Origin of the sequence: Bacillus sp. AFS029637, from assembly GCF_002584985.1 — a bacterium.
Taxonomy (GTDB): domain Bacteria; phylum Bacillota; class Bacilli; order Bacillales; family Bacillaceae_G; genus Bacillus_A.
This window is the reverse complement of sequence record NZ_NUPZ01000022.1, coordinates 114,252-229,594: the sequence shown is the minus strand read 5'-3', so window position 1 is coordinate 229,594 and position 115,343 is coordinate 114,252. Positions and strand designations below refer to the sequence as shown.

Annotated in this window: 125 protein-coding genes and 5 pseudogenes (1 of these 130 only partly in view); 33 read left to right on the top strand and 97 right to left on the bottom strand. The window is 34.4% G+C overall.

Annotated elements, in window-relative coordinates; genetic code table 11:
• The 7 genes from COE49_RS10700 to moaA form a co-directional block, all read right to left on the bottom strand.
• Positions 1–333: the beginning of an AEC family transporter gene (locus COE49_RS10700; RefSeq protein WP_098252300.1), read on the bottom strand. It extends 585 nt beyond the left edge of the window; 333 of the gene's 918 nt are visible here — the first part of the coding sequence; the start codon lies at positions 331–333; its stop codon lies off the left edge, out of view.
• 416 nt (positions 334–749) lie between these two features.
• Positions 750–1,919 carry a nitrate transporter NarK gene (gene narK, locus COE49_RS10695; RefSeq protein WP_098252299.1) on the bottom strand — a complete coding sequence of 390 codons (1,170 nt, stop codon included), beginning with the start codon at positions 1,917–1,919 and terminating at the stop codon, positions 750–752.
• Between the two features lie 80 nt (positions 1,920–1,999).
• Positions 2,000–2,233, bottom strand: coding sequence for a molybdopterin converting factor subunit 1 (moaD, locus tag COE49_RS10690; RefSeq protein ID WP_098252298.1), 234 nt, complete (start codon positions 2,231–2,233; stop codon positions 2,000–2,002).
• Positions 2,230–2,700: a molybdenum cofactor biosynthesis protein MoaE gene (locus COE49_RS10685; RefSeq protein WP_098252297.1), complete on the bottom strand. Its 471-nt coding sequence runs from the start codon at positions 2,698–2,700 to the stop codon at positions 2,230–2,232. The genes moaD and COE49_RS10685 overlap by 4 nt, the downstream gene beginning before the upstream one ends.
• A gap of 43 nt (positions 2,701–2,743) precedes the next feature.
• Positions 2,744–4,033 carry a molybdopterin molybdotransferase MoeA gene (locus tag COE49_RS10680; protein WP_098252296.1) on the bottom strand — a complete coding sequence of 430 codons (1,290 nt, stop codon included), beginning with the start codon at positions 4,031–4,033 and terminating at the stop codon, positions 2,744–2,746.
• Positions 4,034–4,075: 42 nt separating this feature from the next.
• Positions 4,076–5,089 (bottom strand): molybdopterin-synthase adenylyltransferase MoeB, encoded by a 1,014-nt coding sequence (locus COE49_RS10675; RefSeq protein ID WP_098252295.1) that lies wholly within the window; start codon positions 5,087–5,089, stop codon positions 4,076–4,078.
• A gap of 17 nt (positions 5,090–5,106) precedes the next feature.
• Positions 5,107–6,120 (bottom strand): GTP 3',8-cyclase MoaA, encoded by a 1,014-nt coding sequence (gene moaA / locus COE49_RS10670; RefSeq protein WP_098252294.1) that lies wholly within the window; start codon positions 6,118–6,120, stop codon positions 5,107–5,109.
• A gap of 278 nt (positions 6,121–6,398) precedes the next feature.
• On the opposite strand from moaA, the gene COE49_RS10665 reads away from it, so the two are divergent.
• Complete coding sequence (locus COE49_RS10665) at positions 6,399–7,091, top strand: Crp/Fnr family transcriptional regulator (RefSeq protein ID WP_098252311.1); 693 nt, start codon at positions 6,399–6,401, stop codon at positions 7,089–7,091.
• 93 nt (positions 7,092–7,184) lie between these two features.
• Here the strand turns inward: COE49_RS10665 and narI are convergent, their stop codons facing one another.
• From narI to COE49_RS10645, 4 genes are read right to left on the bottom strand one after another with little or no spacing between them, the layout of a single operon-like run.
• Complete coding sequence (gene narI, locus COE49_RS10660; protein ID WP_098252293.1) at positions 7,185–7,874, bottom strand: respiratory nitrate reductase subunit gamma; 690 nt, start codon at positions 7,872–7,874, stop codon at positions 7,185–7,187.
• 17 nt (positions 7,875–7,891) lie between these two features.
• Entirely contained in the window at positions 7,892–8,422 is a 531-nt protein-coding gene (narJ, locus tag COE49_RS10655; RefSeq protein WP_098252292.1) for a nitrate reductase molybdenum cofactor assembly chaperone, read from the bottom strand.
• 19 nt (positions 8,423–8,441) lie between these two features.
• The gene (narH, locus tag COE49_RS10650; protein WP_098252291.1) at positions 8,442–9,917 is read right to left on the bottom strand and encodes a nitrate reductase subunit beta; all 1,476 of its coding nucleotides are present in this window, start codon (positions 9,915–9,917) and stop codon (positions 8,442–8,444) included.
• Positions 9,907–13,593, bottom strand: a complete 3,687-nt coding sequence (locus COE49_RS10645) for a nitrate reductase subunit alpha (protein ID WP_170952752.1) — start codon at positions 13,591–13,593, stop codon at positions 9,907–9,909. The genes narH and COE49_RS10645 overlap by 11 nt, the downstream gene beginning before the upstream one ends.
• A 479-nt stretch (positions 13,594–14,072) precedes the next feature.
• Between COE49_RS10645 and COE49_RS10640 the strand changes: the two genes are divergently transcribed.
• The 5 genes from COE49_RS10640 (at position 14,073) to COE49_RS10620 (ending at position 19,818) form a co-directional block, all read left to right on the top strand.
• On the top strand, positions 14,073–14,573 hold the full coding sequence (locus tag COE49_RS10640) for a hypothetical protein (RefSeq protein WP_098252289.1): 501 nt from the start codon (positions 14,073–14,075) through the stop codon (positions 14,571–14,573).
• 116 nt (positions 14,574–14,689) lie between these two features.
• Positions 14,690–15,034 carry a hypothetical protein gene (locus tag COE49_RS10635; RefSeq protein ID WP_098252288.1) on the top strand — a complete coding sequence of 115 codons (345 nt, stop codon included), beginning with the start codon at positions 14,690–14,692 and terminating at the stop codon, positions 15,032–15,034.
• 382 nt (positions 15,035–15,416) lie between these two features.
• Entirely contained in the window at positions 15,417–16,379 is a 963-nt protein-coding gene (locus COE49_RS10630; protein WP_098252287.1) for an AAA family ATPase, read from the top strand.
• Positions 16,379–17,593, top strand: a complete 1,215-nt coding sequence (locus COE49_RS10625; protein WP_098252286.1) for a DUF58 domain-containing protein — start codon at positions 16,379–16,381, stop codon at positions 17,591–17,593. Before COE49_RS10630 ends, COE49_RS10625 begins: the two co-directional genes overlap by 1 nt.
• Positions 17,590–19,818, top strand: a complete 2,229-nt coding sequence (locus COE49_RS10620; protein ID WP_098252285.1) for a transglutaminase TgpA family protein — start codon at positions 17,590–17,592, stop codon at positions 19,816–19,818. Before COE49_RS10625 ends, COE49_RS10620 begins: the two co-directional genes overlap by 4 nt.
• Positions 19,819–19,901: 83 nt before the next feature.
• Here the strand turns inward: COE49_RS10620 and bsaA are convergent, their stop codons facing one another.
• Positions 19,902–20,384, bottom strand: a complete 483-nt coding sequence (gene bsaA / locus COE49_RS10615) for a glutathione peroxidase (RefSeq protein ID WP_088230439.1) — start codon at positions 20,382–20,384, stop codon at positions 19,902–19,904.
• A 224-nt stretch (positions 20,385–20,608) separates the two neighbouring features.
• Between bsaA and COE49_RS10610 the strand changes: the two genes are divergently transcribed.
• The 3 genes from COE49_RS10610 to COE49_RS10600 all read left to right on the top strand — a co-directional run bounded on the left by COE49_RS10610 (position 20,609) and on the right by COE49_RS10600 (position 22,406).
• The gene (locus COE49_RS10610) at positions 20,609–20,818 is read left to right on the top strand and encodes a DUF3925 domain-containing protein (protein WP_088230440.1); all 210 of its coding nucleotides are present in this window, start codon (positions 20,609–20,611) and stop codon (positions 20,816–20,818) included.
• A gap of 96 nt (positions 20,819–20,914) precedes the next feature.
• Positions 20,915–21,886, top strand: coding sequence for an MBL fold metallo-hydrolase (locus COE49_RS10605; RefSeq protein WP_088230441.1), 972 nt, complete (start codon positions 20,915–20,917; stop codon positions 21,884–21,886).
• An 85-nt stretch (positions 21,887–21,971) separates the two neighbouring features.
• Entirely contained in the window at positions 21,972–22,406 is a 435-nt protein-coding gene (locus COE49_RS10600) for a hypothetical protein (RefSeq protein WP_141552084.1), read from the top strand.
• Between the two features lie 53 nt (positions 22,407–22,459).
• Here COE49_RS10600 and COE49_RS10595 read toward each other — a convergent pair whose 3' ends face one another.
• The gene (locus COE49_RS10595; RefSeq protein ID WP_088230443.1) at positions 22,460–23,140 is read right to left on the bottom strand and encodes a DUF3600 domain-containing protein; all 681 of its coding nucleotides are present in this window, start codon (positions 23,138–23,140) and stop codon (positions 22,460–22,462) included.
• A complete protein-coding gene (locus COE49_RS10590) occupies positions 23,137–23,715 on the bottom strand; it encodes a sigma-70 family RNA polymerase sigma factor (RefSeq protein WP_098252283.1) in 579 nt (192 codons plus the stop codon). Before COE49_RS10590 ends, COE49_RS10595 begins: the two co-directional genes overlap by 4 nt.
• Positions 23,716–23,923: 208 nt before the next feature.
• Between COE49_RS10590 and COE49_RS10585 the strand changes: the two genes are divergently transcribed.
• Positions 23,924–24,910 carry a quinone oxidoreductase family protein gene (locus COE49_RS10585; protein ID WP_048656744.1) on the top strand — a complete coding sequence of 329 codons (987 nt, stop codon included), beginning with the start codon at positions 23,924–23,926 and terminating at the stop codon, positions 24,908–24,910.
• 29 nt (positions 24,911–24,939) lie between these two features.
• Positions 24,940–25,578 carry a zinc dependent phospholipase C family protein gene (locus COE49_RS10580; RefSeq protein ID WP_098356903.1) on the top strand — a complete coding sequence of 213 codons (639 nt, stop codon included), beginning with the start codon at positions 24,940–24,942 and terminating at the stop codon, positions 25,576–25,578.
• Between the two features lie 45 nt (positions 25,579–25,623).
• Here COE49_RS10580 and COE49_RS10575 read toward each other — a convergent pair whose 3' ends face one another.
• From COE49_RS10575 to COE49_RS10550, 6 genes are all read right to left on the bottom strand, one after another.
• Positions 25,624–26,007 (bottom strand): VOC family protein, encoded by a 384-nt coding sequence (locus COE49_RS10575; RefSeq protein WP_000581467.1) that lies wholly within the window; start codon positions 26,005–26,007, stop codon positions 25,624–25,626.
• A 55-nt stretch (positions 26,008–26,062) separates the two neighbouring features.
• The gene (locus COE49_RS10570) at positions 26,063–26,872 is read right to left on the bottom strand and encodes a sugar phosphate isomerase/epimerase family protein (RefSeq protein ID WP_071740306.1); all 810 of its coding nucleotides are present in this window, start codon (positions 26,870–26,872) and stop codon (positions 26,063–26,065) included.
• Positions 26,873–27,089: 217 nt separating this feature from the next.
• Complete coding sequence (locus tag COE49_RS10565; protein ID WP_098252282.1) at positions 27,090–28,259, bottom strand: DEAD/DEAH box helicase; 1,170 nt, start codon at positions 28,257–28,259, stop codon at positions 27,090–27,092.
• 19 nt (positions 28,260–28,278) lie between these two features.
• A complete protein-coding gene (locus COE49_RS10560) occupies positions 28,279–28,806 on the bottom strand; it encodes a hypothetical protein (protein ID WP_141552224.1) in 528 nt (175 codons plus the stop codon).
• 90 nt (positions 28,807–28,896) lie between these two features.
• Positions 28,897–30,585, bottom strand: coding sequence for a formate--tetrahydrofolate ligase (locus COE49_RS10555; RefSeq protein WP_088230624.1), 1,689 nt, complete (start codon positions 30,583–30,585; stop codon positions 28,897–28,899).
• A 94-nt stretch (positions 30,586–30,679) separates the two neighbouring features.
• Positions 30,680–31,360 carry a class I SAM-dependent methyltransferase gene (locus COE49_RS10550; RefSeq protein ID WP_098252280.1) on the bottom strand — a complete coding sequence of 227 codons (681 nt, stop codon included), beginning with the start codon at positions 31,358–31,360 and terminating at the stop codon, positions 30,680–30,682.
• A gap of 204 nt (positions 31,361–31,564) precedes the next feature.
• On the opposite strand from COE49_RS10550, the gene COE49_RS10545 reads away from it, so the two are divergent.
• A complete protein-coding gene (locus tag COE49_RS10545; protein ID WP_088230452.1) occupies positions 31,565–31,903 on the top strand; it encodes a permease in 339 nt (112 codons plus the stop codon).
• A 30-nt stretch (positions 31,904–31,933) separates the two neighbouring features.
• Here COE49_RS10545 and COE49_RS10540 read toward each other — a convergent pair whose 3' ends face one another.
• From COE49_RS10540 to ytfJ, 4 genes are all read right to left on the bottom strand, one after another.
• Positions 31,934–32,146: a hypothetical protein gene (locus COE49_RS10540; RefSeq protein WP_000711202.1), complete on the bottom strand. Its 213-nt coding sequence runs from the start codon at positions 32,144–32,146 to the stop codon at positions 31,934–31,936.
• A gap of 69 nt (positions 32,147–32,215) precedes the next feature.
• Positions 32,216–32,536 carry a hypothetical protein gene (locus COE49_RS10535; RefSeq protein WP_088230453.1) on the bottom strand — a complete coding sequence of 107 codons (321 nt, stop codon included), beginning with the start codon at positions 32,534–32,536 and terminating at the stop codon, positions 32,216–32,218.
• Positions 32,537–32,587: 51 nt separating this feature from the next.
• On the bottom strand, positions 32,588–33,364 hold the full coding sequence (locus COE49_RS10530) for an oxalate:formate antiporter (protein ID WP_000014091.1): 777 nt from the start codon (positions 33,362–33,364) through the stop codon (positions 32,588–32,590).
• 160 nt (positions 33,365–33,524) lie between these two features.
• Positions 33,525–33,950, bottom strand: a complete 426-nt coding sequence (gene ytfJ / locus COE49_RS10525; protein WP_088230454.1) for a GerW family sporulation protein — start codon at positions 33,948–33,950, stop codon at positions 33,525–33,527.
• A gap of 132 nt (positions 33,951–34,082) precedes the next feature.
• On the opposite strand from ytfJ, the gene COE49_RS10520 reads away from it, so the two are divergent.
• Positions 34,083–34,868 (top strand): GNAT family N-acetyltransferase, encoded by a 786-nt coding sequence (locus COE49_RS10520; RefSeq protein ID WP_088230455.1) that lies wholly within the window; start codon positions 34,083–34,085, stop codon positions 34,866–34,868.
• A gap of 288 nt (positions 34,869–35,156) precedes the next feature.
• On the opposite strand, the gene COE49_RS10515 is transcribed toward COE49_RS10520, so the two are convergent.
• The 26 genes and pseudogenes from COE49_RS10515 to COE49_RS10395 form a co-directional block, all read right to left on the bottom strand.
• Positions 35,157–35,951 carry a DUF3952 domain-containing protein gene (locus tag COE49_RS10515; RefSeq protein ID WP_098252279.1) on the bottom strand — a complete coding sequence of 265 codons (795 nt, stop codon included), beginning with the start codon at positions 35,949–35,951 and terminating at the stop codon, positions 35,157–35,159.
• Positions 35,952–36,127: 176 nt separating this feature from the next.
• Positions 36,128–36,904, bottom strand: coding sequence for a hypothetical protein (locus COE49_RS10510; protein WP_098945904.1), 777 nt, complete (start codon positions 36,902–36,904; stop codon positions 36,128–36,130).
• Positions 36,905–36,966: 62 nt separating this feature from the next.
• On the bottom strand, positions 36,967–37,728 hold the full coding sequence (locus tag COE49_RS10505; protein ID WP_098252277.1) for a hypothetical protein: 762 nt from the start codon (positions 37,726–37,728) through the stop codon (positions 36,967–36,969).
• A gap of 222 nt (positions 37,729–37,950) precedes the next feature.
• Positions 37,951–38,079, bottom strand: a pseudogene (locus tag COE49_RS10500) (DUF3952 domain-containing protein); the annotation flags it as partial.
• A gap of 182 nt (positions 38,080–38,261) precedes the next feature.
• Positions 38,262–38,900, bottom strand: a complete 639-nt coding sequence (locus COE49_RS10495; RefSeq protein ID WP_071712836.1) for a hypothetical protein — start codon at positions 38,898–38,900, stop codon at positions 38,262–38,264.
• A 12-nt stretch (positions 38,901–38,912) separates the two neighbouring features.
• Positions 38,913–39,173 (bottom strand): hypothetical protein, encoded by a 261-nt coding sequence (locus COE49_RS10490; protein WP_071712835.1) that lies wholly within the window; start codon positions 39,171–39,173, stop codon positions 38,913–38,915.
• A 37-nt stretch (positions 39,174–39,210) separates the two neighbouring features.
• Positions 39,211–39,363: pseudogene (locus COE49_RS10485) on the bottom strand (lipase); the annotation flags it as partial.
• A pseudogene (locus COE49_RS28470) lies at positions 39,356–39,427 on the bottom strand (DUF3952 domain-containing protein); the annotation flags it as partial. The pseudogenes COE49_RS10485 and COE49_RS28470, both read right to left, overlap by 8 nt.
• 21 nt (positions 39,428–39,448) lie before the next feature.
• Positions 39,449–39,694 carry a hypothetical protein gene (locus COE49_RS10480; RefSeq protein ID WP_098356906.1) on the bottom strand — a complete coding sequence of 82 codons (246 nt, stop codon included), beginning with the start codon at positions 39,692–39,694 and terminating at the stop codon, positions 39,449–39,451.
• Positions 39,695–39,973: 279 nt separating this feature from the next.
• Entirely contained in the window at positions 39,974–40,420 is a 447-nt protein-coding gene (locus tag COE49_RS10475) for a DUF5085 family protein (protein ID WP_098945903.1), read from the bottom strand.
• On the bottom strand, positions 40,417–40,878 hold the full coding sequence (locus COE49_RS10470) for a DUF5085 family protein (RefSeq protein WP_088230461.1): 462 nt from the start codon (positions 40,876–40,878) through the stop codon (positions 40,417–40,419). The genes COE49_RS10475 and COE49_RS10470 overlap by 4 nt, the downstream gene beginning before the upstream one ends.
• Positions 40,879–41,013: 135 nt before the next feature.
• The gene (locus tag COE49_RS10465; protein ID WP_088230462.1) at positions 41,014–41,787 is read right to left on the bottom strand and encodes a hypothetical protein; all 774 of its coding nucleotides are present in this window, start codon (positions 41,785–41,787) and stop codon (positions 41,014–41,016) included.
• Between the two features lie 21 nt (positions 41,788–41,808).
• Positions 41,809–43,317, bottom strand: a complete 1,509-nt coding sequence (locus tag COE49_RS10460) for a T7SS effector LXG polymorphic toxin (protein WP_098252275.1) — start codon at positions 43,315–43,317, stop codon at positions 41,809–41,811.
• 20 nt (positions 43,318–43,337) lie between these two features.
• On the bottom strand, positions 43,338–43,634 hold the full coding sequence (locus COE49_RS10455) for a TIGR04197 family type VII secretion effector (protein ID WP_000503891.1): 297 nt from the start codon (positions 43,632–43,634) through the stop codon (positions 43,338–43,340).
• 3 nt (positions 43,635–43,637) lie between these two features.
• A complete protein-coding gene (locus COE49_RS10450) occupies positions 43,638–44,060 on the bottom strand; it encodes a YwqH-like family protein (RefSeq protein WP_088230464.1) in 423 nt (140 codons plus the stop codon).
• A gap of 12 nt (positions 44,061–44,072) precedes the next feature.
• Positions 44,073–48,584 carry a type VII secretion protein EssC gene (gene essC / locus COE49_RS10445; RefSeq protein ID WP_098252274.1) on the bottom strand — a complete coding sequence of 1,504 codons (4,512 nt, stop codon included), beginning with the start codon at positions 48,582–48,584 and terminating at the stop codon, positions 44,073–44,075.
• A gap of 43 nt (positions 48,585–48,627) precedes the next feature.
• Positions 48,628–49,827 (bottom strand): type VII secretion protein EssB, encoded by a 1,200-nt coding sequence (essB, locus tag COE49_RS10440; protein WP_088230466.1) that lies wholly within the window; start codon positions 49,825–49,827, stop codon positions 48,628–48,630.
• Between the two features lie 77 nt (positions 49,828–49,904).
• Positions 49,905–50,156, bottom strand: coding sequence for an EsaB/YukD family protein (locus COE49_RS10435; RefSeq protein WP_001007572.1), 252 nt, complete (start codon positions 50,154–50,156; stop codon positions 49,905–49,907).
• A 4-nt stretch (positions 50,157–50,160) separates the two neighbouring features.
• The gene (gene essA / locus COE49_RS10430; protein ID WP_088230468.1) at positions 50,161–50,664 is read right to left on the bottom strand and encodes a type VII secretion protein EssA; all 504 of its coding nucleotides are present in this window, start codon (positions 50,662–50,664) and stop codon (positions 50,161–50,163) included.
• Entirely contained in the window at positions 50,636–53,992 is a 3,357-nt protein-coding gene (esaA, locus tag COE49_RS10425) for a type VII secretion protein EsaA (RefSeq protein ID WP_098252272.1), read from the bottom strand. The genes essA and esaA overlap by 29 nt, the downstream gene beginning before the upstream one ends.
• A 126-nt stretch (positions 53,993–54,118) precedes the next feature.
• Complete coding sequence (locus COE49_RS10420) at positions 54,119–54,415, bottom strand: WXG100 family type VII secretion target (protein ID WP_000918601.1); 297 nt, start codon at positions 54,413–54,415, stop codon at positions 54,119–54,121.
• Between the two features lie 296 nt (positions 54,416–54,711).
• Complete coding sequence (locus tag COE49_RS10415; RefSeq protein ID WP_088230470.1) at positions 54,712–55,140, bottom strand: GNAT family N-acetyltransferase; 429 nt, start codon at positions 55,138–55,140, stop codon at positions 54,712–54,714.
• Positions 55,137–55,477 (bottom strand): annotated as a pseudogene (locus COE49_RS10410) (cupin). The gene COE49_RS10415 and the pseudogene COE49_RS10410 overlap by 4 nt, the downstream one beginning before the upstream one ends.
• A 12-nt stretch (positions 55,478–55,489) precedes the next feature.
• A complete protein-coding gene (locus COE49_RS10405; RefSeq protein ID WP_088230471.1) occupies positions 55,490–55,975 on the bottom strand; it encodes a GNAT family N-acetyltransferase in 486 nt (161 codons plus the stop codon).
• On the bottom strand, positions 55,972–56,532 hold the full coding sequence (locus COE49_RS10400; protein WP_088230472.1) for a 2'-5' RNA ligase family protein: 561 nt from the start codon (positions 56,530–56,532) through the stop codon (positions 55,972–55,974). The genes COE49_RS10405 and COE49_RS10400 overlap by 4 nt, the downstream gene beginning before the upstream one ends.
• Positions 56,533–56,538: 6 nt before the next feature.
• Positions 56,539–57,105 carry a GNAT family N-acetyltransferase gene (locus COE49_RS10395; protein WP_088230473.1) on the bottom strand — a complete coding sequence of 189 codons (567 nt, stop codon included), beginning with the start codon at positions 57,103–57,105 and terminating at the stop codon, positions 56,539–56,541.
• A gap of 136 nt (positions 57,106–57,241) precedes the next feature.
• Between COE49_RS10395 and COE49_RS10390 the strand changes: the two genes are divergently transcribed.
• Complete coding sequence (locus COE49_RS10390; protein WP_088230474.1) at positions 57,242–57,868, top strand: DUF1648 domain-containing protein; 627 nt, start codon at positions 57,242–57,244, stop codon at positions 57,866–57,868.
• A 154-nt stretch (positions 57,869–58,022) separates the two neighbouring features.
• Here the strand turns inward: COE49_RS10390 and COE49_RS10385 are convergent, their stop codons facing one another.
• On the bottom strand, positions 58,023–58,445 hold the full coding sequence (locus COE49_RS10385; RefSeq protein WP_088230475.1) for a GNAT family N-acetyltransferase: 423 nt from the start codon (positions 58,443–58,445) through the stop codon (positions 58,023–58,025).
• 130 nt (positions 58,446–58,575) lie between these two features.
• Here COE49_RS10385 and pdxR point away from each other — a divergent pair, with 130 nt between their 5' ends.
• Positions 58,576–59,976, top strand: coding sequence for a MocR-like pyridoxine biosynthesis transcription factor PdxR (gene pdxR / locus COE49_RS10380; protein WP_098945902.1), 1,401 nt, complete (start codon positions 58,576–58,578; stop codon positions 59,974–59,976).
• A 77-nt stretch (positions 59,977–60,053) separates the two neighbouring features.
• Here the strand turns inward: pdxR and COE49_RS10375 are convergent, their stop codons facing one another.
• On the bottom strand, positions 60,054–60,899 hold the full coding sequence (locus COE49_RS10375) for a YitT family protein (protein ID WP_098945901.1): 846 nt from the start codon (positions 60,897–60,899) through the stop codon (positions 60,054–60,056).
• A gap of 228 nt (positions 60,900–61,127) precedes the next feature.
• Here COE49_RS10375 and COE49_RS10370 point away from each other — a divergent pair.
• Positions 61,128–61,251: pseudogene (locus COE49_RS10370) on the top strand (nitrate reductase); the annotation flags it as partial.
• 47 nt (positions 61,252–61,298) lie between these two features.
• Entirely contained in the window at positions 61,299–62,189 is an 891-nt protein-coding gene (locus tag COE49_RS10365; RefSeq protein WP_098945900.1) for a GNAT family N-acetyltransferase, read from the top strand.
• Positions 62,190–62,209: 20 nt separating this feature from the next.
• Here the strand turns inward: COE49_RS10365 and alr are convergent, their stop codons facing one another.
• Positions 62,210–63,385, bottom strand: a complete 1,176-nt coding sequence (gene alr, locus COE49_RS10360) for an alanine racemase (RefSeq protein WP_088230479.1) — start codon at positions 63,383–63,385, stop codon at positions 62,210–62,212.
• 171 nt (positions 63,386–63,556) lie between these two features.
• On the opposite strand from alr, the gene COE49_RS10355 reads away from it, so the two are divergent.
• Positions 63,557–64,018 (top strand): DinB family protein, encoded by a 462-nt coding sequence (locus COE49_RS10355; RefSeq protein WP_088230480.1) that lies wholly within the window; start codon positions 63,557–63,559, stop codon positions 64,016–64,018.
• Positions 64,019–64,025: 7 nt separating this feature from the next.
• Here the strand turns inward: COE49_RS10355 and COE49_RS10350 are convergent, their stop codons facing one another.
• From COE49_RS10350 to COE49_RS10325, 6 genes are all read right to left on the bottom strand, one after another.
• Complete coding sequence (locus COE49_RS10350; RefSeq protein WP_088230481.1) at positions 64,026–64,802, bottom strand: Cof-type HAD-IIB family hydrolase; 777 nt, start codon at positions 64,800–64,802, stop codon at positions 64,026–64,028.
• A 6-nt stretch (positions 64,803–64,808) separates the two neighbouring features.
• On the bottom strand, positions 64,809–65,399 hold the full coding sequence (locus tag COE49_RS10345; RefSeq protein ID WP_088230482.1) for a histidine phosphatase family protein: 591 nt from the start codon (positions 65,397–65,399) through the stop codon (positions 64,809–64,811).
• 91 nt (positions 65,400–65,490) lie between these two features.
• Complete coding sequence (gene spoIIP / locus COE49_RS10340) at positions 65,491–66,645, bottom strand: stage II sporulation protein P (RefSeq protein ID WP_098945899.1); 1,155 nt, start codon at positions 66,643–66,645, stop codon at positions 65,491–65,493.
• A gap of 119 nt (positions 66,646–66,764) precedes the next feature.
• The gene (locus tag COE49_RS27625) at positions 66,765–67,178 is read right to left on the bottom strand and encodes a hypothetical protein (protein WP_176551489.1); all 414 of its coding nucleotides are present in this window, start codon (positions 67,176–67,178) and stop codon (positions 66,765–66,767) included.
• An 827-nt stretch (positions 67,179–68,005) separates the two neighbouring features.
• Positions 68,006–68,974, bottom strand: a complete 969-nt coding sequence (locus COE49_RS10330; RefSeq protein WP_098252262.1) for an SPFH domain-containing protein — start codon at positions 68,972–68,974, stop codon at positions 68,006–68,008.
• A 2-nt stretch (positions 68,975–68,976) separates the two neighbouring features.
• Positions 68,977–69,405, bottom strand: a complete 429-nt coding sequence (locus COE49_RS10325; protein WP_098252261.1) for an NfeD family protein — start codon at positions 69,403–69,405, stop codon at positions 68,977–68,979.
• A gap of 272 nt (positions 69,406–69,677) precedes the next feature.
• On the opposite strand from COE49_RS10325, the gene COE49_RS10320 reads away from it, so the two are divergent.
• The gene (locus COE49_RS10320; RefSeq protein WP_098252260.1) at positions 69,678–70,895 is read left to right on the top strand and encodes an MFS transporter; all 1,218 of its coding nucleotides are present in this window, start codon (positions 69,678–69,680) and stop codon (positions 70,893–70,895) included.
• Positions 70,896–70,944: 49 nt separating this feature from the next.
• On the opposite strand, the gene COE49_RS10315 is transcribed toward COE49_RS10320, so the two are convergent.
• From COE49_RS10315 to spoIIP (COE49_RS10295), 5 genes are all read right to left on the bottom strand, one after another.
• Positions 70,945–72,420, bottom strand: a complete 1,476-nt coding sequence (locus COE49_RS10315) for an amidase family protein (protein ID WP_088230487.1) — start codon at positions 72,418–72,420, stop codon at positions 70,945–70,947.
• 186 nt (positions 72,421–72,606) lie between these two features.
• A complete protein-coding gene (locus COE49_RS10310) occupies positions 72,607–73,053 on the bottom strand; it encodes an NUDIX hydrolase (RefSeq protein ID WP_088230488.1) in 447 nt (148 codons plus the stop codon).
• 23 nt (positions 73,054–73,076) lie between these two features.
• Positions 73,077–73,817 carry a M15 family metallopeptidase gene (locus COE49_RS10305; RefSeq protein WP_088230489.1) on the bottom strand — a complete coding sequence of 247 codons (741 nt, stop codon included), beginning with the start codon at positions 73,815–73,817 and terminating at the stop codon, positions 73,077–73,079.
• Positions 73,818–73,828: 11 nt separating this feature from the next.
• Positions 73,829–74,326, bottom strand: coding sequence for a GNAT family N-acetyltransferase (locus COE49_RS10300; RefSeq protein ID WP_140417338.1), 498 nt, complete (start codon positions 74,324–74,326; stop codon positions 73,829–73,831).
• 222 nt (positions 74,327–74,548) lie between these two features.
• Positions 74,549–75,703, bottom strand: coding sequence for a stage II sporulation protein SpoIIP (gene spoIIP / locus COE49_RS10295; protein ID WP_088230491.1), 1,155 nt, complete (start codon positions 75,701–75,703; stop codon positions 74,549–74,551).
• A gap of 89 nt (positions 75,704–75,792) precedes the next feature.
• Here spoIIP (COE49_RS10295) and COE49_RS10290 point away from each other — a divergent pair, with 89 nt between their 5' ends.
• Both COE49_RS10290 and COE49_RS28010 read left to right on the top strand, forming a co-directional pair.
• Entirely contained in the window at positions 75,793–76,089 is a 297-nt protein-coding gene (locus tag COE49_RS10290; RefSeq protein WP_088230492.1) for a hypothetical protein, read from the top strand.
• Between the two features lie 4 nt (positions 76,090–76,093).
• Positions 76,094–76,399, top strand: a complete 306-nt coding sequence (locus tag COE49_RS28010) for a permease (RefSeq protein WP_140417339.1) — start codon at positions 76,094–76,096, stop codon at positions 76,397–76,399.
• Here the strand turns inward: COE49_RS28010 and COE49_RS10280 are convergent.
• From COE49_RS10280 to cbpA, 4 genes are all read right to left on the bottom strand, one after another.
• Complete coding sequence (locus COE49_RS10280) at positions 76,372–76,899, bottom strand: DUF1572 domain-containing protein (RefSeq protein ID WP_088230494.1); 528 nt, start codon at positions 76,897–76,899, stop codon at positions 76,372–76,374. The genes COE49_RS28010 and COE49_RS10280 overlap by 28 nt on opposite strands.
• A 17-nt stretch (positions 76,900–76,916) precedes the next feature.
• Complete coding sequence (gene csaA / locus COE49_RS10275; protein WP_088230495.1) at positions 76,917–77,246, bottom strand: chaperone CsaA; 330 nt, start codon at positions 77,244–77,246, stop codon at positions 76,917–76,919.
• Positions 77,247–77,312: 66 nt separating this feature from the next.
• Positions 77,313–78,650, bottom strand: coding sequence for a branched-chain amino acid transport system II carrier protein BrnQ4 (gene brnQ4 / locus COE49_RS10270; protein ID WP_098252310.1), 1,338 nt, complete (start codon positions 78,648–78,650; stop codon positions 77,313–77,315).
• Between the two features lie 448 nt (positions 78,651–79,098).
• A complete protein-coding gene (gene cbpA, locus COE49_RS10265; RefSeq protein WP_088230497.1) occupies positions 79,099–79,746 on the bottom strand; it encodes a cyclic di-AMP binding protein CbpA in 648 nt (215 codons plus the stop codon).
• 256 nt (positions 79,747–80,002) lie between these two features.
• Here cbpA and COE49_RS10260 point away from each other — a divergent pair, with 256 nt between their 5' ends.
• From COE49_RS10260 to COE49_RS10250, 3 genes are all read left to right on the top strand, one after another.
• A complete protein-coding gene (locus COE49_RS10260; RefSeq protein ID WP_088230498.1) occupies positions 80,003–80,872 on the top strand; it encodes a hypothetical protein in 870 nt (289 codons plus the stop codon).
• 209 nt (positions 80,873–81,081) lie between these two features.
• Positions 81,082–82,386 (top strand): hemolysin family protein, encoded by a 1,305-nt coding sequence (locus COE49_RS10255; RefSeq protein WP_088230499.1) that lies wholly within the window; start codon positions 81,082–81,084, stop codon positions 82,384–82,386.
• Positions 82,387–82,396: 10 nt separating this feature from the next.
• The gene (locus COE49_RS10250) at positions 82,397–82,879 is read left to right on the top strand and encodes a DUF456 domain-containing protein (RefSeq protein WP_088230500.1); all 483 of its coding nucleotides are present in this window, start codon (positions 82,397–82,399) and stop codon (positions 82,877–82,879) included.
• Between the two features lie 24 nt (positions 82,880–82,903).
• Here the strand turns inward: COE49_RS10250 and COE49_RS10245 are convergent, their stop codons facing one another.
• From COE49_RS10245 to cls, 4 genes are all read right to left on the bottom strand, one after another.
• Complete coding sequence (locus COE49_RS10245) at positions 82,904–83,524, bottom strand: NAD(P)-dependent oxidoreductase (protein WP_088230501.1); 621 nt, start codon at positions 83,522–83,524, stop codon at positions 82,904–82,906.
• Between the two features lie 102 nt (positions 83,525–83,626).
• Positions 83,627–83,770 carry a hypothetical protein gene (locus COE49_RS27620; protein WP_088230502.1) on the bottom strand — a complete coding sequence of 48 codons (144 nt, stop codon included), beginning with the start codon at positions 83,768–83,770 and terminating at the stop codon, positions 83,627–83,629.
• A 146-nt stretch (positions 83,771–83,916) separates the two neighbouring features.
• Positions 83,917–84,375, bottom strand: a complete 459-nt coding sequence (locus COE49_RS10235) for a spore coat protein (protein WP_088230503.1) — start codon at positions 84,373–84,375, stop codon at positions 83,917–83,919.
• A 31-nt stretch (positions 84,376–84,406) separates the two neighbouring features.
• A complete protein-coding gene (cls, locus tag COE49_RS10230; protein WP_140417340.1) occupies positions 84,407–85,591 on the bottom strand; it encodes a cardiolipin synthase in 1,185 nt (394 codons plus the stop codon).
• 160 nt (positions 85,592–85,751) lie between these two features.
• Here cls and COE49_RS10225 point away from each other — a divergent pair, with 160 nt between their 5' ends.
• Positions 85,752–85,838 (top strand): YjcZ family sporulation protein, encoded by an 87-nt coding sequence (locus tag COE49_RS10225; RefSeq protein WP_000505094.1) that lies wholly within the window; start codon positions 85,752–85,754, stop codon positions 85,836–85,838.
• A 90-nt stretch (positions 85,839–85,928) separates the two neighbouring features.
• Here the strand turns inward: COE49_RS10225 and COE49_RS10220 are convergent, their stop codons facing one another.
• The 8 genes from COE49_RS10220 to cotH all read right to left on the bottom strand — a co-directional run bounded on the left by COE49_RS10220 (position 85,929) and on the right by cotH (position 93,612).
• Positions 85,929–86,435 (bottom strand): acyl-CoA thioesterase, encoded by a 507-nt coding sequence (locus tag COE49_RS10220; RefSeq protein ID WP_140417341.1) that lies wholly within the window; start codon positions 86,433–86,435, stop codon positions 85,929–85,931.
• Between the two features lie 108 nt (positions 86,436–86,543).
• Positions 86,544–87,413 carry a TIGR03943 family putative permease subunit gene (locus COE49_RS10215; RefSeq protein WP_088230505.1) on the bottom strand — a complete coding sequence of 290 codons (870 nt, stop codon included), beginning with the start codon at positions 87,411–87,413 and terminating at the stop codon, positions 86,544–86,546.
• 3 nt (positions 87,414–87,416) lie between these two features.
• Complete coding sequence (locus tag COE49_RS10210) at positions 87,417–88,313, bottom strand: permease (protein WP_088230506.1); 897 nt, start codon at positions 88,311–88,313, stop codon at positions 87,417–87,419.
• 199 nt (positions 88,314–88,512) lie between these two features.
• A complete protein-coding gene (locus tag COE49_RS10205) occupies positions 88,513–89,454 on the bottom strand; it encodes a magnesium transporter CorA family protein (protein WP_088230507.1) in 942 nt (313 codons plus the stop codon).
• Between the two features lie 184 nt (positions 89,455–89,638).
• On the bottom strand, positions 89,639–91,018 hold the full coding sequence (locus COE49_RS10200; protein WP_088230508.1) for a putative polysaccharide biosynthesis protein: 1,380 nt from the start codon (positions 91,016–91,018) through the stop codon (positions 89,639–89,641).
• 96 nt (positions 91,019–91,114) lie between these two features.
• Complete coding sequence (uptA, locus tag COE49_RS10195) at positions 91,115–91,717, bottom strand: undecaprenyl phosphate transporter UptA (protein ID WP_088230509.1); 603 nt, start codon at positions 91,715–91,717, stop codon at positions 91,115–91,117.
• A 102-nt stretch (positions 91,718–91,819) separates the two neighbouring features.
• Positions 91,820–92,437, bottom strand: coding sequence for an NUDIX hydrolase N-terminal domain-containing protein (locus COE49_RS10190; protein WP_088230510.1), 618 nt, complete (start codon positions 92,435–92,437; stop codon positions 91,820–91,822).
• Positions 92,438–92,535: 98 nt separating this feature from the next.
• Positions 92,536–93,612, bottom strand: a complete 1,077-nt coding sequence (cotH, locus tag COE49_RS10185) for a spore coat protein CotH (RefSeq protein ID WP_088230511.1) — start codon at positions 93,610–93,612, stop codon at positions 92,536–92,538.
• A 181-nt stretch (positions 93,613–93,793) separates the two neighbouring features.
• Here cotH and exsB point away from each other — a divergent pair, with 181 nt between their 5' ends.
• Positions 93,794–94,336, top strand: a complete 543-nt coding sequence (exsB, locus tag COE49_RS10180) for an exosporium protein ExsB (protein ID WP_088230512.1) — start codon at positions 93,794–93,796, stop codon at positions 94,334–94,336.
• A 41-nt stretch (positions 94,337–94,377) separates the two neighbouring features.
• Here the strand turns inward: exsB and COE49_RS10175 are convergent, their stop codons facing one another.
• The 6 genes from COE49_RS10175 to COE49_RS10150 form a co-directional block, all read right to left on the bottom strand.
• Entirely contained in the window at positions 94,378–94,995 is a 618-nt protein-coding gene (locus COE49_RS10175) for a phosphoserine phosphatase 1 (protein WP_088230513.1), read from the bottom strand.
• Between the two features lie 16 nt (positions 94,996–95,011).
• Positions 95,012–95,554 (bottom strand): short-chain dehydrogenase, encoded by a 543-nt coding sequence (locus COE49_RS10170; RefSeq protein ID WP_088230514.1) that lies wholly within the window; start codon positions 95,552–95,554, stop codon positions 95,012–95,014.
• Positions 95,555–95,569: 15 nt separating this feature from the next.
• Positions 95,570–95,986, bottom strand: a complete 417-nt coding sequence (gene fosB, locus COE49_RS10165) for a FosBx1 family fosfomycin resistance bacillithiol transferase (protein WP_088230515.1) — start codon at positions 95,984–95,986, stop codon at positions 95,570–95,572.
• 59 nt (positions 95,987–96,045) lie between these two features.
• Entirely contained in the window at positions 96,046–97,707 is a 1,662-nt protein-coding gene (locus tag COE49_RS10160; RefSeq protein ID WP_088230516.1) for a peptide ABC transporter substrate-binding protein, read from the bottom strand.
• A gap of 76 nt (positions 97,708–97,783) precedes the next feature.
• Positions 97,784–98,779, bottom strand: a complete 996-nt coding sequence (locus tag COE49_RS10155) for a DUF2628 domain-containing protein (protein ID WP_140417342.1) — start codon at positions 98,777–98,779, stop codon at positions 97,784–97,786.
• Positions 98,780–98,804: 25 nt separating this feature from the next.
• On the bottom strand, positions 98,805–99,257 hold the full coding sequence (locus COE49_RS10150; protein WP_088230518.1) for a methylated-DNA--[protein]-cysteine S-methyltransferase: 453 nt from the start codon (positions 99,255–99,257) through the stop codon (positions 98,805–98,807).
• Between the two features lie 133 nt (positions 99,258–99,390).
• Here COE49_RS10150 and namA point away from each other — a divergent pair, with 133 nt between their 5' ends.
• A complete protein-coding gene (gene namA / locus COE49_RS10145) occupies positions 99,391–100,428 on the top strand; it encodes an NADPH dehydrogenase NamA (RefSeq protein WP_098945897.1) in 1,038 nt (345 codons plus the stop codon).
• Between the two features lie 29 nt (positions 100,429–100,457).
• Here the strand turns inward: namA and COE49_RS10140 are convergent, their stop codons facing one another.
• Together COE49_RS10140 and COE49_RS27615 are read right to left on the bottom strand one after the other, a co-directional pair.
• A complete protein-coding gene (locus COE49_RS10140; RefSeq protein WP_088230520.1) occupies positions 100,458–101,117 on the bottom strand; it encodes an oxidoreductase in 660 nt (219 codons plus the stop codon).
• A 116-nt stretch (positions 101,118–101,233) separates the two neighbouring features.
• Entirely contained in the window at positions 101,234–101,383 is a 150-nt protein-coding gene (locus COE49_RS27615; RefSeq protein ID WP_088230521.1) for a hypothetical protein, read from the bottom strand.
• 266 nt (positions 101,384–101,649) lie between these two features.
• Here COE49_RS27615 and COE49_RS10130 point away from each other — a divergent pair, with 266 nt between their 5' ends.
• Together COE49_RS10130 and COE49_RS10125 are read left to right on the top strand one after the other, a co-directional pair.
• On the top strand, positions 101,650–102,600 hold the full coding sequence (locus COE49_RS10130; protein ID WP_088230522.1) for a metal ABC transporter substrate-binding protein: 951 nt from the start codon (positions 101,650–101,652) through the stop codon (positions 102,598–102,600).
• Positions 102,601–102,738: 138 nt separating this feature from the next.
• Entirely contained in the window at positions 102,739–103,209 is a 471-nt protein-coding gene (locus COE49_RS10125; protein WP_088230523.1) for a GNAT family N-acetyltransferase, read from the top strand.
• A gap of 97 nt (positions 103,210–103,306) precedes the next feature.
• Here the strand turns inward: COE49_RS10125 and COE49_RS10120 are convergent, their stop codons facing one another.
• Positions 103,307–104,257 (bottom strand): CobW family GTP-binding protein, encoded by a 951-nt coding sequence (locus COE49_RS10120; protein WP_088230524.1) that lies wholly within the window; start codon positions 104,255–104,257, stop codon positions 103,307–103,309.
• Between the two features lie 96 nt (positions 104,258–104,353).
• Entirely contained in the window at positions 104,354–105,823 is a 1,470-nt protein-coding gene (locus COE49_RS10115; RefSeq protein ID WP_098840898.1) for an RNA-guided endonuclease InsQ/TnpB family protein, read from the bottom strand.
• A gap of 261 nt (positions 105,824–106,084) precedes the next feature.
• On the opposite strand from COE49_RS10115, the gene COE49_RS10110 reads away from it, so the two are divergent.
• Positions 106,085–106,987 carry an aldo/keto reductase gene (locus COE49_RS10110; RefSeq protein WP_088230526.1) on the top strand — a complete coding sequence of 301 codons (903 nt, stop codon included), beginning with the start codon at positions 106,085–106,087 and terminating at the stop codon, positions 106,985–106,987.
• Positions 106,988–107,010: 23 nt separating this feature from the next.
• Here COE49_RS10110 and COE49_RS10105 read toward each other — a convergent pair whose 3' ends face one another.
• Positions 107,011–107,595 carry a GNAT family N-acetyltransferase gene (locus tag COE49_RS10105; protein ID WP_098945896.1) on the bottom strand — a complete coding sequence of 195 codons (585 nt, stop codon included), beginning with the start codon at positions 107,593–107,595 and terminating at the stop codon, positions 107,011–107,013.
• Positions 107,596–107,672: 77 nt separating this feature from the next.
• Positions 107,673–109,145, bottom strand: a complete 1,473-nt coding sequence (locus tag COE49_RS10100; protein ID WP_098252255.1) for a flavin monoamine oxidase family protein — start codon at positions 109,143–109,145, stop codon at positions 107,673–107,675.
• Between the two features lie 177 nt (positions 109,146–109,322).
• Between COE49_RS10100 and COE49_RS10095 the strand changes: the two genes are divergently transcribed.
• Positions 109,323–109,514, top strand: coding sequence for a DUF3896 family protein (locus COE49_RS10095; protein WP_088230528.1), 192 nt, complete (start codon positions 109,323–109,325; stop codon positions 109,512–109,514).
• A 105-nt stretch (positions 109,515–109,619) separates the two neighbouring features.
• On the top strand, positions 109,620–110,621 hold the full coding sequence (locus COE49_RS10090; RefSeq protein ID WP_088230529.1) for an LLM class flavin-dependent oxidoreductase: 1,002 nt from the start codon (positions 109,620–109,622) through the stop codon (positions 110,619–110,621).
• Between the two features lie 45 nt (positions 110,622–110,666).
• Here the strand turns inward: COE49_RS10090 and COE49_RS10085 are convergent, their stop codons facing one another.
• The 3 genes from COE49_RS10085 to COE49_RS10075 form a co-directional block, all read right to left on the bottom strand.
• Entirely contained in the window at positions 110,667–111,611 is a 945-nt protein-coding gene (locus COE49_RS10085) for an alpha/beta hydrolase (RefSeq protein ID WP_088230530.1), read from the bottom strand.
• 265 nt (positions 111,612–111,876) lie between these two features.
• The gene (locus tag COE49_RS10080; RefSeq protein WP_088230531.1) at positions 111,877–112,332 is read right to left on the bottom strand and encodes a DUF3939 domain-containing protein; all 456 of its coding nucleotides are present in this window, start codon (positions 112,330–112,332) and stop codon (positions 111,877–111,879) included.
• Positions 112,333–112,441: 109 nt separating this feature from the next.
• A complete protein-coding gene (locus COE49_RS10075) occupies positions 112,442–112,885 on the bottom strand; it encodes a Dps family protein (protein ID WP_088230532.1) in 444 nt (147 codons plus the stop codon).
• Between the two features lie 224 nt (positions 112,886–113,109).
• Here COE49_RS10075 and COE49_RS10070 point away from each other — a divergent pair, with 224 nt between their 5' ends.
• Positions 113,110–114,150, top strand: coding sequence for a YkvI family membrane protein (locus COE49_RS10070; RefSeq protein WP_088230533.1), 1,041 nt, complete (start codon positions 113,110–113,112; stop codon positions 114,148–114,150).
• Positions 114,151–114,184: 34 nt separating this feature from the next.
• Here the strand turns inward: COE49_RS10070 and COE49_RS10065 are convergent, their stop codons facing one another.
• Together COE49_RS10065 and COE49_RS10060 are read right to left on the bottom strand one after the other, a co-directional pair.
• Entirely contained in the window at positions 114,185–114,553 is a 369-nt protein-coding gene (locus COE49_RS10065) for a DUF3979 family protein (protein WP_088230534.1), read from the bottom strand.
• A gap of 320 nt (positions 114,554–114,873) precedes the next feature.
• Complete coding sequence (locus COE49_RS10060; RefSeq protein ID WP_088230535.1) at positions 114,874–115,179, bottom strand: hypothetical protein; 306 nt, start codon at positions 115,177–115,179, stop codon at positions 114,874–114,876.
• Positions 115,180–115,343: the final 164 nt, after the last annotated feature.

The following is a 115,343-nucleotide window of genomic DNA, read 5'->3' as shown; positions in this document are numbered from 1 at the left end:
TGGTAACCCATAATTACCGGAATTCATTAACGAAATGCTATTTTTTAGGGCTGCACTTTCTCCTTTTTCTAACTTTAATATTTTTGAAATGAAATGACTTACTATGATCAGACTCAGACTATAAAGCATTAAATAGTACATTATCTGGAGCAACAAACCCGTTTCTATACGAATATCATATATATTCACAAATACAGCCGCTGGCATCAAGCAATAATTAATAAGTGTAGATAGCTGCTTTAAGTTAAATTGGAACTTTCTTTGTAAGATTGCACCAATTAGCATCAATAGTAATATTGGTAATATTACGTCTAATATAATAAAAACAAACATGTAAAACCTCATTCCAAATATATTATAGTTTCATTAAACCCTTTACTAAAATGGATGCAACTTTGGACAATTCTATTGCATCAATCTGATAATCTTCTACAACAAAGTTAGGCGGAAACACTCCTTAGTTATCAATAATTAGAAAATTAAAATCGATAATACGAAAATGTACATCTAATATTCTCATATCCCTCCCTTTTCTTTAACATAGCAAATATGACTCTTAAAGAAAATTATAGATTATTTATACAAATTCATAATTTTATCTTATCGACCTAAACTGTATTCTTTCGTTTAAGTGTACTATTTCACAATATCCATTAGCCTTACTAAAGAATTTGGTCATAAAAGAATGTGTTGAAGCCTATTACTAAAAGAACCATCCCAGAATACTTTGGGATGGTTCTTTTTCCTTATTAATGATTCTTTAACATCACTAACAGTTTCTCTTGGCTATACATCCACACAGTAATGATTAAACAAGCAAGTGCGACTTCTGATAATGCCATAAATCCAATTGCATAATGACCTGTTAGTTGGAATAGTAATGTTAAAATTAGCGGCGGGAAGAATCCTCCTAGTCCGCCTAAAGCTGAAACGAGTCCATTTACAATACCAGCTTGTTCTGAGAAATACATTGGAACGAGTTTGAAGATTGTACCATTTCCAATTCCTGCACAAAATGCGACTAGTAGACAACCAAATGTATACACGTTCATGCTAGGCATAAATGATAATATAATACCTGAAAGTGTTAATCCGATAAATACGAAGATTAATATTTTAAATGGATTAAACTTATCACCGAGCCAACCACCAATCGGACGCATAATTGTTGCGAGTACGATGAACCCGGCTGTCCGCATACCTGCATCTACTTTCTCTAATCCGAAGTGAGATACTAAAAAGTTTGGTAAGTATACTGTAAATGCGACAAATGATCCGAATGTTAAAAAGTAAAAGATACATAAAAACCAAAGCTTTTCATTTTTATATACACCTTTTATTTGTTCCATTAATGGTGTGTTCACCTTTTTCTCCTTACGATCGCCTAATAAAAAGTTCATAAGTGCAAACGCTGCAAGTAAAACTAAATAACACTGTACTGTCGTTCTCCAGCCAACTGATGTCGCAATTACAGGTGCTAAAAATGAAGTAATTGCTGTCCCCGCATTACCAACACCGTAAATACCATTTACAAAACCATGACTCTCTTTCGGAAAGTATTTCGGTAAAGAAGTTACCCCTACTGAGAATACCGCCCCACCGATTCCGACGAATAAACCACCAATAATTAAATCCATCATTGAATCGGCAACACTAATATAAAAGACAGGAAATAATAATAGAATAAAACTAATAAAGAATAATTTTCTTGCTCCGAAACGATTTGTCCAATAACCAATCGGAATGCGAAGAACAGAACCTAATATAACCGGTACTGCTGTTACCATAGAAATTTGTCCCGCAGTTAATGGGATATCCACTTTAATATAGGGCATTAATGATGATAAAATAACCCACACCATAAAACCGATAACTAGATTAGAAGTTTGTAAACTTAATTGAAAATTAGGACTTTTCATCCTGTTCCCTCCTATGTATGCATAGTTATATTCATTCCCTCCATCCTAATCACGTCCTTACATGATTAGGATGAAAAGAATCAACCACCACTTACTGGCGGAATCATTGCTACAATATCACCAGTTTGAATGATTTCATCCTCATTTGCATACTCTTCATTTATAGCGACCATTATCTCTCTTGAAATCGCTACGTTGTATTTCTTAATAAGAATTTCCTTTAGTTCAGCAACTGTAATATTTTCACAATCTATATGTAATGCTGGCTTACTTGCTTCTTCTTGTAAATGTGCAAATAATAGTACTTCAATCATATTCTCATCCCCTTTCCAGGCTCACCATTTGCATATGCTATTTTCTCTAACTGATCACCTATCCATGACTCACCATCTTCCCAAAATTCTTTCTTCCAAATCGGAACAACTTGTTTTATGCGTTCCATAATATACTCATTCGCTTCATAAGCTGCTTTCCGGTGTGGTGTAGAAACAGCGACAACAACAGCAAAATCAGAAATTTGTAATGTACCAATGCGATGTGTAATGGCGACATATGTCCCAGGCCACTTCTCTTCTACTTCGGTGCCAATTTTCTCAAGCTGTTTTTCTGCCATTGTTTTATATGCTACATACTCTAAATATAGTGTACGACGTCCTTTCGTAAATTCTCTTACAGTGCCAATGAAAGTAGTAACAGCACCACACTCACGACGAATTACTTTGTTTGTAACTTCTTCAATTGAAATAGGTGTATCAATTACTTCATAATACGTTTGTGTCATTTTGCACCTCTTATCTTTGTATAAGTTAGCAATCTATTTTCTATTATTTATATGATCGAAGCGGTTCATCCCACGGCCACTCACTTCCGGCGTTTGATTCTAATAACAGTACCGAAACAGTGATTCCTGCTTCAAACCCTCTCGTTCCTCCTGGCAAGACGATAAATGCATTTGCTTCTGCAAGTGAAGAAATTGCGCTAGATTTATCTAGACCAACTGGTATAACTTGTAATTGTCCATCTACAATTTCTACTCTCCCTCTTACAAAACGAGTAAACGGATTTGCTTTCGGAAAGTCTTGCTGTAAAATTGCTTCTGCACGATAAATATGTGGATCTTTCCTATGCAAATATATTTGAATGACTGGCCGAACATATAATTCACAACCTACATAACAAGCAGAAGGATTACCAGATAGACCAAATAATAGTTTTCCCTCTAACTCAGCTACAGTTGTCACACTTCCTGGTCGCATCGCAATTTTATTGAAAAGTACATTAGCTTGTAATCTCTCATAAATAGCAGGTAAATAGTCATAGTCTCCTACTGAAACGCCACCAGTTGTAATTAATATATCAACTTCTTTTATCGCTTTTTTTACAGTGTTATAACACGTCTCAAAATCGTCAGCGAATTGTCCGTAATATTGTACAACTCCTCCGGCTCGTTCAATTTGAGCAGCAATCATATAGGAGTTACTATTTCGAATTTTCCCTGGCTTTAAATGTTCATGTACCTCAAGCAGTTCACTTCCTGTCGTCACAATTCCAATAATCGGCTGTTTTACAACATGTACGGAACTATAACCAAACGTAGCAAGAAGTGCTGCAACTCCAGGATTAATGACAGTCCCTTTTTTCACAAGGGTGGTATTTCGTTTTACATCTTCTCCTTTAAAAGAAATGTTATCCCCGGAAGCAAAAGAGCGTTTTAATTTCATAAAAGTCTTTTCGTTTTCTTCAAATCCTTCCGTTAGTTCTAACATAACAACTGCATTACACCCTGCTGGAATTGCCGCACCTGTCATAATACGGACAGTTTGAAATGGTTTCACTTCTTCTGTAAAAACAAAACCTGCTCCGATTTCACCAATCACTTCAAACCGAATTGGGTTACGGCTACTCGCTTCTTTTGTATCTTCTGCTCGAATCGCAAATCCATCGTACGGAGAGCGATCAAAATGCGGGACATCATGATCTGCAACAACATCTTCTCCAAGGATTCTTCCGTAACTGTCTATAAGAGAAACTTTTTCCGTTTCACCCTGATGAGCATATTCCATTACACGTGCAACTGCTTCTGCCACTGGAATTGGTATACGTTTTTCTATCATTCTTTTTCACCTCGTTTTAATAAGGAGCAACTCTCTTTCTGTTCATCCTATATATTTTGCGTATAATCGTTTTGCTATTTTCACATCATTTGTCCCATGAATAAATGCCCTACCATCTGTAAATAAAACGAAACGATATTCATCAATTAGAAATGATAGTAAGTACGGCGTTTTTTGAACATGTACACTTTTTTGTAATCGTTTTTGAATTTCGTTTAAATTTAGAACTCCCTTTATTCCTGGACGGATTTGAACAGTATTCCGCCCGCATAACACTTCAGTTTTCATCTGCGCTTCAAATTTTAGACTTGGATATGTTCGTGATTTCCCACAAGATGGACATGTACTTTTTTTCTGTCTATTTACTTTTAATGAGAGATATTGATTGTTCCAAATATCAAATGATAACATTGTCCCTCTTAGCGACTGATAGTCATCCACCAATATTTTCATCGCCTCTGTTACTTGATGAGCAACAACCATCTGTACAGCTGGCTGAATAATTCCTGCTGTATCGCATGTTGCACCGTTCGTAGGATGATCCATTAGGCAGCGAAAACACGGTGTTTTCCCCGGAATAATTGTATACGTTACACCGTAACTTCCAATGCAACCACCGTATATCCAAGGTATATTTTCTTTTTGTGAAATGTCATTTATAAGTAGGCGCGTATCAAAGTTGTCAGTCGCATCTAATATGAGATCCACTTCTTTTGTTAACTCTTCCATTTCTTGCATTGTAACATCCTCTACAACAGGTACAATTTCTACTTCAGAATTTATCTTTCTTAAATGTTCTGCCGCTGCAATTGCTTTCGGTCTGCACTGCTTTGCATCTTCTTCTGTATATAACTGTTGCCGCTGTAAATTACTCCATTCGACGTAGTCACGATCGGCAATTATCAATTTCCCAATTCCCATCCTAACGAGCGCTTCTGCATTCGCAGCTCCTAGTGCACCCGCACCGATTAGTAGAACATGCTTTTCTCTTATTTTTCTTTGTCCCATTTCACCAATTTCAGAAAACAATATTTGCCTTGAATATCGATCTTGCATAGGGAGTCCTCCTTTCACTATCCTCCAATGTATGACATTTCAACTTTTGGACGCTTATTTGTACTTTCCGCCGTTCTTTCATCTGAATAACGATCTGTTCTATATCGCCATGTATGTTGTAAAATTTTTAATAGTGATGCGTCAGAAATATTTTCTCGAAGAAGCGTACGCAAATCCGCTCCTTTCGTTCCAAATAAGCACGTAAAAAATTTACCGTCTGCCGAAATACGAGCTCTCGTACATGAAGAACAAAATGACTCAGAAACAGAAGTAATAAATCCAACTTCTGCATTACTTCCTACATATCGATACACTTTCGCAACTTCTCCAAAGTAACGAGGCTTAACAGGCTCAATCGGATATACACGATTAATTTTCTCTATTAATTGTTCTTTCGTAATAACTTGTTCAAAATTCCATCCATTCGTACTGCCCACATCCATAAACTCGATAAAACGGAGCTGAATTTTTTGTTCTTTAAAATAACGAGCCATATGAAGTATTTGACTATCATTCATCCCTTTTTTTACGACCATATTTACTTTTACTTCTAATCCAGCAGCCTTTGCTGCTTCTATTCCTTTCAATACAGGTTTTGTACTTACGTTTCGTCCATTAATTTTTTGGAAGACATGATCCTCTATCGCATCTAAACTAATATTTACACGTTTTAATCCCGCTTCTTTTAATAGCTTAGCTTGTTTTGCTAAATGAATACCGTTTGTTGTGAGTCCAATATCCGTTAAACCGTCTAGCTTCGCAAGCCTTGCAATTAACTTCGGTAAATTTTTACGCAGCAAAGGTTCACCACCAGTAAGCCTAATTTTCCCCACTCCCATACTTATGAATAATCTCGCCAATCTTTCTATTTCATCGAACGTTAATAAACACTCTTCCTGTAAAAAAGCGTAATCAGTTCCGAACACTTCAGCAGGCATACAGTATGTGCACCTAAAATTACAACGGTCAATAACTGAAATACGTAAATCTTGAAGTGGCCGTTCTAACGAATCTCTCATCTTCTCGTGCATCTATATCCCTTCTTTTCTACTCAAATCCTTAGTAAGTTTTCAGTTTTGTTATTTGCCTTCATTATAAAAAAGTAGCTACATATTCAATGTGACTTTTCTCACATTACTTTCCCCATTCAAAAATTTTTCACAAATCCGTTCGAATTTTGTTCACATCTCCAGCCCTACTCCGTACGGTCATTGAAATTTCACTTTTTTCCAAAAATATCTCTTGCATTTTCATCATACTTACATTCAAAATAGGAGATATATTGCTTATTAGAAGAAAGGTGATTGCTGTGGCAAACAGTATGACATTATCTCAAGACTTAAAGGAATTACTTGCATCTGTTGAATATAAAATGCAGATTAAAAAAGGAAGTTTTATTTTTCAAGAAGGTATGGAAGCAAAAGAACTCTATATCATCCACTCAGGGAAAGTACAAATTAGTAAACTAAGTGCTGATGGGCAGGAATTAACACTCCGTATTTGTTCGGCATACGACATTATTGGCGAACTAACATTGTTCACGGACAATGCGAAGTATTTATTAAACTCAAAATGCCTTGAAGATGTTGAAGTAGGAGTAATAAAGCGTGAAACCTTAGAAAAAGCATTACTCCAAAAGCCCGCGCTTGTATTTGAATTTATGAAATGGATTAGTGAACATTTAAGAAGAATGCAAACGAAGTTCCGAGATTTAGTATTACACGGCAAAAAAGGTGCCCTGTATTCTACTCTCATTCGAATGACAAATAGTTATGGTGTACTAAAGGAAAATGGGATTCTCATCGATTTACCGTTAACGAATCAAGAACTTGCTAATTTTTGTGCAACTTCACGCGAAAGTGTAAATCGAATGTTAAATGAATTAAAAAAGCAAGGTACAATTTCTATTCATAAAGGAAAAATCACAATCCATGATTTACAATTTTTAAAATGTGAAATTGCTTGTGAAGATTGCTCTGCTTCTGTTTGTAGTATTGATTAGCATTTTATTTAAGTACTTATACCTATAAGGAAAGCCGAGATGTCCAATTAGATCTCGGCTTTTCTTATAAATTACTAAACATGTATAGCAAAACTATTTTTTCAATTCATTTGGAATACGTCTTCTGTAAATTACATAACTACGACTTAAGTATTTAATTGGGGCACTAAATACATGTACCAGTCTTGTAAATGGCCATACTGCGAAAAGCCCCAACCCTGCGAGAATATGAATTTTAAACCAAACTGGTACTTCCGTCATATATTCAACTTTTGGTTGGAAAATAAAGAGACTTCGGAACCAAGGGCCAATCGTTGTACGATAATCAAATCCTTTTGAGTCGATGTTTAAAAATGTTGAGGAAAGTCCTGCCAGCATAACGATAAGTAATAAAATAAGCGCAATATAATCTCCCTTTGTACTCGTTGCAATAATACGTTTTACTGTTACGCGGCGGTATGTTAATATAATTAAACCAACGATAGAAGCAACACCTGCCGGAAGTCCGAAACTAATTGCTACAATATGATACATATGCTCTGTAATACCTATTGAACGGTACACGGACTCTGGAATTAAAATCCCCATAACATGACCACCAATGACGAACATGATCCCAAAGTGGAATAATAGACTTCCGATTCGGAGCATTTTCTTCTCTAATAGTTCACTAGATTTTGATGTCCATCCAAATTGATCATAGTTGTATCTGAAAATATGTCCACCGATAAAAATTGCAAAAATGATATAGGGAAACAACACCCATAGAAATTGATCCATCATTTTGACAACTCTCCTTTCTAATTTGTCTGTACACCCCATGTATCGATAGCGAGGAGAACCGCTGCAAGAATTGGTTCATACATACTATTTGCGTCTTTTAATTGAACGTGTAATGCTTGTATATTTTCCTTGTATTTACTCATAATTGGTTCACTATCTTGCTCATTTGCATTTGCAAAAAACTCGAGTAATAGTGGTAAATAATCTGGTAGTTCTTTATCCGTTACTTCAAAACCAGATGTTTTATAATGCTGTTTTAACTCTAGTAATTCAATACCTCTTTCTCTTTGTTCACCGGTGTTCATATACGTTAAATACATATTAGTCTTTTTACCAAAATCAAATGTATATACGTAACTATCAATAAGTTGATCGTTCGTTTTATCTAGCGCTTGTTTTATAAATGCTGTAAGTGAAGTTTTAACTTCTTCCTGTTCAATCGCTTCAATCTCTTCTTGTAATTCTGTTACAGCTTCTCTCCACCCTAGTTCAGGGTAGGAGAGAAGAAAAGAAGAACAAGAAAAAGCAGTTTGTAAACTTTCTTTCATAATTTTCTGCCCCCTTTATTTAAGAAATCGTCATACAAGAGCCTGGACCACCTGTGAAGGAAAGGCCACAGCTTCCTTGTTCGTTATATAAATCTGCAACTTGTTCGCGGTGAGACGTCGGGATAACGAAGCGATCTTTATATTTTGCGATAGCAAGAAGACGATACATATCTTCTACATCCTGTTTCGTTAAACCAATTTCTTTTAATACTGCTTCATTTGGTTCTTTATTAATTTGCAGTGCTCTCATATGTGTTCGCATGACAGCCATTTTTTTCAATGTAAGACGAATGTGTGATTCATCTCCTGCAGTGAGTAAATTCGCTAAATATTGAATTGGAATACGCATATTATCGATAGCAGGGAAAATCTCTTCCGCTTGCCAGTTACTACCTTTCCCCTCCACCATGTTCATAATTGGGCTAAGCGGCGGGATATACCAAACCATTGGCATTGTACGATACTCTGGATGAAGAGGCAGAGCAATTTTCCAATCGATAATCATTTTATAGATTGGTGATTGTTGTGCCGCTTTAATCCATTCTTCAGGAATGCCTTGTTTTTTCGCTTCAGCCGCTACTTCTGGATCATTTGGATCTAGGAAAACAGTAAGCTGAGATTCATATAAATCTTTTTCATCTTCAGCAGAAGCTGCTTCTTTTACTTTGTCAGCGTCATATAGCATTACCCCAATATATCTGATACGTCCTACACATGTTTCTGAACAAATTGTTGGCATACCAGCTTCAATACGTGGGAAACACATTGTGCATTTTTCAGCTTTATTCGTTTGCCAGTTAAAATACACTTTTTTATATGGACAAGAAGATACGCAGAATCTCCATGCACGACATGCATTTTGATCTACAAGAACAATCCCATCTTCTTCACGTTTATACATCGCACCAGATGGACAAGAAGATACACAAGATGGATTCATACAATGTTCGCATATGCGTGGTAAATACATCATAAAGACATTTTCAAAATCCGTTTTAATTTCTTCTTCCATTTTCTTTACATTCGGATCTTGTAATCCTGTTATATGTCCACCAGCTAAATCATCTTCCCAGTTTGGACCCCATTCAATTTTGTCGATAAATTCGCCTGTAATTGCTGATTTCGGACGAGCAACTGGCTGATGCTTACGCTGCGGACTATTTGTTAACGTTTCATAATCATAGTTCCAAGGTTCAAAGTAATCATCAATTGTTGGTTGATCTGGATTGTGGAAAATATTCATAAGACGCTTCATTTTCGAACCGGATTTCAGCTGAATTTCACCATTTTTCAATTCCCAGCCGCCTTTATATTTCTCCTGATCTTCCCATTGCTTCGGATAACCGATACCAGGTTTCGTTTCTACGTTATTGAAGTACATATATTCAGCACCTGGACGATTTGTCCAGGTGTTTTTGCATGTTACGCTACAAGTATGGCAGCCGATGCATTTATCTAGGTTCATTACCATTCCGACTTGCGCTTTAATCTTCAAGCCAATCTACCTCCTTCAGTTTGCGAATTACAACGTTTAAGTCGCGCTGGTTCCCAGTTGGACCATAATAGTTAAATCCATAACTTAATTGACCATACCCACCAATCATATGTGTCGGTTTCACGTGAATTCGAGTTGGACTATTATGCGTTCCCCCGCGGTTACTTGTTAATTTCGTACCAGGTACGTTAATGTGACGATCTTGCGCATGGTGCATAAATGCCATTCCTCTCGGTATACGGTGCGTTACAACAGCACGTGCTACAACAACACCGTTACGGTTAAAGCACTCGATCCAATCATTATCTGCAACGCCAGCTTCTGCAGCGTCCTCTTTATTCATCCAAACAGTTGGACCACCTCTAAACAGCGTTAACATCGGTAATGAATCGAAATACATACTATGAATCGACCACTTATTATGCGGTGTTAAATAGTTTAGTGTAATCTCTTTCCCTTCTACTTCGGGCCGTGATTTACGAAACGGTTTATGTTGCAGAATTGGTTTAAATGTTGCCATCGTTTCACCAAATTCTTTCATCATGTCATGATCTAAGTAGAAAGATTGTCGACCAGTTATCGTTCTCCAAGGGATAAGACGTTCAACATTTGTTGTAAATGGTGAGTAACGGCGTCCACCTTTTTCAGAACCCGTAAAAGCAGGAGAAGTAATTACCGTTTTCGGCTGTGCGGTAATTTGTTCAAATGTGAAGCATTCTTCTTCACGTTCTTCTGCTAAATCACGTAGTTTTAAATCTGTTTGTTTTTCAAGTGCTTCCCATGCTTTTACAGCCATATGACCGTTAGTTGTAGAAGAAAGTGTTAATACCGCCTCAGCAGCATTAATTGCTTCTTTTATATCTGGGCACCCTTTCGCAATAGAATCCGTTCGTACAACTCCTAATCGACTCTTTAATTGCTCATATTCTTTTTCTGCAGACCAAGAAATCCCTTTCGTACCAATCGGTTGCTTTCCGGTATTTGGTCCTAGCGCAGTCATTTTGTCATAAATCGTTTTATAATCCCTTTCGACAACATGAATTTGTGGCATCGTTTTACCTGGGATTGGTTCACACTCGCCTTTGCTCCAATCTTTAATCTTGCCAAGTGGTTGTGCTAATTCTTGCGGTGTATCGTGAAGAAGTGGTGTTGCAACGACTTCTTTCATTGGCTCAAGATCGATTTTCTTCGCTAAATCTGACACAGCCTTAGAAAGAGCGGTGAAAATATCCCAGTCAGAGCGTGCTTCCCACGGTGAACCGATTGCTGGATTAAATGGATGCACAAATGGATGCATATCTGTACTACTTAAATCGTGCTTTTCATACCAAGTTGAAGCAGGTAAGACGATATCAGAATAAAGCGCTGTTCCAGCCATACGGAAATCTAAATTAATGAGTAAATCTAACTTCCCTTCTGGTGCTTCTTCATGCCACTTAATTTCTTCTGGTCGTAATGAATCACTATCATCATTCATTAATCCGTTTGTTGTACCTAATAAATATTTTAAAAAATATTCGTGACCTTTACCGGAACTTGAAATTAAATTTGCACGCCATACGAATAAGTTGCGTGGGAAGTTGTTTTTATTATCAGGATCTTCAATCGCAAATTTCAGTTCTTTTTCTTTTAATTTTTGTGCAACGTATTTTCCGATTTCTTCTTGCGTTGTTGCACCAGAAGCAACAGCCTCTTTATATAATTCAATTCCATTTTTCTCGAATGTTGGATATGAAGGCAACCAGCCAAGTCGTGCCGCCAATACATTGTAATCACCGTGATGTTGATAACGAGAGTTGCCCTCAATCGGTGATGCTAAATGCCCGACAGGTGTATCTTCATAGCGCCATTGATCTGTTACGAAATAGAAGAAAGATGTACCGTTTTGTAATTTTGGTGGCCCTTGCCAATCTTTTGCCATCGCGATTGTTTGCCAGCCTTCTGCTGGTCGTAATTTTTCTTGACCAACATAATGTGCCCAACCGCCGCCGTTTACACCTTGTGCTCCAACGAGAAGTACAAGATTTAATACTGCGCGATAAATCGTATCAGAGTTAAACCAGTGGTTAATACCGGCTCCGACAATAATCATCGAACGACCATTTGTATCAACAGCATTTTGTGCGAACTCACGAGCAATTTGAATAATAAGCTCTCGCTTCACTCCCGTCATTTTCTCTTGCCAGGCAGGTGTAAACGGTACGTCATCATTGAAATCTTTCGGTTCTTGTCCCCCGAGCCCTCGGTTCACGCCGTAATTTGCTAATGTTAAGTCGTATACAGTTGTAACGAACACTTCGCCTTCTTCTGTCATAACTTTTTTCACTGGAATTGTACGTTCTAATATTGTATTTCCATCATCAGAGAAATACGGAATTTGTACTGTTCCAACAGCATCTTCCATTCCAAGTAAAGAAAGACGTGGATCAATCTTTTCACCTGTTTGTTCATCTTCTAAACGTAAGTTCCATTTCTTTTCGTTATCCCAACGTGATCCCATTGTGCCGTGAGGTGTTGCAAAATCATTCGTGTTCTCGTTCCAAAGAACAGGCTTCCATTCTCCTAACTTCGTTTCGCGTCCGATATCAGAAGCATTTAAAAATCGATCCGCAACGAATTGATCTCCTTTTTGTTTCAATGTGACGAAGAAAGGAAAATCAGTATATTGCTTCGCATACTTTGTGAAATATTCCACTTGATTATCTACGTAAAATTCTTGTAAGATTACGTGCCCCATTGCCATCGCAAGTGCACCATCTGTACCTTGTTTCACACTAATCCATTCATCCGCAAACTTTGTAGATTCAGCGAAGTCAGGACTGACAGAAACGACTTTCGTTCCTTTATATCGAACCTCTGCTAAAAAGTGAGCATCTGGCGTTCTCGTCATCGGTACATTTGAACCCCACGTCATAATGTAACCAGAGTTATACCAATCACTACTTTCTGGTACATCTGTTTGATCGCCCCAAATTTGCGGCGAAGCTGGTGGTAAATCTGCGTACCAATCATAAAAACTAAGCATCGGTCCACCCATAAGTTGCATAAAGCGACTACCAGCTGCATGACTTAACATCGACATAGCTGGAATTGGTGAAAAACCAACATTTCGGTCTGGACCGTATTTCATTACTGTATAAAGTAATGAAGCAGAAACGAGTTGTAATACTTCATCCCAATTCGCACGAATGAATCCCCCTTTACCACGCGCCTGCTTATACTTACGTGCTTTTTCAGGGTTTTCCACAATGCTTTTCCAAGCATCTAATGGTGACTCATTATTTTGTAGTTCCTCTTGCCACATATTCCAAAGAACACCACGTACATAGGGATATTTCACACGAAGCGGACTATAAATGTACCATGAAAAACTCGCTCCACGTGGACATCCTCGTGGTTCAAAATCAGGCATATCCGGACCTGTAGTCGGATAGTTCAGCTCCTGCCCTTCCCAAGTTACAATTCCATCTTTCACATATATATTCCAGCTACATGAACCAGTACAGTTCACACCATGTGTAGAACGAATTACTTTATCATGCTGCCAACGCTTTCTGTACACATTCTCCCATTCACGATCTTCATACGTTTCTTGTGTATGGTTATCGTTATAACGATCTATTGGTGAAAAATATTTTAAACGTCTCATTAGTGCTGAAGGTTTCTTCTTCATCATGTTCACTCCTTTAATACGTCTCTCTTTCATACCCTTACTATAAGAGAGGCTGTAAAATACAGATGTGACATTTCGCACAGTTCAAGAGATTGTCAAAAATTCTTGAGAAAATATGAAAATGTGAAAATCAAATCATTGTGGGGGTTCACATCCTTCACTGACTGTTAAATTCCTTCTTCTCTTCTACCAAAGTTTAAGATGAAATACAGATAACGATGAGCACGCAAAATATTTCTTATATAATAGAGGTATTAATTTAGAATTAGTTGTATTTGATATACCTAATTCGTTAAATGTATTTAAAAATGAAAATGCAATACTTTAAATCAAACTCACTAAACCAAGGGGAACTGTCCTGAGTATAGTTGAACCAAAAAACGCCAGTAAATTCTTATGAGTTGCCAGCACCTTGGATCGAATGAAGAGAAGAATACGCCAAGAATGGCAAGATTATAAGATAATATTAAAAGGAGGCTATTATGATATTAGAACCGCTTTATGCAGAAAACATTATAGTAGGTATCATATATACAAATGAGTTTAGATGGTATGTAACAGATAAAGAACTATGGTTTTTAGATTATGATAAATTAGATCATGCATATAAAAATTTAGGTGTAAGCATTGAAGATAATGAGGAAACGGAAGAAAGAAATGGAATACAAGTATTAAATAATGAAAATGTAGAAGTATTTTTACTAAGGATTAATCAATATAAAACAACTAAAGAGGAATTAAATTATTTACTACTTGAAAATATTAAAAGGAAAAATGCAGGAGAAGATCTATTAGATTTTAGTCCAGTCTTATTAATTAACTTTGATAATAAAATACTATATTCAATGTTTCCAGAACCGGCATCATACGAAAACTATGTACCAAAAGATTGGATTGGTACATATGAAGATTTCACTGAATTCATACCTACATCAAATAAATATTGGATAGATAAGTTTAATAATAATCTACTTTTACTATAATTCAAGTAGGACAAGAGTGATGATAATATAAGAACTTCTTACCTTAATAGAGCTTATGAGATTAATGGAGAAGTAAATAGAGTCCCTAAAGCCAGAAATAAAGGAGTAAAATAGTCATGAAATATCCATATAGTTTTGAAGTACTTAACAGTAGAGATTTAGTTATGAGACTTCCTCAAGAAATTAAACTTGTTGAAACTTTTTTAGGAATTGAAGTTTCAGCCTTTGGAGATTGGATTTTAGAAGAAATACATAGTGTTTTAAACGGAGAAAAAAATTATGTAGTAGTAAATGGCAATATTTGCGGTTTAGAAATTCGGAACGATTCAACTACTGTGTTAGACAATTTAGCCGAAGATGGTAAAGGAGAATATTGTGAGATTGAAACAATGGAATTGGTAGAATTAATTCATATTTGGTTAGATAAACGAAAAGAATATAAGAAAGATAAAGGATTTTAAATAGCTGGTCTCTTAATGAAGTCGACTTTATTTATTACTCATATAAATTTTAATCACAAGGCGTATGATATATGTTTCCAACTTTACGCGTAGGGTTCCCTACGCTATTTATTTTGCTCATCGAAGTCACTCCTTCCTTCCCCTCCTCTATGTTTTACCGACAATACTAGTCTATATCAAAACATATTTCACATAAAACTAGAAATCATTATTTACTGTATTGCCCTTAGTTATGGAAACAATTATACTAGATGTAATCGGAGTAAATAATCTGAATATTCTCAGAATTTAAGATAGGAGTTTGACTACTCGTAAATAGAAGGATGCATTCTATTTTCCACTAAATAGATTAGAAAATGATAATAAAATTAGGAGGATTACGATGCCCCAGTTTGACTCATTACATCCCACTGTAGAAAAAATAATCAACAATATTGAAAAATTAATGGTCGGAAAAAGAAAAGAAACGATTTTAGCTTTGACTGCGCTCTTAGCTGAAGGTCATGTACTATTAGAAGATGTTCCTGGTGTCGGGAAAACGATGCTAGTACGTGCTCTTTCTAAATCAATTGATGCTGATTACAAGCGAATTCAATTCACACCTGATTTACTACCGTCAGATGTAACAGGTGTTTCTATTTATAATCCAAAAGAGCTCCAATTTGAGTTCAAGCCTGGACCAATTATGGGGAATTTTGTACTTGCTGATGAAATTAATCGTACATCTCCAAAGACACAATCCGCCTTACTTGAAAGTATGGAAGAAGGCAATATCACAATAGATGGTACTACAAGACCGCTACCAAAACCGTTCTTTGTAATGGCTACACAAAATCCGGTCGAATATGAGGGAACATACCCTTTACCAGAAGCTCAGCTTGATCGTTTCTTGTTGAAGCTAAAAATGGGATACCCTACACCAGAAGAAGAATTTGAAATTTTAAACCGGATGGAAAAAACAAGTCCACTCTCCCATTTACAAGCTATTACTACAATTGAAGAATTACTTTATTTACAACAAAGCGTACGGGAAGTAAGCATGGACAAAGGGATCAAACATTACATTGTAAAGCTTGTTAATCAGACTCGTTCTTATAGTTCTATACAGCTAGGTGCAAGTCCACGCGGTTCAATTGCTTTAATGAAAGCTTCACAGGCTTATGCATTCATCCATGGCAGAAATTATGTTATTCCAGACGATGTTAAATTTTTAGCTCCTTACGTTTTAGCTCACAGACTCATTCTAAAAATGGAAGCAAAATTTGAAGGAATAACAGGAGAACAAGTTATTGCAAAAATCGTTGCACGAACTGCCGTGCCGAATCAAAGGACGATGAACCCCTGATGAAAAGGCTACTACGAGTACTCTATCACGTTACCAAGTTATTACTAATCCCTTTATTCCTAGTCTTAACATTTGTGTACGCCATGCTTCAAGGAGGGTTTGTAAGTTGGTTTTTGTTTTACAGTACGATTCCTATTGGTCTTTACTCACTGCTACTCCCCTTCTACGCTTTACGGGACGCTGAAGTAAAACGAATAACAAACAAAAACGAGTATGTAGCAGGAGAACCATTTTTAAGCACGATTACAATAAAAAGAAAATTTCCTTTTCCCATACTTTATTTAGTTATAGAAGATGAACTGCCTTCACAATTTACAAGTTGTAGACAAACAAAGACGAATAAGGTAATACTCTTTCCAGGATTGAAACGAAACATTTCGTTTCAGTATGTTATTGATACAATCCCTAGAGGAGAACACACTTTTTCAAGCGTACGTGTCAAAACTGGCGATCTATTCGGTATGATAGAGAAAGAAGTAACTTTTTCAGTTCCAGATATATTTTTAGTCTATCCCCAGTATATAGATATAACGTATCGACAATTGGAAAATCATTTCGAACAAGGAACCCTTTCAGCAAATATAAATTTAGCAAAAGACTCTACAATCTCTGTCGGTGTCAGAGAATATAAACCTGGTGACCGCTTTTCATGGATTGATTGGAAAGCAACTGCACGAACAAACAATATTATGACGAAAGAGTTTGAACAACAGCGCAGCCATAATATCATGATATTCATGGACAGAACTGAGTCCCCCCTATTCGAATCAGTCGTAACGTTTACTGCCTCTATTGTGAGGGCTGCTTTGAAGCAAAATTCACCAGCGTCATTCGTGTCTGTCGGAAAAGAACGAACTATTTTCCCTTTAGACAATGGAGATGCTCAGTTGCAACAAATCTTTTGTCATTTAGCGAAAGTACAAGCAGACAGTGTATTCCCGCTCTCTCAAAGTGTAGAAATAGAATTAAGAAAAATTTATGAACCAGTAACGATTATACTCGTGACAAGCGATCTTTCTCCCGATATTCAAAAGGCGGCTGATTGTGCCGCTACAAAAAATAGAAAATTAATGGTGTTTGTCGTGAAAGAAAAAGCGAACCAACTCTCACATCGAGAACTAAGTATACTAGAAACTCTACAAAAACGAAAAATATTTGTAAAAGCGGTTTATGAAAACCGGTATACAAACGTGTTTTTTGAGGTGAGCAAATGATAACATTACAAACAAAATACCAATGGGATATGAACAGATTCTTCATGCATGTATGTGTATTTCTTCTTTTACTAGAATGGCTAAGACCCCTTATAGGTATTACAAACGTAGGCAGATTAGATGTTTTTGTACTATTTATAGGACTTTGCTTCGCTCTCTCTTTTTTTCAAACAAGGTGGCAGATCCCAATAAAAATCATCACGATTTTATTCATCATTCATTCCTTATATTATAAAAAAGCTTTTATAAATCCATCTTGGCTATCAACATTTTTTTCTGATATGTCTCGAAATTCCTCCCTGTTTTTTCAGGGGAATTTACTAGATATTTCACCAGTTTTTCCAACAGTTTTATTTTTTCTATCATTTTGGTTTTTGAGTTCTTTCACCTCTTTTTGGATGATTCATAAAAAACGTGGGTTGTTATTTCTTGTATTAACTATTATTTATATCGTAACTTTTCATAACTTACATTTATACAATGCAAACTACGCTATCATTCGTACTGTTGTCATCGGCTTTTTTATGCTTAGTCTTCTTCAAATAGAACGAATAAAAGAGATGGAACACTTACAAAATTATGCTAGAGAAATCTCAAAATTACTTAAACCTCTTACACTATTTATTGTATTGTCAGCAACCATCGCATACTTTGCTCCAAAATTTGGTCCTCAATGGCCAAACCCAATGGATTTTTTAAAATTCAACACATCCGAAACAAGTAAAGAAAAAGAAGTTTCTACAGTTGGGTATGGTTTAGATGACTCGCAATTAGGTGGTCCCTTTAAGGCAGATAATACAATTGTTTTTACAGCACAAACGCAAAATAAACAATATTGGAGAGTAGAAACGAAAGATTTTTATACAGGAAAAGGCTGGGAAATTTCTGAAAATCCGAAGAGGGTTTCTTTTAAAAATAAAAACGACGTCGTGAGCTGGTACGAACAAAATACAAAAACAGAGACAACCGAAGCAACAATCACCATGCAAAAAAGTGCCCCTCACCTTACCTATCCAGCAGGATTAGTATCAGTTGAGGCTTCTTCTGATGTATCATACAACGTTGACCCATTTTCAGAAAAAATCTATACGATGCACGGAGACTCTTCTACTACTTTAAGTTCGTATAAAGTAACATATGAGATCCCGGAGTTTCCCATAGAAAACTTGAAAGCTGTAAAAACAAATGAAGGTCATGAAACAAGTTCTTATTTCATGACAAAGTACACACAACTTCCCGAATCGTTACCACAGCGAGTAAAAGACTTGGCTGCCAATCTTACAAATGATAAAGACAACCGGTATGATAAAGTATTAGCTATTGAAAAGTATTTTACAGACAACTCTTTTGTATATGAAACAACGAATGTCTTATTTCCTGCCAAAAACCAAGATTATGTAGATCAATTTCTTTTCGATACGAAAAGCGGCTACTGTAATAATTTTTCGACGTCTATGATTGTACTACTTCGTTCTGCCGGGATTCCCGCCCGCTGGGTAAAAGGATTTACAGAAGGAACTCCCGAGAATACAAGTGCTAGTGCTGAAGGTGAGAATGTTTATAAAATTGCGAACAATAACGCACATTCTTGGGTCGAAGTATATTTCCCGGGATACGGATGGATTCCATTCGAACCAACAAAAGGATTTACCAATCCCTATAATTTCACAAATAATACTCCTGCGCCTACTTTACAAACTAGCGAAGAAACTAATTCTCAAAACGCGCAAATGCAAGAGCGGAACAATGAAGCAAAGCTCAAAAATTTAATAGAAGATACTGAAGAAACCTCTACTAAAAAGATTACACATTCTAAAAATAGGTTTTCTTGGTGGTACGTCTTCCTCTCTACGATACCGATTAGTCTCATGGGATACATTCTCTTCATTACTAGAATGAAATGGATTACTTTTTTTATTATTCATTTCTATAAATACCGAAAAGATGATACTGTTTATCCAAAAGCTTACGGTGCTCTTTTAAAACAGTTTGCGAGAATCGGCATACCACGGGGTGAAAGTCAAACATTCCGAGAATACGCTCTCCACATCGATATACTTTACAACTCGGCCGATATGCAACAACTTACTTTCAGTTATGAGAACGCTATGTATCAAAAGGGCCAGGCCGCAGCCGAATGGAAGAAATCCGTACACTTATGGGAAGTGCTTATGAAAAAAGCAGCTTCTCCGCCTAAATCAAATGACTCCCATTCAGTGATTTAACCTTGCTAATATGAGTTGAAAGAAAACGCCTCAAAGAACTGCATTGTTCTTTGAGGCGTTTTTTAATAAAGTGAAACTCCTAGTTATTCTCCAAGTACCTTTTCAATCTCAACCTCTAAATCCACTGGCTTCGTCTGCGGTGCAAAACGCCCTACTACTTTCCCGTCTTTTCCAATTAAAAACTTCGTAAAGTTCCATTTTACTGCTTTCATACCGAGTAAACCTGGTGCTTGTTCTGTCATGTATGTATACAGAGGATGAGCCTTGTCACCTTTTACATCAATCTTAGCAAACATCGGGAAGTTTACACCGTAGTTTAACTCACAAAAACTAGTAATATCTGCTTCTGTACCTGGTTCTTGTCCTCCGAATTGATTACAAGGGAAACCGAGTATTTCTAATCCTTGGTCTTTATATTTATCATATACTTCTTGTAATCCTTTATATTGCGGTGTAAAACCACACTTGCTAGCTACATTTACAATAAGAAGTGCTTTTCCTTCGTAATCTTTTAACGATTTTTCTTCACCTGTAATTGTTTTAGCTGAAAAATCATAAATTGTCATTGTTCCTGCCCCTCTCTACACTATCATTCTATGTTTATACTATACTACATTCGTGAATATACGGCTCTTATTACATACTTACACACCGAAATGATAGCGCTTTATTTTTGTTCAAAAATTCGACACAAACTACTAGACTTTTATGATGGAAAGTTTTACAATTAAATTGTGAACAAAATGTGACAGTTGATATTCCATTATAAAAGAAAAGGATGGTGTTCGTTATGAAAACTGCACAACATGAAACGATTTCAAATCGAGAGTTTTATTTCGTACTATATATGATGTTATTGTATGTTACTGGTTGGGTAATCGATGTGAATGGTTTATTCTTAAGCTCCTACTTTAATTTAGCAGGAGAGATTATGCTTCCATTAGTTGGCGGGCTTGTTGGACTGTTCGTAATGTCTATCAATAAAGAACAAACGAAATAACAACATTAGAAAAAAGGCAGAAGACGAGGTTCGTTTTCTGCCTTTTTTCTTTTTTAGCGTATAATAGAAACATGCAGTATATAAGGAGTGGTAAATATGAAAAAAGTAGAGCAATTATCTTCTCACCTATATCTTATTGATGATTTCGATTTACAACATAATGAACGAACTGGTACGTACGTTTTATTAGGTGATGATATTACTTTAATTGAAACTTGTGCAGCCCCTTCTCTTCCGTATATTTTAGACGGCTTACAACAATTACATATTGATTTAAACGATGTAAAAAACATTATCGTTACACATGTTCATTTAGATCACGCAGGGGCAGCTGGTTTAATGATGGAAAAGTGCCCAAATGCTACTTTATATGTGCATTCTCGTGGTGCTCGTCATATGATTGATCCAACAAAACTCATTTTAGGTGCAAAAGCTGTGTACAAAGAAGATTTCGATAAACTTTTCGATCCAATTCTTCCTATAGAAGAAGAACGTGTTCATATTGTACAAAATGGTGATACGTTAAAAATTGCAGAAGACCGCACCCTTACGTTTTATGATACGCCAGGACATGCGAAACACCATATTAGCATTCATGATTCATTAACAAACGGTATTTTCACTGGCGATACAATTGGAATTTACTATAGAGAGCTCGCAGACCTTGGTGTAGAGTTATATCTACCGTCAACGTCCCCTTCACAATTTCAGCCAGATGCAATGATTGCTTCTAAAAATCACATTCAAAGTATGAATGTAAACACTATTTATTTCGGCCATTACGGCGCTTCATCCAATGTTACAGAAGTATATAACCAGCTGGAACATTGGTTACCTATTTTCGTTCATACTGGTAAAGAGGTCTTTGAACAGTATAATGACTTCGATGAAGCGACTAAGGCTTTACAAACTGTATTAATGGATAACATCACTTCTCACCTTACAAAATTAAACGTCCCATCCAATCATTCCGTTTATAACATTTTACATCTAGATATAGAAATTAGCGCGATGGGCATTATTGATTATTTCACGAAACAAGAAAACGCAAACTCCACTATTAAATAACAGTAAAAGAAGAGACATACAACCGTAGTTATTGTATATCTCTTCTTTTTTTGAATATATTTTTAGTAAAGGATGGTGGAATGCAATGCAAAAAGTGATGCTATACCTCTGCTTTACATTATTTATCGTCTTACTATTATTTGTAGGAGTGAAAATTCAATTTTATTTAGATACAGACGCGCAAGTAAACTTTAACATTTATCCAAGGCTTTTCTACTATACACTCTTTCCTCTTGTAGTCGGCATTTTATTACGTTTCCTTCAATCTATTAATCGCGAAACGAGTAAACAAAACTGGAGCTTTCAACCGGATAAATTTATTGCGATTACAGTTCCTACAATATTAATTTCCTTTTCACCAGCACTACTCTTTTCACCAGTTGGCAAATACCTACCTTATTTAACTAATATTATTCTTGTGAATACAACTTTTGTTACGATAATTAGTTTAATAGCTGGTTATTCACTTTTAGATTGTTTTATACAAAAAGATTCTGCAACTATGAAAAAATATGATTAAATATTCTTGTTTCAATAGAGAAAGCTCAAAGCTAAAGCTATGAGCTTTCCTACTTATCGTACTTTTTCGTCTACATACTCCATAAACTGCTCCGCTTTAATAAATCTTTCTTTGTATTCCTCAGGTACTTCGTCTACTGTTATCCCACCACTTGATTTCGTTTTTACTAATACGGTTTGATATGACATTAATGCTTCCATATATTGTTCATATTCTTCAGGAGTTAATACTTCTTTACTAGATTTATGGCCATTTAATTTATCAAAATATGGCTGAAGCTCCATCTCTATTTTTTTCATTTCTTCTTTTTTAGCTGATGTTAATTGATCGTAATCAATATTACCGTTCGAATCTCCGTACTCAAGCTTAGCATTTGTTAATTTTTTTAGATGTTTGGTAAACTCTTCATATTCCTTTGCACCCATTTCATCTTTCGCTTCTGATAACTTCGCATTAAAACGCATATACGCTTCTAATGTCATCGCTCCAGCATGTTTTTTTAGGTTTTCAAAAGATCCGTATATACCATCTGCCATAATAGATTGATAAGCAAAACCGGTCGTAGGGATTAAAAATGCTGCTGCAAGCACTCCTGCGATAAGACGTTTCTTCACCTTACTTCCCCCGCGCTTCATTTTTATTTGAACGATTACTTTTTCTTTTAACTCCGGCGGGGCTACAATCCCCTTCGCTTCTTCTTGTATAGATTCTCTAACTCTACAATCTAAACTCATTTCACATTCCCTACCTCTCCTAAAAAGATTTCTTCTACTTGCTCTTTTTGACGTAGTTTCTTTAATGCCGCATGAATTCTAGACTTCACTGTACCGATTGGAATATGTAATATTTGTGCTACTTCTTCTTGTGAATAATCGTGTAAGTATCTTAAAATAATAACTTGTTTCAATTTATACGGTAATTTATGAATGAGTTCGATTAGTTTTTGGTTTGATATTTTACTTACAACATCGTTAGAAAAATCAATTTGCACTGGCTTTCTTTGCTCTTCTGCTTTTTTTACAATTCGTAGTCGCATCCACCTCTTTCTTCTATAAGAATGAATTTGTTTAATCGCAAGTCCAATTAACCAAGGGCGAAATGGCTTCTCGCTATCATACTTACGAAGCGATTCGTATAGCTGTATGTATATTTCTTGAACGACATCATCTACATCCGTTTTATCATCTATTAAGAAATGCGCTGTTTTATATACTTCTTGAATCGTTTTATCATACAATTCGCTATACGCTTCTTTATTGCCTGATAAAGTTAATTGAATTAAATGTGCGTAATCTATTTCACCCTTCATATTCCAGCCCTCCTTTGTCTTACACTATATATTGGCAGGTAATTCATATTTCGTTCGATTTTTCCGAAAAAGTTTTTTATATAAATTAATATAATGATCCACTGAGTTCATAAGCTTCACTTATAACCACACATAACTATTATATAATTTTCCAATTTCTGATAAAGATTTAAAATAATTTATATAGTCAAATTTAGGAGGACATATAATGAAAGCTATCGTTGTAACGTCGTTCGGTGGTCCTGAAGTGATGAAATATACAGATTTTGATATACCGGCTATTTCAGAAGATCAAGTTTTAATTCGCGTAGTTGCTACTAGTGTAAATTTCGCTGATATTAAATCACGTTATGGCAAAAAAGGAAATAAAGCACTACCTTTTATTCCAGGTATAGATGCCACTGGTATTGTAGAACGTGTCGGTTCTCATGTGAAAAATATTCACCCTGGACAACGTGTCATTGCTTTTCCTCAAAATGGATCTTACGCAGAATACGTTGTTGCAAATGAAAATCTTACTTTCGTTTTACCCCATGAAGTCGACTTTCAAACTGCAGCCGCTTGTCCGATCGTATCTTTTACAAGCTATAGTTTACTCGCAAATGTTGCAAGGATTCAAAAAGGTGAATCTGTACTCATTCATGCGGCTGCTGGCGGAATTGGCACTACTGCTATTCAACTTGCTAAACTATTAGAGGCTGGAACAGTTATAGGCACTGTCGGAAGTGAAGCAAAAAAAGAAATTGCTTTAGATGCTGGAGCTGATTATGTTATTTGTCATCAAGATGAAGATTTTGTAGAGAAAGTCAATGAACTGACAAATGGTGAAGGGGTTGATGTAATTTTAGACTCTATTTCTGGAACGGTTTCTGAAAGAAGTTTAAACTGCCTTGCTTATTACGGTCGCCTCGTTCATTTCGGTAATGCTAGCGGTGAAATTGGTAACTTTCAAACGAAAGATTTACATGCAAGTTGCCGTTCTATACTCGGTTTTAGCTTTGGAACCACACGAAAAAAGCGTCCTGAACTGCTCCAAGAAACTGCAAATGAAGTTTTCCGTTATTTGCGTGACGGACGTTTACAAATTAAGGCTACGAAATCTTTTCCACTTCAAAATGCAGGGAAAGCACATGAATGGGTCGAAAGTAGAAAAAGTACAGGGAAAGTAATACTAACTGTTCAGTCCTCTTCCTGAAATGAATACTGGAAACAGAGGTGGCATTCATGGGATCACGAATTATGCATGTTATTATCGCTAACGGTATTGCCGAAAAACTATGTATTCAAGATAAAACTTCTTTCATACTTGGAGGTGTAGCCCCTGATGCGGTTCATTCAGCAGAAGAAAAAGGAACTTCACATTTTTACGCTGGCACAACGAAAAACTATACGAGAAGGATAGATTTCAATTCTTTTTTTCAAAAATATAAAGCTCAAATGGATTCCCCTTTTCTCTTAGGCTATTACACCCACCTCATTGCCGATGATAATTGGCTAAGTGGCTTTTTTCTACCGTGGCTAAAAAATAGAATAGAAAATGACGAAACCATCGCACCTATGTACTATAACGATTTTAAATTGTTAAATGCAAAGTTGCTTCATCATTACGATAAAGAACAACAGCTTTTCTCTCTTCTCAATCAAGAGGCTCACATTGTGGATATTGAGGAGGTTTCTAAAGAAAACGTTTTAGAATTTCGAAAGTATCTTTTTGAAGATATGTTATATCCAAAGCAACATTTGCATGAAGACTTACAAGTATTTACGTTTGACCAAATTGTTGGCTATATTGAGACAGCTATTGAAAAAGGAGTATTTTTTATTAAACAACTCTCTAATGAAAAATCCACTTCAAAAATTTAATCCCCCTCAAATATATTTGAGGGGGATTTTCACATAGCAATATTATTATTGGTTCTTCTCCATAACCGCAAAATAATTCCCTTCGCTATCAGCAAAGTTAAACACTTTACCAGAAGGCATAGTTACCATTTCTCCAACAGTAACATTTTTATTTGTTAAATCTGTATATAGTTGATCAAGATTTTCTGAGAAGAACATTAAAGACGGTGTACCAAGATTCAATTCTGGGCTCATTTTCGAAATAACTTCTTTATTATGTAATATAATGCTCGTTTCCGCACCGCTTTTCGGAGCGATTTCAATCCATCTCATTCCTTGCTTATTATCTTCCTCTGCAACTACATGAAACCCTACCTTCTCCGTCCAAAAATTTACTGCCTCATCTTGATTATTTACATATAACATAATTTGTCCTACTTTATGGATCATTACATTTCCCCCTAATGGTTTTTATATTCTATGTAGCTTTCTACAAATACTATCGTTATTCCTTTTGAGTTGGTATGTACTTCTTTGCAAAATTTATCGACTGACTCATCCCATCCAGTTCATCAAAATAATCATTTCTTTCAATCATGTTATATCCGTCGAATCCAATTTTATCTAATACTTTGAAGAATATATCGAAATCTACTTCACCATTCCCTGCTGCGACTTCTATATACTTAGTTGAACGATCACTTTTCACTTCTTTACAATCTTTAATATGAGTTTGTACTATATAATCTTTTAATAGTAATAAACCTTCTCCCGGATTTTCATTTACATCACTTATTAAATTTGCTGGGTCAAAGTTAACAGCTAGTCCTTTCGAGTTTGCAGTTTCTAAAAATCGTTTTAATACTATTGCTTTTTCAGATCCCGTCTCAATGGCGAAGAATCCTCCAAATCTGAACGCTAAGTCCCCTATTTCATTACAAACACGTAGCATTTTATCATAGTACTCACTATTTTCATCATCAGGGATTTTCCCAATATGGGCTGTTACTACGTTAGCTCCTAACCCTAACCCTTTATCAGTAATATATTTAAAACTCTCTATTACACATTCAGCTTCAGTTCCTATTATTCCATTTTCTCCGAAGCTAATTGCTAATGACGGGACTTGAATCTCATTAAAAGATAAGTTTTCTTTTAAAGTGTTCCATTGTACCTTTGAAATGTTAGCTAAGTTGAAAGTCGGATTCATAGCATATAATTGAATATATTCTAAATCCCATTCCCTTGCTTTTTGTATTCCTTCGTTTACTTCAATATATTTTGTATTCAAAAACATTCCTAATTTCCTATCCATATGTGTACCTTCTTTTTATTATTTCGTGTCAGTTTAATATTCGACTTTTTTATATTATTTCCTCGTATAAACCAAATAAATAAACTACCCTTTTTTCGATACTCCCAGTAGAAGCATATATATGATAGGCACATTAAAAACACTAATACAATTCCCATTATCACTTGTTTACAAACAAAAAAGACGTAACTACAAATAGTTACGCCTTCTCCATCATTTATCTAGGCTTTTTCTTCCCAGTAAATGCTGGTTTCTTTTTCTTTGGTGCTTTCGGTTTCGTTTCTACAAATGATCCTTTGAACATTTCTTGCTTCGTAAATACGATGCCTAGTTTTTTCGCAAATTGCAGTAATTTGCGCTCTTCTTGTGGTGTTACAAGAGATACGACAGTTCCTTCTTTACCCATACGTCCAGTACGTCCTGAGCGGTGAATGTATTGGTCTACTGTGTCTGGTAATTCTAAGTGAATTACATGTGTTAAATCGTCAATATCGATTCCACGTGCTGCAATATCAGTAGCAAGTAGGATTTCTAATTTCCCTCCGCGGAATGCACGCATCGTTGCTTCACGCTCTTGTTTACTTGCTTCTGCATGAAGGGCTGCTGCTTTCATTTTGCGGAATTTCAATTTCTGAGTAATTTCATCTAAACGGAATGGATCGTTTAAGAAAGCAACTGCTTTTACATCACCCATATGCACAATTCTTCTTACATAATCATTTTTTTCGCGTCGCTCACAAATGATATATGTGTGCTCAACTAAGCTTTTTGACTCTTCACGTGTTACACGTGTTAATTGTGGTTCCACTGCTAAATCACGTGCTGCATCTTCTGCTGCTTTTGTCATTGTCGCTGAGAAGAATACTAATTGACGGTCGCGCATCGTTGATTTAATTACATCTTGTACAGCACCCATCATTTTTTGTTTTACAATTTGATCGAACTCATCAAATACAATTGTTTTCACTTCATGCATTTTTAGTTTTTTCATACGAATTAATTCTAAAATACGTCCTGGTGAACCGACAATTACTCTTGGGTGTTTCTTTAATTTTTCAACTTGGCGCTTAATATCTGCACCACCAATTAAAGATGCCCCTGAAATTTCAGTTCCTGCTGTAAACTTTTGAACCTCTTCATGAATTTGCATTACAAGTTCACGTGTTGGCGCTAAAACAACAACTTGTGGCTGTTTTACTTCAGGATTAATTTTATGTAAAAGGGGTAATAAGTACGCCAATGTTTTTCCTGTTCCAGTTGGAGATTCAGCTATAACGTCTTGTCCTTCTAAAATAGTTGGAATCGCTTGTTTTTGAATTTCAGTTAATTCTTTAAAACCAGCCTTCTCCCAAGCTTGTTGTAAAAATGGTTGCATATCTTTTATCATTTGTTTTTCTCCTTTATCTCTATTTTTGAAGAAAATGTTGTATTGTTCGCACCGTTTCTATCATGTGTGAAATAACAGCTATTAAATCATCAACATGGTCTTCTGTAATCGCTTTTTGAAATAGAACCTCTACCTTATTATGATATGAAATCGCTTGCTTATTATATTCGTATGAAAGTTTCTGCATAATCATTCTTTCTTTTCCCCATATAGAATGCATGAAAGTTTCAATTTTTTCGCACACTACCTCTGGCTTTTCTATCGGGAATGAAAATGCTAACTTCATTTCACAACCTGGTGTAAACTGTGGTACTTCTAATATTTCACCAGACAAGTTCTTTGCATCCACAGATAGTGAAAATGTAGCTTCTACTAACGGTTCGAATGGTTCTGTTAATTGAAATGAAATATGATATATACGACTTAATGAAGCAAGGTCCATCATATCTTTTCGATCTGTTACAAGAATGTCTCCGTGTAAATCAAAATCATAAACAGCACCTTCTACGATTACTTTTAAATTGTCAAAAGCAGTTGGATCAAACATAATTTCCTCCAAAAAACAGGCGCCTTTCGATGGAAAGGCGCCACTTGATGTATATATAGTTTACAGATAAACGAGATGAATTACAACCTTTTAGAATAAACCTACTGCTTTTCCATCTTCATTTACATCCATTTGTAGTGCTGCTGGTTGTTTTGGAAGACCTGGCATTGTTAACATTGTTCCTGTTAACGCAACGATAAACCCTGCACCGATAGATGGTTTTAGTTCACGAATTGTTACGATGAAGTCAGATGGACGCCCTAATTTCGCTGCATCGTCAGAAAGAGAGTATTGTGTTTTCGCCATACAAACTGGTAGGTTGCTCCAACCTTCTCCTTCATATTGAGCCAATTGCTTACGTGCTTTCGGAGCAAATTCAATATCTTTTGCGCCGTATACTTTTTGAGCAATTGTACGAATTTTTTCTTCTAATGGCAATTCTAATTCATAAAGTGGTGCGTAGTTGTTTTCACCTTTTTCGATTTCTTTTAATACTTTCTCAGCAAGGTCAACTCCGCCTTGGCCACCTTTCTCCCAAACTTCTGTTAAGGATACTGCATAGCCACGCTCATTACACCACTCTTGTAAGTAAGCAACTTCTGCATCTGTATCTGTAATGAATTTATTAATTGCAATTACGAAAGGCACACCGAAGCTTTGAATTGTTTCAACATGCTTCTGTAAATTTTCCATACCTTTTGCTAATGCATCTACATTTTCTTCTTTTAATTGATCTTTTGCTACGCCGCCATGCATTTTAAGCGCACGAATAGTCGCAACAATAACAACTGCTTCTGGTTTAATGCCAGCTGCACGAGCTTTAATATCTAAAAACTTCTCTGCACCTAAATCTGCGCCGAATCCAGCTTCTGTAATAACATAATCACCTAATTTTGCTGCCATTGTAGTAGCGATAACACTGTTACAACCGTGAGCGATATTCGCAAATGGTCCGCCATGAATGATAGCTGGTGTATTTTCTAACGTTTGTACTAAGTTCGGTTTTAATGCGTCTTTTAATAATAATGTTAACGCACCTTCTACACCTAAATCTTTAACCGTTACAGGTTGATTTGCAAAGTTATAAGCAACTACGATGCGAGATAGACGTGCTTTTAAATCTTGAATATCTGTTGCAAGGCAGAATACGGCCATAATTTCAGATGCTACTGTAATATCAAAACCGTCTTCACGTGGTACACCTTGAACTGGTCCACCAAGACCAATTACTACGTTACGAAGGGCACGATCATTTAAGTCAACACAGCGTTTCCAAACGATTTTACGCGTATCAATTCCAAGTGTGTTTCCTTGTTGGATATGATTATCAATAAACGCCGCTAACGCGTTATTGGCAGTTGTAATCGCATGAATATCTCCAGTAAAGTGAAGGTTAATATCTTCCATTGGTACGACTTGTGAAAAACCGCCACCTGCTGCTCCGCCCTTTAGTCCCATCGTTGGTCCAAGAGATGGTTCGCGAAGTGCAATTACTGTTTTCTTACCAATTTTATTAAAAGCTTGACCTAAACCAACTGTTACTGTTGATTTACCTTCTCCAGCTGGAGTTGGGTTAATTGCTGTTACTAAAACAACTTTACCGTCTTTCTCATCTTGTAAGCGCTTAAAAATATCAAGAGATAACTTACCTTTATAATGCCCGTATGGCTCTAATTCATCTTCTAAAATATTTAAATCAGCTGCAATTTCTTGAATTTTTTTCATACTTGCTTCTTGTGCGATTTCAATATCAGATTTAACTGTTGTAGTAGTTGTCATATACCCTAGTCCCCCTTTAATTGGTTCTGATGATATTGTATCAGTTTTTTGTATTTTCTGCACTTATTTACCTCCTAAAAATTCTTTCTTTTCTTTATACGTTTTTTAACATAAATACCCATAAGAATGTTAATGATTGTTGTAACTCTGTAGGTAGTTGATCTAACATCTTCTCATTTACTCCGCGCTTATACACACCGATGCCATCTACAACTTCAAAACCTTGTTCTTTCGCTAATTGTTCAAATTCCCAAGGCATCATCGTATTACAAACAACGTCTTTGCCGTATAAACGAGGATAACTGTTCTCTCGAGGCTTTGCTGTCGGTCCTAAAATCGCAATACATGCATAACCCTCTTTCTTTAAAACACGCTTTATTTCATTCAATGCTAGTAATGGATTCTCGGTCCATTCTAATGAGTTAATCGCCATAATCGCTTCAAATTGTTCATTTTCAAAAGGTAAGGAAGAAAGATCCCCTTTCACAAAAGATAAATTTGGGCCTTCTCCGCGTTCTTTACCTTTTTGAATCATTACTTCCGATAAATCTACTCCGACTGCCTTATAACCCGAGCCACTTAATTTATATGTACCATATCCATCACCACAACCAACATCGAGTACTTGAGCTTCTTTTTCCACGTACTGCTCAAAAAATGGAATAATTGTGCTCCTGCTACCACTGTCCCACATTTCTTGACTATTTTGATTCCAAAACTCTGCACTACTATCCCATTTCTTCTCTGCTGATTCGTGCCAATTAAATTTCGTCATACATTCCCCTACCTTCACGTATTATCATTCATTTCATTCTACATCATTTTCCAAAATTCCTGTTTATCTTCATAAGGAGATGTACAAGCTAAAGTTAGAATCTCTATTCTCCAATTTTTGCTTTACTTGGGTTTAACTCATACTCATGTTCTTCTCTTTCTGAAAGATACTATAGGTACACCCAATTGAAAGAGAGGGATGTACATGCGAAGAAAGAGAAATCATCATTTTAAAAGTGGTGAAAAACAAGAAGAGTATGCAGCTGAAATATCACCAGCTGGCATTCCAATTAGACATAAGCGGAAAGAAATTGCAAATGAAATAGAAGGTACAAATACCGGTGCAATGGTTGGCTATGTCGCTTTATTTCTTTCGTTATTCTCCATCGCTTTTTATCCTGTTACACTCGGCTCACTTGCGATTTTAATTGGCTTATTAGCTGTCAATTTCGGAGCGAGAACACTCGGGTATACAGCAATTGGCTTTGGTAGTTTTTCTGTTTTATTTACTTTACTTTATCCGCTTGCTCTGTCAGCGTTTTAAAAAAAACACACCAAGTTATACTTGGTGTGTTCATTCATGATACAACATAATATGACCGCATCCACAACAATGCTTTGCTGTAATTTCTTGAAAGACTGGATAATTTTCTTCATCTCGATGCTCAATAAACACTTTTTCAAATCGATACATGTTAGGTGCATATGCCCAATCTTGTTTCGTACGTGCATATAACGTTGAGGAGAAAAACTCTTCTCCACCACAAACAATACATTCTTTTTTCATCAATATCCCTCCTATGCTTGTCTTACTCCATCTATATGAACATAAGCATAAAAAAAAGACCTTCTATTACTAGAAAGTCTTTTCTGAAACAAAAAGAAATGTACCAAACATTCCTACCCCGCTATATTCTTTCGTAACACCAGCTTCTGTTTTAAATGTTTGCTTTACAGTCATAAAGAAAACACCATTTCGTGTATCAATACCTTCAAACTGTAGTTTCTCTTTTTTTCCATCTACATTTTGCGTGCATTCAAAGCTACTCTCATCACATTTCAATGTATACTTATCTTCTAGATACAATTTGAAATCGGATTCTTTCGGACAAGTAATAAGTAATATTGCCACGAGAATAATACTTACAATACCCACAATTGTATAATATTTCTGCATTTGATCTCCTTTCAAATGACAAGAAAACTTGACTTCATGCGCCAAGTTTTCTTAGTCCACAACCCATTGCCACTCTTGTTCTTTCTTATCAAAAATGAGCCAACCTGTCTCTGTTGCTTCTTCTTTCAATTCATCAATATTATCTAGCACCTCATCCGTACTTTCATACGAACCAACTACATATACCGGAATTTCAAGACCTCTTCTTGACTCAATTTTCCCTGCCAGATCAATATAAAGACCATCTTCCATTAATGGAAGAAGCCCCATGATCACTTCTTTCGAAATTGCTGGGAAAATTTTTGATTTTTGGAAGAAAGAAAAACGTTTCTTACCGAAAGCACCGAGTTTATAAGGAATGACTTTACTTAACATTCCTACAAAATCAGCAATTCTACGATAGTACACTTTGTTGTACCACCCGTCATCATGTGAAAAATAAACAAATCTATTTTTCAATAGCGGAAAGAATGTTCTAGCAAGTGGTTCTTTTTTGTGAGCCAAATATAAAAGCTCTGCAATTTCTTTTGGCTCTAATTCATCTAAATCGCTTGCATCATCAAAATCTACCCAACAAAATTCATCAAATTCATCAATCTCTGCTTGAATTAACTTATGTATATTTTCTTCCTCAACATATTCAAATAAAGTATGATAATGAAAATCTGTCCATTCAAAGTTATGCTTCAAAAGCAATACTTGATGAAGCGGTGAAGGGATGTTACTTGCAAACTCTTTAAACGTAATTCCTGATGTAATAAAACAATGACCCCGACGATTACCATTAATATATATCATATTCTTTACTTGGTCAGATCCTCCAGACAAAGCACCTAGCCACCTTCGTTTTGTATGTTTCAATTCTATAGCATATTTTAACATGAAAAATTTTAGAAACATAGAAAAAACTTCAAAAACTATTTACAATTTCATGTGTTTTATTACATAGTGATTACAAGAAAAAACACCTGCTCATAAGCAGGTGTTTTTAAAGGATATCATCTGGGTTTTGAGGATGATGATTTCCCTCTTTCTTATCATCTTTTTGGAACATCGATTGAATTTTATCAATTGTTTGTGGAGCTAATTCAATCATTTTTTCTGCTAAATGTGTCGCATTTTGTAAATGAAGAATATTTACTCCATCTTTATTCACCACAAGAAATGCTACCGGTGTAATTGAAACACCACCCGCGCTCCCGCCGCCAAATGCAGGGTTACCATTCGCTCTTTGCCCATCATTCGTCTGGAAATCAGAACCTCCTGCTCCAAACCCGAACGCTACTTTAGAAACCGTTAACACTACACCACCGTCAGCCGTTTGAACAGGCTCTCCAACAATCGTATTCACATCGACCATTTCCTTCAAATTTTCCATTGCTGCTTTCATTAACCCTTGAATTGGATGATCCACCGTTCATAACCTCCTTTGTCATATCTTTCCTAGTTTTTCCGAAAGTTGGTGAACTAAACATAAAATTTTATATTGATTTCAAAAAACTTAAGTTGTAATATTTAGAAAAATAAAAAAAGAGGTCGATTCTTTATGATGAGAAAATTAACAAAGAAAGATCATGAACAAGTATTCGCTTACTTAAAAGAAGAAGCAGCCCTTAACTTGTTTATTATTGGGGATATTGAAGCTTTCGGTTATGATACAGACTTTCAAGAATTATGGGGCGTATTTAAAGAGAATGGAACATTAAAATCGATTTTACTTCGCTTCCATGATGCATTTATACCGTATAGCAAAGAAGAGTTTGTAGTAACTGACTATGAGCCATTTCTTTCCGCATATAAGCCGCTGAAACTCTCTGGCAAGTCAACTATTGTTGAACGATTTGAAACCGTTTCAAGTATACAGCTAGGTACGAAAAATGAAATGTATTTTTGTGAATGTCTAAATGGCAACAGCTTACCTGACACGCCTATCCATGAAACGATTAAACTTGCGTCACTAGATGATGTAGAGCGAATTATGCAATTAAGAAGTAGCATCGATGAATTCCCGACTGCTAATGAATCAGAAAAAATTTTAAGGCAAGCTATTGAAACAAATACAGGACGTACGTATTATATTGAAAAAGACGGTGCAATCATCGCATCCGCCTCTACTTCCGCGGAAAATTCATTATCCGCTATGGTTGTGGGCGTATGTACACAACCGAACTACCGCGGAAATGGATATGCTTCACTCCTATTACAAAAAATGATTCAAGACTTTACGAAAGAAAGCCGAACACTTTGTTTATTTTATAACAATCCAGCTGCTGGACGAATTTATAAACGTCTAGGGTTTCAAGACATCGGGATGTGGACGATGTATCGATAATAAGAGGTACACTATAAGCGGAAATAATTGTAACTTAGCAATACAAGCAGATTATACAAAAACTTCGCACCGTTATTATGAAGATGGAGAAACTACTTGCGGAGCAATACTCTAACTAAAACATGTTATGTATTCAAGCTAAATTTAGACAGATTAATGGCCCCAATTGTTGCATTTACTCCAGCAATTGGGGCTACATATTTATACTCAAATTCTTTCCACTACAAATCGAAACATTTTTCACACTTATGTCGCTATTATCTTTACGTGCAAATGCCCTTCTTAATATTACTGCTTCTTATTATACTGTGCTTTAAAATCAATATATTCCTGTCTCGCATCTTGGTTATTATCCTGTTTCCTATTAAAATAAGTTATAATTTGGAACATATTTTCTACTAATTTTCCATCCTCATTCTTTTTCTTATAATCTATATCAATACTTAATTGTAATATCTGTTTTGGATTTTTTGCAGAGTCAAAAGTAAATGAAATTGTTGATCCATCATATTCATCATAGTTAATTTTTAACTTATCATTAATAATACTTTGGAATTCGGATTCAGTTAGTCGATATCCCACTGAATTAGGCTGATCAAACTTTTTTATATCATCCCCGGGCTTCATCTTTAGTTTCCCTATACCTTTTAAACGATCTACAATTAAGTTCACGTATGAAACATCTAGATTTGAATCCGGACTTTTCACCTGTCCATTTTCATACTTAACATGAGTACTATAAATAGTCTCTTTTTTATAATTTTCATTTGTCCTTTTCTCCTTTTCTTTTTCTATATCAGTCGCAACTGTTTGTATAGTCTCTCCATATAAACTTTTATCTTTTGTATTATATGCACCTTCCGTAGTTTGACGAATTGTTTTACTGTGTTCTCCATCTTCCTTTTGTTCAAATGTACTATATATAGCTCTTTGTTCCACAAAAGCATACCCATCATCACTCGAAGACATAACCTTTTTCATGTCACCTTCATCCAATGCCTTAATAAATGGCTCATACTCTACCTTTTCTTCAAAAAAACTACATGCTTGTAGTAGGCTGATTGTTATTATGATAGTAATCATTTTAGAAACCTTTTTTGTGTTCATTTCATCATCACACTACACTCTCTACATTTTCGATCAGATAATCTTCTAATCACTTTAATCACCTTACATAAGTGAATTTTCTTTTAGTAATTCAAATACTTTCCTATAAATTATTACTTTTTCACCACCAAAACTTACAATATGCACTTTCTTTATGCCTTACGTTTCGATTTACCTTTTTTATTTTTCTTTCGATATCTTGGAGTCTCCATTTTATGTTGCTCCCACGAAATGTTAAATGACGGAAATTTAAACCTGCAATATGCTAATAGCTGAAATTCAGCTGCACCGATTGCTATCGTATACATTAAAAAGGTCCCTACTAAATACATAAATAAATCATCAAACCCATAATCGTTATGAAAATATATTAAAATAAGAATAGTTACTGCGTATAGTGTAGCCCACTTCATCATCTTTCCTTTTGTTTTACTAAAGAAAGAAGCAGACCTCTCATCCATACTAAACGCACCTTCACTCGCTTGTTTAAACGTATCAATTGTTGTCAAAACATGAAAAATTACTGCTCCTAAAAGCAATAAACCCGCATATAGTATTGTAATCCAATCAATTGAATTATTAGCCATTTTAGTAACAGTCAAAGCAATAGGAGCTATTGTTGCCAATTGGAATGAACATAATAATACGACAAGGGTTTGTAGTTTTTGAAATTTAAATTGAGCTATCGGAAATGAATAAATAACGAAAAGAATTATTTGTATAATATATAAGAATACTTCTAACTTAACAATTCCTATATTAAAGAGAAGCAAGCAGTAATCCCACCCAGCTGATAAAACAATAGAAAATATTGTTATTGAACTAAATAGTATTCCTCCAAACATAAACCCTGTAGCACCTTGAGGGTCTAAACGATTTCTACATGTCATCCGAAATGCTTCTAAATCTTCTTCTTTTATATCCCACACCCTCGCTCTTCACCTTCTATACGTTTCAATTATTTTTCGAACACTAAAATTCTATTAATATATTATTTATTTTTCGTTTTGAATTTCTTATTTTGTTTTCGAATTCTTCCACACTTTCTCTCATTCTCTTCCCACGTCATATTAAATGACTTGAATTTGAATCTACAGTACACTAAGAGTTGGAATTCTGCCGCTCCAATTGCAACCGCATACATTAAAACAGTTCCTACTCCATACATAACTAAAAAATCAATCGAATAATCATTTTGAAAATACATTAATATAAGAATTATTAGTGTATATATTGAAGCACCCTTTATCATAGTTCTTTTTGTTTTATTAAAAAACGAAGTGGATCTTTCATCACTACTAAACGCACCTTCACTTGCTTGTTTAAATGTATCTAGCGTTGCTACAATATGGATAATAACTGCTCCTACAAATAATAGCCCGGTATACATCCTACCAGTTGAATTATCAACCATTTCAGAAACAATCGAAACTACAAATAATATCGTTCCAAGTTGAAACGCATATAGTAATACGATTAGCGTTTGTAACTTTTGAAATTTAAAACATGCTTTCGGAAATAGATATATAATTAAAAATATAATTTGAATACTAAATAACACAATTTCAGTTTTAACAATAGTTCTATCAAAAAAATTGTTGTAGTAATTCAAATCCCCTACAAAAATAATAAACATAAATATCGAAATATAAAATATTGTTCCTAGCATAAATCCCGTCGCACCTTCAGGACTTAACCGTCTTCTGCATGTCATCCGAAATGCTTCTAAATCTTCTTCTTTTATGTTCCACATTCAGTTTTTCACCTTCTATACAGTTTAAATAATTTTCATTCACTAAAATCCCATTACATTCCTAACTTTTTAAATACATTCATCTTTGTGTAACTAAATTTAGATAATCTTTTCTGTATATCATCACTACATTAATTACCGTACATAATCAGAATGCTTTTGATAGTTCAAATAGCCTTCTTTCTCCTCAAAAGCTCTAAATATTCTTCTCTCTTTCACTTAAGCATATCCCTCATCACTTGCAGGCATAATCGTATTCATCTCCCCTTCATACAATACCTTTTCTAATTCCTCATACTCTATTTTCATTTCCCCGAAACTGCACTCACTTAGTAAAAACGTTACTGTCATCACAATTGTATCGAGATAATAAAGCTCTTTAATTTTATCTTCAGAAAGGTGATAACCTCCCATCAATAATATGTTAGGAGGTTATTAAAGTTATTTGAAATTTGTTTTTTATTTTAATGGATTCGATTTTTGCAAATAATAATGTTGTTTAATTCGAGAAGCGAATATTAAAAACATACTGCTTAATAACTCGTGATTAAGTCTTCACCCTCATATCTAGGGTCCTTCTCAACTTTACCATCTTTTGTTTTGATGACTTTTAGTCTACCTAACCACTCTGCTCCGTTATATGTCTCTTCACTTACCCATACATTATGCTTTTTACCGTCTACCTCAACTACTAATGTGGGGTGTGTAAACATGAATTCCTTCTCTACATGCCTACCTACAATTTCTGCATTTAATGATGTTCCTTCTTCAACTAGTTTACTATTCTGATACCCCTCAATAATAGGTAATCCAATAAATACAAAGAATATCAGTCCAAATACGATTACTTTCTTCTTTGTACTCCATTTATTCTTTTCTTTCAATTCTTTCTGCCTTGCTTCTCTTTCCTCTCGTTCATCCAAACTCTCATTTAAAGCGTCTTCCCATTCCTTGATTTCTGCTTCGATTTCTGCTTCGACTCTTGCTAGTTTTTCTAGTTGTTCATCGGTTGCTACCATCTCATATGAGTTATCTCCAACCACACGAATTTCAGCACCATTTCCTTTTACTTTTTGCAAGTCTTTTTCTGTACAATTAAACTCTCGAATGATTTCCCCTTGTGTGTTTACCAGTCTAACGTAAATGCTTTTTTTCTCCTTCTTCTTAAACATCTGAACTCCCCCTTATTTGTTTCCTATCATAGATAACCCTATTGCAATTAAGATAAAGAAAACGATAATAAGGAAAGTCTTCCCTTTGCTTACTTGTGTTGTAGAACCTTCCAAGACAGCCCATATAAAAATTGGGAAAAGAAGAATACCTAGGAGAATATCAACTAACTTGTTGCTACTCTTCTTTAGTGGTTTTTCTTCTACTATCGGGTTTTTCTTAACAGATTCTTTTCTTATTTGTTTCGGTTTCTTTTTCTTACGTCTATGATTCACCCAACATACTCCTTTTAGAATAACTTTTTCCTAACTATAAAAATACCGAAATATCCCCATTTTCCATTTTATAAACCTGTCCAGGTATTACAAAATCTGCGGCTTTAATGGCGCCATACAAAGGATCATATTCATTTATAAGACTGCGGCAATTTTTCATATTGGTCCCGTATCCGTACTTAACCACATCCACTTAATAAACTTGATACTATTGACAGAACTATCATCATCTTAGCTTTTTTCTTTAACTTCATACTGATACCTCGTTGGTTCCTCTAGGCATTTTTACTTTTCTTAAAAAACACCACATATGCAAATAATGACGAGATTAAGAGAAATATACCCGCTCCTATCCCCTCATATATTTTAAAATAAACAGCAGCGATTATTACAAATATGGACATTATTATTATTAGAATCATTGTATATTTCATTATAAATTCTAACGCTTTATAGATAGATACTATTGTCCTTTCAAAAAAACTTTTCTCTGTTTCCAAAACATTTCGATCCTTATTCAAATTAACAACCTCCTCTTTTTACAAATTAACTTTTGAATAAATTTACCCCTTCAAAATAGCAACAAAGTGAACTATAGAACGTAACTACTACCAATACAGAATGATTCAACTGAAAATCACATGTCGAAATATTAAGTTAATTATATGTAGATTTGAGAACGAAAAACCTCCTCATTCTAACGAGAAGAGAAGGTTTTATTTATGTTATTTCCCCAAATCCTATTCAAAACTATTTCTTTTATGATATTTCCATATTTTAAAAATCACAAGCTTAAAATATTATTCTTCATTAAATACAGCAATCTTCACTTCAACATACTGTAAAGACTCATCACCGCTAAACACATGATAAATTGGCGAGGCTAAATTCAGATTATTATCCTCCATATACTGAAGCATTTCACCATATACCTGCTCTGTTAATTTTTCATAATCTCCCGTATATCGTTTCATGAGCATCTCATCAACATAATAATAGCTCCTAAATTGAAGTGTTTCTGATGTTAGAATTTTATCTTCATTTACTGGCATGAATAATTCAACATACATATTTTCATCAGATGGTATATTTTTCAAAGCATAAAACATCTGACCTTTTACTGTTAAATTCGCTGTTGCAATTTCTGACATAAAATGTTCAATTGCTTCTTCCATATCTTTGTAATGAAAATAGTATTCTTTCGAAACAACATTTGTATACGCAATACTTTGTCCTTCTATTATCATTTTATTGTTTCACCTACTTCTATAATAGGAGCATAAATATCTAGCCACATGTCACCGTATACATCTAAACATACGTGATAAAAACCGTTTTCTAATTTAATATGATGCTGTTCTGCAAACTCATGTATTAAATTATAAGCCTCTTCAATATCACCATCTTCATCAGTAAATCGAACACTTAATGCCTCTTCAATAATTAATCCATCAACATACTCATATGCAGAATTCTCTCCTAATTTAACACGTTCATTTACTGGAACAGAATATGTATATTCGCCGTACTCTGGTTCATTTTCCAATGGCTGATATTTAAAAAGAACGGGACCTACAGCATATATTCCACTATGAACAACTTGATTTCTCAGTGCGATAGCAGGTAATAACCAATCTTCTTTTTTTACAATTTGAGTAATACTAATTAAATTTAAAAGTGATAATGCTTTATATTGAATTTTCATAATACCTACTCCTTTTACTATACTTTCTCTTGGCTATATTTTTTATGTTTCTTCAAATGTCACTTACGCTCTCCTTCATATTCCTTCCACATTATAGTAAATGACGAACATTTAAATCTACTATACTCATTTTCTTTACGCCTTACGTTTTGATTTACCTTTTTTATTTTTCTTTTGATATCTTGGAGTCTCTCTTTTATGTTGTTCCCATGATATGTTAAATGAAGGAAACTTAAATCTACAATAAGCCAATAATTGAAATTCTGCTGCACCAATGGCCACTGCATACATAACAACATTACATATAACATAACCAAACATTGTGTTTAATGAGTAATTATTATTTATATAAATCAAAACAAGAAGACTTAACACATAAATTACAGCACCTCGTATAACATGTCCCTTTGTTTTACTAAAGAACGAAGCTGATTTGTCCCCACTACTAAATGCACCTTCGCTTGCTTGTTTAAATGTATCAACTGTTGTCACAATATGAACAATTATTCCACCTAATACTAATAGACCTACATAAATACGTGTATGGAGATCAATTGAATGCTCAATCATTCCAGAAAGAACAAATAACGTGCATCCGATAGTTCCAAGTTGAAATGCATATAATAATATAACGAGCGTTTGTAATTTTTGAAATTTAAAACGCGCTTTAGGGAATAAATATAGAATTAAAAACATTACTTGCAAACCATATAACACTAATTCAACCCTAACAATTACTTTATCAAACACAGTGGTATAATAATCTATTCCCCCCAAAAAAATAATAATCATGAACAATGAAGTATAAAATATTGTTCCGAGCATAAATCCAGTGACACCTTCAGGATTTAAACGACTTCTACATGTCATTCTAAATTTCTCTAAATCCTCTTCTTTTATATTCCACATTACTTATATACACCTTTCTAATCACCAAAATATAGATTTTATTTTTTCCCCGATTTTAAATTTCCCATCTATCTTTTCAGTTACATTTTTAACTCCTTTTTTAGTAATATCAATTAGATTGTCTCCCCCAAGCTTTTCAAATTTATAATTCATCGCCCAGGTAGCAAATACTGCAGTACCAGCTCCAACCACAGTACCAAGCGGCGGAAGGAAAAACGATCCTGCTACAGCACCAGCTGCCATCGCTCCAGCATTTGCTCCAATATCTACAGCTGAATCTGTTGCTACATCAACTACATCTTTTAACTGCCAACCACCTTCTTTAGCATCAACAACATTACCTCCAACTGTAACAACCGCTCCAAAAATACCTGCTCCTTTCAAGAATCCGCCTGCTTTACCCAGGCCTTTAAACGCTTCTTTCCATTTCATAGGATTAATATCCTTTAAGCCGTCTGCCCAAGCAGCTTTAAATGAACTCAGTCCTCTTTTCCCAATTGCGGTAGGCAATCCTTTATTTGTCCTATCATTGTGGAAATCATGATAAGCTTGAAACTCTGGTAATTTATAAATATTTTTTTTTGCCTTTTTTATTTGTTCCTTTGTTGTTTTCAAACCCTCGAATTTAAATTCCAATTTATTCTGTAAATATTTGAATAACACGTCATCTTTATTATCCATTTTAAGTATTCTTTCTACTAAAACCATATCTTCTTTCTTAGAAGTCGATAATGTAAATGCCCCTTTACCTTTTCGGCCTTTAGGATCAAAAAGGACTTCAAAACCCAATTTTTTTGTAACGTAATGCATGCGTATGTAGGCATTTAAAGTAGCCTTAGCTCCCTTATTCCCAATATCAAACTTAGTCATGGCATCTGCCAATCCCTTAATGATATTTCCAATTGATGTATCAGCTAATAGCTTCCCTATTGAAGCGATAGACAAATTCCCATTATTCACTTTTATTTGTTTCATTCCCTCATCTATTTTACGCATTAATTCATCAAACTCTTGCAGGTCACTTTGCTTACTGTTATAAGTCTCTAATTTTTCTAATGTATCACTGATTTCTTTTTGGCTTTTTACAGCGCCTTCAGTGATGCTTGATGATGATGGATATTGAATTGCGACGATGTCACTAATCGTACCTACTGTTTTTTTCGCCGCTTCATTAGAGTGGCTAAATCCCTCACTATATCCATTAACTTTTTTCTTTACACCATCCAAATAACTTCCATGGATTTTTGCATCTGCATCGCTGTCAACCTCACTGTTAAACTCCTCTACTGCTTTTTGAAATTGACTTTTTAATACTTCGGCTGTAGCTGTAAATCCAGTGATAATAGTTCCATGAACTGTCGATAAATACTCCTTAATATCCGCAGCAGCTTTCCCTTGGAAAGAGTTAATTTGTGTAAAGTCCTCTATTTTTTGCTGCAATGTTTCCAAATGTTGATTTAACTCTTCAGCATTTGAATTAAAGCGATCTTGAAGCTCTTTTACTTCTTGTAACTCTATGATTTTGCTCATATTTTCTCCCCCCTCTCCCTTTACATAGCACGGTGCGCTGAACTGTCTTTCAAATCTTTTCCAAGCTTTTCATCTTGCTGAACCATTTCTTGTCCTGTTTGCTGAATTCTACTAATATCTTTTTGTAGTATTTGTTCATATTGCTGCACTTTTTTTGATAACTTTTCAATCGCTTCACAATATTTTTTCAGTTTACTTAAATTCGTACGATGTAACTGCATACCATTAAATTTAGTCTTACCTAAATCACTAGCACCACTTTTCAATTCACTTACTTTCGCATCAAATACCCCTTTATTTAATTTAATTTCCCCCATTTATCATTTCCCCGCCTTCTGTACTTCTACTTGAATACTAGCGTCAACCATTGAAACACTTCTACTTAAAGAAAGAATACTAGACTCACATGTAGCGATTTCTCTTTCAAGCCGCCGTATGGCTTGATCGATGTCTTCTTGAACTCTCCCTAGTTCTCCAATAAACTTCCCTAAATTCGAAACGACTTGTTGTTCATACGTTTCTTTAAAAGTAGTTGCTCTTTGCCCTTTCCAACTACTCTCGTTTATTTCTAAAGACTTAAACTGCTCTTGATTTTGTTTAATTGCTTCAAGATTATTTATAAATTTCCCCTTAGCAGTTATTAGCCTTCTTAGTTTCATTTGTAATTCAGCCAATTGCCCTTGTTGATGACCTATACTACTTAACAAACCAGATTTTTGACTATTTAATTCCTCTATCCCCATGCAAATCACCCCTTAAATAGTTGGCACTTTAATTCTAGTAGCAAAACGATTTTCAACAAAATACCCTTCAAATGGATTTAATTTTGTACTACTTAAATCTTTATTAGATACATCAAAGACCATTTGGCCTGATGATTTTCTAAGTAAAATAACATGAGATTGCGTTTTTATTGTTTTTGAAACTAAATCGTATCGACTGTCAATTGAATCAACATCACAGCCAATTACGAAGTGGATACCCATAAATGCACCATTTGTTATTAATTCCGCTAAACTATATATATCGCTATCTTCTAAATTACTTAAAATATCATTTACATCTGCAATTACGATTACAATCGGCTTAAATTTCTTAATAAATTCGGCTGGGTTCACTGTTTCACTTGATGCTTCCTGCTCCTCTTTAAACGCCGCTTCTCTTGATTTATAAGCATTTGTAACTTGTTTGATCGTTTTCTCAATCCCTGTTTTTTCAGCTACATATAAAGCAGCGCTCTCTCTATAGTTCGAGAAATTACGTGTTCTTGTATCGATTAAGCCTAAGTCAAAGTGTCCACTTTCAGCTAACTGTTGAAGGAATTGATGAACTACATTTTCAACTTCATCTTTCTTGATTCCCCCTACAACAATATTAGACGCTTCCGTTAAATCTAATTCAAGAGGTGTAACGCTTTCTGTTTCTACACCAAATGTTAGTTTGCCTGCTTCAATAATTTTTCTTGTTTCTGGCCATGCAATAAATTCTTTGTATTCCAGAACTTCAGGCACCATAGGAATTGCTTTCGGTCTTTCTCCATCCCAGAAGGAATCCATCTCTTTTCCTTCAGCTTGTATATTTTCAATTCGAGTAAGTACGTCTTCTCCACTGGTCGGTAAAGCTGTTTGGAAAATTGTTGGTTCGTCAATTTTAACTAAACCACGTCCTGCTAATTCTTCAATTTTCAAGTCCGTTCTTCCTACAATAGCTCTAGATTCTGCCTCATCTATCATATATAGAGCAATTTGTAGTTTAATATTTGTATTTACTTGTACTCTCAACGCATTTTGACGTGTAGCCGTAAGCATTAAATGAATTCCTACCGCTGCCCCTTCACGTACGATTTGTGCAACAATGCGTTCAAAGTCTTCGACAAATCCAGCTTCTCTAACAGAATCATAGTTATCTAACGTAATTAATACTGTTGGTAATACTTCTTTACTAGCTCTCTCATACATTTCAAGACTCGCAACGCCATATTTACTTAGCAATTGCTTTCTATCTTTTAATAGATCTTCTATGCGGCGAAGAAATTTCTCGCATTTTTCAACTTGGTCTAGTGTAATGATGTCTGCCACATGCGGTAAAGATTTTAATGGCATTAAACCGTTTGTTCCGAAGTCTAATAAATACACATGTAAATGCTCCGGACTATGCTGACGAGCTACATCCATAATGACTGATTGTAAGAATGTTGATTTTCCGTAACCTGGACTTGAGAATACTGCTACGTGTCCGTCTTTACTAATATCTAATGTTAATGGTGTTTGTGATTGTAATTCAGGCTGATCTAGTAGACCAACTGTTGCTTGTAATGGTTTCTTTTCTTTCGTCCATGCTTCTTTGAATTGAATAGCGTGTAAGTCTTGTAAATATACGCTCTCTGGAAGTGGTGGTAACCATGGTCTAGCTAGCGCTTCAATTTCATTTACTTCTGCGTAATCGTGAATGTAGTCAATGACAGCATCCAGTTCAGATGGTACGCTTATTACTTCTTTACTACTACCAAGTCCACTTAAGTCTTCACTTAATATTTCATATTGTCCTAGATCATTTATTGCATAGATTGTTGCGTCTAAATGTTCTTTATCCTCTTTATTTTCTACATAGTCTGCCCCGCTCCAAGCTGATTGGAATAGTTCATAAATTTCATTATTCCCAACTTGTAAGTAAGCACGTCCTGGTAATGTAATTTCAGCAGCATCTGGTGTTTTTAAAATTTCATTACTATCTGACGTATTTTGAACTTTCAATGCTAGTTTAAATTTCGAGTTACTCCAAATTTGATCATCTACAACACCGCTCGGTTTTTGTGTAGCTAATATTAAATGAATTCCGAGCGAACGACCGATACGCGCTGTTGAAACTAGCTCTTTCATAAATTCTGGTTGTTCTGACTTCAGTTCCGCGAATTCATCACTAATTAAAAATAAATGTGGCATCGGTTCACTTACTAAGCCTTCTTTATACAGTTTTTGATACTGATTAATATGGTTTACATCATTTTCACCAAATAATCGTTGTCTTTTTTGTAATTCAGCTTTAATTGATGCGAGCGCTCTCATGCTTTGTGCTCCATCTAAGTTCGTAATTGTTCCTAATAAATGCGGTAAGTTTTTGAATAAATTCGCCATACCGCCGCCTTTATAGTCAATTAGTAGAAATGCGACTTCGTAAGGATGGAAATTAACTGCTAGAGATAAAATATACGATTGTATAATTTCTGACTTACCTGAACCGGTTGTACCTGCTATTAATCCGTGAGGTCCGTGAGCTTTTTCGTGTAAGTTTAAGTTTACGATATCCTCTTTCCCACGTAGTCCAAGTGGTACAGCTAAAGATTTATGTGCCGCATTTTTCTGCCAGCGACTTGTGATATTCAGTTCTTTTACTTTTTCAACACCGTACATTTCTAAAAATGTTACGCTTTCTGGAATACTATTTTTTAAGTTTTGCAAATGATTTAACGGCGCTAATGCTCGTGAAACATCTTCTAAATTGAAATCTTTCGGTACGTGATTTAATTTAAATTGACGATTAACAAGCTCGCCTTGTTCCAAGATGATATTCCCATGTTTTGCATCTCTTATATCTATTACCGTTTTCACGTGTTCCGGTAAACTTTGCATAACATCTTGTACAAATACAAGTGATACACCTAATTGACTCGGATCATCATTAAAGAATTCCATCACAACATGGTCTAGTATTAGTTTTTCATCTGTAATGAGAACGACATAGTGCGGTGCAAAGTACATTTTTTCATTAGTTGAACTTTTTTCATCTAGTTTTAGTTTTCGTTCTTTCAATATTTGATACAAACTATTTAACACTTGATCACGGCTACGATCATGATATACAAATCCACGTACATTTATATCGCGAACACTTCCATGAGGTAACCAGCGCATCCAGTCCCACTTCTCCTTTTCTTCTTCCGGAAAAATAGTAATAAACTGCAAGTCATAATAACTATGGAATAACGCGGTTTGTACAACTAATAATTGTAATTGTTCTAACACTAAAGAGCGTTGTCCAATATAGCCAACTGGCCCATTTATCAAATCTGTTACAACAGGTACTTCTTCCAAAGTAAGATAACGCTGTCTTAGTTCACGTGCTATATCAATTAACTCATCTTTCGTTTGACTAAATTCTTCTTCATTAAATTGGATTTCAAAACTCGTATTAGCTTGTCCTGTCCCAACGCTAAATGTTAAGAAATCATGATGTAGCATTGTTTTTTCATATATACGTGGATTTACTTGCACAGCCATATTACGTATTACTTCAACATTCGGATTATGATAATGCAATGCATGACGCTGCTTTTCACTTTCTGCATGTAAATCTTTCGTTTTTTGTTTTATATACTCTCTATAACTTTTATCACGTTCCACAATGTCGATTTTATATTGCTTTAAATTTTTTATATAAGATGTGACAGAAACAATGATCGTTACTAATGTCATCGCAATCGAAGCAATAATAAACATTCCGTATTTCATAAAAATAGCAAGTAATACTGTTACGACAATCATGACAAGAGAAGGTGCAATGATTCTCGCCAAATGCTCCGTCGGTTTTGACGGCATACTTGAAGGTTTTGCAATTGTCATTTTCTCTTCTGGTTCACGGTAAATAATACGTGGTGAACGATGATAATCCGGATAACCACTTTGATAATTCGTTTCTGATTCTACTAAAATAGGTAATGTAGATTTCACGTTACCTTCTGAAGCGAGTACTTGAATATCTTCACTACAAATCTCCACTAAAACACCATCAAAATATAATTGGTCTCCCGCTTCTAACATAACGCTATCTTGTAGCTTCGTATAATTATGAAATACATCCCCGTCATATACATTCACTTTAAAAGAATCATACAACGTTTCACGAGATAGCATTAAATCTACACTAGTCCCGCTAATAGAAATATCATCATAGCTGTTTTGGCTCATTGTAAGAGAATGTTTCGTTCCGATATCAAACACTTTCGTTGTGCCAATAATAGATATAAAGATTTTCAAGCTCACATCTTTAGTTTTTCCAATCTCAAATTCCTTATTGAATTCGATCAATTGATTTTGTACCATCCAAGCGTTTACTTCATTATTCCACTTTAATTCTATTTCTTGTTCTAAACTAGGATTCGTAATATCATTTGTCCATTCTTTTCCAATCGACACTATTGATTGCTCATTTGGATGTAATGTGCACTTATATATTTTGTCTCCATAAGTCAATACTAATAGTTGCTCCATGCGTGTTCACTGCTCCTTTTCAACTGTCTCATCAAGTGCTTGCTTACTCTTTTGTCTCCGTGCTCGACGAGTCTTTATCGTTTGATGATTTGCCATATTTCTTTTGATATTCATCTAATTGTTGTTCATATGTTTTTAACTTTTGATCACGCTCTTCTCCTGATAGATCCGGATTATTTTTCAGCGATTCAATTTGTTTAACAAGGCCGTACATAATAAGTTGCGGATCATCAAGTGTCTTAGCTAAATCTAATGATTTATCAAAATTACCTTTTCCGTTATACATCCAATACAGCAAATATTTTTCATCACTTTTCAAACTAATATTTTTCATAATCATTTTTTTTTGATCTTCACCTAGTTTTTCAACTGTAATGTATGCAAATGCTAACTCATATTTAGATGCAATCGGTAATGATTCAAATTCCTCTTCATTTAATTGTGTAATTACTTTGTCATAATCAGTTGCTATGAAACTCGCATTTGCTTCTAATAATTTATTTTGATAAGGAAATTTTATAAAAGTGAAATATATTAAAGGAGCAGCTAAAATAACTGTCGCCGCTATGAAGGAAAAAGCTAAGTATTTAAACGATTTATAGCTTTTTTTAGGTACTAACTGCATATTTTTTTCTGTTTTTGTTTGTTCCTTCTCAAAGCTGTCATCAAGAAACTGCAGTAATGCATCTAAGTTTTCCATTTGAGCAACTGTTTGTTCAAATGTTGTTTCTTTTGCATCTTTTAGTAACCCAGCATATAAATCATCAAAATTGTGCTTTTCGGAGAATAAAGCAATAATTAGACACTTATATTGCGTTAAAAATTGCTCTTCTAACAACGGGGTTGGTGGAACAATATCTCGAATTCCTCTATGTATAATACTTGGCATTAAATTCGCATTAAAAACTAAATTGTCTGGATGTAAAAAAAACGTGATTCGTTTATTTAAATATTTACGAAACTGTGCAACATTTCGAAGCAGTCTTAATTTCTCATTTCTTCCAAAACGGCTAAGATCGTTCCACTTATTTAATTTTTTATCTACTTGAAATAGAAACGTAAACATATCATCCGTTTCTTCTATCGTTAATGGTACAAACTCAGATGACGCGCCCGTAATTATATCGAATTGACGGAAATCTTTTATACGTGTTTGAGATTTTGTCATCTCCAATTTCCAAATTTCTTTTTCTATTTGAAATTGATAGTTCATTGCATCAATTTGAATTGTTTTTTCCGTCATGTTTATCCTCTTCCCCTTTTCTTTATAACCCGTAATAACTTAACTTTTTTCAAATAACTAAAAGTAAAAAATATTCTTTATAGAACTTGTAATATATCTCCATCTGTTATTTGGTGATCAATTAAACGATCATTATCTGTTAAAACAATCGATTTATTTTTTACTTTCATTACAAAATGTGAACCTTCATGATTATCAATCTTTAGCGTATCTAATAAATTTTTTAATAAATATTTTATAGATTGATGATTCGGAATACGCAAGTCATATGTATTTCCATTCCACTTACTAAAATCTACTGTTACGTTAATATGCGTTTGTATCGCCATTACTTTACCTCCAACTTTTTCGAAGAACCGTATAAATACCGATGCAAATAAGTACAACGCTGCCTCCTAACAACAATATTATTGTTGTACTGATTGGCTTTTCATTCATTGTTTGATTACTCGCTACTTCATCAGCGCTTTTTCTCACAACATATTCACTACTAAACAAACTATTTTTCGTATCTTTCATACGATTTATTTCTTTTTGTTTTGTAAAAAGAGAATCTCGCAAAGATTCCATCTCTTTTTGTTCTTTCTTTTTCTTTTGCTGAATTTCTTCTTCTATTTCTTCGTTAAATAACTCAATCGATGCTTTATCTAATTCTGTTTCCTTATGTTCCTGTTTATTTTTTTCTTGGTCTTTATCTTCAAAGCGGTCCACTTTAAACTCAATTTTTCCATCATCACCAAGATAACTGTCAGCCGCGCCCCTTATCGGTAGCGCGACAAACAGTAAAAGGAAACAGATAAATGACAACTTAACCACTATGCTCCATTGTTTGATCATTTACTTCTTTTTCCTCCCATTTCTTATGCCATACAAATAGATTACTAACTAATCCTATAATGGCAATTACAAACAATACGATAAAAATAACTTTTCCAGTATCTTTACCGCTAATAAAATCATTTAGAAAACCTTCTATATATTGAAGTGGTGAAAATTGACGTATTTTTCCAACACCGGAAAGTTGATCTACTTTACTTCCAACTGCTTCAGTTAAAAATAGATACATACTTAAAAATACTAATAAGATAAACATCCCTACCATTTTCATTTGTCGCAGTAAGTATGTTGAAACTAATACAAACGCCATCATAATGATTGTGATAAACGCAATCCACAGTAAACTTTGATCCTGACCGAATTTTAAAAGACGCCCTGAAATGCTTCCTATGATTATCCCTTCTACAATCGAAATTCCGAATGCTACTACTGTAGTTGGTACATTCATATCAATTAAAGAAAATTTCTCTTCAAAATGATCTGATTGCGTTCGTTTCTTTTCTTGATTCGCAATTGCGTATGCTGTAAATAACGCAACAATAAAACAAGTTAACACGATTAAGTATGGTGTAAAAGCATTACCAGCTACAATTACCCCATCATTTTGTTTCTGAACTGGACTAGATAAAAACTCATATAGCATCTCATTTTGACGATCTCCAATACGACTATTCGCCAAAATCTTCGTAAAGTTTTTTGAGAATTCTTTATCATCTTCCATTTTCTTCGTAAAATCATTTAATAAAGAATCTGCTTTCGAAACAATTGTCGTTCCACTGTCTTGAATGTCTTTTGCTTGTCCATTAATTTGGTCAAATGTTTTATACACTTCATCTGACGTCGCTAAACTATGCTTCGAACTTTCCACTAATGACTGCGTTTGCATCGTTAAAGATTTAATACCAGAATCTAACGATAGTACAGCTGTTTGTTCACCAGCATTATTAGTCGTTAATACTTGTTGCTCTTCTACTAGCTTTAAACTACTCTCACGCCATGTTGCTAAACCTTTTAAATATTCTCCTAAATTTTGATTCATACTAGCTGCTTGCTGCGTCGTTTCATTTAATTTCTCCGCTAGCAGCATTGAATTTTGATCTGCACTAGTAATGAGTTGTTGGTAAGAGTCTATTTTTTGCTTTAAACCCATCATATCTTGCTTTACTTCACTAGTAATACTAGCTGAAACAAGGCTTGAAATTAAATCATTTACATTTTGTTTGTTTAACATATAGTACAGAGACTGCTCTGTTGCAATCGCATCTAAACTTCCCTCTTCAAGCTTAGGACTTACATCATTCGTTCTTAAATCAATTCCATAATACATTTGGTACAGACTCATTAAACCTTGATAACTTTGGACGGTCTCCACTGCTTCTTTAATTAATACATTAGATGTATTATCTGTTAGCTTCTCAGTTTTCTGATGTACAATATGATTATTTGTACGTTCAATTACTGTTGAGCCACCATCTTGGTTTTGGTTTCCACCGTTTCCATTATCTGTTCCCGTTCCGCCTCCTGGGTTTCCACCAGTGTCATTATTACTCTGTTCTGTTTTTTGAATGATAGGTTTTTTAGCAGTGTGTACTAGCGGCATTGTTCCATACTGCGTTTTATTAACTACATTTTCCACCTTGCTATTTTCTTTTTTTGTTCCTTCATTCTCTTTATTTGGTTCTTCTTTTTTAGGTTCTTCTGTTCCAGAACCAGTTTCTTTTTCATTTTCCCCATCCAGTTTCCATTCCCACGTTACTGGAGAGAAAACATCTATTTTGACGCTTGGATCTATTAACTTCACATGAAGGCTAATTTTTAAATCTCCTTCATTACGCGCAGGTATTGCAACTGCTCCGTTTTGCAGAAATTCACTTGTACGGTCCACATCATCAATTAATAGTGCATCTGTACTTCCATATAGCTCAAAGCCGCTAGGAATACTTATATTCATAGTTTGCGAAGAATCCATTTTACTTACTTTCGCTGTATCACTGAATGTAATTCCATCTTTAAACAAACTTTCTTTTACTTCTTTAATTGAATTTCCTAAAGATATTTTATTTACAGGGTCATAATAAAAATTATTTTCTTTATTATATTTACTTGTAAATTGAATTACGTTGTTCAGTTGTAATTTCGTTACATCAGGTAAATCACTTTGAACGATTTCTTCCATGTTTAAACTAGGCAACTTTGTAATTAAATTTTCAATTTGTTGCTTGATTCGAATATCCGGTTGTTTCATTAATGAATTTATAACTACTTCGTGTTGTCCATCGTTTGAAATAGATTTTTGTAATCGTTTAAGGATTGTCGCTTGAATGTCGCTCTCTAACTTCCCTGCCAGTTCTGTATCATATTCTGACACTTGTTTTTTTACATCTGTTAAATATTTTTGAATCGCTGAAGCATCAGCTAAAATATTAGGATCTTTCTCTGAAAGCGTAAATTGATTTGCGATAATTTTATTGGCAGATTCCAGTGCGCTTAGCTGCTTTAAAACATCGCCTGTATTCATATCGCTCATATATTGATTAAATTGATTTGTAAAACTATTCGCTAACAGATTATTGTCAGTTTGCATTTTTTGAAAGTTATTAAATCCTTCTAAATACGTATTATTAGATTTATTCCCTTCATCTAAAGCTTGACCAAACCCTTTTAAAACATCCTGGAATCCTTTAAAGCTATTAACAGAAATACTAGTGTAATCTTGTACCGTTTTAAATTGGTTTGTGTAATTTGCCAACGGGCTATGTACATCTTTTTTATACATAGTCGTTTGAGTGGTCCCTTTTTCAATAATTTTACCTATATTATCTTGTGCACCTTGCAATTTACCGATAATACTTGCAAAATAAACGTCGATGATTTGCTTATTAAAATCTTCTAAAATAGCAGAAGCTGTATTTTCCGCCTCGGCTTTCAAATCTTTATTCCCAGTTGCATTTACTTTGTAATTTAACGTTAATTTCTCTGGAAGTTCTGAATCAATCGCAACGGCCTTTCTAGAAAAATCGTTAGGTATTACAATCATCATATTGTAATTATTATTTTTTAAACCACTTTCTGCTACCCCGCGACTAACTACGTACCATTCTTGTTTCGTATTTTTATTTACATTTTTAACAAATTGATCTCCAAACGCTATTTTATTACCTTCAAATACAGTACCTTGATCTTCATTCACCAACGCAACTGTCATTTTTGGTGTAGTATTCTCATTTGCTTTCTTAACATTTTGATTTAACGCTAAATAGGAGACTCCTGTTGAGAGTACAAGAGCTAAAATAATAAACAACAAGATGCTCCACTTGAACTTTTTCACTACCTATCACTCCTGCGACTGCAAGTCTATTAAGTTAAAGACTTCGTATCTTACTCTAGTTTTAAAGTAATTTAGCCATACAACGTATGGTTGCATGGCTAAATTATATAGTTCTTTTTATCTGTCTTATTGTAGACCGAAATTACGAGAAAGATCTTCGTCATGTCTAGCAACAGCTTCTGCAGTTTTATTAAGCTGCATATTAATTTCTTGTAATAGCTGTGCGAAGTTTTGTACTTTTGGTTTTAATTGATTGAATTGTTGATCAAAACCTTCGAAAGCACGACCTTCCCATTCTCCTCTTAATTCATTTTGTAAGTTTTGTAACTGACGTAAAATGTCCTCAATTTGATTTGCCCCTTGTCCATATCGAGTCGCTTTCGATTTAAGCTCCTCTGGTGACATACGAATTTGTCCTGCCATTATTAAATCCCCCTTAAAATTTAAAAATAGTAAAATTAACCCAAAATCAATTCTACAAATTGATTATATCAATAAATTAAAAAATTCTAAACAAAAAAATGATATTTTTCCAAAATTTCTCTTTTACTATAATAACAATATATTATATAATGTTAATTTGTGTATTTTTTAATCACACGCTATACATTTATTTTCTGAAAAGCAATAAAACCTTCCATCAAACAATATGATAAAAGGTTATTAAAGTTGTTTAAAATATTTTTTTATTTTTCTCTTCTCCCACTCGCAATATTTTTTCACTTCAAACTCATAATCACTTGCCTTTCAACAAATCCAAAATCTTTATACATTTCTTTTGCAAAATTTTCAGCATATACATTCAAACGAATTTCTGAATACTTCTCCTTCAATTCCTTAATACCAGCTTCCATCAACTCTCGTGATAATCCTCTCCCGCGATATTCTGGAAAAACGTACAGTTCATATATAAACCCAAGTTTTTCACGAGAAAAATAGTCTACATTTTCCCCTATTAATATCCAACCTAGTACTTTATTTTCTTCTTTAATGACTAAATAATATGCTCCTTTTTCTAAAATCGGCTTTGTAATTTCAAGGGCTTTCTCTATACTTAGCTGACAATTCCCTCTCGTCCCTTCAAAAATTGACTGAGCTGCATATTTTAATATTTCATTGGTACCTTCTTGATTTGCCTTAACTATCACTTTTCACAACTCCCCTTGAATAATAGGCATAAGTATCATTTGTTCAAGATTCTCCGCTTCCATAACAATTGCCGTTAATCCATGTTCTGTACTTGTCTCATGAAGCTCTCCCCGCTCCCAAAACACAGCTTGTCCCGCATACATACCCTTCTCCATCCACAATAAGAAGCAGTTGTGATACAACCGCTTCATGATACCCGATAATTCCATTTGCTTGTAAATGCATAGCACCGATATGCATATTCCCTTGATAGTTTACTATTTTCGACATTATGAAATTAGACTGAAATACCGTTAAGTGTTTTCCTACTTTTTCACTAAAATTAAATATCTTCATTTCTAGTCCTCCTTATATGTATAAGACCATCCTTACCGTCTGCATTAAATGCCCCTCGAAGTCTTCTTCAAATTGCTCCAATTCCGCAAAACCTTTCGCTTCATAAAAACGCTTTCCTTTTTCATTTGCTGCTTCTACATGTATGTATAGTTTCCGAATCCCTTTTAATACCGTCAGCCCTTTTTGTAATAAATTACTACCTATTCCTTTTCCCTGCTGATCTGGCAATAAATAAATCGCCCCTAATTCCGCTTCGTTTTGTAGTCTAACAGGTGAGAAATTTGCAAAGCCAATCACTTTCCCCTCTTCTTCTGCAACAAATAAATACGTATTTTTAAGACGGTATTTCATTTTTTCATCAGAATATGCCTCGTCTAAAAAACGATCTTGAATATCTCTCGGAATAATACCTTCGTACGTATCATGCCAAGCTATTTTCGCTACTGATTGTACAGCATGAATATCTTCTTGCTTCATTTCTCTAATTACATATGTCATCTCGATGTCTCCATTCTCTTTAAATTATATTCTGCTAATATACTAGAAGAAATGGCAGAACCATTTTCATAATTTACCTTAATTAATTTTAATTTCTCAATTGAAGCTGTTGCAAAATCAAATTTTTCATATACATATTCCATTACACTTAAAAACTGATTTGCATTTAACCTATTTGCAATCGTGCAATGCGGAATCCATTTTCCTGGCACGTAATACGAATTTAGATTATCATGAAACGTCTTGAAATAATCATGATAAGAATGATGAAATCTTAACATTTCATCGGTAGTAGTCGGCGCTAGAAAAATTGTTCCATTAGTAGGAAAAGTTCCGATAGAAGGAAAGTCTACTGTAGCCAAATTTTCTTGAGTAGCTACAAACTCCTTTAATTTTTCAATATATACAGTAACATCTAACTCATTATAATCGGCAAGTGTAATATGTGGTTCTACTCCAGCTAGTTGATTTGTTCCAATTATATTTGTTAATTCATTTTGCAATGCTCTAATTTTATTAGTAAATACATCATCAAATGTAGCAATCATAGCGTACATACTTCCTCACCCCTTCTTTACACACAGCGCTTCCCATTCTTCACGAATCATTCCCATTCGAATAGAATCATAGTACGTTCCATTATAATATCGGCAGTTTCGCATTCTACCTTCTAATCTCATTCCTATTTTCTCTGCTACTTTCATCATTCGTTCATTACCAGACCAAGTCGTGAGCCCTACTCTACCAATCTCCATCTTTTCAAATAGTAAATCTCGATATAATATTAATGCTTCTGTACCATAACCACCATTCCAGTATGCTGGATCATAAATAACAATTCCCATCTCTAACCAACGCGTCGATTTATGCTCCCAATAAAATCCGACTGTTCCAATAATTTGGCCGTTATGTTCTATAATTAAATTTGAAAGCGGTTCTTCTTGTAAACGAACCTGCATCTTCTCTTTATAAGACGGATATTCTTGCATTGAAAACGGAAAATACGGGGCATCCCATTTTTTCCATTCTGGATTTTCTTCTTTAAATACGATATTCCATAATGTTTTTATATCTGATTCTTCTATTGTACGAATTGTTACTTTATCCCCTTTTAATATTACGTTTTGCATAATTTCCTCCTACATCCCTCTTTATTTCATATATAATTATAATGTTTTTTCTGAAAAATCAAAACAAATATCATTTAATATATTGTATAATTTTGTTATAAGATACCAATTATTCATTTAGAAAGCTGGTGATTCAGTGAATAATCGATTTAGTATTGCTTTATTTCTCACTATTATTACGACAAATATTGTTCTCTATTTCTTCTTACCATCAAGTATTGTTACAAAATGGGACTTCAATGGAACGCCTACATCAACAATGGATAAAAGCACTTTTGTGATCGTAAATATAATTATATGTTCCTCCGTATTCTTTCTATTTTTAGCTTTATCTAAAGCTGCAAGTAACCAGAAATTTCTCCTTTGGACCGGTAATACAATGTTACTATTCTTATTTTTTGTTGATATTGTCATTGCACTTATTGCACTTGGCTTCTCACTTCCTCTTGATCATTTAATATTTTTAGCATTAGGTTTATTATTTATATTAATAGGCTATTTCAGTTCCAAAATTGAAACGACTAAGTCAACAGTTTCATTAGAATGGAATGATAAGCACCTTGAAAAAAGAGCTTCAAATATTTGTAGTATTTCAATGATGATTGCAGGTGTTTTTTTAGCGATACTTCCGTTTATCGTTTCTGCTCCGTATAGAGGTTATGGCATACTAGCGATTATTTTAGGAATGACGATTATCATTTTACCGAGTACAATTTATTTACTTATTAAAGACAGCAAGCAATCTACTCCTTTAAAAAAGTAATTAAAAAAATAGGAGGTTACATCCCTCCTATTTCAGCTTAATGTTTTCTTTTTCTATCTCAACTAAAATCCCTTTCTCTATCCAGCCTTCTACTCCACCTCTTTTAACTAAATCATATCCTGAACAGCTTCCATCAATTAGAACCTATCCTCCTTTATAGATTTTTATGAAAAGAATAACTCACTTTATCATATCCTTCCCTTTCATAAAAACGGTGGGCGTCTAGTCTAGAAAACGCTGATGTAAGAGCGATAGACTCACATCCGTATTCCTTTCCCCAGTTCTCTATATACGAAAGCAATACATTCCCATATCCTTTTGAACGATGTGCTTCCGCTGTTACTAAATCATATACAAATACATGTTTTTTGTTATAAAAATTCGTACAAATCGTTACACCAGCAAGGCTAACAACTTCTCCAATTTCATCGTATAAAGAGAATAATTTATAATTCTCTTCCTTCATTTTTCGAAATAAAAAGCTTGCTTCCTCTTTTGAAAGCTTCGTTCGTAATTGCTGTAAAACAGGTAATACTTCATCTAATTGTTCTTCTGTTACTACTTCTTTAACATTCATTATAACTCTCCCCTAACTATTTATATAATTTTCTAAATGTTATATCATTAGTATAGAAAATAACTGCCTTCATCTTAAGTGACAGATTAATTCTTTTTTATAAGGCCAGTTTATAAAGGAGGGGGGAATAATGGACATTACTATCCCATTGAAATTAAAAAGCAAAATACCAATTTACTTACAAATTTACGAATATATGAAACGAGAAATCGCTCAAGGATCACTACCTGCCGGTACACGTCTTCCTTCTCACAGAAATTTAGCAGTACAACTTAACGTCAGTCGCATTACTGTTGAATCAGCTTATCAACAATTACTAGCTGAGGGTTATGTAGAAAGTAAACTGAAGCGTGGTATTTTTGTAGCGAACGTCGATATTGACGTTATTTCAAACAAAAAATTAGACGTGACAAAGGAAACGAGCAATTTCATAGACGAACAATTTGAATATGATTGTAGCCAAGGACTTATTGATCAAACCGCTTTTCCAATTACACACTGGAAAAGAGCATTACAAGAAGCGATACTAAAGTACGAAAATGCTTTATTTGCTAAAGAAGACCCACAAGGCGAGTTTGTTCTTCGAGATCATATTTCAACATATTTATATCATGCGCGCGGCGTACATGCCTCACCTGATCAAATTGTGATTGGCGCTGGGACTCAGCCACTTCTTTGGCTACTACTCCAACTACTTGGTCCCACAAAAGAATACGGGATTGAAAACCCTGGATTTCACCGTGTACATGCAATTGTTAAAAGTTGCAATCGTAAAATTCATCCCATTCCATTAGATGAAAAAGGAATTCATATTTCTAGCTTATACAATACAAAATCTAATGTCGCATACGTTACGCCATCACACCAATTTCCACTTGGGATGATTATGCCTTTATCCAGAAGATTGGAATTGTTAAAATGGGCCAATGATTGCAACGGATACATTATTGAAGATGATTATGACGGGGAGTTTCGCTACGCAGGTAAACCGATTCCTTCTTTACAAAGTCTTGATTCAAATGAACGTGTTATTTATATGGGGACTTTCTCAAAATCTTTTTTACCTTCTTTACGAATGGGATATGTTGTTTTACCACCACATCTTTTAAAAACATATCAGAATTTGCACGGTATTTTCAAACAAACAGTCTCTACTATACAACAACTTGCTTTTGCTAACTTTATACAAAGTGGCGGTTGGCAGCGTCATATTAATCGAAGTCGTACGTTATACAAAAGAAAACATCACACGTTAGTAAAATCCATAAAGAAAGAAATGGAAACTAACGTTCAAATTCTCGGCGAACAATCAGGGCTTCATATTATTCTACACGTCCATAACAGTATGAATGAAGAAGAACTTATTGAATCTGCTAAGAAACAAAGTGTTAAATTATATCCACTTTCTCCATTTGATTTTGTAACTGATTTACGCAAGGAATCATATATTTTAATCGGTTTTGGTAGTATTCCGGAAAATAAAATTGAAACGATAGTTACGTTATTGAAGAGCGCTTGGTTCCCTTGTTAAACTAGGAATACATTAACAATTCAACAAAATAAAAAGAAGGCTGTTCCAAAATAACTTTTTGGACAACCTTCTTCTAGTTATTCACCTGACCGTGAAGCTCTTCCCGGACGCTTAACACCCGTTGTTTCTGTTGAATAGGAAGCTTCAATTATAGCGGTTGGATCTACAGAGAGAACGAGATCTTTCATTTTTGGATAAATGAAACGGTTTGTAATACAATAAATGATTCTCTTGTGCTCTCCTAAAAAACCACCTTCTCCATGTAGATACGTAACCGATAATTGTAATTCTTTCATTAATAGATCGTCTATTTCTTTATTCTTACCAGAAATAATCATGACGCTCTTACCTTGATTAATACCATCTAATATGAAATCAATCATCTTCGTAACAATATAGAAAATTGCTAATGAAAACATTGCTTGTTCGATTGAAAATAAAATCGCTACAAATATGAAAATAACCGCATTTACAGCAAGTAAAAATGTACTAATCGGTACTTTAAAATGCTTGTTCATCCAAACTGCTAACATTTCTGATCCGTCAATTGCTCCGCCCATTTTTACAACGATCCCAACTCCAACTCCAAATAGAACTCCTCCATAAAGTACAATTAATAATTCCGAAGTCGTAATTGCTGGAAATGGTTTTAAATAAATCAATCCAAGTGTTGTAACAACATTTGCATAAGATGTACGAATAAAGAACTTCTTTCCCATTACCTTTGCAGTAAATAATAAAATTGGAATATTAATTCCTAAGAACACACCATAAAGCGGCAATCCAGCAACTTTATTCGCCATAATCGCAATAGCTGTTACTCCGCCATCTACTAATCCATTAGGTGCTAAAATAAGTTCTAATGAACCCGCTACAATAATGGAGCCAATTGTTAATAATACGTATTCAAATACTTTTCTCATTCATTACCCCCAAAACTTATATATTTTCTTAGTATTATCATAACTAATTTTTTTCGCAAATACAAAGAAATTGCTTTATATACACAGATTTTTCACCTTTTTGGTAATTATTATGTAGAATCTCAAACTCTAATACAATATATACAGAAATATTAACTATCCTATTTTTCACTTCTTAATTACATTGTGTTATATAATCAATTTATAGAATTTACAGAAAAATGAACTCATGCTTTTAAACAAAGCTATGAGACTATTATGCCCATTCCTTATCTTGCAGAATGTAGAACAGCCTTATCGATATTTGTATCGGTTATTATCCGTTCAAGGTAATGTAAAATTAGAAAAGTAGTTATGTCATCTATCCTATTTTTAATAACGATTGCGAGGGATTATGAAATGAGTATTAAAAAAAAGAAATCTATAACAACAAACGAAATGCAACAAATGAAAGATTTAGCTTATATTTGTGGGCAACACGACCAAATTGATTATTCGTCAGATTTACATGAAAACTTTTTAACTACTCGTAATAAAGAAGAAATAAATGATTTTTTATTTTATGATGATACTCAATTAATCGGTGCACTAAGTATGTATGACTTTGAAAGACCGACAAAACTAGAGCTAATAGGATTCGTTCATCCGAACTATAGAAAACAACAAATAGGCACTACTCTTTTACAAACCGCAATGAAAGAAATACAGAACAGAGAGGTAGATGAAGCCCTTCTTATTATTAATGGCGACTCCACTTCAGGAAAATCATTTGCAGATTACTTAAAATTACCTTATCTATATAGCGAGTATAGTATGAAGTTCAAATCAAAAAAAACACAAAACAAACTGGAGAATACTATACAACTTACCCTTGCACCTACAGCATCACTTCCTGATCTTATCGATGTCTCTAGTAAAGCTTTCGGCGACTCTGTAGAAAATACAGCTATATGGTTACAAAAAATGTTGCATTCCTCTTCTCATCAAGTATACAGTGCTCTTATCAATGACAACGTAATAGGAACAATTACAGTTACTCACCAAGAGCATTTTACTACATTATCAGGATTCGCTGTGCACCCTTTTCATCAAGGACTCGGTTACGGGAAAGATATCCTCACTAATATAGTTCATCGCCTCATTTCTGAAGGTGTTGCAACGATTATACTAGATGTTGAAACAAAAAATAATAATGCTTTGAAGCTTTATACACATTGTGGCTTTGAAATTATAATGAAGCATAATTACTATAACTTGTTACATAGCCCACTTTTCATTTACGACAAATAAAAAAACTGAATCGATATGATTCAGTTTTTTCTTAATATATTTACAACCGCAGTCGTTTCTTCATTTTCTTTATAAACACGTGGAATTCTTCTATCTAACATACACGTAACTTCATAGTTAATTGTACCTAACATATCTGCTATTTCTTCTACTGCAACCTCTTCTTCACCTTGTTTACCGTAAAATACAACTTCGTCTCCTACTTGTACTGGCATTGCTTTCGTAACATCAAGCATAAGCTGGTCCATACAAACACGGCCAATAACAGGTACTCGAACTCCATTGATTAATGCCTGTCCTTTATTAGACAACTGGCGATTATAGCCATCAGCATAACCAATCGGTACAGTTGCAATCCATTCTTCACCAGTTGTTACATACGTATTCCCATAACTTACACCGCGATCCTTCTTTGCATGTTTAATATGAGCTACTTTTGATTTTAACGACAACGCAGGCTGTAAAGAAACTACTGAATGATCCACCTCTTTTGAAGGATACATTCCATAAATTCCAATACCTACACGAACCATATTTTGAAATGTATTGCTAAGTTCCATTGATCCTGCACTATTTGAACTATGAATATATGGGATATGAATTCCTAATTCTTTTGCTATATTAACAGCTTTTTCAAATAAACTTGTTTGCATATTCGTATATGATTTATCAATTTCATCTGCCGTAGAGTAATGTGTAAACATACCTACTACCTCTACATACTCCATACGGTTTAATTCTTCTAAAAATGGTTTAACCTCTTCTTCTTGTAAACCGATACGACTCATTCCTGTATCAATTTTCACTTGAATGCGTGCTTTCTTTTGAAGACGGTTTGCGATTTCATTTATACCTTGTAAATCTTCTATTCTATAGACAGTCATCATAACGTCATATTGAATTGCCTCTTCCGTAGCTGCTACTGATGTATAGCCTAAAATTAAAATCGGCACGTTAATTCCAGCTTCTCTTAACTCTATCGCTTCATCTACAAATGCAACTGCAAGCTGGTTTATTCCTGCTTCAATAGCAGCTTTCGCAACTTCAATCGCCCCGTGGCCATACCCATTCGCTTTTACAGCAGCCATCATTGCAATATTTTCATCATTCACACGTTTTTTAAATTCTTTTACATTATGTTTTACTGCATTTAAGTCAACTTCAACAATTGTATCTCTTCCATAGTTCAAACTCATTGGTCTAACTCCTAACTCAATAATTGCATTCCATTCTATTTCACGTTTCACATGACCTTTTACAATATAATACTTTTCAATATGCTAGTCAAACTACTAGAATTTTCGGAATTTTTAGTATGATATAATACCCTTAAGAAACTATTATATACGGAGATGAGGAGAATTACAATGTTTGTTCAATCTACATTACATCAACTTAAGGTTGCTGTTGATACTTCTATTCAAATGCTGAATCAATATACTGAAAGTGATTTGAAAATAAAGCCGATTGAATCAAAGCGGTCATTATTTGAAATGTGCACACATCTCGCACTTATTTGCCATGCAGATTTACTCATTTTAAATGGTATTACAGAAAAAGAGTTACATACCTTTTATATAGAACATACCCCTAAAACAATTGCTCATATACAGCAAACAATGCTCCAAGGATATGAGTTACTTTCTAAAACTTTTTTATCCTATTCGGATGAAGAATTAGCGGAAGTTAAGACTGCTTATTGGGGTATTTCTTATTCTCGATTCGAATGGTTGCTTGAAATTGTTGCACACTTTTATCATCATCGTGGACAGATTCATATTTTATTATGCGAGCACGTGAAAGATCTTAACATACCTTTATTTCAATAAAGGTATGTTAGACGACATGAAACTTCTCTAAGGCAAATAAAATGCCACCTTCACTTGATTTCTTCGTAACGTAATCCGCTTTTTTCTTTAACTCTTCATTGCCATTCTTCATCGCGATCCCTAATCCTACATACTGCAACATCTCGATATCATTTCCACCGTCACCAAAAGCAATTGCTTCTGATTTACAAATGTTTAAATGATCCAATACCTTTTGAATAGCAGTTAGTTTTGATACTTTATTATCTTCCAATACATTCATAACGTAACCATGAAAACGTTCAAACGTAAGCATTGGATATCTTTCAAGAAATTTTTGAGCTTCAATTTCATCCCCATACAGACATAAACAATAGACCTCTTCTGACAAATCCCTGCTTTTTTCAGGATACTTTGCTAAATTTAACGTCTCGTTAAGCGCTTGAATTACACGTTCATTATCCGAGGCTATTCCGTTCATTGCAAATTCTTCTGTAAAGTAAGAAACACTATGACCATGTAATTCAGCGAAATTTGAAATATCATGAACAATTTCACTTGAAAGTACCGATTTATGTATTACTTCATCCTCACACTTTATATGTGCACCATTTGCAGAAATAAACGTATTTATGCCCAGCTCTTTAAATTGTGAGCATAAGCTATATGGTCTCCCTGTTGTAACAACTACATGAATCCCTTTATCTATTAACCTTCTTATCGCTTCTTTTGTACTTTCGTGCATACTTCTATCAATCTCACTTAAAAGCGTACCGTCAACATCGAAAAATACAACTTTGTACATAAGTCTCTACATCCCGTCTAAATGATTCGTATCATTAATGAAATGTACCGTTTTTTGTTCATCCTCAATTTCAATTAAACTTATCCCCGTATCTCCCATTTTAAAATAATAGTCCATTGAAATTGGCATTTGGAAAAATGCACGTAATAGACTATTTATTACGCCACCGTGTGCAACGATTGCTATCCGATCATATGTATTCTCTGTCACGATTTTAGAAAAGATTCCTTCTATTCTCATTCGAAATTCGATAAATGATTCTCCATTTTCAAAACGGTCATGTAGAAACTTTGGTTCAGGATATTTCTTTGCTTCTTCAAAAGACAACCCAGCTTGTACTCCATTATTAAACTCCATTAATTCCTCTTCTAATTGAATTGGACATTCGATTGCCGCAGCTAATGTTTCAGCAGTTTCGCGAGCACGCTTTAATGTACTAGCCCAAATGAAATCTGGCGGAAAATCCTTTTTCACTTTCTGTACAAGTCTTTTCACTTGCTGCCTTCCCTTGTCTGTTAACTCAAAGTCAGCTCGTCCTTCATGCACATGTAAAATGTCAGCTTCTGATTCTCCGTGGCGTATTAGTAGTATTTGCATTTGTTCCCACTCCCTGATTCAATATTCACAAAATTACATTATATCATAATTTTAACTTTCTATAACAAAAAAAGAAACGGTCTCCCGTTCCTCATCCATTTACCTTCTCCGCATCATTCCAATAATACTTACTAAACGCTTCCGTTAACACATCAATCGTGTTATATAATTCATCTAACGTATTATCCACACCACCAACCTCAATTAACATTGCCTTTTTAGATAAATCCTGGTTATAAACGCCATTTCCATCTTTTTTATACTTCGGAAAAATCCCTCTACTTAATCCGTAATATTTTTCATCTAAATAACTATTGATTGCTCTTGCAATTTTTTCATTTTCAGCACGTCCTTCATTTTCCATTCCAATGATAAAATATAATCTTGCATACGATTTCCCGTTAATTACTTTTGTAGTTACTTTCTTGCGCTGATCGTCACGGTGTATATCAATCGGAAACGCAATTTTATTATTTTGTGCTAATGCCTCTTTTACATATTCATGAGATGCTTTATATGATTGCGGCCATTTCCATTTTTTACTCGCTAATAAATTCCCCATATTCGTTGTATCATGAGTTACTGGAATACCTTGTCCTTCCAGTTGTTCCTTCATCCGTTTCCCTAGTAAGGACACGTTTACATCTGGACTCGATGGATCGGTAGCCCCTGGTAATAACGGATAAAAGGATTCCCAGCTATGTGTATGGTAAATATATACTGCACTTTCCCCTTTTTTCGCTCCGTTCTTTTTCTGTACCGGATTATTCTTTTCCGCTTCTGTAACTTTGTCTTTTGCTACTTCTCGATCTTTCGTTACTTCTTCTATTGGTACACTAGATTCATTGGGGATATTCGTAAAGTTTGTCCCTTCCCCAGCTACGATAATGTTAGAATAATATTTTGACATACCAGGTACTTCTTTACCGACAAATGTTCTTAAATCTTTAATTTTCAAATCTGTCGCAATAGAGAACATTAAATTCCCAACTGACTCCCGTTTATTCTGCTTAAAATAATCAAATCCATAATAGCGATTCTCACTTTCTATCATTTGAACAAAACCTTGCATAGATACTTTTCCAAACCATTGATTCGCATAATTTGATTTCATTGTATGTAAAAGAGACGTTAAAATCGACGCTATAATAATTACTGCTAGTGCATATAAAAAAAGTAACGAAATTAGTTTTTTTCCATGTATACGAGTTGCATACTTTTTCACTATATCACCTTCTTTATACATGAATATGTACAAGCCTTTCGTAATATACGCACTAAAAGAGAAATGACAAGTTTTTATAGCACTTTCGTCTGCATCGTCACTGACATAAATAACGCATGACAAAACTAAGAAATTTATTGCTATATTATGTATCTATATAAATAAAACACCATCACAAGATGGTGTTTTGCCTTATCTATCGCATCTACAATATCGATCCGGTTGACCGCAGCTATTACAACATTCACATGGATATGACTCACACCTTCGACAACAGCGGCAATTTGCCTCTCCACATTCATTACAGCATTCACATGGATAACTGTCACATCGACGGCAACAGCGACAATTCGCCTCTCCACATTCATTACAACATTCACATGGATAACTGTCACATCGACGGCAACAGCGACAATTCGCCTCTCCACATTCATTACAGCATTCGCACGGATAACTATCACATCGACGACAACAACGACATGGATACTGGTCACAAGTTCCGCAGCATTTACAATGGCTTTCAGGCTCATTACAACCGTTACAGCGAACTTCATACTTATCATCTTCATAGTCTCTGTCTCGTTGACTACGTCCTAGAATATCATCAGCTTCATCGACCTTATGTCTATAACCGCTATGCCTTCTATAAAAGTATGCATCATCCTCTGCTTGTTTCTTTCGATATTCCTCTTCTGACATCCCGCTCTGTTTTTTTGAACTTGCATGAGAAAATCTAGAATTATTTCGGTCGTATTGCACTTCATCATCATATCCATAAAACCCCTCATGTCTTGCATTAGCAACTCTTGTTTTAGGTTCCCTAATTCGTCGGCCATTGTTAAAACCTCTACCATTATTTCTTTCACCATCTAATTCTTCAGAGCTCGCTGAATCAAACAATATTCCTGCTGCTATTAATACAACAAAGAAAGCAAAAGCAGCATAAAAAATCGAATTAGATAGAGCAACAAAGAATAAGATAACAGTACCTAAAAAGAACAACACACTTTTTACATTTCTATTTACAATTGTAGAAAGCACAATAATTAAACCACAAACCAATACTACAGTTGTAGCACTTGGAAGGTCAAAAAAATACCAAATACACGCTACAATTGTTGCTAATATTACTAACATAAAATCCCCCCTGTTTTCCCCTCTTAAAAATCATATGAAATACATTACAAAAAAATATATAATTTTGTTTTTCATTAAAACCGTGCAACTTAATTAAAGTGCGATAGAAACAATTCGCTCCTAATTGCATCTCTATTCATTAAGAAATACCTGGAACAAGAATCTGCTAACTTAAAGAGATTTCTATTTGTTATCCTACTCAAAAATAAAAAGAGAAATGGCATCCCATTTCTCTTCCACACTCTTATTGTTCTTTGTCTGTATTATTCAAAGGGAAATTCTTCGCTTGTTTTTCTTTAAAGATTTCTCCAATCGCCCCAAGAGTACCAAGTGTTTCAATTGCATTAGACGGAATAAATACTTTATTAGCTGGCCCTTTTGCAACTTCAGCTAATGATTCAAATGATTTGTATGCAAGTATACGTTCATCTAAATTTGCTTCTCGAAGTAATTCAATTCGGTTCTGTTCTGCTTTTGCAATTTCCTCAATCGCTCTTGCTTCCCCTTGCGCTTCTAACTCTTTTGCTTCTTTTAAACCTTCAGCTTCTCGAATACGTGCTTCTTTATCCCCTTCAGCCATTAAAATTTTACTTTGCTTTTCCCCTTCAGCACGAAGGACTTTATCTTGTTTCGCTGCCTCAGCTTCTAAAATAATCGCACGTTTATTACGTTCTGCTTTCATTTGTTTTTCCATTGATGCTTGCACGTCTTTTGGCGGATTGATATCGACAACTTCAACACGCTCAATGCGTACGCCCCATTTTTCTGTTGCTTCATCAAGCGCTAAACGAATTTCTGTTGAAATTTTTTCACGACCAGATAACGTTTCATCAAGTTCCATTTTACCAATAATTTGACGCATCGTTGCAGAAGTAATATTACGAACACCATATTCATAGTTAGAAATACCATATGTTGCAAGTTCTGGTTCAACAATTTGATAGAAAATAATTGTATCAATTTCTACTTGTACATTATCTTTCGTAATTACCTTTTGTGGTGGTACATTCGTTTGTTGAATACGTAAGTCATGATATACACGAACGCGATCTACAACTGGGATTAAAATATTTAATCCTGGGTGCATAATACGTTGAAACTTACCAAATCTTTCAACAACCCCAACTTTTTGCTGAGGAATAATTTTAATTGTTAATGCGATAAATGTAACTACAATTAGTGCGAATATAATCGTTAACGTTAATGCTACCATATTTATTCACTCTCCTTTTTCACTTGTAATATAGTACTATGCCTCTTTATAACAACAACTTTTTCTCCAGCCTCAATTGGAGCATCTGCAATAGCTGTCCAAGTATCTCCATCCACTTTCACAATACCATTCACTTCACTTGTAATCGCTTGCATAACGATTCCCTTTCTACCGACAAGCATATCTACTGTATCAGTAAAACCTTTTGCTTCTCGAAAGTTTTTTGAAATTCTTTTCGTAAAGAACGTCAATGTTAAACTTACAATCGCACCAGCAACAACTTGTAAAAATAGCGCATCAGGAGCAAACAAAGCAATAAGACCTCCGACAACAGCTCCAATTCCAAGCCACAACATGTAAAACGTAATCGATAACATTTCTGCTATAAATAAAATACCAGCTATTATAAACCAAATTACCCAACCAGCCATATGCAACCCTCACTTTCTTGCTCATTTTTTATATGTATATGAAGAAACGAATGGTTTATCCGCCCTTTCTCATACATGGGCGTTTGCTACAAGCTATTGTACATATTCGCTGTTACAATAAGTATCAATAAAATGCTATATTAATATATTCTTCATTATACATGAAAATACCTTTCAAAAAATGACAAAAAAATAAATTCTTTCAAAAATCAAATCTCTAAATTATAATAATTTTAACTGTTGTATTATTTTTTAAGAAGGGATGATTCTGATTGCAAAATCGTTCACTGGCTTACTATCTAGGATCGAAAATATGCATTACTCTCGCTGACATCGTATACGTAATGATTATTACAACTCATATTTATATATCAACTAAATCAGCTACTATTACTGCTCTTTTCCCATTATTACAAGTTATCACTAATCTAATTGCTAACATATCTGCACCACTTATCATGAATCGTTTTCCTTCTTTTTCGTTGCTATATATTTTGCAATGGATGAAAACAGCTCTTTTACTGTTATTAACCGTTTTATTTCCCGTCCTTTCCACAAATGTTTTAGCCCTATTAACTTTCATTTTTTTCATTTCATTATGTAGTGGTTGGAGTGCTCCATTATTATACGGCATCCTTCCACGTCTGACGCCACAAGGAAAATTGGTAAAAGTAAATAGTATCTTTTCCTTTTCAACACAAATTACACAAGCAGCCGCTTATTCATTTACAAGTATTGTAGTTCTTCTCATTGGCGTGACTTCTACACTCATGATTAATAATATTTTGATGATTTTCGGATGTATTGCATTGTATTTTTCATTACGTCCCATACATACTGAACGAGTAACAGAGCCTTCCCCTTCAAATAGTACTGCTTTATTAGAAGGCTGGAAACTACTATTTCAACACCCCTCTTTGCGCACAGTTACACTAATGGACTTAATTGAAACTTTCGCAGGAACAATATGGATTGGTGCTATTACGATGGCATATGTAACGACGATTCTTCATAAAGGGGCAGAATGGTGGGGGTATATTAATACAAGTTATTATGTCGGCACGTTAATTGGCGGGATATTAGCATGGAAAATGAGTACATACATTCAAAATAATTTAATACGCTCCATGGCGATAGGTTCTCTTATGTTTAGTATTCTTACATTTTTATATGGTATGACAAGCAGCGGGTTTATTGCGCTATTCCTATGTATTCTAATGGGACCATGTTACCAAATTAGAGATATTTCTCAAACGACTGTTTTACAATCTAGTGTCGCTCCTTCTCTATTATCAAAAATGTATACAGCTCACGGTGCTCTTCTCTCGACAGCTTCTGGCCTTTCTATGCTTAGCGTTGGAATTATTACCGATATTTTCGGTGTTCGTACTATTTATATCATCGCTTCTTTTCTTATTTTATGTTCTGCTTGTTTATCTTTTAGCTTATTAAAATATGATAAGACAGATCAGAAAGATATTTCAATGTAATCAATAAAGTAAAAAGGACAGGAACTCCTGTCCTTTTTGTATATTCTATTTATGACAAACCCGGAATTTTTCTATGTTCTGTCGCTTGTTCAAAAGCATATGCTAGTTTAATCAAGGTCCCCTCAGAAAAAGCAGTGCTTGCAAGCGTAATTCCAAACGGTCTCCCGTTATCCATATATCCCGCTGGTATTGCTATAGACGGATAACCCGCTTTCGCACATATAGTGGAGCCGATATAGGAAGGGAATAGTATCGCATCGAGATTATATTTTTTCAGTACAAAGTCAATACCTTGGTCTTGTGAAAAATATATATCTTCTAATCTCGCATTTAAATATTCTGGATTTCTTAACGTATTAGAAAAATCTTTTCTTCTCTCTAACTTAGTCTGTCCATATTTCAGAGCTCTTTCTGCTATATTTTCATTAAACTCCATTAACTCCGAAATAGAATGCACTGGTATAGTTGAAGGTAATTTCGAAAGATAGTTATCTAAACTATGCTTTAATTCATAGAGCGATACACCCCAGCTCCATTCTCTATGAAAAGACGGAATATTAATATCCTCTACTACCGTCGCACCCTTACTACGTAATACTTCAATTGTTTCCTTAAACAATTTCTCATCATACTCACCAGATTCATAATAATCTTTTGGGGCGTTGTTATATACACCAATCTTTGTTCCATTTAAACCGTTAACATCCAGATACTTTGTATAATCATGTTCTGCTATACCTTCACTTTTATGAGTAGCTACATCTTTCTCATCTACCCCAGTTAACCCTCCTAGTAAAATAGCAGCATCCGTTACTGTTCTAGCAAATGGACCGGCTGTATCTTGCGAGTACGTAAACGGAATAATGCCTCTACGACTAATTAAACCGACAGTCGGTTTAATACCGACTACAGAGTTTTGAACAGCTGGACTCAAAATAGAACCATCCGTTTCTGTTCCAACCGATACTACTGTAAAGTTAGCAGCAACTGCTATGGCAGATCCTGTACTAGAGCCGCCAACAAACATATCATCCTCACCTGTACCGTAAGGGTTTATTGTTTGTCCACCTCTTGCACTATATCCAGCCCACATTTCAAATGACATTGCATTCGCTAATTCTGTCATATTTGTTTTCCCAATTATCACTGCTCCTGCTTCTCGCAGTTTCGTAACGAGAAATGCATCTTCACTACTTATATGTTGTTCTAGAGCGATCGTGCCTGCACTTGTATGCATGGAGTCACTCGTTTCAATATTGTCTTTAAGTAAAACAGGTATACCATGCATTGAACCTCTTATACCTTTTGTCTTTCTTTCATGATCTAGCGCTTCCGCAATAAAGATAGCGTCTGGATTAATTTCTAAAATTGAATTGATTTTCGGTCCGTCTTGATCATACTTTGCGATTCTATGAAGATAATACATGACTAGTTCTTTTGAAGTTAACTTTCCATCTTCCATCGTTGCTTGTATATCATGAATTGTTAATTCTTTTCGTAATAGTGCATTGAACTGCATCTCCATTTTCATTCTCCTTTTATAAAACCTTTTATTGATAACATGTCCCCATTACTTTTTCATTTTCTCCGCTCCTCGCATATACAACTTCAATCCCTTTAATAGAATTCAACTCACTAATGTACAAACCTTTTATTTCCTGAAAAATAAAAATAGTCCGAAACGAATAAATCTACGTTTCAGACTATTTTATTACTGTGCGTATACTTCATCTAACAAATGTACAAACTCACCTTGTTTCCCAGCTAATTCAGGGCATTTGGCAATATCAATCCATTCGTAGCAAAATACTAAACCTTCATCTTCCTCACCGGCACTTACAATATGTTCCCAACCATCTTTTACATCTGTTAGTAATGTTACGTGGAAGAAATGGCGTTTTTGATATTCCTTTTTTTCTTTCACATGTATGATGTAATCAGCTAGAAACCTTTCTATGCATAAATGACGTAATCCAGATTCTTCTTGTACTTCACGTAAAAGTGCTGCTTCTAACGTTTCTCCTTCATCAACTGTTCCCCCTGGTACTTGTATACCAGCTTCAGGTATATCACGATGTTTAAAAATAAGCAGTTGCATAACTCCTTCTTTTTCTCTTGTCACATATGCGTGTACTTTTTTCTTATATAACACCGTCATAATCCTTCTCTCCCCTCAATTGTTCACTGCGTTACTTCTTCAAGTGTCAGTTGATTTTCATATAAATATGTAGCTTGTGGGTTCCCCACATACCTTACATGCCATGGTTCATATCGATAGCCAGTAAGCGATTCTTTCTCTTTTGTATATCGAATGACAAAACCAAATTTATGGGCATTTTCGGAAAGCCACTGCCCTTCTTTCGTTTCACCAAAAATTGTCTCTAACTGAAACTTAGCCGATTGAGATGTAATATCCATAGCTAGTCCTGTTTGATGTTCACTCGTTCCAGGAACTGCACTCGACATTGCTGTTTTTGCTTCCCCATCTTGTTTTTTATACATCGTATTTAACGCTTTTTGTCGATCAAAAGATCTAAATCCAGAGACTGCAAAAAGGAAAATATGCTCCTTATCCGCTTGCTGAAACATTTCCTCAAGCGCACTGGCTGCCTCTTCCCTCATTTTTTTCTTTTCTTGATCACCTTCACTTGAGTAGCGTACTTTCGGAATAACTAAATCTGGCGGTCTATACCCATCTGGTAAACGCCTACTTTTATTTACAAGCACAAGCATTGAATTCGGATTACTAATTACCGCAATATCACCATCCATATTCGCAATCGTTTCTTTCGCTTTCGGAAATATGTTATTTACATTTACCTCACGCGCCTGCTTATCCTTATACATTTTATAATTGATTCCTGCTACTCCAACAATGAGTATCGCCGCTACGATACCAAGTAGTACCCATCTTTTTTTCATATAACGACCTCTTATTTTAATAATTTGGCCATTTCATACTCATCGATGTCCTTTCCATCGATAATAAGAGCAGCTCTTTTGACACCTTCTTTCTCAAATCCAGCTTTTTTATATAGTGCCTGAGCTCTTGTATTGTGGGCCATTACCGTTAATTCTAAACGCCATACATCATGTAATCTTGCCCACTTCTCGACCTCTTTAAACAATCTAGTCCCAATACCTCGCCCGCTATACTCTTGCAATATACCAATTACAATGGCTGCAACATGTCTCTTTCTTTGAATATTATTTCCATCCACTAAAATAAACCCTACTATTCTCTCGTCTTCAATGGCTACAAATATTGTTGCATATTCATTTTCTACAAATCGATGTATCATTTGTTCTTGTTGCTCAGTTGTAGCTGTTCTTTCTCCTGGTTCGTATAGCATAAATTTCGTTTCTTCATCTAATTGCTTACTCAATTGCAAAAATGATGCTGCATCTTCTACCTTGATTTCCCTAATCACTTCAATCACCCTACCAATCTCATAATAAAAAGTTTTCCTTGTAAAAAGATTTTCTCTACTTTCCTGAAAATCCCTCTGCAAATCTCCCAGTATAATTTGACAAATTTCGATATTACTATAACGACGACAAATTATGTCTATTCTGTGACGTCTCATCCATACAAAAAAACGCAAGTATTACACTCACGTTTTTCAGACTTTCCCACTAATTTAAGTTTTACTTTATCCATTCACTTTTTCCGCCTGCCAAAAATACTCTCCAAATGCTTTAGCAAGTGCATCAATTGATCGATTTAATTCTTCCTCTGTATTGTCTACTCCGCCAACTTCTATTAATATCGCTTGCCCTGATAAATCTTGATTATAGACACCATTTCCTGTTTGGAATCCTTTTTGAATAACACCACGACTCACTCCTGGATATTTCTTATTAATTTCTTCATGAAGAGCTGTTGCTAATTGCAAGTTCTTTTCATAATTTTTATTACCTTTTCCAATCACGAATGCGAGTTTAGCGTATGATTTATCTCCAATTGTTTTTGTTGTTACATTTTTCCGAGCACTATCACGGTGTAAATCGAAGAAGTATTGCAATTCTTTATTGCCGGTCATTGCTTCTTGCACAATTTCCCGTGACAATTTGTAAGAACTATTACTATTTAACCCTTTACTAATCAACTTTTGACCGACATCAGTCTTGTCGTTTATAGATCCGATCCCTTCGCTTTCTAACTGTTCACGAAATCGATCGCCAACTATTGAAATATTGGTTACGGAACTTGTCGCTTTATTTGGATTTGGATCATTTGCTAAATTTAATAACGGCAAATAAGATTCCCAGCTATGCGAATGATATATAAATGCAACTTGTCGTTTCCCTGTCGTTTGAGACGGTTGTTTTTTCTCTTTGTTCGCATCAGGCTTTGGAGCTTGTCCACCTTCCCCAGTCCGTTCTTTTACTACTTCTTCAAGGGGAACGCTCGACTCTATCGGTAAGTTAGAATAATTTGTCCCTTCACCGGCAATAACAATTTCTGTATCATACTTACCAAACCCTGGTAGCTCTTTCCCAACAAAACTGCGTACATCGTTAAAACGAATATTCGTAGCCATAGAAAAAAGAAACGAAGAAATTGAAAAATCTTGATTCAAATTTCGATACTCCTGTGTAAAATAATGATTCTCTTTCCCAAGAACATACATGTAACCATTCATCGATAACTCATTTAACCAATTATATAAATACGTTGACTTTGTCTCTTTCATAGAGGTTACCATCATACTAATAAGAAAAAAAGTCGCTAGTACTGTCGCAATAATAAATAAAACTAGTTTACGTACACTTGTGAATTTCACATAAAAAAAGCCTCGATTCATACTATCACCCTCTCTATTTCAAGTTATGTACAAGCTCTAGAGAATAGACCGTATAAATTTCGGCTATATTGTTAATGAGGTGAAATGAATTGAAGCTCTTAATCGGAATATTACCAATCGTTCTATCGTATATTTTTTATTTACTTGCTAAACACCCTACAATCCGTATTGCACTACATATTTGTGCGTACTTGGCACTGTATGTACTCGGTACAATTCTTTCTATTAATATATATGACGTTCTAATACAAAACCTTGTTTTCATGACAAGTATTCATGCAATTTTACTAAATCCATTTTTTCTTATATCAGGAGCGTATATAGGTATATACACTTTATACCTACTCTTGTCTTACATTATTACAAATATTAAAAATGGAGCGTAATGAAATGCGACCACCGTTTATCTGTCATACATGCAAAAAAAGAATTGTGCGAAAGAAAGATATTATTACTACTACACGGTACTTCCAATTTTATTTATTTCACAACAGTTGTTTTAAACAGCAACAACTGTATGCTTCATATTTTATCCCTATAAATACACTTTTTAATTTCTTTCTTATCATATACGGACTTATTGTTGGGAGCATTCTTATGATTACAACGCCATCTATCATTTGGCTTATTGTTTTACTCCCTATCTCATATCGGTTTCTTTCATATTATTATGTTGAACGTTTTTTCTCTACATAACTTGTAGACTCGCCTTTAGGAATACTTAAACACTCCCACTCATTTTCTTTTAACATTTTACCGATGTAAATCATTTGTCCAATATGTAAAGCATAATGAGAAACTTGCCTTTCAATTGCTTGCATGACAGTATGTGCTTCACCACGAATATATACCGTCTTTAATAGGTGTTCCGGCGTTATAACATTCATCGTTTTAAAAACATATTCCCATCCTTCTTGCCACGCTGCAAGGGCTTCTTCTTTTGAATGATAGCCGCCCTCAAATTCAGCATCTCGATTACGATCTGTTTTTTCACCATCAGATATTAAAAAATCCGTCCATCTCGAACGCATATTACCATGTAAATGTTTAATAATAATCGCAATGCTATTTGATTCTACATGTGAAGACCAATGAATTTGTTCATAGGTTAATTGAGAAAGTACCCGTTCCCCTTGCTTCTTTGTTGCTTTAAAATTCGAAATGGCACATTGTAAATATTCTTGTCCGATATCCATATTTTCCCGCCTTTACACTAACTAATTTTTGTTCCATTTGGTAATTCCATACTAGGCTGAAGTAATACAACATCACCTGCTTCAGGAACTCCGCCCAATACAAGCACTTCTGATTTAAATCCCGCTACACGCTTCGGCGGAAAATTTACAATTGCAACGATTTGTTGACCAACTAAATCTTCCGGATTGTATCTCTTCGTAATTTGAGCACTTGACTGCTTTATTCCAAGTCCTCCAAAGTCAATCTCTAGTTTAATTGCTGGGACTCTTGCTTCGTTAAATTCCTCTGCATGTATCACAGTTCCAATTCGTAAATCTAAATTTAAAAAATCTTCAAAATTAGCCATTGTAACATCCCTCCCAATTATTACTTAGACAAAATACAAAAATCCCCTTCAAAAAAAGAAAGGCGCCTAAGCACCTTTCTTTTGCATTTCACTTGATTCATTCGATTTATAGAAGAAGAAACCGAGCACCCCGCCAATACACGCTGGGATTAACCACCCTATGCCTTCTTTATATAAAGGTAACATTTGTAATACATTTGAAATTGCATCCATTTTGATATTTGCACTTTCTAAACCATTAAATATGCTAACGGACAAGGCACCTAGTATTGCCCCAATATAAATTGTATTACGCTTTCCTATCCACTTATGGAAATACGAAAGAACGATTAATACAATTGCAACTGGATAAATGATCATTAACACTGGTAAAGTTACTGTGATTAATTGTGTTAATCCTAGATTCGATACAATTAAACTAAATCCACATACTAACGTTACAATCGTTTTATGTGAAAATTTCGGGAATAAGTTTGAAAAGAACCCTGCACACGCAGATGTTAATCCAACAGAAGTTGTTAAACATGCAAGTGTAATTACAAGTGCTAATAAAATCTTACCGCTCGTTCCATATAACTCATTTACAACATTCGTTAAAATAAGCCCACCGTTTTCTGAGACACCAAGTGATGTACTTGTTGAACCAAGATAAGCTAGTGATAAATAGATTAACGTTAAACCGAGTACAGCAATAATACCTGATACGACAGTTATTTTCGCAATTTGACTACTCTCTTTTATCCCTTTCGAACGGATAACTTGCACAACGACAATTCCAAATACGAGAGCACTAATTGCATCCATCGTTAAATACCCTTGAATAAATCCACCAAAGAAGGCATTTTCATTGTATGCAGCTAGCGGCGCAGCTGGTTCTCCAATCGGATCAATTATCGCCTTTCCAACAATAACAGCAACAATGAATACTAATAATGGTGTAAGAAACTTTCCAAACCAATCCACTAATTTAGATGGATTTAATGATAAATACCACGTAATTCCAAAGAAAACTACAGTGTAAAGAAACAGCATGTACCACTCTGAAACCATTGCCTCTGATAAAAACGGCTTCATACCCATTTCAAACGAAACGGCTCCAGTTCGCGGAATCGCGAAGAATGGTCCAATTGCTAAATAACTAACCAATGGGAAAATAAACGCGAATATAGGGTGAACTCTAGAAGATAGCGCTTTCAAGTCCCCCTCTACAAACGCGACAGCTGTTACAGCTAATAGGGGTAATCCGACTCCCGTTACAAGGAATCCTATTGTAGCAATCCAAACATTCTCTCCTGCTTGTTGCCCTAAAACTGGCGGGAAAATTAAATTTCCTGCTCCTAAAAATAATGCAAACAACATTAAACCAATTGCTACCGTATCACCTGGCCTTAAACGTCCCTTCATACTTTTCATTTGCATAGCACTTTTTCATTGTTTATCTCTATTTTTACAATATGCTATGCATCCTCCTCTCTGCTCAAGATGATAATAGATGCCCCTTACAAAGCAGTGTCTTTCTCCATAATTTCTCCATTCCCCTTATTATTACTCTAATTATTAATACAATTGTTGATTTTTGATTTTTTTGAATATTTAAGTCATTAGAGTATTATTGCGTGGAGTTTAGTTGTCAGACCTCTTTGTTTTTATCACAAATATAGTAACATATTTAGTTGAAAAATAAAAACATATTTTCAAATTGATTTTTTTGAAAATCAAAATTGTCTACTTTTTCACTCTTTCACACAAATTTGATTCAGTCACTACACTATTTTAAATTTATTATTTTAAAATAACTCTATATAGAAATCATAGCAAAAGCCATCCAACATAATTAGATGGCTTTTGTAAGTTACTCTATCGTTTCAACTTCACGTGGATTATTCATCTCTTCTACATACACAACCCTAAATCCGTGATCTTCTAAATCTTTCAATAACGGTTCTAATTCACCATCGTTAAACTCTTCTCCTAATGTAAACATAATTCTACGAACTAATAATGCATCATTATCAAAAGTCATTAAACTTTGGATGCCAGTATATTTTTTTAACACTGTCGATAACTTTTGGATCGCTCCATTATAATCTTGCGTTCCAATCATAACAGAGTATTTACTAGAATGAACGCCCCATGCATCCTCTAATAACTCAAAAACTTTCTTATGGGTTAAAATTCCTAGGAACACTCCTTTTTCGTCAATGACTGATAAATAAGGTAGTTTTTTAATTGTAAAAAAGACTTTAAAGAAAGAAGAATCTTCTCTCACATATCCATCTTTATCGTTCAATAATTGTAATACACTTTCTTCTAGTGATCCTTTATATTCTAAAATATCTACTTTATATATATTCCCTAAAAATTTTCCTTTTTTTTCATCTAAAACTGGTACACAACGATAGCCAGTTTTATTTAAATGCTCTAGCGCTTCCCCTATTGTAATTGAACTTGAGCAAAATAAAACTTCCCTTTTCAGCACATAATTCCCTTTAATCCTCATAAATAGCCTCCTTATGTTAAAATACTTTCTGTGCCATAACTATATTATATTTTCAGAAAAAAATAAATAATTTATTTTATTTTTCTGAAAATTATTCTTTTTCTTGTCATAATTTATTCATGAATCCTTCACTTGCATATTTTTCACTATCAACCTTCTCTCTGAACAACTCAATGAAAAATATATTGTAACTTCATTCAAAAAACGCTAAAATAAGAATAAGAATTTTCTGAATTTTCTAAGAGTAGGTGGTTATATGTCATTATTACGCTCACATATATGCAAATTTTTATTTGGTGTTATTGTTATTTTTGTCATAAGTCCTATTCCAGCTCTTTTTATTACACACAATTACTCTTATCAAAATGGCTTTATTAGCATTTTTCAAAACTTCGCTCACCTTTCTTCTATATCAATTCCAAAGATTGATTGGATGCATGAATCTATCTTTTTCTCAGCAAATCAAATGATACATACTTCGAATCATTCAACACCGTTATTCCCTTACATATGGGAACTATATTTTTTATCAATTGTTCGTTTTACCTTCACTCTTGCAATCGGATTTTTCATAAGTTTAGGTATTGGCCAATTATTTTTTAAAGTACCTAACGCGTTTAAAAAGTTTACTACTATATTGAACTGGATACCTTACTCTTTTTGCACTGTAGTATTACAGTGTTCAGTCTTATTACTACTTTTATACGTCGCACAATTTATAAGCCTTCCTTACTACTCATCTTTTATCATCGTATGTAGTACTTCTATGATTATCGTTATGCAAGCAATAAAAAAATGGATTCCTTTCTTAAATAACACAAATGAATATGACATAAAAACCTCTTCTTTTCTTGTAGATACATTGTTTTTGGCGCTTACTTCGAATCATAAATCTATTTTAGGTTCCATTATTCTTTCATTCATTTTTATGGAATGTGTTTTTCACGCAAGCGGACTATTGCAATTTATCGTTCAATTTGGCGGAAATGCACCCATCATTGTTACAATTGGCTTATTACTACTCTATATCCCATATAGCATACTTTCTTTCCTTCAAACACTTTGGACGACCAACTACTTCAAACAACAATCTTATGCTTTAACGAGAAGTATTTCAAAACCGTAATTTGAAATGACCCTCTATAATCTCCAAGTAGGGGGTTATTCCTTTTGTATAGCGGACAAAATAACAACAAATTCAAAAACTACTACAGAAACATACCAATATTTACCCTTTTTTCTTTGACTATTCTTTTCATTTAGTTTTATTATAAAAGTATAACATAATTGCAGGAGGTGACATCTTTATTCCAAACTTTGGAATGGAGAACACACTTGGACATATTAAACATTTTTCTCATCTTTGTACTTATTCTTATTTCTGGCTTTTTCGTTGCATCAGAATTCGCTGTTGTAAAAGTGCGAAAAAGTCGAATTGATCAGCTTGCAAACGAAGGAAATAAGCAAGCATTGGCTGCAAGGAGCGTTGTATCTAATTTAGACGTGTATTTATCTGCTTGTCAGCTCGGTATTACAATTACATCTTTAGGACTTGGTTGGCTTGGTGAACCGACTGTGGAGCACCTACTGCGACCATTATTCGAAAAAATTAATATTACTGGAACAGTGGCTAATACTTTATCCTTTATTATCGCTTTTAGTGTTATTACATTTTTCCATGTTGTATTAGGAGAATTAGTTCCAAAGTCTTTTGCCATCCAAAAGGCAGAAACCATTGCTTTAAAATTTGCTAAACCACTCATTTGGTTTGATAAAATTATGTATCCGTTCATATGGTTATTAAATAGTACAGCGATATTTTTCACAAAGTTATTCGGTTTAGAACCTGCTAAAGAAAATGAACTTGCCCATTCTGAAGAGGAATTACGACTCATTTTAGGTGAGAGTTTTAAAAGCGGTGAAATAAACCAAACCGAATATAAATATGTAAATAATATTTTTGAATTTGATGACCGCGTTGCGAAAGAAATCATGGTCCCTCGTACTGAAATGATTTGTTTATCTACTGAAAATACGTTAGAGGAAAACATGGATATCGTCGCAACTGAAAAATATACACGTTATCCTATTATTGAAAAAGATAAAGATGATATTATTGGGATGATTAATACGAAAGAAGTATTTCATGATCAAACGAAAGGTATTTATAAACCACTTGAATCTTATATACATCCCGTATTAACTGTATTTGAAACGGTTCCCATTCGCAAAACATTAGTCCATCTTCAAAAGAATCGTGTTCAGATGGCCATCGTTATGGATGAATATGGTGGTACTGCTGGACTTTTAACGATGGAAGATATTCTTGAAGAAATCATTGGGGAAATTCAAGATGAATTTGATGCGGATGAATCACCTATGATTGAAAAGCGTACGCCTAAGCTTACTGTTTTAGATGGAAAAGTACTTATTTCTGAAGTAAATGATATGTTTGGACTGCATATTGATGATAGCGATTTAGATACGATTGGAGGCTGGCTCCTCTCTCAAGCGGTAGATTTAAATATTGAAGCTGGTTATTCCATTGAATATGACGGTTTTCAATTTAAAGCATTAGAACTTGATGGGCATCAAGTTAAAAAAATTGCTGTACATAAATTAGATACGAAAAAGGAGTAGGAGTTATAAAGTGACTGTATTATTAACAATTTGTATCATTGCCTGTTTCATCGTTTCATTTCTCGCCTTTATTTATCCTATTATCCCAGGCATTCTAGCTGTATGGGCTGGATATTTGATTTACCATTTTGGTATAAATGGCGGAGAACTAACGATTTCTTTTTGGATTATTCAAGCGATTTTCACACTATTTATTTTCGTTGCTGATTTTATTGCAAATGGATATTTTCTAAAAAAATATGGAAGTTCAAAGTGGGGCGAACGTGTTGGTATGGTTTCGATCATTGTCGGATCATTCTTCTTCCCACCATTTGGTTTAATTATAATACCGTTCTTATCGGTTTTTATAACAGAGCTAATGCATAAAAAGGCGCCAAAAGACGCCTTTCTAGTAGGAGTTGCTACTGTCGTTGGATTTTTAAGCAGTACCGTAGCCAAAGCCATTCTACAAATCATTATGATTATCATCTTCGTATGTTATATCATCTTCTAACCATCCCACTTTTGGGATGGTTTTTTAATAAGAAATACCTACTCGACTATTCTCGTATATGTTTTTATTACACAAACCCCATGTAAAATGCGCTGTATCACCAACTGTAATTTTCGTGCCACCTTCTGGTAATATATCTTTTTCAGTCCGATATACTCCTGTCACCTCACCATCTATTAAATGGGTCGGACAAACGACAGTCCAACATAAAATACTATTACTAAGTTCCTTATATGCAGCTAGGTGATCTTCTGCTGCTGTAGTCGTTTTCCGCTTTGATTCATTTGATTGGAAACGATATATACTTGGATTTGTTCTTGCTTGTAAAATACCAGCTGTTCCTATTGTAATGATTTTCTTGACGCCTTCTTCTTCCATATGCTTTATAATATTTGGCATACTCTTCGCTAATGTCCCATTTCCATCAGTTCCAAGAGCGCTAATTACTATATCACATCCTTTTATCACTTTCTTTATATCATTTTCGTTTAATACGTTTCCTTCTATAATTTGTAATCTTTCATGCTTTATTTCCACTTTATCCACATCACGAACTAATGCAGTTACTTCTGCTGCATCCTTTAACGCTAATTTTATTACATTTGAACCTACTCGACCTGTTGCTCCCAATATACATACTTTCATTTGTTTCCCCCTCCCTTTCATTCTCTCTCTATTTTTCAATACTCTCACTCAATATACAACAAAAAAGCTTCCTCATATATAAGAGGAAGCTCTATTATTCCTTTATTTCTTTTCTTTATCCTTTTTGTCCTCTTGTTGTGTTGTTGTATCGTCTTCTTTCTTCTTGTCCTCATCTTTACTACAACCTACCATTAATAAAGAACTTGCAAGTGCCATAGCAGTTAATGATTTAACCCATTTGTTCATTTGCGTTTCCTCCCTTTGATAGAATATGTACAATCCCATATTACTCTCTATTTTTAAAGGAGAGATTGACAAATAGTAAATATACGGTAAATATTTGTAAATTTTCTAATACCATAAAAAAACTAAGGCCCTGTCACCTTAGTTTCTTATGCAAATTTTTCATTTTCATATACATGGTTAATTTTATATTCCTTCTTCATAACATATTGCCACACACTATAAGCATAGCGGTTCATTTTCAGGAAACAATTTTCCAAAAATGAGCGGAATTCTGGATTTGCAACTTCAACTGCTACTTGTGCTACCTTTAATGCTAATCGTTTCAAATGAGAAATATAACAAATTGCAATATGAATATCTCCCGTATATTTATTGTCTATTTCCTTTTCTATTTCGGGTAAATGAAACGACATTGGTTCACAAGTTATCCGCTGTACATTCTCCCCTTCTTGAAAATTCACTTGTTCATTATATGCTTGTAACATATACGGTAAATGGTGTTGCAATAAATCCTTTAATTCTTCATCACGGACCCTTCCAGTATACTCCCCTACCTTATAAATTAGCATATAACTATATCTCATTAATTCTTTCATACAGTCCATTTAAACTCCTCCCTTCCCTTTTATTCATATGCTATAAATATGATGCGATTACATTCGCTATTCTTGCTAGAAACCAATCCCAGCTACTTATTTTTTCAAAATCTTCTTCAGAGAATCGTTTTGATTTATGAAAGTCTTCCTTTAATCGACTCCATACGTCAGCAACAACTGTTTTATCATATATGACACAGTTAGATTCACAATTTAAATAAAAACTTCTATTATCAAAATTCGCAGTCCCAATATCGACTATTTCTCCATCAATGATTGTTACTTTCCCGTGAAAAAAACCATTCCGATATTGATAAATCTCAGCTCCAGCATGTAACATGTCTTTCAAATATGGATAGGCAGCTTGTTTTAACAATACGGCATCACTTTTAAACGGAACGAGAATTTTTACATTAACACCACGATGTAATGCATCTTTTAACTCTTTCATCATTTCTTTACTTGGTACAAAATATGGCGTGGCGATAATTAAGGACCGTTTCGCTTTTTTTAATAGTGCACCATACTCTTGCCACAATCCTTTTCCATTTGAAAATATATATTGATATTTCACTTCCCCTGACGCAGGTAACTCTTGATGTATAGGGAACTTGTCTCCCGTATCTTCCTGCCAATCTGCTGCAAATTTCCGTTCCATATCAGTAGCACCATTTCCTTCGATACGCACATGATAGTCACGCCACGGACCAAATTTCGGATTTTGTCCAAGGTACTCCTTTCCGATATTAAAACCACCAACGTAGGATACTTTTCCATCTATCGTAACAATACGTCTATGATTTCGTTGGTGCAACGAATAGAATATATTTTTCAGTTTAGGCTTTTTACTAAATGTAAACTGGACACCACTACTTTTTAATTGACTAATTATCTTTTTCTTCAGCTTATATCCACCTATTCGATCGACTGACAATTTCACCTCTACTCCACTAGATGCTTTTCTCTCGAGTAACTGCAAAAACTCTTGGCTTATTTCATCCTTACTTACAATATAAAAATGGATGTATACATACTTTTCTGCATCGTTTATATCCTTAAATAAGTTCTTATATAACGCTTCACCGTTCGTATATAGTTGAAATTCACCTAATCGAGCTTGTCCTAATTCATATTCACTAGCCATTTCTTTCCCCATTTCCACATCGATGTTCATCCAAATGAATACACCTATTAAAAAAAGGACTACAACGAAAAAGTACTTCATGGATAATTTCCTTTCTCCACTTACTGTTATTCCTATATCTTCCCTTTTTTAATACATTATCATTCAAGAAAATATGTCATTGCATGATATATGTCCATATCAAACAACAGCTCATTTGCATACTGTATGTTGTATCTTAAAATAAAAGGAGGAAATAACAATGGGCTTCGCACATGGTAATGGATTCGCGCTATTAGTCGTATTATTTATCCTCTTAATCATCGTCGGTGCTGCTTGCTTCTGCTAAGTAGTTATTGTCATATGATATGTGGATGAAAAAACTATAAAAGAGGACACCTATTTTTAGGTGTCCTCTTTTCATTTTAAAATTTTCTCGTCAAAAAGTTAGAAGTGTGGCTACTTTCTTACTTTCTGCTTTTCGTATATGACGTTGTTCTGCACGTAATACAGCAATGCGATGCAATTCCTTCTCTTCTTCCGTCTCAGGGATCACACCTGGTACAGGTACTGGATTATTATCTTTACTAAGTGCAACAAAAGTAACAAATGAAGTTGCGGCAATACGCTTCTCGCCTGAAATTAAATTTTCAGCTACTACCTTCACGAATACTTCCATTGAAGTTCTTCCCGTCCAAATAACGAAAGATTCATAACTTACACAATCTGAAGAACGAACAGGATGTAAGAAATCGACCCAATCCATAGATGCTGTGACGCATTCTTTTCTTGCATGTCTCGTTGCTGAAATGGAAGCAACCATATCCATCTCCGCTAATATCTTTCCACCAAATAGCGTATTATGATCATTTAAATCTGTTGGAAATACTCGGCTCGTTTTAAACACTCTTGATTCATTAGCTGTTTTTCCCTTAACTCCTGTCACTGTTTTCACCCCTTTAATTATTTATCCATAAATACTGCGTCATGTGAACTACACGTTTAATATTAGCAATCTTTAGAACTTTTAGTCCATAAAAAAGAACCGATTTTATTAATCGGCTCCTCTAAATACGTATTGTTCTTTCGGCTGCTCAACTTTATTCCATTTCGTTACTTCTAAAACAGGAATATTCGCATGGAATGGTTGATAAAATTCAGTTGATATTTCTCCTTCAACTTGAATCCAATCATCATTTTTCCATTCTACCCCTTCTGGCTTTTTCACTAACATACCATATACACCAGAATCCGCTACACAGTGTATAATACCGAAACGGAATATAAAGTATTGTTCTTTCTTAGAAGAATCATCGCGGAAAACAAACCCTTTAAAAGATAATTTTTTCCCTGTAAACTCGCCAGGATAATTATAAATTGTCTCCATACCTTTTAAGAAATCTTCATCATTTAATGCAATATTATCTTTCGTAACAAACTCTTTCTTCCCTTTTTCCATTACACCACGATAGCCTTCTTTTCCGTAATAAATACTTGTATCAGGTCTTAAAAATTGCCTTGTCATAAATGGATCTTTACTTTCTGCCTGTGCTACTGGAAAATGAAAGCCCTTCGCTTTAACAATATCCGAATCTAATGTCGCAATCGGGAAAAATAATCCTGAAATAATTGGGAAACAGAACAAAGTGTAAGAAAACGTTCGTTTCCACCATGTATTTTCATCTTTTGAATGATCATGCCCACAATGGCTATGATCACATCCACAATTGTGCTGTTCTTTCTCCTTTTGATGCTCTTTCTGAAAAACGATAATAATTTGTACAATCGTTAAAAATCCTAAAATAATAGCCGCTGTTTTTGATAAATAAGCATACTTCATATTAATATACTTCGTAATATTACCAGAAATATGAAGCTGTGCAATTAATATTGTAAAACCTAATAATATATATGCTCGAAACATAACCTACCACCCCATCGCATAAATGAGTAGTGAGCTTGCATAAACAACAAGTGTAACTGTAACAGTAACGACAATTACAAATTTCGTTTTAAATGTCGCAAGCATCATAAACATATTTTTAATATCCACCATCGGCCCATAAACGAGGAACGCGACAAGTGATGCCGTTGAAAATGTACTTTGGAATGACGAAGCAATAAATGCATCCGCTTCTGAACAAAGTGATAAAATGAAAGCAAGTCCCATCATAACAGCTGATGAAGAAAACGGTCCTTGTCCAATAGCAAGAAGTGTTGAAGTTTGTACGAACGTTTGAACTGCAGCAGCAATTAACGCACCTAACACTAAATATTTTCCCATTGAGAAGAACTCCTCAACAGCGTGTGTACATACATCCCACATTTTTTTACGTAATGGACGCTTATGGTTCACTTCTGGGAAGTAATCATCTCTTAATTGATGTTCTTTAAACATGAATGACAATATAATACCTACGACAATTGCTACAATAATCGCTACAATAGAACGATACCATACCATGTGCATACTACTTCCAAAGGCAACATATGTTGCAAATAATACAACTGGATTAATAATCGGTCCAGTTAACATAAATGCAATCCCGGCGTAGGGTGGAACGCCTTTTCCAATTAATCGCCTTACAATCGGAACAATTCCACATTCACAGCCTGGAAACATCATGCCTAAAAAAGTAGCTAATAAAACAGACAGAAATCGGTTCTTCGGCATCCATTTTGCCACCATATCTTCTGTCACAAACATTTGAATGAATCCTGAAATAAATACACCAATTAGCACAAATGGAAGTGCCTCGATTAATATTGAGATAAAGATTGTATTCATTTGCAGGAATGCTTTCGGTAATTGAAACAACTCCATGATGTATTTCCCCCAACTTTTCGTTAACAATATGTAATTTTAACCTTATTTTATTATTTGAACAAGACTTATATGGAATTCATAACCATAATACACATTACATTTTACAATTTATATTCTATTTCAAAACTGAGATTTTATAACAAAGAAAGCTGCTCTAGCATAGTTTTATGACTTTGCTAGAGCAGCTTTCTTATCTTTAAAAGTAACGTTTCTTCCAAAAAACAAATGCTAATGTGAGAGATAGTGTTACACATATTATGAGTACAATGACAAAACCATGGGCTTCACCTTCAAATGGAACCTTTACATTCATTCCGAAGAAACTAGAAACCATCGTTGGTAATGATAAAATGATTGTAATAGACGTTAACAGTTTCATAACACTATTTAAATTATTTGATATAACGGAGCTAAAAGTATTCATCATTCCACTTAAAATGTGACTATATATTTCCGCCATTTCAATGGCCTGCTTATTTTCAATTAATACATCTTCTAATAAATCTTGATCGTCTTCATACATTTTTAAAAATGTACTGTTACGCATTAATTTTTGAATTACAATTTTATTTGCTTTTAATGACGTTGTAAAGTAAACTAAACTTTTTTCAAGGCCTAACAATGTGAAAATCTCTTTATTTTTCATCGATTTATTTAATTGGTGCTCTAAATCAATTGTTTTTCGATTAATTTGCTTTAAGTATCTTAAATAATAAGTAGAAATTGTATATAAGAGCTGAAGTGCAAAGCGTGTCTTTTTAAACGTATAAAATTCTTTAATACGTTGGTTAATAAAACGTTCAAAAATTGGATTTTCTTCTAAGCAAATTGTAACAAAACAATCTGGCATTACAATCATACCTATTGGAATCGTGTCATAAATCGAATTTCCTTCTTCATCATGTCTAACTGTCGGAATATCCACGATAATTAAAGTATTACTGTCTTCCTTTTCAATACGAGAGCGTTCTTCATCATCCAAAGGGTCTTTAATGAAATCTAAGTCTACATTTAAAGTTTGTACTAGATATTGAATTTCTTCTTCCGTTGGATGAAGTACATTAATCCAGCAACCCTTTTGCATTTCCTCAATCTCTTGTAGTTTTCCGTTTCGGTCTGTTAAATACATATTTAACATACTATCACCCCGATTCTTTTTACATGTGGGAATCTACCTCACTTAAACAACAGTTTTTGAACCACCATGTTCAGCATATGAAACATACGTTTAAATTTCAATAGAAAAATTATTTTGAAAACGTTTTTATAAAAAAAAATTTATAAACATAGAAAAAGACAGAGTGTTCTCTGCCTTAAAAAGCTTATGTTGCCTTTATAACATATTTAGAAAGCATCCACAAGTTAAAGCCAACTGAAATCGTATAGCCAGCGTATGTTGAAATGATAAAACTTACATAATCAAAATATGGAAGCAGCACAATATTTAAAACTATCTTCACAATAAGTCCAATACCTAATCCTAGCACTGTTTTCTGTTGTTGATTGATTCCTTGTAACATAGCAGCCGTTACTGTAAAGAGAGAAAATAGTATACAAGCAGGAGCATAATACTGCAGAATAATTCTCCCCATCTCCGGATCATTTCCTGCACCAAATAAAAGAGTATATACTGGCTTTGCTAACACCATCATCCCAATTGCCGCTGGTACCGTAATCCCTACTACTAATACATTCGTCCTCGTGAAATGTTTGTACAACAACTTGGCATTCCCCACTGTATAAGCTTTCGTCATCTCTGGTACGAGAGACATACTAAAAGCAGTCGCAACAGAAACTGGAATGAGCACAACCATTTGAACTAAGCCGATAATCGCATTAATTTTTTCTGCTTCTCCTTGCATATATCCGATTTGTATGAGTAGTTTATTAATTGTAAATGTATCAATCGTCTGATACAGCGGAATCGCTAAACCAACTACAACAAACGGTATTGAATATGTAAAGAGCTCCTTATACAACGAGAAAAAAGATTTCGTTGTTTGCGGTATACTTGCCATCTCTTTTTTCTTTAAGTGCCTTCTTCTTTTTATATAATACGCACTTAATACACTTAACCCGCCTATAGCCCCCATAAATGCACCAAACGTGGAAATACCAACTGCTAATGAAACAGAAGCTTTTAACACATATAAAACGACAAAGCTTCCTATCAAAATGGTTAAAACTCGAAAAAATTGCTCTACAACTACACTGAGCGCAGAAGGTCCCATCGATTGAAATCCTTGAAAGAATCCCCTTAATAAGCTCATTACTGGTACAAGTATTAATGCAAAACTTACAATTTGAATGTTATGAGTTACAGCCGTTACACTATTCCCTGTTTGATCATTTCCATCAATCACAAGTTCAGCTAAATGTGGAGCTAACAAATAAAGTGTAAAACATGAGATAACTCCCATTAAAAGCATAAAAACAATACCACTCTTTAACACTCTTTTAACCGTATGATAGTCATTCAGTTGATCGTATTTTGATACCATCTTTGAAACAGCGAGTGGTAATCCCATCGTTGCAATACTAAGCATAATAGTATAAGGACGATATGCATATGTGTATAACACATACCCACTCGTACCGACCATAGCTGTAAATGGTATAACATATATAAACCCTAACATTTTAGATATCATCGTTGCCATCGTTAAAAATATCGTTCCACGTATAAACGGCGATCCTTTCATCACATTCCCCCGCTACGTCTTATTATTACACATTATGGACAACTCTCTTTTTTTAGAACCGAAACAATAAAAAAAGCCAATGAAAGATCATTGACTTTAATGAGTTGTTTTTTTCTTTTTCAAAAGCTTTAAACCGAAGTAAAGAGCAATAAAGAAAACCGCACCTATAATTATGTAATGTGTGTAATCAGATGCATACTCTTTAATATGTCTCCAATTTCCACCAAGCTTTTCTCCTAAGTATATAAAAAGAATTGACCATGGAATAATCGCTACTACTGTATACAGTGTAAAGAGTTTTAACGGCATCTTAGCTAATCCAGCTGGAATAGAAATCGCATGGCGTACAACCGGAATGAAACGTGCAGAAAATATTACTCCCGCTCCGTAACGTTTAAACCAATTTTCTGCTATGTCTAAATGACGTTTATTAATAAGCAAATATTTCCCATATTTCTCTACAACCGGACGTCCTCCGTAGTACCCGAGCCAATATAAAAAGATTTGAGCTAAAGTACCGCCGATGGTTCCAGCAATTACTGCACCAACAAAGCTAATTTTACCATTTGCTACTAAAAAACCAGCATAAGAAAGTACAATTTCACTTGGGATAACCTCAACCATTAAAGCTAGAGCTACTCCAAAGTAACCTAAACTTGCAAAAAATTGCAATAACTGATCTATTATGTTTGCTAACATGTTCTTTTCTATCTCCTTTTTCTTCACATATCATCCCATTATCACATAAAGGTTGCAATCTGCCAATATCTTCATTACAACAATATGATATGTATCGCAACACTAATCTATTAGTTTTTCTTTCTGTGGGTCTTTCATGTAGGCAAACATTTCTTTAATTTGCTCTTCAGTATTTCTAGCAATTGATAAATTCGGTATTTCATCCTCACCAAAAAACTCTATTTCTTCTGTTTCAATGCTAGTCTTCTTTTCTCCTCCTACAATCTCACATCCAATGAAAATCTTATATACATGCGTTGCTGATGGGGATGGATGATGTTTTTCTTTATCAAATATAGCTAACAGCTTAAAATAATCTACTTTATAACCTGTCTCTTCGAAAACCTCTTTCGCTGCAACTTCTGTTGGCGTATAACCGACATCGGCCCATCCACCTGGTAATGCCCATTTTCCATCACTTTTTTCTTTCACAAATAGTAGTTTTTCATTTTGGAAAATAACCGCTCTTATATCAACTTTAGGTGTTTGATAGCCTGTCTCACTTGCAAATAATTTCTCAACAACTTCCCAATCTGTTTTTGTGTAATGTGACATTATAGAAGTTGAAATATCTCTTAATTGTTGGAAACGCTCTATATCATACACATCCTTAGAATACGTTAACCCAGCCTGTGCTATAGATTGTATTTGCTTTACCCAATCAATCCATTTAATCGTCATCTCTACACAACTCCATTCTTTATCAACGATTTCACTTTTTATTGATACCTCTTTATTATACAAAAAAAGAGATTGATAATGTTTCAATCTCTTCAAAATTAATCCAATTCATGTAAGTGGTCTTGTATATACTTTCTTCTTTTATTTATATATTCATAAATCATATTAGCCTCTTGGTCAAATGTTTCGATTTTTCCCTTCATATATGGATCTTGTAGTAAATATGGACGAATCGATTCACACATTTCTTCTACTTTCGGCCTCATAAAAGAAATTGTAAATTGCTCTTCTAATATTTCTTTTAAAATATTTCGATATTGTTTTCGAATTACAGGTATATCTAACAATCTTGCACTTAACGTGTTGTATCCTTGAATTCTAATATACTCATGATTAAGCGGTCTCCCTTGTACATCGCGTCCCCAAGTCGCATCATAATCCCACGGTATGACTTCAAATAAATTTGTTTCATCGTTATGATATAGTGCATAGTTATGAACAAAACCATCAAAGTTTTGTGTAAAAATAACTCCAGCTAACCACCGTAAATATTTGTCTACATGTAGAAACTTCCCAATTTCTTTTTCATAAGCTTCCCTCGTCAATGTATTCGCTTGAAATACAAATTCACTCAATTGTTCTTCACTATTTTCATTTGAATATTTAAATTCATAACCTGCAAAAAGCTCTGTCTTAACATCTTTATCCCTCTCACTCATTAAAGAAAAATTCGCATCATCATCTATCGCATAATAAATAGAACCACTCGGTAATCCTCTATTTTTTAAAAAGTTTTCATCAACTGATTCTAACTGTAAATATACGCCTTGAATTTGACCATTAATTTTTATAAATACATGTTGTGACTTTGGTGAAAGTACACCAATATCATGAAAAAAATCTAAAGATAATTTATTTCGTATGAGAGACGGATCCATAAACTCAGAATTTAAATGAAACTCCTTCGCACCTTGAAATTTTTTCGGCTTATAAAACATAACATGATAAGACTTTTTCTCAAATTCACGAATATGAGCACCCCGATATACGATATCAATATCATACTTCTTTTTTCTATAAGTTAATTTTGCCGGCACTGGACTATCTGACCAAATGTCTTTTTTCAATTCCACTAAGTACATTGGATGAATAAACAAATCATAGGAAGGTAACATATTCTCTCATCCCTTCTCAGTTCTCTTCATTCAATGTATGCACCTCGTCTTGTCCATACATCCGCTATTATCTATTTATATAAAATTGCACTCTTGTCCTGTTCAGAAAGATGCCCACATACATATCCTGTTAAGGAAAAAGAATACCTTTTCAATTAAATACATGATAAGGAGGATTTCTATGAAACGTGATATTAGAAAAGCTGTTGAAGAAATCAAAAGTGCAGGGATGGAGGATTTCTTACATCAAGATCCAAGTACTTTTGAGTGCGATGATGATTGCTCTTCAAAAATAGAATGTAGCGAAGATTGTAAATGCCCAAGAACAAGATGTACTCGCGTGAAACATTGTACATTTGTTACAAAATGTACTCATGTTAAAAAATGGACATTCGTTACGAAATGTACTCGAGTACGCGTTCAAAAATGGACATTCGTTACGAAAGTGACACGTAGAAAAGAATGCGTGTTAGTTACAAAAGTTACGCGCAGAAAACATTGTACATTCGTTACAAAATGTGTGCGCTTTGAAAAGAAATTTTATTGGACAAAACGATGTTACTGTAAAAAGTGCGAATTCTTCCCTCATGGACACGGTGGCTCTTGTGATGATTCGTGCGATGACGGAAAGAAATGGCATGATTGCAAAGACGATGGACATAAGTTCCCATCTTGCAAAAACAAGAAATTCGATCACTTCTGGTATAAAAAACGTAATTGCTAGTTTTTTATACCCACAAAAAAAAGGCCGTTTTGCGGCCTTTTTTACTTTTCTTGAAAATGACTTATATCTGCAAATTGTTTTACTTCACCACAATCGTCATCAAACTCAATTACACTAAGACTAGCGCTGTGCATGAATGGATCATCCCATACATTTGCAATTTCAATACCCGCAAAATGTCCTACAAGTAGTTTTGCCGCTGCCGCATGAGAAACAATTAATATACTTTCTCCTTTATGCTTTTCTAATAGAAGCTGTATCCCTTCAATAACTCTTTTATAAACAGACCCAAAATTTTCTCCTGATGTTGACTGAAAAAGATGTGGCTCATTCCAAAATAAATTTACTTCTTCTGGGTATTGTTTTTCTATATCCGCGATTGTCTGTCCTTCCCATATACCCATGTTAATTTCATAGAAATGCTCATCCGCGATTATCGGTATATCACGTTCACCCTTTATTAACTCTGCAGTATGAAGGGTTCTTTCACTCGGACTACTATAGATCGCATGGATTGATAAATCTTTCATTCGATCCCCCAATTGTTTCGCTTGTAACATACCATTTTCAGTTAACGCTGAATTTTGTCGTCCTTGCATGCGCTTCGCTACATTCCATTCTGTTTCACCATGCCTTGTTACATATACCGTTGTTTTCATTCCCAATTCCCCCCTACTAGTTTGGCCGCAATTCCCACGGTTCCACTCTTCCTACAATCCATTCCGTACACTTACTTTCAATACCTTTTATAACCCCTTCAGCTATTTCTTCATGAGTAAGCCATCTTCCGTATGTATCTTCTAATATAAAACCTAATATTATTCTATGATAGCTACATCGCGTACCTCCTATTTTTTGTTTGGTCATGCGCGACGCTTTACTACCTAAAATATGAAAAACACTGTATGTTTTAGACCATAAGTCTAATTCCCCACAAATGAGTGATAACGCATCCTTCGCACTTGAGTGTATCCATGCAACAACTAACGTTATTGGGCCATTCCTCTCCATTGTGCTTTTAATAGCTAGCTTTACATCGTCATCATTATGATAATCTAACGATAAGCATGTGATACTTTCTGGTGTAGCACTCTCCCGCTTAACATTTTCTAATTTCACTTTATCTCTTCCAATAATAGAAACATGAAACCCTTGCTCACAAAACCACACAGAAACTCTCTTTAGCATTCCTGTTCCACCAATTACTAGCGCATGCAAATGTTCTCTCCCTCCTTAGTAAAATGTCATATGAGATTTCTCATCCCTATAATAATTTAGGCGGTCCTGTAACGTCCCTGAATGAAACTCAAACTTATGACCATCAGGATCAACAAAATATAGAGATTCACAATCTCTTACATCTCGTTCTCTTCCTTGTAAAACAGGAATATTATTTTCTTCTAACCGCCGCAGTAAACTTGCTAAGTCTTCTTGTTCAACAGAAAATGCAATGTGCGTATAAGATTGATGGATTTCATTTCTCGGAATATGTGTCTCTTCATTAAGTGCTATCCATACTCCACATATGTTAAAATAAGCTAGTTTTCTCCCTTTAACTAATAATTCTCCTTCTAGTACTTTTTCGTAAAATGTAATAGATTTCTCTAAATTAGATACCGAAAAACAAAGATGATTAATTCCCTTTAACAACTGTACTTCCTCCCTATACAAATAAAAGATGAGCGAAAATTCACTCATCTTTTATTATACTATTTTTTTGTAATATATGCCCATTTATAACTAAAGTCCCCACCAAACGTATGATTTGCAATACCTTTTACGTAAGGTTTCTCTAAATAAGCTGTACTTTGTTGGTACGCAGGAGAAATAGCAGCATCTTGACCAATTAAGATTTTTTCAGCTTCCGCAAGTGCTTTCCAGCGTGCTGCGTCATCTTTTAATAGTTCTCCTTTAGATTTCGCTACTAAATCATCATACTTTGGATTTGAATAATCCATTTCATTAAACGAACTTCCTGTCACGAACATATCAATATAAGTCATTGGATCTGGATAATCTGGACTCCATGCAGATAATGAGAATTCATATTCAAATTTCTTTTCTAAATCTAATTTCTGCTTATATGGTTGTTGTTTCAAATTCACTTTAATACCAGGTAAGTTTTTCTCAAGTTCTGCTTTAATAAAGTCGCCCACTTTTTTACGACTACCGTTATCATCATTTAGTAACTCTACTGTAATTGTATCTTGACCAAGCTCTTTCTTCGCTTCTTCCCATAGTTTTTTTGCTTTCGCTGCATTATCTTTACTATCACGGAAGTTTTTATTTACAGAGCGGAAGTCTTTTCCATCCGGACCTGTCGTAAATTTCTCAGGTACTAGGAAATATGCTGGTAATGAACCGTCATTTAAAATAACATCAGCAATTCCTTTTTTATCGTACGCTAAATCAATCGCTTCACGAACCTTTTGGTTTTTAAATGTTGCATTTTTTTGATTAAAACGTAAGAAATACATACGTGGGTCTAGCTTCGTTTTAAATTCATCTGGTTTATTCTTTTTATATTTATCAACAAACTCAGAACTTAAAATAACACGGTCTGCTTGATCACTGTCATATAAATTTACTCCAGTGCTCGTTTCCTTCACGATACTTACATTAATTTCTTGTAACTTTACAGCCTCTTTATCCCAATAATTTGGGTTTTTCTTTAACTGGTAACTTTGTTCATGTTTCCATTCACTCATTGTAAATGGTCCATTGTACAATAATTTATCTGCCTCTAATCCGTATTTATCCCCTTGTTCTTTTACATACTTTTCATTTAATGGGAAAAATGTAGGGAAGGACGTAAGCTCAAGGAAATAAGGTGCTGGTTGTTCTAATTCTACTACCAATGTTTTATCATCCTTCGCTTTAACACCTAATTGATCTGACGGTAATTCCCCTGTATTTACTTTCTGTGCATTTTTCACATCAAATAAAATGAATGCATATTCAGCAGCTATCGCTTTATCTAATGTACGTTGCCAAGCATATACGAAATCTTGTGCTCGAACTGGATCACCATTGGACCACTTTGCATCACGTAATTCAAATGTATATGTCTTTTTATCTTCACTAATCTTCACATCTTTTGCCATACCTGGCGTTGGTTTATTATCTTTATCTAGACGATATAACCCTTCCATTGCATTTACAAATACACGGAAAGATACAGAATCTGTTGATTTAGATGTATCCATTGAAGGAATTTCAGCTGTTTCTAGTAAATTTAATACTTGCTTATTTGCCACTCCCTTATCTGATTCTTTCTTCGTTGTCGAAGCCTTCTCCCCAGTTCCACACCCAGCAACCAATACACTAGTTGATAACGCAAGTGCAGCAATTGTTGTTGTCTTTTTCTTCATTCTTCCTTCCCCCAATCTATATGTATAAGTTAAAGCCTGTATAATACACTTCATTATACAAAAGATTCTGATTATTTTAAATATTTATTTTAATAAAAAATACAAAAAGCAGACAGAAATCACTTTCCATCCGCTTTTTTTGTATAACATTCACTTGTAATCCATCCTCAATGTCAAATGGGTTTTGAACCTTAAATATATCGTCCATCATCTTCAAAAACTCTTCTTCATTTTTAGATTCGCCATTAATTGAAAGTGAGTATGGCTCAACTTCACCTAATTTATAATCAACAACAAATTGAATTATCACCTGCTGTTTTGGCATCCCAGGGCTATACCCTTGGAATTCTACTAATTCTAGCCCTTCCGTCCCGCGATAATATATCCACTCTGGTTTTTGAAAATAATTTTCAAATGATTCACCAATTGAAAAGAATGGATATTCATAAAGCGAGTTTGTACGAACCTTTTGAATAATATCTCGATCAGTTGGAAAAAAGAAATGGCTAAAGAAAATAGTAGCAACTGCTAACATAGTAACGATTGTCGCTCCCATTTTACTTGTGCCGCCACTATCACGAATGAGATATTTTTCAACCGATTCATCTTTTATTCCCCGTGCTTTTATTCTATATATACGCCTTTCTGCAAATTGATAATATAGTCCATTCGCAAAAATCCCCATCCCAAATAGAATAAATATGAGTAATAAAAATGTAAGAGGTACCATATTAATGATTGGTAATGCTACATTAAACCCCATATAATATGAAAATGCATCACATACTACTAATAATAGTAAAAACAACGCAGCAGGAACATAATGCTTACGATATCCAAGCCAACCCACATTGAAAATAGCAGCCCAACCATTCCAGCTCCACCTAGCAATCCGCTTATTTTCAAGCTCCCATTTTCTTTTATAATACGGGGACTGCCCCCCTACATATACTTCTAATTCTTTATCTATTAGCGAGCTTCCTTCATCTTGTTCATTATGTAAGTTACTCTGACACCTTGCACAATTTAACTGGCCATCCGCGCAAGGTTGTCCACAATTTATACATTCCAAAACAATCCCTCTTTCCATCCATACTTCATTTCCAAATCCCTTCGTGTTTTAACAACCACTCTTTCCTCCATAAACCACCCGCATACCCAACAAGCTTTCCGCTTTTCCCTATTACACGATGACACGGAACGATAATTGAAATGGGATTACGACTATTTGCTCCTCCTATCGCTCGTACAGCTTTCGTATTTCCAACTTTCTCCGCAATATCTAAATATGAAGCACTTACGCCATAAGGAATAGTATAGAGCGCATCCCATACATTTTTTTGGAATGGTGTTCCCTTAGCAGACAGTGGGACCGTAAACTCTTTTCTTTTCCCTTTAAAATATTCATCCAACTCATTTATACATTGATCTATCATTTCATTTTTATGTTCTTCTTGTCTCTCATCAACAAATATAACAGACGTAATTCCTTTATCGTTCGCTGTAATTTCTAGCAAGCCTAATTCACTTTCATAATAAGCCTGGTACATATGTCATCCTCCAATTCAATTCATATTAATTATTGTAACACGAATAGACAAAATTTTTCGTATAAGCGTTTTATTAGGGAAACAAAAAAGAGAATGGTAAAATGTAAGAAAATTAAATCAAGGAGGCTATTTGATGCATTCCAAACTTTTTTCACCCTATACAATTAAGAATGTTACACTAAAAAACCGTATCGTCATGTCGCCTATGTGCATGTATTCTTCAGAAAATGAGGATGGCCAAGTAACTAATTTTCATCTCATTCATTATGGAACAAGAGCTGCCGGTCAAGTCGGTTTAGTGATGATTGAAGCAACAGCTGTATTACAAGAAGGACGAATTTCTAACAAAGACTTAGGTATATGGGATGATAGCCTAATTGAAGGCTTACATAAAACGACAACATTTATACATGATAATGGTGCAAAAGCCGCCATTCAACTCGCTCACGCTGGAAGAAAAGCTGAATTAGCAACAGATGCGTTAGCACCTTCAGCAATTCCGTTTAATGAAACAATGAAAATACCAGTAGAAATGAGTATACAGCAAATTAAAGACACCGTATTAGCTTTTCGAAAGGCTGCACTGCGTTCAAAACAAGCAGGTTTTGATGTTATTGAATTACACGGCGCTCACGGTTACCTTATTAACGAGTTTCTTTCTCCACTTTCCAATAAGCGGACTGATGAATATGGAGGTTCATCTGAAAATCGCTATCGTTTCTTACGTGAAATCATTGACTCTGTAAATGAAGTTTGGAACGAACCGTTATTTGTTCGTATTTCAGCAAATGATTATCATCCTGACGGGTTAACAGTTCAAGATTACGTTCAGTATACAAGATGGATGAAAGAACAAGGGGTAGATTTAATTGATTGTAGTTCTGGCGCTGTTGTACCAGCACGCATTGATGTGTATCCCGGATATCAAGTACAATATGCTAAACATATTAAGGAGCATGCTAACATTGCAACAGGTGCAGTTGGATTGATTACGACCAGGGCACAGGCGGAGCAAATTTTAAATAATAGCGAGGCAGATTTAATTTTTATCGGACGTGAGTTACTTCGCAATCCATACTTCCCAAGAATAGCAGCCAATGAACTTGGTTTTGAATTACAAGAACCGTATCAATACGAGCGAGCTCCAGGGAAAATCAGTACGGATAAATAAAACCGAGAAGTCATTCTTCTCGGTTTCATTTATTTTATCGATGTAATTTCATTTGAATTATACATATGAATACCCGATTCTTCTCGCAGCGCGGTTATATACATCCCTTTCGCCACATCTTTAGCCGAAATTGGTTTATACTTTTTGAAAGCCCCTTTAAAGATAAAAGGAATAATACGAGATAATTTTTCAGCCATTCGTTCACCAAAACGAAATTCTTGTCGATTCCCTACTAATAAAGATGGCCTAAAAATGTGAATACCACCGATCACTAATTTTTGCAGTTCCTCTTCCATTTTGCCTTTCACTTGTGAATAAAAGAAAAATGATTTAGGATTTGCTCCCATAGAAGACACAACAAGGAAATTTTGAACCCCTTGTTTTTCAGCTAGACAAGCTGCTCGTAACGTATATTCATAATCTACTTTTTTGAAATTCGCCTTTGTTTTTGCTTTTTTTATTGTTGTTCCTAGGCAACTAAAAACATCATCTACAGCAAAAAACTCTTTATATTCCTCTAGTACAGAAAAATCTACTTGCTTTTGCTGTAACTTTTCATGCTGCCATTGCATTGTTTCTCTTACAAAAATAGTAACCGAATCGTAGTAATCTGATTCAAGTAATAGACGCGTTATCTCTTGTCCAACTAAGCCACTTGCACCAAGTACTAACGCTGTTCGCTTATTCATATATGTGTATACCTCTTTATTTACTATTCTCTCCTATTGCTAATCGCCACTAACAGGAGTTTCCGTTCTTCCATTTTACCATAAGTAAAGCACTATGCGTACGCATAGTGCTTTACTTACTCATTTTTCTCATCTTTCTCTGGCAATTTCGTTATTGTTGATGCATTCCCTAAATTACTTATTAATCTTCTTAAAAAAATTAAAACTAAAGCTAATGGGAATACTACCGCTAATATCAATAATATAGCTTCCGTTATATATCCCAAACACTCATCCCCCTCCACGCCCTCCTTTCAAATATATGAACGCAGCGTTGTCACATATGCATGCATTAGCAAAAATAATACATCTATATTTGACAACTTTATAACAAAATCAAATCGGAATGATTATTATTTATTGCAACTTTATGAAAGATGTATTATACTAAGTTCGCAAACTAAAACGTAATTATTCCGTTTTGTATTAAAATGATATTTTTCTTCTATAATTGGGGAAAATATATCCGTATAAAAGAAAAGAGGAGAACTTCATGCCTAAGAGATTGACTATATTTTCATTCTTACTTATTTTCACTTTAATGTTTACTGGCTGCTCAAATAAAAAAGAAAGTACTGCCAAGAAAGATGGAAAGCTAACTGTTTATACAACCATCTTCCCTCTTGCTGATTTCGCAAAAAAAATTGGTGGCGACTATGTAACAGTTGAAGCAATTTACCCACCCGGTGCAGATTCACATACATTTGAACCAAGTCAAAAACAAACAGTACAAGTTGCAAAAGCCGATTTATTTGTTTATAACGGCGCAGAATTAGAACCATTTGCCGAAAAAATGGAAAAATCATTAAAAAAAGAAAACGTAAAAATTGTAAATGCATCTAAAGATATCGAACTGCGTGCCTCATCTGAAGAAGAGCAGCATGATCATGGAGACGGTCATAAAGAAGATGAACATCATCACGATAAAGATCCACACGTTTGGATAGATCCTACTCTTGCGATGAAACAAGCAGAAAAAATTAAAAATGCACTTGTAGAATTACAACCGGAACATAAAAAAGAGTTCGAAAAAAACTTTGCAGCACTACAAACAAAATTTACTGATTTAGATGATCAATTTAAAGCTGTCGTTGCAAACGCAAAAACGAAAGAAATATTAGTTTCACATGCAGCTTATGGCTACTGGGAACAACGATACGGTTTAAAACAAATCCCAATCGCTGGAATTTCAGCATCTGATGAACCATCTCAAAAACAGCTTGCTGACATTACAAAAACAGTAAAAGAACATAATTTAAAATATATTTTATTTGAAACATTCTCTACTCCAAAAGTAGCATCAGTTATTCAAAAAGAGACCGGTACAACAGTCTTACGCTTAAATCATCTTGCTACTATTTCTGAAGACGATGCGAAAAACAATAAAGATTACTTCACTTTAATGGAAGAAAACGTAAATACATTAAAAGAAGCGACAAACTAACCAATTATATTTTCTAGTCGGCTAAATATGTCATTTAGCCGACTTTTTATGTTCTTCTGCTTGACTAGACTGAATTAACAAGTAAAATTATCCATATTAGCTTTTAAGCTATATTAATTTAGAAGGTGAGTTGGAATTATGAATCTTCACATTTGTGAAGTAACAGCAAAAAATTGGCGTTCAGTAGTTGCTTTAAACGTCGCAAAAGACCAGCAGCAATTTATTGAAAGTAATGCGTTTTCTTTAGCAGAATCATTATATGAAGGAAACGGAACGTCAATAGGTTTATATGATGGAGAAACACTTGTTGGCTATGCAATGTATGGATGGTATTGGAAAGAGCGTAAAAGTGTTTGGCTAGATCGCTTTATGATTGATCAACAATATCAAGGAAAAGGATACGCAAAACGTTTCCTTCGCTTACTCATTCAATTCTTACAAGAAAAATTTGAATGTAATATAATTTATTTAAGTTTACATCCAGACAACAAACTTGCAATGGGACTATATGAGTCATTTGGTTTTCGTTTAAACGGCGATATTGATGATGAGGGTCCAGTTGTAGGTGAAGTCATGGAATTACTTTTAGATGAAAATACAAGCCTGTGAAAACAGGCTTTTTATAATCCTTCGTTTTTTACAATCTAGCATTTTTCTACAAAGTACTTAGTTAAGTCAAAAAAATAAGTCTGCAATATACGCAGACTTATTTCACACATTCCTTAAAATATTCTTGGAACCATTCTTTATTGATATCTTTACCGATGAAAACGACTTCACTTACTCGCTCTTCGCCTTCTTGCCACTCTCTATCGTACGAAGCAGCAAACAGTGTATGTACACCTTGGAAAACGATGCGTTTATCTACTCCATCAATCGATAAAATTCCTTTGTAACGATATAAATATTCCCCTAGTTCTTGAACAACAGCTGACATCCACTCATTCAGTTTTTGCAAATCTAATGGGCGCTCTTCACGTAATACAAATGATTTTACTCCTTCTAGATGGTTATGTTCTTTATGAGGGTATATTTGTAACGTATCTTTCGTTTTAAACGTTTGAATTTGTAGTAACGATGGAATATCCACCTCACAGTTAGTCGCCTCGATTAACTTTGCAGTTGGGTTAATACCTTGCAGTTCCTGCAATAGATTTACCTTTTCACTTTCATCCACTAAATCTAATTTATTTACTAGAACGACATCAGCAAATGCAATTTGTTCTTTTGCTTCTAATCCTTTTGCAAAGTGTTTATGTATATGGTAACTATCTACTACTGTTACAACACCGTTAATTTGGTATGCAGATTGAATAACAGGATCTAAAAAGAATGTTTGAATAATCGGACCTGGATTTGCAAGACCTGTCGTTTCAATTACTAAGCCATCAAAGTCCATCTTCCCTTCTGCTTTTACGTCCAGTAATTGTTTTAACGCAACAAGTAAATCTTCACGTACAGTACAGCATAAACAGCCGTTTGTCATTTCCATAATTTCTTCTTCAACATTCATAATCAACTGATTATCAATACCGATTTGTCCTATTTCATTTACAATCACTGCTATTTTCTGACCGTGATTCTCTGATAAAATACGATTTAATAATGTCGTTTTCCCTGATCCAAGAAAACCAGTTAATATTGTTACTGGAATCATTTCGTCCTCTCCTTCTAGCTATATGTTTTCACATTATAACATATGAACACTCCCCCACTTAGCAAAGCTTGAAGTGGGGGTTTCTAACGTTTCGACCTAACGGACGATTAACGTCAGGGGAGTTAACACATTAGCGAGCTGTTTCACGCCTAACCCCTCTATCCCATTTGTCCATGCATTTGGGATTACTTTTCGTAAAATGTTAGCCGCAGCATTTACATCTGCATTAATTAAAGTTTTATTTGCTGAACGATATATGCCGCGCTTTATTCGTTTTCCTGAAAAAGTTGTATTTTGGTCATTTTCTCTATACGTTGGAATGAAGTCGTTATCCAGAAAACTTGCTTTCGATGTATATGATTCTTCAGTTACAACAACTTGAATGCCTACAGCATTTGCTTTGTATGTAATCATTTGAATCAGTAAACTATGTGGAATATGACAAAACGATTGGTTATTTCTTTTTCCCATATTCGTTTCTTGTTTCCAACTTTTGTTGTGACCAATAACGATTTTACAAACTTCTTCTTCTTGAGCTAGTTTTACGATATGGTGACTAACTTTATGGAAGACGTCTTTTATTTTCAAGTAACGTTTTTGATGAAGTTTTTCTATCCTTTTAGAAGTAAAAGGTCCTTCATTAGTTTGTTTTCCATTTCTAAGAATGCTTGTAAAATGACTCTTCATTTTGTTGTAATATTGATTTATGCTTTTGACATGTTTGCCCTTAACAAGGACAGGTTTCATACCTGTGTTTGTTACGATGGTTGCAAGGTTATCAATACCTAAATCAATACTCATATAACTAGCATTCTCTTCAATAATTTGTTGTTCAGAAGGAACATCAATTACCAATTCCACTATATATTCATTGTATTTTGGAATCACACGAACTTGTTTCAGTTTACCTTCAGTGAAACCTAGTTTCCCAATATTTAATTGCAATTTCGTCTTTGGAAACTTTAAAAATCTACCGTTTTTAATGATGCAATCTTGGTTTGTATACAGAATCTCTTTTTCAGAAGAACGAATATACTTTGGAATCCTAGGCGTTCCAGCATATTTGTTTGGATTCTTTTTATAGTCTTTTAAACTAGCAAAAAAAGATTTCCAATTTTGGAACAAACCTTTCATGATTGACTGGCTACATTGCGTAGGCAAAGCTCGATAATCATTTTGAATCATAGCCTTAAATAGTGCATCTAGAAAGTTGTAATCTACATAAGGTTTTTCAAAATTAGGTTCTGAAAACAAATTACATGTAATCTCTTTCTGTTCTTCTTTAGGCTTTAATTTCTCTTTTTCCAATTTCTTCTGATAGGCAAGAAGTTGTGTGTCATTCATCTTACCAATATTTTTATGAATATTATCCAGAACTTCTTTTTGCAAAGGCTGCAACTCTTTTTCTTGTGTTAATCCAGTGTACACCTGGCGTATATAAAAGTTTGTGGTGTTGTACATATTCTTAGCGTTATGACAAGATTCTTGAAAATAAGAATACATACGATGCCCTTTTTTAATCCAAATTTGAAGAGTTTTATAGTTTGATGGATTTTCCTTTGTCATTTTATTCACCTCCTTGTTAAGGATATTATAGCAAAAACAGAACGTACGCTTCCGTTTTTCTTGAAAATAAAATATTTCTTTCGATTCACCTCACCACCTTCACTTACGTTTAGAGGTGGGAGCCCTCTCGAAAGGCATGATAGAAAAAATTGTTTTTATAGCAAAACATATTTATTGTTTGTACGTACCTCAAACTATATAATAATATGTAGTAAGAAAGCCTTTTCAAAATAATAATCATTCATCAGGGGGTTACTTATAATGGAACGAGTTCAAATGGCCGAAACTCTAGAGTTTTCTCGTATTATTCAAGGTTTTTGGCGTTTAGCAGAATGGAATATGACAAAGCAAGAGTTACTTTCTTTCATTGAAGCTTGTATGGATATGGGGATTACTACTTTCGATCACGCTGATATTTATGGCGGTTATACGTGTGAAGGACTGTTCGGAGAAGCATTACAACTCAAACCTTCTTTACGCGAAAATATGCAAATTGTCACAAAATGTGGAATCGCTCCCCCATCACCAAAATTTCCAGAGCGATATGTTGCTCACTACAATACAAGTACTGAACATATTATAAAAAGCGCGGAGGATTCATTGCAAAACTTACATACAGATTATATTGATGTATTACTGATCCATCGCCCTGATCCATTTATGGATCCAAATGAAGTGGCAGAAGCGTTCTCGCGCTTAAAGCAAGAAGGAAAAGTCCGTCACTTCGGTGTATCTAACTTTTTACCTTCACAGTTTAATATGTTAAGTTCCTATTTGGATTTCCCGCTCATTACAAATCAAATCGAAGTATCTGCGATGCAGCTTGAGCACTTTGAAAAAGGAACAATTGATTTATGCCAAGAAAAACGAATCAATCCAATGATTTGGTCACCTCTTGCTGGTGGAGAAATCTTTACTGGTCAATCAGAACGCACCGTACGTGTACGTGAAACTTTACAAAAAGTTGCAACTGAGCTAGGTGTTAATAGCATCGATACTGTTATGTACGCATGGTTACTCGCTCATCCAGCTAATATGATGCCAATCGTTGGCTCTGGCAAATTGGATCGAGTAAAAACGGCTGCGATGGCAACAAAAGTTAATTTAGATCGCCAACAATGGTTTACAATTTTCGAAAGCTCTAACGGTCATCCCGTACCATAATATAAAAAAGAAGAGCTGTTTTTTTACAGCTCTTCTTTTTTATATGTATTTCTCGTCATTGCAAACACACACATATCCCTTAATCTGTTGCTTTCTACCGCAACACTGGCACTTTCTAAAATACCCTCTAATTTAAAGCCTAATTTCTCTGGTATCGCTCTACTCTTCTTATTTAGAGAATCACAACGAATTTCTACGCGGTTTGCTTTTAGTTCAGAAAAAGCGTAATCTGTTATACCTTTCGCAGCCTCTACCATATAGCCCTTTCCACTAAACCTTGAATCAATCCAATACCCGATTTCAAATTGAGGTATATCCCAGTTAATACGATGTAATCCGCTAGATGCAATAAATTCACCTGTTTCTTTCGAAAAAACTAACAATCTCAAATCCTCACGCTGCAAAAATTGAATATGTGATTTTCTAATACTCTCTTCTATTTCTTCCGCTGTTTGCTCTTTTTGTGCAAAAACCATCCAAGGTTTTAATTCTTGCATTGAAGCTTGAATTGCATCATATACCACTTTACCGTCACCGGGTTTCGGCATTCGAATAAATAGCCTTTCAGTATAAAATTCAGAAGGAAAATCAAATAATAACGGATTCACTGTCAACACTCCCTATAATTCTTTTGTATATATAATACTATCCATCTCAAATTATACAGTAAAGAAATTTCTGAATTTTAAACATTTTGTTCATTCACCTCTACTGCAACACGAACTCCAGATTCAATCGCACCTTGTATCCATCCGTGATATAACGTTGTATGATCGCCGGCAAAGTATATTCTTCCCTCTGGTTTTACAATGACTGGCTGTAATTCAGATTCTTGACCAGCTTGAAAAAGAGCAAATCCTCCAAGTGCATATGGATCTAACGTCCAACTTTTTGATATTCCAGACAAGAACTCATCATATACTTGACCACCTAATATCGTTGCTAAGTTGTGTAATGTGTAATAAATTCGATCACCCTTTGATAACCCATCCCATAACAATGCATCATAAGACCATGTATAACTTCCTAACATCATAGCAGGTCCTTTCTCTCCAATTCCATGGCTTGGATAATAGGCGTAACGAATTGGCAAATCTGTTATAATTCTGCCACCTAATTGCCCCTGTTCCTCCCAAAATCGACTTTTAAATTGAATTCCTATTTTCGTCGCAGGCATATAATGTAATTCACGAATTGCTTTCCATTTTTCATGAGATATAGAATCAAATGGATCTACTTCCACAAAACGCATCGTCGAAAACGGAATGGTAACAATAACTAAATCTCCTGTTATACTACTATATTCAAAAGTTTCCTCGTCCCGATAGAAAGCTGTCACTCCGTTATCGTGTTGATGTAGCTTCATAAGTTTTTGATTATATATAATATTTTCTTTTAATTGTGGCAAAAAAGACTTTGGTAATCTATCATTCCCGCCTACTATTTCACAAAATCCGCTCTCCTCTTGCATAATGTATAAAAAGCGTAACGTCTCAACGAATGACCTTTCCAAAAATCCTTCTAAATCTAATAGAACACCAATCATCTCAATCGTTACTGGTGAAAAGTAAGTATTATATTGATAAGGGTGATATTTTAAAAATTGACCTGTAGAATATCTCCCAAAGTCCTTTACTACAACATCCCAATTTTTCTCTGGATTCTTTTTTATAAAATTTATAATGGGTTGTACTGCTAACAATAATAGTTCCTCAGACGTTTTCCCGACTTCATTCATTTCCACAGGATACTTTAATATACTTGGATCTTTTTCGTATTGCTGTAATGTCGTTTTCCGACCATTTACGTAAATGATATCTGTCTCATTCCTATTAATAAAAGGGCTTACCTGTAACCCAAACCTTTTTATATACGCCATCGTTAAAGTGTGCGCATACGGAATTCTCATCGCTCCAACATCTAAATATAATCCGGTATCTTCCATTCTAACTGTCTCTATGCGCCCACCTACGCGATTATTTGCTTCAAAGATCTTCACTTCATGTCCTGCATCCTTTAATAAAGATGCTGAAACTAATCCAGCCATACCAGCCCCTACTACAATAATTTGTTTTGGACGTGCCTTCTTCTTCAATCCCTTATTTATAACTTGTAACATTTCATCCATCGCAGTGTTATACATTATATCTTTCTGCACAATTCCACCCCTCATTTCACCAAATGGGCATTAGTGGTTTAGTGCATTTTATTCATAAATCTCCACAAACATAACACCGTAGCAATTGAAATATTCACTAAAAGTACATAAGGAATAACTCTCACCTTTCTTCATACTTCGTATAATATAGCAACTGCAAAGAAGGAGTGGTTAAAAATGAAACATACTTACGACTACCATGCTACAAAAAAGCATTTAGAATTAAAGAAACAAAACTTATGTAAAAAACTTAGCGATATGAAACTATCTGCAAAAGAACGTGAACAGATTAGACGTGAAATTGACAACTATGAATATATTTTAAACCTAGTCGAAATGAATCATTATGAGCGAGGGTTCTCTCGTTAAAAGTGAATATAGAATGTATCCACTTTTCATTTTGAGCATTTCATTACGCATTTTTCGTAAGTAAATATATAATAGGATGTACATTAAGAATGAGAGGTATATTCTATGATCAAATTAAGTGTGTTAGATCAATCACCTATTTCAGATGGTAGCACAGCAATTGAAGCTTTTTCACATACAGTTACGCTTGCACAAGAAGTTGAAAAACTCGGGTTTACACGTTTTTGGGTATCCGAACACCATAATTCCATAAGCCTCGCTGGTTCAAGTCCAGAAATACTTATTTCTCATCTCGCAGCGAAAACGGAGCAGATTAGAGTTGGTTCGGGTGGTGTTATGTTACCGCATTATAGCCCATATAAAGTTGCGGAGAATTTCCGCGTTTTAGAAGCTCTTTATCCAAATCGTATCGACCTCGGTGTTGGTAGAGCACCTGGTGGTATGCCCATAGCAACTCGCGCACTGCAAGAAGGAAAAATGGTCTCACTTGATCAATATCCAGAGCAAATTGCAGATGTTGCCATGTACTTACATGATCAAGTACCAGAAAACCATCATTATGCAAATTTAAAGGCTACTCCAGTTATTCCAACATCTCCTGAAATGTGGATGCTCGGTTCTAGCGGAGAAAGTGCTAAAATTGCCGCAAACAATGGAGCCTCTTTTGCATTTGCACAATTTATTAATGGCTTCGGAGGTCCGGAAGTTATGAGGGCTTATCAAGAACAATTCCAACCTTCCTATTTAGGAGATAAACCAAAATCAATTGTCGCTATTTTTGTTATATGCGGAGAAACAAATGAGGAAGCGGAAAGAATTGCTTCTAGTTTAGATTTATCAATCTTATTACTAGAGCAAGGAAAACGAACGACTGGTACACCTTCTATCGAGACTGCTCAAAATTATTCATACAGTGCTTATGATTTATTCCGTATTAAAGAGAATCGCCAACGTATAATCGTGGGTGATCCATCTTCTGTGAAAAAACAAATCGTAAACTTAAGTAAAGCGTACAATACTGATGAATTTATGATTGTCACGATTACTCATCAATTTGAACATAAATTACAATCTTATCGCTTACTAGCAAATGCTTTTAATTTATAATAGTAAAAGGGAGATACATCACCTACGGTGCATCTCCCTTTCTTACTACTTATTGTTATCGCTTTCTATATACTCAATAGCTTCTCTTAATAATTCATCAAAATGATTAGGATAATCATGATTTAAGTTAGGTACAACTTTATACTTATGCTCTATGTTGTTATCCCTTAATAATTGTACAAATTGCTGTGTACATTCGAAACAATCTTCATCTTGATCACCGCATACTATATATCCCTTTATATGTTTATCTTGCAATACTCCCAACAACTCATTCCATTCTGCAATCTCTGGAAGCCACGGCGCCATAAAAATAAAACCATCCACAGCTATACCTTTTTGTAAAATCGTATATAAAGCTACTCTAGCACCAGCAGAAAACCCACCAATTATTACATTTTCTACTGTATGATTTTCTATAAACTTATCATAATGCCCTTCTAATTCTTCTTTCCCTCTATGTATATCATCCCAAACAAACCCATCTGAAAACTGAATTTGCGAAGACTGTGGTAAAGCTAACGTATAATCTTGTGTCAAAACAGATTTCCAATATGGTTCTATTATTCCTATATTTTCTTGATCACCGTGCATTGCAATGAATAGATTCTCCTTTTTCTTGCTGTCTACATATTTCACGTCTGCTCGTTCCGTTTGCTTTGCTAATTCTTCTCTTTCTTTACATAATTGAACCATTGTATGGAATTCTTCAAATTTATGTAGTGGTTTTAAATCATCGTCGGAAAGTAAATACTCATTTTCATACCAAAACCCATTGTCTATAATGGCCTCTCTCATTAAATGTAATGCTTCTTTTTCCAGTCCTGCTGCACTTGCGAGCGCATACTTAAAATTATATATTTGTGCCTCATTACCTACTACATCTGTAGCATGTTCCATTATATAAGTGTATGCTTCAAAACTTCCTTCATTTGTATAACAACGTAACGTTTCATTTAATAATTGAATATAAGTAATACTATTTTTCATATAAAAATTCCTCCGTAACCTTTTATAATAATTGTTTCCTGCTCTTCCTATCATTCTAGGGTCACGGTATAAGTAATTAAATTCTACAATTCAACTTAATAATACCTGATTTTCAGAATGATATTTAATATTTAATGTATGCATAAGCATAATACACCACTCCTTCCTATCCACTAATTGTAGTATATAGTTAAATAGACTGAAAAATCAATATTTTAATTAACAAAAAAAGACAACAATAATAGTATTGTTGTTCTCATCACGTCTACCCACTATTCTTTTTTTTCTTATCTGGCTTACTTGAAACTAAATAATGTTTTTCTGAAATATATAAGTCTCTTTTTAATATACGGTTTAAATAAGGTCCTAGTTTAACTCCGCATATGAGGCGATCTTCGCTATCTTCAACAATTGGGAACATTTCTTTTTCTGTTACGTATTGATCTACCGCCTTTTGTACGATATCAATTTCTTTAACTAGGTTTAAGTTTTCTTCTGTATGTTCAAATACCTCAAGCGTTTCCTTCGTAATAAGAAAAACATTTGTTGGAAATACGGGTAAATACGGCTTTAACAAATCATAGTTTACTGTATAATCATCATTTACTAATACTGTATAAACGATATTAGCATTCGTTTCTAGAAATTTAGCCATCGCTTGTTCTAGTTCATCTTTCGTAATTTCCCGCTCTTCTTTTCCAGTTCTAAAAAAACGAAACATTGCATCGCCTCCTTTTTACTATATTATAGCATAAAAGAAAACTGAAAAATTACAAAAGAAAAAACCATTAAAAGAATTTTCCAATGGTTTTTTCTTTATATATTTATCTTTATTTTAAGAACGCACTTAACATCCACACATGTTGTTCTAATGTCGTATGAATTGCTAATAGCATATCAGCTGATGTTTCATCACCTACTTCACCAGCAACTTCCATACCTTCTTTTAATTCTTGAATAAGTGCAGAGTAATCATTCACTAATGTTTGCACCATTTCTTCTGCTGATTCTTTGCTTGTCCCTTCGCTGACACTAGATATAGCAAGATATTCTTTCATTGTCGCTAAAGGTTTACCTTCTAACGCTAAAATACGTTCTGCTAACTCATCAATATACGTTCCGGCTTCATTATAAAACTCTTCAAATTTCTCATGTAATGTAAAGAAGTGTGGTCCTGTCACATACCAGTGATAATTATGTAGTTTCACATATAACACATTCCAGTTCGCTACCTGCTTGTTTAATACTTCAACAACATTTGTTTTCGTACTCATACAATCCACTCCTCTTATCTTTTAATAACCCTATTACATTTTACCATACTTTTCCTATCCTTTCGAACGAACGGCTCATATGTAACAAAGTTTTAACACCTATAATACTTCCCTAATGTCATTTCATTCATGTACTTTTTCAACTACTTCATATGTCTAATTAACCTAGCTCGTACATATGCATAATAGTAAGTCAAGCTCATCATAGTAGAAAGAGGGGTTATATGGACAATCAACAATGGCAAGTAGCAAAGAAAGTTGCTGCTACTTATATCGGAACTGTCGTTGGAGCTGGATTTGCTACTGGACGAGAGATTGTTGAGTTTTTTACAGTGAACGGATTATACGGAACAATTGGTATATGTATAAGTGGATTTTTTTTCATTTGGCTCGGTACGAAGATGATGTTACTCTCATCACAAATCGGTGCATTTTCAGCCCAAGAATTTAACAAATATTTATTTGGGGATGTATTCGGAAATGTTGTAAATACATTATTACTACTTGTATTATTTGGGGTAACGAGTGTTATGCTATCAGGAGCTGGAGCCGTATTTGAAGAACAGCTTCGTTTACCAAGACAACTTGGTATTTTCATTACAGTGATCGCCTGTCTCATCATAGGTAGCCGCGGATTACAAGGAGTTTTTGAAGTAAATACACTTGTCGTACCTATTATGATGATTTTTATTATCGGACTTGCTATTACAACCTTTTTTCACAGTACAACTCCTATTAGTAACACTATTCCCGCAGAAAGCTGGAATATGAAGTGGATTACTAGTCCTATTACATATGTCGCCTTAAACCTTTCTCTCGCCCAAAGTGTTCTCGTCCCATTAGCCAGTGAAGTAAAAGATCGAAAGGCCATTTTATGGGGCGGTATTTTAGGTGGTGCAGGACTTTCTTTAATTTTATTATGCAGCCATTTAGCTATCTTATCAGTCGACCAATTTTATCAATATAACATCCCGATGGCTGAAGTCATAAGAAAATTCAATGCAACTTTTCACTTTTTCTTTGTTCTTATCATTTTTGGTGAAGTGTTCACAACTTTAGTTGGCAATGTGTTCGGAATGACAAAACAAATGCAATCTATCACTGGATGGAAAAATAACAATATTATTATTTTCATTTTACTAATTAGTTATTGCTTTAGTTACATCGGTTACAGTGAATTACTCCATATTCTATATCCTATAATCGGATGGGTAAGCATCATCTTACTTCCGATCATTGCTTTTAAACAACTTCAAAAAACATAAAAAAGCAGCCATGTTATTGGATGCTTTTTTATGTTCATTCACAATCATCACACACTTCCCAATACGGCCCCATTTCCAAAGCTAAATGTGGCTTTAATTGCAAGCGAATCATTCGGCTAGGCATACGCTCTAAAACGAATTGAATGCCTTCTTCATCTTCGTCTAATTCAACTTTTGAAATCGCAATTCTTTGCATAGTAGAAATAGGAATTCCATCTTTATATAAAGTGATTTTCACCTCATCATATTCATTAAAATACAATTCAACGCTCATTTCATTTTTCAACATTTCATCAACAATTTCATATTTATCATTTTGTTCCTGGATTATATATTTCCAGCCGCCTCTAGCTTCTTCCTTTGGAGCTGCTTGAAATAATGTCATCAAATCCTCGTATAGCATAAGATAACCCCTCTCTTACTAAAAAACGATGAGTATTTTATATACCCTTTATCTCTATCACTATCCATATGTATTGTACCATATATCAACGTTCTTACCGTATTCATTTGCTTCGTCAACCAACACAAAACACCTAATTCTATCCTCATCATTATGTATATTACCCATATTCTCCTAAAGGTTTCAAATATCGTTAACCTTTAGTATGTGAAAAATTCTGCTCCCCCATTTTTTATTAGCTTATAGATCCATCTTTTCCTTGATAGTAAGAACGCCACAAATAAAAAAGAAAAAAAGAAGAGTGATTTATATCACTCTTCTTAAAAGAATTTCCCTGTAGCAGCTAATGCTAATACTATTATTAAGATTGTAAATAATAACGATACAATGAAACTAAAAATAGGTAATGCTTTTTTTTCATTCCTCTTAAATAGTAACTTTAAACTAAGAAGAATGTTTACTGGTACAAGTATAAAATAAAAGTATTTAACAATTTGCACCGAGCTATTCGAAAGTGTTTGTAAAATAAACACTTCAATTAGAAAAACAATAAAAAATGAAATACTTAACCAAAATGAGACATAACTAAGCCAAGAATGTCTTTTTGTCCCCCAATACACTCCCATAACAATCTCCTTTATTTGTATTCTATATGATTATAATTATACACAAAGTTAACAAATACCTCTATTTTTCGACAAACATTACACAAAATATACCTTTAAATATCATAGAGATACTCTCCATCTCCATTTGATTTTACATAATAAAACAGACTGTCTCCCGAAAT

Bases quoted from the DNA above. Each gene is read 5' to 3' on its own strand.
- narK (WP_098252299.1), bottom strand. From the start codon at position 1,919: ATGAAAAGTCCTAATTTTCAATTAAGTTTACAAACTTCTAATCTAGTT.
- moaD (WP_098252298.1), bottom strand. From the start codon at position 2,233: ATGATTGAAGTACTATTATTTGCACATTTACAAGAAGAAGCAAGTAAG.
- COE49_RS10685 (WP_098252297.1), bottom strand. From the start codon at position 2,700: ATGACACAAACGTATTATGAAGTAATTGATACACCTATTTCAATTGAA.
- COE49_RS10680 (WP_098252296.1), bottom strand. From the start codon at position 4,033: ATGATAGAAAAACGTATACCAATTCCAGTGGCAGAAGCAGTTGCACGT.
- COE49_RS10675 (WP_098252295.1), bottom strand. From the start codon at position 5,089: ATGCAAGATCGATATTCAAGGCAAATATTGTTTTCTGAAATTGGTGAA.
- moaA (WP_098252294.1), bottom strand. From the start codon at position 6,120: ATGCACGAGAAGATGAGAGATTCGTTAGAACGGCCACTTCAAGATTTA.
- narI (WP_098252293.1), bottom strand. From the start codon at position 7,874: ATGATGGATCAATTTCTATGGGTGTTGTTTCCCTATATCATTTTTGCA.
- narJ (WP_098252292.1), bottom strand. From the start codon at position 8,422: ATGAAAGAAAGTTTACAAACTGCTTTTTCTTGTTCTTCTTTTCTTCTC.
- COE49_RS10645 (WP_170952752.1), bottom strand. From the start codon at position 13,593: ATGATGAAGAAGAAACCTTCAGCACTAATGAGACGTTTAAAATATTTT.
- COE49_RS10640 (WP_098252289.1), top strand. From the start codon at position 14,073: ATGATATTAGAACCGCTTTATGCAGAAAACATTATAGTAGGTATCATA.
- COE49_RS10635 (WP_098252288.1), top strand. From the start codon at position 14,690: ATGAAATATCCATATAGTTTTGAAGTACTTAACAGTAGAGATTTAGTT.
- COE49_RS10630 (WP_098252287.1), top strand. From the start codon at position 15,417: ATGCCCCAGTTTGACTCATTACATCCCACTGTAGAAAAAATAATCAAC.
- COE49_RS10625 (WP_098252286.1), top strand. From the start codon at position 16,379: ATGAAAAGGCTACTACGAGTACTCTATCACGTTACCAAGTTATTACTA.
- COE49_RS10620 (WP_098252285.1), top strand. From the start codon at position 17,590: ATGATAACATTACAAACAAAATACCAATGGGATATGAACAGATTCTTC.
- bsaA (WP_088230439.1), bottom strand. From the start codon at position 20,384: ATGACAATTTATGATTTTTCAGCTAAAACAATTACAGGTGAAGAAAAA.
- COE49_RS10610 (WP_088230440.1), top strand. From the start codon at position 20,609: ATGAAAACTGCACAACATGAAACGATTTCAAATCGAGAGTTTTATTTC.
- COE49_RS10605 (WP_088230441.1), top strand. From the start codon at position 20,915: ATGAAAAAAGTAGAGCAATTATCTTCTCACCTATATCTTATTGATGAT.
- COE49_RS10600 (WP_141552084.1), top strand. From the start codon at position 21,972: ATGCAAAAAGTGATGCTATACCTCTGCTTTACATTATTTATCGTCTTA.
- COE49_RS10595 (WP_088230443.1), bottom strand. From the start codon at position 23,140: ATGAGTTTAGATTGTAGAGTTAGAGAATCTATACAAGAAGAAGCGAAG.
- COE49_RS10590 (WP_098252283.1), bottom strand. From the start codon at position 23,715: ATGAAGGGTGAAATAGATTACGCACATTTAATTCAATTAACTTTATCA.
- COE49_RS10585 (WP_048656744.1), top strand. From the start codon at position 23,924: ATGAAAGCTATCGTTGTAACGTCGTTCGGTGGTCCTGAAGTGATGAAA.
- COE49_RS10580 (WP_098356903.1), top strand. From the start codon at position 24,940: ATGGGATCACGAATTATGCATGTTATTATCGCTAACGGTATTGCCGAA.
- COE49_RS10575 (WP_000581467.1), bottom strand. From the start codon at position 26,007: ATGATCCATAAAGTAGGACAAATTATGTTATATGTAAATAATCAAGAT.
- COE49_RS10570 (WP_071740306.1), bottom strand. From the start codon at position 26,872: ATGGATAGGAAATTAGGAATGTTTTTGAATACAAAATATATTGAAGTA.
- COE49_RS10565 (WP_098252282.1), bottom strand. From the start codon at position 28,259: ATGATAAAAGATATGCAACCATTTTTACAACAAGCTTGGGAGAAGGCT.
- COE49_RS10560 (WP_141552224.1), bottom strand. From the start codon at position 28,806: ATGTTTGATCCAACTGCTTTTGACAATTTAAAAGTAATCGTAGAAGGT.
- COE49_RS10555 (WP_088230624.1), bottom strand. From the start codon at position 30,585: ATGACAACTACTACAACAGTTAAATCTGATATTGAAATCGCACAAGAA.
- COE49_RS10550 (WP_098252280.1), bottom strand. From the start codon at position 31,360: ATGACGAAATTTAATTGGCACGAATCAGCAGAGAAGAAATGGGATAGT.
- COE49_RS10545 (WP_088230452.1), top strand. From the start codon at position 31,565: ATGCGAAGAAAGAGAAATCATCATTTTAAAAGTGGTGAAAAACAAGAA.
- COE49_RS10540 (WP_000711202.1), bottom strand. From the start codon at position 32,146: ATGAAAAAAGAATGTATTGTTTGTGGTGGAGAAGAGTTTTTCTCCTCA.
- COE49_RS10535 (WP_088230453.1), bottom strand. From the start codon at position 32,536: ATGCAGAAATATTATACAATTGTGGGTATTGTAAGTATTATTCTCGTG.
- COE49_RS10520 (WP_088230455.1), top strand. From the start codon at position 34,083: ATGATGAGAAAATTAACAAAGAAAGATCATGAACAAGTATTCGCTTAC.
- COE49_RS10515 (WP_098252279.1), bottom strand. From the start codon at position 35,951: ATGATTACTATCATAATAACAATCAGCCTACTACAAGCATGTAGTTTT.
- COE49_RS10505 (WP_098252277.1), bottom strand. From the start codon at position 37,728: ATGTGGAACATAAAAGAAGAAGATTTAGAAGCATTTCGGATGACATGC.
- COE49_RS10495 (WP_071712836.1), bottom strand. From the start codon at position 38,900: ATGTTTAAGAAGAAGGAGAAAAAAAGCATTTACGTTAGACTGGTAAAC.
- COE49_RS10475 (WP_098945903.1), bottom strand. From the start codon at position 40,420: ATGATAATAGAAGGACAAAGTATTGCGTATACAAATGTTGTTTCGAAA.
- COE49_RS10470 (WP_088230461.1), bottom strand. From the start codon at position 40,878: ATGAAAATTCAATATAAAGCATTATCACTTTTAAATTTAATTAGTATT.
- COE49_RS10465 (WP_088230462.1), bottom strand. From the start codon at position 41,787: ATGTGGAATATAAAAGAAGAGGATTTAGAGAAATTTAGAATGACATGT.
- COE49_RS10460 (WP_098252275.1), bottom strand. From the start codon at position 43,317: ATGAGCAAAATCATAGAGTTACAAGAAGTAAAAGAGCTTCAAGATCGC.
- COE49_RS10455 (WP_000503891.1), bottom strand. From the start codon at position 43,634: ATGGGGGAAATTAAATTAAATAAAGGGGTATTTGATGCGAAAGTAAGT.
- COE49_RS10450 (WP_088230464.1), bottom strand. From the start codon at position 44,060: ATGGGGATAGAGGAATTAAATAGTCAAAAATCTGGTTTGTTAAGTAGT.
- essC (WP_098252274.1), bottom strand. From the start codon at position 48,584: ATGGAGCAACTATTAGTATTGACTTATGGAGACAAAATATATAAGTGC.
- essB (WP_088230466.1), bottom strand. From the start codon at position 49,827: ATGACGGAAAAAACAATTCAAATTGATGCAATGAACTATCAATTTCAA.
- COE49_RS10435 (WP_001007572.1), bottom strand. From the start codon at position 50,156: ATGGCGATACAAACGCATATTAACGTAACAGTAGATTTTAGTAAGTGG.
- essA (WP_088230468.1), bottom strand. From the start codon at position 50,664: ATGATCAAACAATGGAGCATAGTGGTTAAGTTGTCATTTATCTGTTTC.
- COE49_RS10420 (WP_000918601.1), bottom strand. From the start codon at position 54,415: ATGGCAGGACAAATTCGTATGTCACCAGAGGAGCTTAAATCGAAAGCG.
- COE49_RS10405 (WP_088230471.1), bottom strand. From the start codon at position 55,975: ATGACATATGTAATTAGAGAAATGAAGCAAGAAGATATTCATGCTGTA.
- COE49_RS10400 (WP_088230472.1), bottom strand. From the start codon at position 56,532: ATGTACGCTATGATTGCTACATTTGATGATGTATTTACTAATAAAATT.
- COE49_RS10395 (WP_088230473.1), bottom strand. From the start codon at position 57,105: ATGCAAAACGTAATATTAAAAGGGGATAAAGTAACAATTCGTACAATA.
- COE49_RS10385 (WP_088230475.1), bottom strand. From the start codon at position 58,445: ATGAATGTTAAAGAAGTAGTAACAGAAGAACAATTAGATGAAGTATTA.
- pdxR (WP_098945902.1), top strand. From the start codon at position 58,576: ATGGACATTACTATCCCATTGAAATTAAAAAGCAAAATACCAATTTAC.
- COE49_RS10375 (WP_098945901.1), bottom strand. From the start codon at position 60,899: ATGAGAAAAGTATTTGAATACGTATTATTAACAATTGGCTCCATTATT.
- COE49_RS10365 (WP_098945900.1), top strand. From the start codon at position 61,299: ATGAGTATTAAAAAAAAGAAATCTATAACAACAAACGAAATGCAACAA.
- alr (WP_088230479.1), bottom strand. From the start codon at position 63,385: ATGAGTTTGAACTATGGAAGAGATACAATTGTTGAAGTTGACTTAAAT.
- COE49_RS10355 (WP_088230480.1), top strand. From the start codon at position 63,557: ATGTTTGTTCAATCTACATTACATCAACTTAAGGTTGCTGTTGATACT.
- COE49_RS10350 (WP_088230481.1), bottom strand. From the start codon at position 64,802: ATGTACAAAGTTGTATTTTTCGATGTTGACGGTACGCTTTTAAGTGAG.
- COE49_RS10345 (WP_088230482.1), bottom strand. From the start codon at position 65,399: ATGCAAATACTACTAATACGCCACGGAGAATCAGAAGCTGACATTTTA.
- spoIIP (WP_098945899.1), bottom strand. From the start codon at position 66,645: ATGTATAAAGAAGGTGATATAGTGAAAAAGTATGCAACTCGTATACAT.
- COE49_RS27625 (WP_176551489.1), bottom strand. From the start codon at position 67,178: ATGAAGTTCGCTGTAACGGTTGTAATGAGCCTGAAAGCCATTGTAAAT.
- COE49_RS10330 (WP_098252262.1), bottom strand. From the start codon at position 68,974: ATGGTAGCATTAACGTTAACGATTATATTCGCACTAATTGTAGTTACA.
- COE49_RS10325 (WP_098252261.1), bottom strand. From the start codon at position 69,405: ATGGCTGGTTGGGTAATTTGGTTTATAATAGCTGGTATTTTATTTATA.
- COE49_RS10315 (WP_088230487.1), bottom strand. From the start codon at position 72,420: ATGGAGATGCAGTTCAATGCACTATTACGAAAAGAATTAACAATTCAT.
- COE49_RS10310 (WP_088230488.1), bottom strand. From the start codon at position 73,053: ATGACGGTGTTATATAAGAAAAAAGTACACGCATATGTGACAAGAGAA.
- COE49_RS10305 (WP_088230489.1), bottom strand. From the start codon at position 73,817: ATGAAAAAAAGATGGGTACTACTTGGTATCGTAGCGGCGATACTCATT.
- spoIIP (WP_088230491.1), bottom strand. From the start codon at position 75,703: ATGAATCGAGGCTTTTTTTATGTGAAATTCACAAGTGTACGTAAACTA.
- COE49_RS28010 (WP_140417339.1), top strand. From the start codon at position 76,094: ATGCGACCACCGTTTATCTGTCATACATGCAAAAAAAGAATTGTGCGA.
- COE49_RS10280 (WP_088230494.1), bottom strand. From the start codon at position 76,899: ATGGATATCGGACAAGAATATTTACAATGTGCCATTTCGAATTTTAAA.
- csaA (WP_088230495.1), bottom strand. From the start codon at position 77,246: ATGGCTAATTTTGAAGATTTTTTAAATTTAGATTTACGAATTGGAACT.
- brnQ4 (WP_098252310.1), bottom strand. From the start codon at position 78,650: ATGAAGGGACGTTTAAGGCCAGGTGATACGGTAGCAATTGGTTTAATG.
- cbpA (WP_088230497.1), bottom strand. From the start codon at position 79,746: ATGAGGATTAAAGGGAATTATGTGCTGAAAAGGGAAGTTTTATTTTGC.
- COE49_RS10260 (WP_088230498.1), top strand. From the start codon at position 80,003: ATGTCATTATTACGCTCACATATATGCAAATTTTTATTTGGTGTTATT.
- COE49_RS10245 (WP_088230501.1), bottom strand. From the start codon at position 83,524: ATGAAAGTATGTATATTGGGAGCAACAGGTCGAGTAGGTTCAAATGTA.
- COE49_RS27620 (WP_088230502.1), bottom strand. From the start codon at position 83,770: ATGAACAAATGGGTTAAATCATTAACTGCTATGGCACTTGCAAGTTCT.
- COE49_RS10235 (WP_088230503.1), bottom strand. From the start codon at position 84,375: ATGGACTGTATGAAAGAATTAATGAGATATAGTTATATGCTAATTTAT.
- cls (WP_140417340.1), bottom strand. From the start codon at position 85,591: ATGAAGTACTTTTTCGTTGTAGTCCTTTTTTTAATAGGTGTATTCATT.
- COE49_RS10225 (WP_000505094.1), top strand. From the start codon at position 85,752: ATGGGCTTCGCACATGGTAATGGATTCGCGCTATTAGTCGTATTATTT.
- COE49_RS10215 (WP_088230505.1), bottom strand. From the start codon at position 87,413: ATGTTTCGAGCATATATATTATTAGGTTTTACAATATTAATTGCACAG.
- COE49_RS10210 (WP_088230506.1), bottom strand. From the start codon at position 88,313: ATGGAGTTGTTTCAATTACCGAAAGCATTCCTGCAAATGAATACAATC.
- COE49_RS10205 (WP_088230507.1), bottom strand. From the start codon at position 89,454: ATGTTAAATATGTATTTAACAGACCGAAACGGAAAACTACAAGAGATT.
- COE49_RS10200 (WP_088230508.1), bottom strand. From the start codon at position 91,018: ATGAAAGGATCGCCGTTTATACGTGGAACGATATTTTTAACGATGGCA.
- uptA (WP_088230509.1), bottom strand. From the start codon at position 91,717: ATGTTAGCAAACATAATAGATCAGTTATTGCAATTTTTTGCAAGTTTA.
- COE49_RS10190 (WP_088230510.1), bottom strand. From the start codon at position 92,437: ATGACGATTAAATGGATTGATTGGGTAAAGCAAATACAATCTATAGCA.
- cotH (WP_088230511.1), bottom strand. From the start codon at position 93,612: ATGTTACCTTCCTATGATTTGTTTATTCATCCAATGTACTTAGTGGAA.
- exsB (WP_088230512.1), top strand. From the start codon at position 93,794: ATGAAACGTGATATTAGAAAAGCTGTTGAAGAAATCAAAAGTGCAGGG.
- COE49_RS10175 (WP_088230513.1), bottom strand. From the start codon at position 94,995: ATGAAAACAACGGTATATGTAACAAGGCATGGTGAAACAGAATGGAAT.
- COE49_RS10160 (WP_088230516.1), bottom strand. From the start codon at position 97,707: ATGAAGAAAAAGACAACAACAATTGCTGCACTTGCGTTATCAACTAGT.
- COE49_RS10150 (WP_088230518.1), bottom strand. From the start codon at position 99,257: ATGTACCAGGCTTATTATGAAAGTGAATTAGGCTTGCTAGAAATTACA.
- namA (WP_098945897.1), top strand. From the start codon at position 99,391: ATGCATTCCAAACTTTTTTCACCCTATACAATTAAGAATGTTACACTA.
- COE49_RS10140 (WP_088230520.1), bottom strand. From the start codon at position 101,117: ATGAATAAGCGAACAGCGTTAGTACTTGGTGCAAGTGGCTTAGTTGGA.
- COE49_RS10130 (WP_088230522.1), top strand. From the start codon at position 101,650: ATGCCTAAGAGATTGACTATATTTTCATTCTTACTTATTTTCACTTTA.
- COE49_RS10125 (WP_088230523.1), top strand. From the start codon at position 102,739: ATGAATCTTCACATTTGTGAAGTAACAGCAAAAAATTGGCGTTCAGTA.
- COE49_RS10120 (WP_088230524.1), bottom strand. From the start codon at position 104,257: ATGATTCCAGTAACAATATTAACTGGTTTTCTTGGATCAGGGAAAACG.
- COE49_RS10115 (WP_098840898.1), bottom strand. From the start codon at position 105,823: ATGACAAAGGAAAATCCATCAAACTATAAAACTCTTCAAATTTGGATT.
- COE49_RS10110 (WP_088230526.1), top strand. From the start codon at position 106,085: ATGGAACGAGTTCAAATGGCCGAAACTCTAGAGTTTTCTCGTATTATT.
- COE49_RS10095 (WP_088230528.1), top strand. From the start codon at position 109,323: ATGAAACATACTTACGACTACCATGCTACAAAAAAGCATTTAGAATTA.
- COE49_RS10090 (WP_088230529.1), top strand. From the start codon at position 109,620: ATGATCAAATTAAGTGTGTTAGATCAATCACCTATTTCAGATGGTAGC.
- COE49_RS10085 (WP_088230530.1), bottom strand. From the start codon at position 111,611: ATGAAAAATAGTATTACTTATATTCAATTATTAAATGAAACGTTACGT.
- COE49_RS10080 (WP_088230531.1), bottom strand. From the start codon at position 112,332: ATGTTTCGTTTTTTTAGAACTGGAAAAGAAGAGCGGGAAATTACGAAA.
- COE49_RS10075 (WP_088230532.1), bottom strand. From the start codon at position 112,885: ATGAGTACGAAAACAAATGTTGTTGAAGTATTAAACAAGCAGGTAGCG.
- COE49_RS10070 (WP_088230533.1), top strand. From the start codon at position 113,110: ATGGACAATCAACAATGGCAAGTAGCAAAGAAAGTTGCTGCTACTTAT.
- COE49_RS10065 (WP_088230534.1), bottom strand. From the start codon at position 114,553: ATGCTATACGAGGATTTGATGACATTATTTCAAGCAGCTCCAAAGGAA.
- COE49_RS10060 (WP_088230535.1), bottom strand. From the start codon at position 115,179: ATGGGAGTGTATTGGGGGACAAAAAGACATTCTTGGCTTAGTTATGTC.